The organism is Rhizobium tropici CIAT 899 (assembly GCF_000330885.1).
In the GTDB taxonomy this organism is placed as follows: Bacteria; Pseudomonadota; Alphaproteobacteria; order Rhizobiales; family Rhizobiaceae; genus Rhizobium; species Rhizobium tropici.
Genome location: NC_020060.1, coordinates 56,495 through 169,205, shown reverse-complemented (window position 1 = coordinate 169,205; position 112,711 = coordinate 56,495). Strand labels below are relative to the sequence as shown.

102 protein-coding genes and 12 pseudogenes (2 of these 114 cut by a window edge) are annotated in these 112,711 nt (G+C 57.7%); 54 read left to right on the top strand and 60 right to left on the bottom strand.

The window, feature by feature from the left end; translation table 11 throughout:
- Positions 1–814, top strand: partial view of a LysR substrate-binding domain-containing protein gene (locus RTCIAT899_RS19420; protein ID WP_004130046.1) — the 3' portion only. Its footprint begins 116 nt before the window's first position; only the last 814 of its 930 coding nucleotides appear in the window; its start codon lies off the left edge, out of view; it ends in the stop codon at positions 812–814.
- A gap of 71 nt (positions 815–885) precedes the next feature.
- Here the strand turns inward: RTCIAT899_RS19420 and RTCIAT899_RS19415 are convergent, their stop codons facing one another.
- Both RTCIAT899_RS19415 and RTCIAT899_RS19410 read right to left on the bottom strand, forming a co-directional pair.
- Complete coding sequence (locus tag RTCIAT899_RS19415) at positions 886–1,734, bottom strand: alpha/beta fold hydrolase (protein ID WP_015341922.1); 849 nt, start codon at positions 1,732–1,734, stop codon at positions 886–888.
- The gene (locus tag RTCIAT899_RS19410; protein ID WP_015341921.1) at positions 1,731–2,699 is read right to left on the bottom strand and encodes an NAD(P)-dependent oxidoreductase; all 969 of its coding nucleotides are present in this window, start codon (positions 2,697–2,699) and stop codon (positions 1,731–1,733) included. Before RTCIAT899_RS19410 ends, RTCIAT899_RS19415 begins: the two co-directional genes overlap by 4 nt.
- 394 nt (positions 2,700–3,093) lie before the next feature.
- On the opposite strand from RTCIAT899_RS19410, the gene RTCIAT899_RS19405 reads away from it, so the two are divergent.
- From RTCIAT899_RS19405 to RTCIAT899_RS19390, 3 genes are all read left to right on the top strand, one after another.
- Complete coding sequence (locus RTCIAT899_RS19405) at positions 3,094–4,110, top strand: TRAP transporter substrate-binding protein (protein WP_015341920.1); 1,017 nt, start codon at positions 3,094–3,096, stop codon at positions 4,108–4,110.
- 9 nt (positions 4,111–4,119) lie between these two features.
- Positions 4,120–5,985 (top strand): TRAP transporter large permease, encoded by a 1,866-nt coding sequence (locus RTCIAT899_RS19400; RefSeq protein WP_015341919.1) that lies wholly within the window; start codon positions 4,120–4,122, stop codon positions 5,983–5,985.
- A gap of 614 nt (positions 5,986–6,599) precedes the next feature.
- A complete protein-coding gene (locus tag RTCIAT899_RS19390) occupies positions 6,600–7,598 on the top strand; it encodes an MBL fold metallo-hydrolase (RefSeq protein WP_004130059.1) in 999 nt (332 codons plus the stop codon).
- Between the two features lie 177 nt (positions 7,599–7,775).
- On the opposite strand, the gene RTCIAT899_RS32070 is transcribed toward RTCIAT899_RS19390, so the two are convergent.
- Positions 7,776–8,033, bottom strand: a complete 258-nt coding sequence (locus tag RTCIAT899_RS32070; RefSeq protein ID WP_041678048.1) for a hypothetical protein — start codon at positions 8,031–8,033, stop codon at positions 7,776–7,778.
- A 253-nt stretch (positions 8,034–8,286) separates the two neighbouring features.
- On the opposite strand from RTCIAT899_RS32070, the gene RTCIAT899_RS19380 reads away from it, so the two are divergent.
- Positions 8,287–8,616: a hypothetical protein gene (locus RTCIAT899_RS19380; protein ID WP_041678047.1), complete on the top strand. Its 330-nt coding sequence runs from the start codon at positions 8,287–8,289 to the stop codon at positions 8,614–8,616.
- Between the two features lie 19 nt (positions 8,617–8,635).
- Here RTCIAT899_RS19380 and RTCIAT899_RS19375 read toward each other — a convergent pair whose 3' ends face one another.
- Positions 8,636–11,080 carry a beta-glucosidase gene (locus tag RTCIAT899_RS19375; protein ID WP_015341916.1) on the bottom strand — a complete coding sequence of 815 codons (2,445 nt, stop codon included), beginning with the start codon at positions 11,078–11,080 and terminating at the stop codon, positions 8,636–8,638.
- A 460-nt stretch (positions 11,081–11,540) separates the two neighbouring features.
- Here RTCIAT899_RS19375 and RTCIAT899_RS19370 point away from each other — a divergent pair, with 460 nt between their 5' ends.
- From RTCIAT899_RS19370 to RTCIAT899_RS19345, 6 genes are all read left to right on the top strand, one after another.
- Entirely contained in the window at positions 11,541–14,057 is a 2,517-nt protein-coding gene (locus RTCIAT899_RS19370; RefSeq protein WP_015341915.1) for a methyl-accepting chemotaxis protein, read from the top strand.
- Positions 14,058–14,141: 84 nt separating this feature from the next.
- Positions 14,142–15,035 (top strand): MBL fold metallo-hydrolase, encoded by an 894-nt coding sequence (locus RTCIAT899_RS19365; protein ID WP_015341914.1) that lies wholly within the window; start codon positions 14,142–14,144, stop codon positions 15,033–15,035.
- A gap of 12 nt (positions 15,036–15,047) precedes the next feature.
- A complete protein-coding gene (locus tag RTCIAT899_RS19360; protein WP_015341913.1) occupies positions 15,048–16,172 on the top strand; it encodes a zinc-dependent alcohol dehydrogenase family protein in 1,125 nt (374 codons plus the stop codon).
- Positions 16,173–16,193: 21 nt separating this feature from the next.
- On the top strand, positions 16,194–16,970 hold the full coding sequence (locus RTCIAT899_RS19355) for an N-acyl homoserine lactonase family protein (RefSeq protein ID WP_015341912.1): 777 nt from the start codon (positions 16,194–16,196) through the stop codon (positions 16,968–16,970).
- 151 nt (positions 16,971–17,121) lie between these two features.
- Positions 17,122–17,811: a GntR family transcriptional regulator gene (locus tag RTCIAT899_RS19350; protein WP_004130085.1), complete on the top strand. Its 690-nt coding sequence runs from the start codon at positions 17,122–17,124 to the stop codon at positions 17,809–17,811.
- Between the two features lie 108 nt (positions 17,812–17,919).
- Positions 17,920–19,152: an alpha/beta fold hydrolase gene (locus RTCIAT899_RS19345; protein ID WP_015341911.1), complete on the top strand. Its 1,233-nt coding sequence runs from the start codon at positions 17,920–17,922 to the stop codon at positions 19,150–19,152.
- A gap of 375 nt (positions 19,153–19,527) precedes the next feature.
- Here RTCIAT899_RS19345 and RTCIAT899_RS19340 read toward each other — a convergent pair whose 3' ends face one another.
- Positions 19,528–20,295 carry an SDR family oxidoreductase gene (locus tag RTCIAT899_RS19340; RefSeq protein ID WP_015341910.1) on the bottom strand — a complete coding sequence of 256 codons (768 nt, stop codon included), beginning with the start codon at positions 20,293–20,295 and terminating at the stop codon, positions 19,528–19,530.
- A gap of 129 nt (positions 20,296–20,424) precedes the next feature.
- On the opposite strand from RTCIAT899_RS19340, the gene RTCIAT899_RS19335 reads away from it, so the two are divergent.
- The 12 genes and pseudogenes from RTCIAT899_RS19335 (at position 20,425) to RTCIAT899_RS34100 (ending at position 31,496) form a co-directional block, all read left to right on the top strand.
- The gene (locus RTCIAT899_RS19335) at positions 20,425–20,934 is read left to right on the top strand and encodes a flavin reductase family protein (protein ID WP_013984728.1); all 510 of its coding nucleotides are present in this window, start codon (positions 20,425–20,427) and stop codon (positions 20,932–20,934) included.
- Positions 20,935–21,023: 89 nt separating this feature from the next.
- Positions 21,024–21,425 (top strand): carboxymuconolactone decarboxylase family protein, encoded by a 402-nt coding sequence (locus RTCIAT899_RS19330; RefSeq protein WP_018328914.1) that lies wholly within the window; start codon positions 21,024–21,026, stop codon positions 21,423–21,425.
- Positions 21,426–21,480: 55 nt separating this feature from the next.
- A complete protein-coding gene (locus RTCIAT899_RS19325; protein WP_013984726.1) occupies positions 21,481–22,605 on the top strand; it encodes an LLM class flavin-dependent oxidoreductase in 1,125 nt (374 codons plus the stop codon).
- 128 nt (positions 22,606–22,733) lie between these two features.
- Positions 22,734–23,903, top strand: coding sequence for an ABC transporter substrate-binding protein (locus RTCIAT899_RS19320; RefSeq protein WP_013984725.1), 1,170 nt, complete (start codon positions 22,734–22,736; stop codon positions 23,901–23,903).
- Positions 23,904–23,946: 43 nt separating this feature from the next.
- Positions 23,947–25,197: an LL-diaminopimelate aminotransferase gene (locus RTCIAT899_RS19315; protein WP_244441500.1), complete on the top strand. Its 1,251-nt coding sequence runs from the start codon at positions 23,947–23,949 to the stop codon at positions 25,195–25,197.
- Between the two features lie 2 nt (positions 25,198–25,199).
- On the top strand, positions 25,200–25,598 hold the full coding sequence (locus tag RTCIAT899_RS19310; RefSeq protein WP_015341908.1) for a GFA family protein: 399 nt from the start codon (positions 25,200–25,202) through the stop codon (positions 25,596–25,598).
- Between the two features lie 505 nt (positions 25,599–26,103).
- Entirely contained in the window at positions 26,104–27,663 is a 1,560-nt protein-coding gene (locus RTCIAT899_RS19305; protein ID WP_004130104.1) for a sugar ABC transporter ATP-binding protein, read from the top strand.
- Positions 27,663–28,631: an ABC transporter permease gene (locus tag RTCIAT899_RS19300; protein ID WP_015341907.1), complete on the top strand. Its 969-nt coding sequence runs from the start codon at positions 27,663–27,665 to the stop codon at positions 28,629–28,631. Before RTCIAT899_RS19305 ends, RTCIAT899_RS19300 begins: the two co-directional genes overlap by 1 nt.
- A 12-nt stretch (positions 28,632–28,643) precedes the next feature.
- The gene (locus RTCIAT899_RS19295; protein WP_015341906.1) at positions 28,644–29,657 is read left to right on the top strand and encodes an ABC transporter permease; all 1,014 of its coding nucleotides are present in this window, start codon (positions 28,644–28,646) and stop codon (positions 29,655–29,657) included.
- Positions 29,658–29,673: 16 nt separating this feature from the next.
- The gene (locus RTCIAT899_RS19290) at positions 29,674–30,183 is read left to right on the top strand and encodes an NADPH-dependent FMN reductase (RefSeq protein WP_015341905.1); all 510 of its coding nucleotides are present in this window, start codon (positions 29,674–29,676) and stop codon (positions 30,181–30,183) included.
- 15 nt (positions 30,184–30,198) lie between these two features.
- Positions 30,199–30,798 (top strand): annotated as a pseudogene (ribB, locus tag RTCIAT899_RS19285) (3,4-dihydroxy-2-butanone-4-phosphate synthase); the annotation flags it as partial.
- A gap of 219 nt (positions 30,799–31,017) precedes the next feature.
- Positions 31,018–31,496, top strand: a pseudogene (locus RTCIAT899_RS34100) (hypothetical protein).
- A gap of 1,085 nt (positions 31,497–32,581) precedes the next feature.
- Here the strand turns inward: RTCIAT899_RS34100 and RTCIAT899_RS19275 are convergent.
- The 7 genes from RTCIAT899_RS19275 to RTCIAT899_RS19245 all read right to left on the bottom strand — a co-directional run bounded on the left by RTCIAT899_RS19275 (position 32,582) and on the right by RTCIAT899_RS19245 (position 40,032).
- Complete coding sequence (locus RTCIAT899_RS19275) at positions 32,582–33,844, bottom strand: NAD(P)/FAD-dependent oxidoreductase (protein WP_015341901.1); 1,263 nt, start codon at positions 33,842–33,844, stop codon at positions 32,582–32,584.
- Between the two features lie 75 nt (positions 33,845–33,919).
- Positions 33,920–34,231 (bottom strand): putative quinol monooxygenase, encoded by a 312-nt coding sequence (locus RTCIAT899_RS19270; protein ID WP_015341900.1) that lies wholly within the window; start codon positions 34,229–34,231, stop codon positions 33,920–33,922.
- A gap of 11 nt (positions 34,232–34,242) precedes the next feature.
- Positions 34,243–35,343 (bottom strand): NAD(P)-dependent alcohol dehydrogenase, encoded by a 1,101-nt coding sequence (locus RTCIAT899_RS19265; protein WP_015341899.1) that lies wholly within the window; start codon positions 35,341–35,343, stop codon positions 34,243–34,245.
- Between the two features lie 63 nt (positions 35,344–35,406).
- A complete protein-coding gene (locus tag RTCIAT899_RS19260) occupies positions 35,407–36,405 on the bottom strand; it encodes an ABC transporter permease (RefSeq protein ID WP_015341898.1) in 999 nt (332 codons plus the stop codon).
- A 5-nt stretch (positions 36,406–36,410) separates the two neighbouring features.
- Complete coding sequence (locus tag RTCIAT899_RS19255; protein WP_004129665.1) at positions 36,411–37,352, bottom strand: ABC transporter permease; 942 nt, start codon at positions 37,350–37,352, stop codon at positions 36,411–36,413.
- A gap of 9 nt (positions 37,353–37,361) precedes the next feature.
- Positions 37,362–38,888 carry a sugar ABC transporter ATP-binding protein gene (locus RTCIAT899_RS19250; protein ID WP_015341897.1) on the bottom strand — a complete coding sequence of 509 codons (1,527 nt, stop codon included), beginning with the start codon at positions 38,886–38,888 and terminating at the stop codon, positions 37,362–37,364.
- 55 nt (positions 38,889–38,943) lie between these two features.
- Positions 38,944–40,032, bottom strand: coding sequence for an ABC transporter substrate-binding protein (locus RTCIAT899_RS19245; protein ID WP_004129668.1), 1,089 nt, complete (start codon positions 40,030–40,032; stop codon positions 38,944–38,946).
- Positions 40,033–40,700: 668 nt separating this feature from the next.
- On the opposite strand from RTCIAT899_RS19245, the gene RTCIAT899_RS19240 reads away from it, so the two are divergent.
- Entirely contained in the window at positions 40,701–41,807 is a 1,107-nt protein-coding gene (locus tag RTCIAT899_RS19240) for an NAD(P)-dependent alcohol dehydrogenase (protein ID WP_015341896.1), read from the top strand.
- 766 nt (positions 41,808–42,573) lie between these two features.
- Here the strand turns inward: RTCIAT899_RS19240 and RTCIAT899_RS19230 are convergent.
- From RTCIAT899_RS19230 to RTCIAT899_RS19185, 10 genes are all read right to left on the bottom strand, one after another.
- Positions 42,574–44,061, bottom strand: coding sequence for an NAD-dependent succinate-semialdehyde dehydrogenase (locus RTCIAT899_RS19230; RefSeq protein WP_015341893.1), 1,488 nt, complete (start codon positions 44,059–44,061; stop codon positions 42,574–42,576).
- 23 nt (positions 44,062–44,084) lie between these two features.
- A complete protein-coding gene (locus tag RTCIAT899_RS19225; protein WP_004129685.1) occupies positions 44,085–45,104 on the bottom strand; it encodes an ABC transporter permease in 1,020 nt (339 codons plus the stop codon).
- Between the two features lie 12 nt (positions 45,105–45,116).
- A complete protein-coding gene (locus RTCIAT899_RS19220; RefSeq protein ID WP_015341892.1) occupies positions 45,117–46,091 on the bottom strand; it encodes an ABC transporter permease in 975 nt (324 codons plus the stop codon).
- Positions 46,088–47,641 (bottom strand): sugar ABC transporter ATP-binding protein, encoded by a 1,554-nt coding sequence (locus RTCIAT899_RS19215; RefSeq protein WP_015341891.1) that lies wholly within the window; start codon positions 47,639–47,641, stop codon positions 46,088–46,090. The genes RTCIAT899_RS19220 and RTCIAT899_RS19215 overlap by 4 nt, the downstream gene beginning before the upstream one ends.
- Positions 47,642–47,732: 91 nt before the next feature.
- Positions 47,733–48,899 carry an ABC transporter substrate-binding protein gene (locus RTCIAT899_RS19210; RefSeq protein WP_015341890.1) on the bottom strand — a complete coding sequence of 389 codons (1,167 nt, stop codon included), beginning with the start codon at positions 48,897–48,899 and terminating at the stop codon, positions 47,733–47,735.
- Positions 48,900–48,924: 25 nt separating this feature from the next.
- On the bottom strand, positions 48,925–49,821 hold the full coding sequence (locus RTCIAT899_RS19205; protein WP_004129697.1) for an alpha/beta fold hydrolase: 897 nt from the start codon (positions 49,819–49,821) through the stop codon (positions 48,925–48,927).
- A complete protein-coding gene (locus RTCIAT899_RS19200) occupies positions 49,818–50,201 on the bottom strand; it encodes a hypothetical protein (protein WP_004129699.1) in 384 nt (127 codons plus the stop codon). Before RTCIAT899_RS19200 ends, RTCIAT899_RS19205 begins: the two co-directional genes overlap by 4 nt.
- A gap of 79 nt (positions 50,202–50,280) precedes the next feature.
- Complete coding sequence (locus RTCIAT899_RS19195) at positions 50,281–50,610, bottom strand: carboxymuconolactone decarboxylase family protein (RefSeq protein WP_007636579.1); 330 nt, start codon at positions 50,608–50,610, stop codon at positions 50,281–50,283.
- Positions 50,611–50,800: 190 nt separating this feature from the next.
- Positions 50,801–51,688: an NAD(P)-dependent oxidoreductase gene (locus RTCIAT899_RS19190; protein ID WP_015341889.1), complete on the bottom strand. Its 888-nt coding sequence runs from the start codon at positions 51,686–51,688 to the stop codon at positions 50,801–50,803.
- A gap of 88 nt (positions 51,689–51,776) precedes the next feature.
- Complete coding sequence (locus RTCIAT899_RS19185) at positions 51,777–52,460, bottom strand: GntR family transcriptional regulator (RefSeq protein ID WP_015341888.1); 684 nt, start codon at positions 52,458–52,460, stop codon at positions 51,777–51,779.
- A 414-nt stretch (positions 52,461–52,874) separates the two neighbouring features.
- Here RTCIAT899_RS19185 and istA point away from each other — a divergent pair.
- Together istA and istB are read left to right on the top strand one after the other, a co-directional pair.
- Positions 52,875–54,443, top strand: a pseudogene (gene istA, locus RTCIAT899_RS19180) (IS21 family transposase).
- The gene (istB, locus tag RTCIAT899_RS19175) at positions 54,376–55,110 is read left to right on the top strand and encodes an IS21-like element helper ATPase IstB (protein ID WP_015341886.1); all 735 of its coding nucleotides are present in this window, start codon (positions 54,376–54,378) and stop codon (positions 55,108–55,110) included. Before istA ends, istB begins: the two are co-directional and overlap by 68 nt.
- A 169-nt stretch (positions 55,111–55,279) precedes the next feature.
- Here the strand turns inward: istB and RTCIAT899_RS19170 are convergent, their stop codons facing one another.
- Positions 55,280–56,173, bottom strand: coding sequence for a LysR family transcriptional regulator (locus RTCIAT899_RS19170; protein ID WP_015341885.1), 894 nt, complete (start codon positions 56,171–56,173; stop codon positions 55,280–55,282).
- 141 nt (positions 56,174–56,314) lie between these two features.
- Between RTCIAT899_RS19170 and RTCIAT899_RS19165 the strand changes: the two genes are divergently transcribed.
- From RTCIAT899_RS19165 to RTCIAT899_RS19140, 6 genes are all read left to right on the top strand, one after another.
- Positions 56,315–57,262 carry an alpha/beta hydrolase gene (locus RTCIAT899_RS19165; RefSeq protein ID WP_015341884.1) on the top strand — a complete coding sequence of 316 codons (948 nt, stop codon included), beginning with the start codon at positions 56,315–56,317 and terminating at the stop codon, positions 57,260–57,262.
- Between the two features lie 58 nt (positions 57,263–57,320).
- Entirely contained in the window at positions 57,321–58,283 is a 963-nt protein-coding gene (locus tag RTCIAT899_RS19160; protein ID WP_015341883.1) for an alpha/beta hydrolase, read from the top strand.
- A 104-nt stretch (positions 58,284–58,387) separates the two neighbouring features.
- The gene (locus tag RTCIAT899_RS19155; protein WP_015341882.1) at positions 58,388–59,023 is read left to right on the top strand and encodes an SDR family oxidoreductase; all 636 of its coding nucleotides are present in this window, start codon (positions 58,388–58,390) and stop codon (positions 59,021–59,023) included.
- A 196-nt stretch (positions 59,024–59,219) separates the two neighbouring features.
- On the top strand, positions 59,220–60,440 hold the full coding sequence (locus RTCIAT899_RS19150) for a site-specific integrase (RefSeq protein WP_015341881.1): 1,221 nt from the start codon (positions 59,220–59,222) through the stop codon (positions 60,438–60,440).
- Positions 60,437–61,375: a tyrosine-type recombinase/integrase gene (locus tag RTCIAT899_RS19145; protein WP_015341880.1), complete on the top strand. Its 939-nt coding sequence runs from the start codon at positions 60,437–60,439 to the stop codon at positions 61,373–61,375. Before RTCIAT899_RS19150 ends, RTCIAT899_RS19145 begins: the two co-directional genes overlap by 4 nt.
- Entirely contained in the window at positions 61,372–62,364 is a 993-nt protein-coding gene (locus RTCIAT899_RS19140; protein WP_015341879.1) for a tyrosine-type recombinase/integrase, read from the top strand. The genes RTCIAT899_RS19145 and RTCIAT899_RS19140 overlap by 4 nt, the downstream gene beginning before the upstream one ends.
- Before the next feature lie 66 nt (positions 62,365–62,430).
- On the opposite strand, the pseudogene RTCIAT899_RS19135 reads toward RTCIAT899_RS19140, so the two are convergent.
- Positions 62,431–62,598, bottom strand: a pseudogene (locus RTCIAT899_RS19135) (zincin-like metallopeptidase domain-containing protein); the annotation flags it as partial.
- 50 nt (positions 62,599–62,648) lie between these two features.
- Between RTCIAT899_RS19135 and RTCIAT899_RS32055 the strand changes: the two are divergent.
- Complete coding sequence (locus RTCIAT899_RS32055; protein ID WP_081598414.1) at positions 62,649–63,365, top strand: IS6 family transposase; 717 nt, start codon at positions 62,649–62,651, stop codon at positions 63,363–63,365.
- A gap of 64 nt (positions 63,366–63,429) precedes the next feature.
- Here RTCIAT899_RS32055 and RTCIAT899_RS19125 read toward each other — a convergent pair.
- A pseudogene (locus tag RTCIAT899_RS19125) lies at positions 63,430–63,663 on the bottom strand (response regulator); the annotation flags it as partial.
- Positions 63,664–63,798: 135 nt separating this feature from the next.
- Between RTCIAT899_RS19125 and RTCIAT899_RS19120 the strand changes: the two are divergent.
- The 4 genes and pseudogenes from RTCIAT899_RS19120 (at position 63,799) to RTCIAT899_RS34085 (ending at position 65,870) form a co-directional block, all read left to right on the top strand.
- Positions 63,799–64,482: a response regulator transcription factor gene (locus RTCIAT899_RS19120; RefSeq protein ID WP_015341877.1), complete on the top strand. Its 684-nt coding sequence runs from the start codon at positions 63,799–63,801 to the stop codon at positions 64,480–64,482.
- Positions 64,469–64,897: a hypothetical protein gene (locus tag RTCIAT899_RS34095; RefSeq protein ID WP_244441501.1), complete on the top strand. Its 429-nt coding sequence runs from the start codon at positions 64,469–64,471 to the stop codon at positions 64,895–64,897. The genes RTCIAT899_RS19120 and RTCIAT899_RS34095 overlap by 14 nt, the downstream gene beginning before the upstream one ends.
- Before the next feature lie 121 nt (positions 64,898–65,018).
- Positions 65,019–65,081: pseudogene (locus RTCIAT899_RS34485) on the top strand (hypothetical protein); the annotation flags it as partial.
- Positions 65,082–65,123: 42 nt separating this feature from the next.
- Complete coding sequence (locus RTCIAT899_RS34085) at positions 65,124–65,870, top strand: sensor histidine kinase (RefSeq protein ID WP_244441497.1); 747 nt, start codon at positions 65,124–65,126, stop codon at positions 65,868–65,870.
- A gap of 146 nt (positions 65,871–66,016) precedes the next feature.
- Here the strand turns inward: RTCIAT899_RS34085 and RTCIAT899_RS19110 are convergent, their stop codons facing one another.
- The 9 genes from RTCIAT899_RS19110 to RTCIAT899_RS19075 form a co-directional block, all read right to left on the bottom strand.
- Positions 66,017–66,892: a glycosyltransferase family 25 protein gene (locus RTCIAT899_RS19110; RefSeq protein ID WP_015341875.1), complete on the bottom strand. Its 876-nt coding sequence runs from the start codon at positions 66,890–66,892 to the stop codon at positions 66,017–66,019.
- A gap of 183 nt (positions 66,893–67,075) precedes the next feature.
- Positions 67,076–67,915, bottom strand: a complete 840-nt coding sequence (locus tag RTCIAT899_RS19105; RefSeq protein ID WP_015341874.1) for a COG4705 family protein — start codon at positions 67,913–67,915, stop codon at positions 67,076–67,078.
- 74 nt (positions 67,916–67,989) lie between these two features.
- Positions 67,990–68,379: a hypothetical protein gene (locus RTCIAT899_RS19100; protein ID WP_015341873.1), complete on the bottom strand. Its 390-nt coding sequence runs from the start codon at positions 68,377–68,379 to the stop codon at positions 67,990–67,992.
- 241 nt (positions 68,380–68,620) lie between these two features.
- The gene (locus RTCIAT899_RS19095) at positions 68,621–68,872 is read right to left on the bottom strand and encodes a DUF1344 domain-containing protein (protein ID WP_015341872.1); all 252 of its coding nucleotides are present in this window, start codon (positions 68,870–68,872) and stop codon (positions 68,621–68,623) included.
- Positions 68,873–68,954: 82 nt separating this feature from the next.
- Positions 68,955–70,985, bottom strand: coding sequence for an ABC transporter permease (locus RTCIAT899_RS19090; protein WP_244441494.1), 2,031 nt, complete (start codon positions 70,983–70,985; stop codon positions 68,955–68,957).
- Positions 70,978–71,610 (bottom strand): hypothetical protein, encoded by a 633-nt coding sequence (locus tag RTCIAT899_RS34080; protein ID WP_244441493.1) that lies wholly within the window; start codon positions 71,608–71,610, stop codon positions 70,978–70,980. Before RTCIAT899_RS34080 ends, RTCIAT899_RS19090 begins: the two co-directional genes overlap by 8 nt.
- On the bottom strand, positions 71,538–72,278 hold the full coding sequence (locus tag RTCIAT899_RS19085) for an ABC transporter ATP-binding protein (protein ID WP_135488298.1): 741 nt from the start codon (positions 72,276–72,278) through the stop codon (positions 71,538–71,540). Before RTCIAT899_RS19085 ends, RTCIAT899_RS34080 begins: the two co-directional genes overlap by 73 nt.
- Positions 72,271–72,933, bottom strand: coding sequence for an ABC transporter ATP-binding protein (locus RTCIAT899_RS19080; protein WP_015341870.1), 663 nt, complete (start codon positions 72,931–72,933; stop codon positions 72,271–72,273). The genes RTCIAT899_RS19085 and RTCIAT899_RS19080 overlap by 8 nt, the downstream gene beginning before the upstream one ends.
- 4 nt (positions 72,934–72,937) lie before the next feature.
- Entirely contained in the window at positions 72,938–73,510 is a 573-nt protein-coding gene (locus RTCIAT899_RS19075; RefSeq protein ID WP_015341869.1) for a DcrB/PsbP domain-containing protein, read from the bottom strand.
- Between the two features lie 134 nt (positions 73,511–73,644).
- Here RTCIAT899_RS19075 and RTCIAT899_RS19070 point away from each other — a divergent pair, with 134 nt between their 5' ends.
- Both RTCIAT899_RS19070 and RTCIAT899_RS19065 read left to right on the top strand, forming a co-directional pair.
- On the top strand, positions 73,645–74,301 hold the full coding sequence (locus RTCIAT899_RS19070) for a response regulator transcription factor (protein WP_015341868.1): 657 nt from the start codon (positions 73,645–73,647) through the stop codon (positions 74,299–74,301).
- A gap of 50 nt (positions 74,302–74,351) precedes the next feature.
- Entirely contained in the window at positions 74,352–75,629 is a 1,278-nt protein-coding gene (locus RTCIAT899_RS19065; protein WP_051043295.1) for an ATP-binding protein, read from the top strand.
- Between the two features lie 500 nt (positions 75,630–76,129).
- Here the strand turns inward: RTCIAT899_RS19065 and RTCIAT899_RS19060 are convergent, their stop codons facing one another.
- Together RTCIAT899_RS19060 and RTCIAT899_RS19055 are read right to left on the bottom strand one after the other, a co-directional pair.
- On the bottom strand, positions 76,130–76,555 hold the full coding sequence (locus RTCIAT899_RS19060) for a type II toxin-antitoxin system VapC family toxin (protein WP_015341866.1): 426 nt from the start codon (positions 76,553–76,555) through the stop codon (positions 76,130–76,132).
- Positions 76,555–76,809, bottom strand: a complete 255-nt coding sequence (locus RTCIAT899_RS19055; protein WP_015341865.1) for a type II toxin-antitoxin system Phd/YefM family antitoxin — start codon at positions 76,807–76,809, stop codon at positions 76,555–76,557. The genes RTCIAT899_RS19060 and RTCIAT899_RS19055 overlap by 1 nt, the downstream gene beginning before the upstream one ends.
- 217 nt (positions 76,810–77,026) lie before the next feature.
- Here RTCIAT899_RS19055 and RTCIAT899_RS32050 point away from each other — a divergent pair.
- Together RTCIAT899_RS32050 and RTCIAT899_RS19045 are read left to right on the top strand one after the other, a co-directional pair.
- Positions 77,027–77,504, top strand: a pseudogene (locus RTCIAT899_RS32050) (transposase); the annotation flags it as partial.
- A 236-nt stretch (positions 77,505–77,740) separates the two neighbouring features.
- A protein-coding gene (locus RTCIAT899_RS19045) for an IS5 family transposase (protein WP_244441492.1) occupies positions 77,741–78,599 on the top strand; the annotation gives its coding sequence in 2 pieces (ribosomal slippage) (positions 77,741–78,244 and positions 78,246–78,599; 858 coding nt in all).
- Here the strand turns inward: RTCIAT899_RS19045 and RTCIAT899_RS19040 are convergent.
- Complete coding sequence (locus RTCIAT899_RS19040) at positions 78,596–79,255, bottom strand: hypothetical protein (RefSeq protein WP_015341864.1); 660 nt, start codon at positions 79,253–79,255, stop codon at positions 78,596–78,598. The two genes, RTCIAT899_RS19045 and RTCIAT899_RS19040, sit on opposite strands and share 4 nt — an antisense overlap.
- Before the next feature lie 202 nt (positions 79,256–79,457).
- Here RTCIAT899_RS19040 and RTCIAT899_RS19035 point away from each other — a divergent pair.
- Together RTCIAT899_RS19035 and RTCIAT899_RS19030 are read left to right on the top strand one after the other, a co-directional pair.
- Positions 79,458–79,796: pseudogene (locus tag RTCIAT899_RS19035) on the top strand (transposase); the annotation flags it as partial.
- 618 nt (positions 79,797–80,414) lie between these two features.
- Positions 80,415–81,287: a GGDEF domain-containing protein gene (locus tag RTCIAT899_RS19030; RefSeq protein WP_148289262.1), complete on the top strand. Its 873-nt coding sequence runs from the start codon at positions 80,415–80,417 to the stop codon at positions 81,285–81,287.
- 79 nt (positions 81,288–81,366) lie between these two features.
- Here RTCIAT899_RS19030 and RTCIAT899_RS19025 read toward each other — a convergent pair whose 3' ends face one another.
- Positions 81,367–81,603 (bottom strand): hypothetical protein, encoded by a 237-nt coding sequence (locus tag RTCIAT899_RS19025; protein ID WP_041678065.1) that lies wholly within the window; start codon positions 81,601–81,603, stop codon positions 81,367–81,369.
- Positions 81,604–82,030: 427 nt separating this feature from the next.
- On the opposite strand from RTCIAT899_RS19025, the gene folE reads away from it, so the two are divergent.
- From folE to RTCIAT899_RS19000, 5 genes are all read left to right on the top strand, one after another.
- The gene (gene folE / locus RTCIAT899_RS19020) at positions 82,031–82,633 is read left to right on the top strand and encodes a GTP cyclohydrolase I FolE (protein ID WP_015341861.1); all 603 of its coding nucleotides are present in this window, start codon (positions 82,031–82,033) and stop codon (positions 82,631–82,633) included.
- Positions 82,572–84,194 carry a cryptochrome/photolyase family protein gene (locus tag RTCIAT899_RS19015; protein WP_081598412.1) on the top strand — a complete coding sequence of 541 codons (1,623 nt, stop codon included), beginning with the start codon at positions 82,572–82,574 and terminating at the stop codon, positions 84,192–84,194. The genes folE and RTCIAT899_RS19015 overlap by 62 nt, the downstream gene beginning before the upstream one ends.
- An 11-nt stretch (positions 84,195–84,205) precedes the next feature.
- Positions 84,206–84,892, top strand: coding sequence for an SDR family NAD(P)-dependent oxidoreductase (locus RTCIAT899_RS19010; RefSeq protein WP_041678063.1), 687 nt, complete (start codon positions 84,206–84,208; stop codon positions 84,890–84,892).
- An 849-nt stretch (positions 84,893–85,741) separates the two neighbouring features.
- Positions 85,742–86,938: an efflux RND transporter periplasmic adaptor subunit gene (locus RTCIAT899_RS19005; protein ID WP_244441491.1), complete on the top strand. Its 1,197-nt coding sequence runs from the start codon at positions 85,742–85,744 to the stop codon at positions 86,936–86,938.
- Complete coding sequence (locus RTCIAT899_RS19000) at positions 86,935–90,093, top strand: efflux RND transporter permease subunit (RefSeq protein WP_015341856.1); 3,159 nt, start codon at positions 86,935–86,937, stop codon at positions 90,091–90,093. The genes RTCIAT899_RS19005 and RTCIAT899_RS19000 overlap by 4 nt, the downstream gene beginning before the upstream one ends.
- Before the next feature lie 201 nt (positions 90,094–90,294).
- Here the strand turns inward: RTCIAT899_RS19000 and RTCIAT899_RS18995 are convergent, their stop codons facing one another.
- The 4 genes from RTCIAT899_RS18995 to RTCIAT899_RS18980 all read right to left on the bottom strand — a co-directional run bounded on the left by RTCIAT899_RS18995 (position 90,295) and on the right by RTCIAT899_RS18980 (position 93,494).
- On the bottom strand, positions 90,295–90,717 hold the full coding sequence (locus RTCIAT899_RS18995; protein WP_041678042.1) for a response regulator: 423 nt from the start codon (positions 90,715–90,717) through the stop codon (positions 90,295–90,297).
- A gap of 14 nt (positions 90,718–90,731) precedes the next feature.
- A complete protein-coding gene (locus tag RTCIAT899_RS18990; protein ID WP_041678041.1) occupies positions 90,732–91,841 on the bottom strand; it encodes a PAS domain-containing protein in 1,110 nt (369 codons plus the stop codon).
- Between the two features lie 352 nt (positions 91,842–92,193).
- Positions 92,194–92,844 carry a ChrR family anti-sigma-E factor gene (locus tag RTCIAT899_RS18985; RefSeq protein ID WP_015341853.1) on the bottom strand — a complete coding sequence of 217 codons (651 nt, stop codon included), beginning with the start codon at positions 92,842–92,844 and terminating at the stop codon, positions 92,194–92,196.
- Entirely contained in the window at positions 92,841–93,494 is a 654-nt protein-coding gene (locus RTCIAT899_RS18980; RefSeq protein WP_015341852.1) for a sigma-70 family RNA polymerase sigma factor, read from the bottom strand. The genes RTCIAT899_RS18985 and RTCIAT899_RS18980 overlap by 4 nt, the downstream gene beginning before the upstream one ends.
- Before the next feature lie 135 nt (positions 93,495–93,629).
- On the opposite strand from RTCIAT899_RS18980, the gene RTCIAT899_RS18975 reads away from it, so the two are divergent.
- Positions 93,630–94,130, top strand: coding sequence for a TspO/MBR family protein (locus RTCIAT899_RS18975; protein WP_244441490.1), 501 nt, complete (start codon positions 93,630–93,632; stop codon positions 94,128–94,130).
- Positions 94,131–94,168: 38 nt separating this feature from the next.
- Here the strand turns inward: RTCIAT899_RS18975 and RTCIAT899_RS18970 are convergent, their stop codons facing one another.
- The 5 genes from RTCIAT899_RS18970 to RTCIAT899_RS18950 are packed head-to-tail and all read right to left on the bottom strand — an operon-like array spanning position 94,169 to position 98,443.
- Positions 94,169–94,588, bottom strand: a complete 420-nt coding sequence (locus RTCIAT899_RS18970) for a DUF2177 family protein (RefSeq protein WP_041678058.1) — start codon at positions 94,586–94,588, stop codon at positions 94,169–94,171.
- Positions 94,589–94,620: 32 nt separating this feature from the next.
- Positions 94,621–94,992 (bottom strand): DUF2147 domain-containing protein, encoded by a 372-nt coding sequence (locus tag RTCIAT899_RS18965; RefSeq protein WP_015341849.1) that lies wholly within the window; start codon positions 94,990–94,992, stop codon positions 94,621–94,623.
- Positions 94,993–95,020: 28 nt separating this feature from the next.
- Entirely contained in the window at positions 95,021–96,253 is a 1,233-nt protein-coding gene (locus RTCIAT899_RS18960; protein WP_015341848.1) for an SAM-dependent methyltransferase, read from the bottom strand.
- Positions 96,240–97,073 (bottom strand): DUF1365 domain-containing protein, encoded by an 834-nt coding sequence (locus RTCIAT899_RS18955; protein WP_015341847.1) that lies wholly within the window; start codon positions 97,071–97,073, stop codon positions 96,240–96,242. The genes RTCIAT899_RS18960 and RTCIAT899_RS18955 overlap by 14 nt, the downstream gene beginning before the upstream one ends.
- A complete protein-coding gene (locus RTCIAT899_RS18950; protein ID WP_015341846.1) occupies positions 97,070–98,443 on the bottom strand; it encodes an NAD(P)/FAD-dependent oxidoreductase in 1,374 nt (457 codons plus the stop codon). Before RTCIAT899_RS18950 ends, RTCIAT899_RS18955 begins: the two co-directional genes overlap by 4 nt.
- 168 nt (positions 98,444–98,611) lie before the next feature.
- On the opposite strand from RTCIAT899_RS18950, the gene RTCIAT899_RS18945 reads away from it, so the two are divergent.
- The 3 genes from RTCIAT899_RS18945 to RTCIAT899_RS18935 are packed head-to-tail and all read left to right on the top strand — an operon-like array spanning position 98,612 to position 100,971.
- On the top strand, positions 98,612–99,412 hold the full coding sequence (locus tag RTCIAT899_RS18945) for a DUF1295 domain-containing protein (RefSeq protein WP_015341845.1): 801 nt from the start codon (positions 98,612–98,614) through the stop codon (positions 99,410–99,412).
- A 3-nt stretch (positions 99,413–99,415) separates the two neighbouring features.
- Complete coding sequence (locus RTCIAT899_RS18940) at positions 99,416–100,444, top strand: SAM-dependent methyltransferase (RefSeq protein ID WP_015341844.1); 1,029 nt, start codon at positions 99,416–99,418, stop codon at positions 100,442–100,444.
- On the top strand, positions 100,441–100,971 hold the full coding sequence (locus RTCIAT899_RS18935) for a hypothetical protein (RefSeq protein ID WP_015341843.1): 531 nt from the start codon (positions 100,441–100,443) through the stop codon (positions 100,969–100,971). The genes RTCIAT899_RS18940 and RTCIAT899_RS18935 overlap by 4 nt, the downstream gene beginning before the upstream one ends.
- A gap of 160 nt (positions 100,972–101,131) precedes the next feature.
- Here RTCIAT899_RS18935 and RTCIAT899_RS18930 read toward each other — a convergent pair.
- A pseudogene (locus RTCIAT899_RS18930) lies at positions 101,132–101,401 on the bottom strand (Rid family hydrolase); the annotation flags it as partial.
- 87 nt (positions 101,402–101,488) lie between these two features.
- On the opposite strand from RTCIAT899_RS18930, the gene RTCIAT899_RS18925 reads away from it, so the two are divergent.
- Complete coding sequence (locus RTCIAT899_RS18925) at positions 101,489–102,685, top strand: IS256 family transposase (RefSeq protein ID WP_004110519.1); 1,197 nt, start codon at positions 101,489–101,491, stop codon at positions 102,683–102,685.
- 52 nt (positions 102,686–102,737) lie between these two features.
- Here the strand turns inward: RTCIAT899_RS18925 and RTCIAT899_RS34075 are convergent.
- The 5 genes and pseudogenes from RTCIAT899_RS34075 to RTCIAT899_RS18900 form a co-directional block, all read right to left on the bottom strand.
- A pseudogene (locus tag RTCIAT899_RS34075) lies at positions 102,738–102,887 on the bottom strand (RidA family protein); the annotation flags it as partial.
- Between the two features lie 379 nt (positions 102,888–103,266).
- Complete coding sequence (locus RTCIAT899_RS18915) at positions 103,267–104,025, bottom strand: alpha/beta fold hydrolase (RefSeq protein WP_041678055.1); 759 nt, start codon at positions 104,023–104,025, stop codon at positions 103,267–103,269.
- A gap of 140 nt (positions 104,026–104,165) precedes the next feature.
- On the bottom strand, positions 104,166–104,696 hold the full coding sequence (locus tag RTCIAT899_RS18910; protein WP_015341841.1) for a VOC family protein: 531 nt from the start codon (positions 104,694–104,696) through the stop codon (positions 104,166–104,168).
- A gap of 103 nt (positions 104,697–104,799) precedes the next feature.
- Positions 104,800–105,648 carry an alpha/beta fold hydrolase gene (locus RTCIAT899_RS18905; RefSeq protein ID WP_015341840.1) on the bottom strand — a complete coding sequence of 283 codons (849 nt, stop codon included), beginning with the start codon at positions 105,646–105,648 and terminating at the stop codon, positions 104,800–104,802.
- 52 nt (positions 105,649–105,700) lie between these two features.
- Positions 105,701–106,525, bottom strand: a complete 825-nt coding sequence (locus tag RTCIAT899_RS18900) for an oxidoreductase (protein WP_015341839.1) — start codon at positions 106,523–106,525, stop codon at positions 105,701–105,703.
- Positions 106,526–106,699: 174 nt separating this feature from the next.
- On the opposite strand from RTCIAT899_RS18900, the gene RTCIAT899_RS18895 reads away from it, so the two are divergent.
- Entirely contained in the window at positions 106,700–107,560 is an 861-nt protein-coding gene (locus RTCIAT899_RS18895) for a LysR family transcriptional regulator (RefSeq protein WP_015341838.1), read from the top strand.
- 45 nt (positions 107,561–107,605) lie between these two features.
- Here the strand turns inward: RTCIAT899_RS18895 and RTCIAT899_RS18890 are convergent, their stop codons facing one another.
- From RTCIAT899_RS18890 to RTCIAT899_RS18860, 7 genes and pseudogenes are all read right to left on the bottom strand, one after another.
- Complete coding sequence (locus tag RTCIAT899_RS18890) at positions 107,606–107,902, bottom strand: chorismate mutase (protein WP_015341837.1); 297 nt, start codon at positions 107,900–107,902, stop codon at positions 107,606–107,608.
- Positions 107,903–108,039: 137 nt separating this feature from the next.
- Positions 108,040–108,627: a DUF308 domain-containing protein gene (locus RTCIAT899_RS18885; RefSeq protein WP_015341836.1), complete on the bottom strand. Its 588-nt coding sequence runs from the start codon at positions 108,625–108,627 to the stop codon at positions 108,040–108,042.
- A gap of 456 nt (positions 108,628–109,083) precedes the next feature.
- The gene (locus RTCIAT899_RS18875; RefSeq protein ID WP_015341834.1) at positions 109,084–109,674 is read right to left on the bottom strand and encodes a TetR/AcrR family transcriptional regulator; all 591 of its coding nucleotides are present in this window, start codon (positions 109,672–109,674) and stop codon (positions 109,084–109,086) included.
- 139 nt (positions 109,675–109,813) lie between these two features.
- Positions 109,814–109,930 (bottom strand): annotated as a pseudogene (locus RTCIAT899_RS34070) (short-chain dehydrogenase/reductase); the annotation flags it as partial.
- An 86-nt stretch (positions 109,931–110,016) separates the two neighbouring features.
- Positions 110,017–110,706 carry an aspartate/glutamate racemase family protein gene (locus tag RTCIAT899_RS18870; protein ID WP_015341832.1) on the bottom strand — a complete coding sequence of 230 codons (690 nt, stop codon included), beginning with the start codon at positions 110,704–110,706 and terminating at the stop codon, positions 110,017–110,019.
- A gap of 99 nt (positions 110,707–110,805) precedes the next feature.
- Positions 110,806–111,560: pseudogene (locus RTCIAT899_RS18865) on the bottom strand (SDR family oxidoreductase).
- An 89-nt stretch (positions 111,561–111,649) separates the two neighbouring features.
- Positions 111,650–112,711, bottom strand: partial view of an MFS transporter gene (locus tag RTCIAT899_RS18860; protein WP_015341830.1) — the 3' portion only. Its footprint extends 357 nt past the window's final position; 1,062 of the gene's 1,419 nt are visible here — the last part of the coding sequence; its start codon lies beyond the right edge, outside the window; its stop codon occupies positions 111,650–111,652.

Below are 112,711 nucleotides of genomic sequence, written 5' to 3'. Positions count from 1 at the left end.
CCATCAAATGGCCGCGCTGGATTCGGAGCTCGGAATTGCTTTATTTCATCGCTCCGGGCGTTCAATCATGCTGACTGACGCGGGAAGGGCTTACGCTGAAGAGATCAGCGCCTCCTTTCGAAGGATCGAGAGCGCTACTCGCAATTTCACGAAGAAGGGCAAAAGTGACATTCTGAATATCCATTCGGTTGTCAGTCTCGCTTCGCAGTGGCTCATGCCTCGCCTCGCCCGGTTTAGCGCCCGCTATCCGGAGATCGATCTTCGACTGCACGCTTCTGGTGACCCCGCCGAGCTCAGGACCGGCAACGTCGATATAGACATCCGCTACGGAACGCAGCCCGTGGAGGTTGGCATCGCCGTCGAGCCCTTCCCGCCCGAGCCAATAGTGGTCCTGTGCGCCCCATCGTTGGTCGAGGGCGCAAACGGAATACGCTCACCGCAGGATCTCGCCAGATTTCCGCTCATCCACTCCGAAGTGAACCTCTATCGCTGGCAGGATTGGGCCGACGACCACGGTGTGAGGCTCAACATGGATCGGGGGCTGCGTTTCGATAGATCTTTCATGTCCATCAATGCGGCCGCGGATGGACTTGGCGTTTGCCTGGAAAGCCTCATACTCGTCCGGCAAGATCTGAAAAGCGGGAGGCTCGTTGCGCCGTTTGGCCTGGAAGGCCCCAGCATCAATTGCCATAGTCTCGTGTACTTACGGTCCAGGGCAAGAACGCCAAAGATCGCTCTGTTCAAACGTTGGATCGAAGAGACCCTGGCTGGCGACGCGGTTTCTGCGAGTGAGATCGACGTCGGCGGGAGGTGAGTTATGCGCAATCAGGGTCGGTGATGCGCGACTGGTGGATCAGACGCGCATCCCCGACGTCAGGCAGTGGTTTAGCCGAAGAATTTCCCGAGTTCGTTCGCTATGAATTCGGGAGCTTCTTCCGCAACCCAGTGACCCGAGCCCGGGATCAATCCGCCTCGAACGTCACTTGCCACCCGCTGCAGTGATTCCATCGTCTCCATGCCGCGGCCAAAACCACTGTCTCCGCCCAGGGCGAGGACCGGCATTTCGAGCTTGCCATCCCTCTCGAGGAATAACTCGTTGTCTTTGACGTCGGTTGGAAAGCCCCGATAATAGGCGAGAAGTGTGCGCAGGCCACCCGGTTTCAGGTAGGTACGGAAATACTCATTCTTGTCTTCCTGAGATAGCACGTTTGCCCGGCTGCCGTAATTGTCAAACAACCATTCCAGATAGATTTGCTCGCGACCGCGGAACATCGCTTCCGGCAAATCCGGCGTCCTGAAGAAAGGGTGGTGCCAACGGCGGCCGCCTTGCGACATGTCCGCTCCATCGCCAGGAATGGTAACGTCCAGGATCGCGAGCTTGCCAACAGCCCCCCGGTGCTGCGCGGCCAGGGCAAACGCCACCGGGCCGCCCCAGTCGTGTCCCACAAGATTGAAGCGATCGATCTTCAGATGTTCAGAAAGAAGCTCCCACACGTCCTCGGCAATCGTTTTCTTGTCGTACCCATCGGCGGGCCGGGAAGTGTCGCCGAGGCCCCGCAGGTCCGGCGCGATGATGGCGTACTTGTCCGCGAGGAAGGGGATCACGTGCCGCCATTCGTGCGAACTCTGCGGCACCCCGTGAAGGAGAACCAGCGGCTCACCGGATCCTGCGGTCAGGTAGTGCATGGTGATGCCGGACAGTCGCGCGTAATTGCTTTTTATCTCGGCACTCACTTCTTTGCCTCCTTCTGGCCCGCGGTCATTCCCCGATACGCACGAATGACCTGACTGTCATCTGCCGAGCCTGACCCCTGCCCAGACGCGGCAAGGAAGAACTGATGCGCAACGGAGGCGAGCGGCAGGGCGGCCCTGGCAGAGGAGCCGGCGGCAAGCACGATACCGAGATCTTTCACAAAAATGTCTACCGCGCTCGTTACCTCAGGGTCTTCCAGAAGCATCCGCTGGCCACGATCGTTGAGCATCCAGCTGGCGGCCGCCGAGCCGGACACGATCTCGAGTACCGTTGAGGTGTCGAGGCCAGCCCTTTCGGCGAGCGACAGCGCCTCAGCCGCTGCCGCCAAGTGTACGCCGCACAGCAACTGGTTGACTGCTTTGGCAACCGATGCCTGGCCAGGCCGCTCTCCGAGATAATAGATCTTGGAGCCGAGCACGTCGAAAAGATTGCGGCTCATCTCATAGGTTTGCCTGTCGCCAGCCACCATGATGGAGAGCGACGCGTCGCGCGCTCCGGCGACGCCGCCGGAAACAGGCGCATCCAGAAACCGGTGACCGCGAGCAATAACGGCCTCGGCGAGCTGTTCAACCTCGCCGGGAGGGCATGTTGACATCAGGACGACGACGCTGGCCCTGGTTGAATTTGCCAAGGCGCCCCGTTCGAAGAGGGCTTGGTGCGCCTGGTCGATGTTGACTACCATCAACATCAAGACGTCGGTCTCGCTGGCCGCTTCTGTAGCGTCTGGATAGGCAGTCCCGCCACTGTCAGCGAAGCTTCTTAGAGCATTCTCCGAGATGTCAAACCCCTTGACCCTGAAGCCGCTTTTTAGGAGATGCGACGCCATCGGCAATCCCATCGAGCCGAGACCGATAAAACCGATTGTCGGTTTTCCCGGTCCTCGTGCCGGGCTCGGCTTTGTTTCTAAAGCTTGGTGCAATTCCGGTCTCCTCCGCGATACTGGCACGTCATAGGCCGGCACATCCCACCGGAGTGCCATGCTCGCATGCAAAGCGGTTAGCATGGCGGCTTCCTCCACATCAAAAGAGTTTGCGCAAAAAACATGTGACCTGGATTCATGTTGCCTGGCGCGTTCTTCTAGAAAAACTTTGCCTCCATCGCGGGTCACGCCGAACTCGCCTGAGTTCAACTCACCATTGGCCGGAGGCAATTCATTTGCGGACGTTTGGCGCAAGCGCCTAATTTACGTCCAGCCGCACAGTGGGAGGCTTCCGGCTTCAGCGACATCAGTCCAAGGTCTAAGCAACCTGCAAGAAACTGAGGACGCTTACGAGGAGAGCGCCTGCGCTGGAGGCTCCTAAAAACATCGACATAGATCAACACGGTTAGAGGAGGAACCAATGATCAGAATGAATCGCCGTACCCTTATTATGAGTTCCGTGGCGATGACCGCCGCGCTTGCGGCACCGCGCATCATGCGTGCGAGTTCGCCTGAATTCTCGTTTAAATTCGCCAACATCATGCCGGTTGATCATCCGCTCAACACGCGGATGACCGAGGCTTCCGACAAGATCAGCCAGCAGACAGACGGCCGCGTGAGCATTCAAGTGTTCCCCGCGAGCCAGCTCGGCACCGATGCTGATATGCTCAGCCAGCTTCGATCAGGTGGCCTGGACCTTCTTGCGCAGACAGGCCTCATCGCAGCGACACTCGTCCCGCCGGCGGCCATCACCGGTGTAGGATTTGCCTACCCCGACTACGCGCACGTGTGGAAGTCGGTGGATGGTGAGCTCGGCCGGAGCATCCGGACGGCTTTTGAGACGGTCAACCTGATCGCCTTCGAGAAGATGTGGGACAACGGCTTTCGGCAGACGACCTCGATCGGGAAACCGATCAAGTCGCCCGAGGACCTCAAGGGCTTCAAGATCCGCGTGCCTCCTGCGCCGCTCTGGACATCGCTTTTCAAGTCTCTCGGCGCCGCGCCGACGTCGATTCCATGGGGCGAAACTTATTCCGCACTCCAGACCCACGTCGCCGACGGTCTCGAAAACCCGCTCGCTGGCATTTACTTTGCCAAGATGTACGAGGTTCAAAAGTATCTCTCCCGGACCAACCATATGTGGGACGGCTTCTGGATTCTCGCCAATCGGGACAACTTCGAGATGCTGCCTGAGGACTTGCGTGACATTGTCGTCACCGAGATCAATCGCTCGGCTATCGTGCAACGCGCTGATGTCGAAAAGCTGAATTCCGAACTCCAGGCAGAGCTGACGAGCAAGGGTCTTGAATTTATCGACGTCGATGTTTCCAAGTTCCGCGCGACGCTGCAAGCTTCGTCGTTCTACTCCGATTGGAAGGGGCGTTTTGGCGAGGAAGCATGGGCGTTGCTGGAGTCTACCTCGGGCAAATTGATCTGAGGCGTTGACATGGCTACTTCTGAAAATGTCAGCCCCCCGGTGATCGGCGCGTGGCCAGTCCTGGCGAAAGCTGAAACGCGCCTGGTGCGCCTGATTGAATTGATCGCCGCAGCACTTGTTGTTGTCGAGGTACTCGTGCTGTCGGCGGGCGTCTTCGCCCGCTATGCATGGGGCGAGCCGCTCATCTGGTCGGATGAGCTCGCCTCCATGTTGTTCCTCTGGCTTTCGATCGTGGGCGCGGTCCTCGCTTTTCACCGCGGACAGCACATGAGGATGGGCGTTATCGCGGACGCGATGCCGCCCGTCGTAAGGGCAAGACTGGAGGTGGCTGCACTTGTCTTTTGCCTTTCGGTCTGCGTGCTTCTTCTGCCCAAGGCCACGGCCTACGCTCTTCATGAAGTTCCGGTCGTCACTCCCGCGATGGAAGTTTCGGTCGCATGGCGTTCTTTTGGTCTTCCGATCGGACTTGGCCTGATGCTTATCCTTGGCGTGACCAATGCCCTTCAGCGCATCACGCTGAGCGATTTCCTGATCGGGGTCCTTGTAGCCGCATGCTTGATAGGGTTGGCGATTGCGGCGAAACCGTTGATCATGGCGATGGGCAACTGGAACCTCGTGCTTTTCTTCGTAGTCTTCATCGCACTAGGTGTGCTGAGCGGCGTACCAATCGCGTTCGTGTTCGCTCTCGCTGCCATCAGTTATGTGGCTCTGGGTACGAGCCGTCCGATAAGCGTGATCGCGGGTCGGCTTGATGAGGGAATGTCGCATCTTCTCCTCCTAGCGGTCCCGCTGTTCGTGCTGCTGGGTATGCTGATGGAGGTTACGGGCATGGCAAAAGCGATGCTGAACTTCCTGGCGTCCTTGCTCGGACATGTCAGAGGCGGCCTGTGTTACGTCCTCGTCGCGGCAATGTATCTGGTGTCTGGGATATCGGGTTCGAAGACCGCCGACATGGCTGCTGTCGCCCCGGCACTGTTCCCGGAGATGAAAGCGAGAGGATCAAAGCCCGGCGATCTCGTGGCCCTGCTTGCGGCTACGGGTGCGCAGACGGAGACGATCCCGCCGAGCCTCGTATTGATTACCATCGGATCGGTTACGAGCGTATCGATTTCGGCCCTGTTCATAGGCGGTCTTTTGCCGGCGTTCGTCTGCGGATTGATGCTTTGCGTTGTCGTCTGGTGGCGCTATCGCAACGAGGACATGTCGGGTTTTCGCAAGCCGCCAGCCAGGGAGATCTTTCGCACATTCCTGATTGCGCTTCCGGCTTTGGCCCTACCTTTTATCATCCGTACAGCGGTTGTCGAAGGCGTTGCTACCGCCACGGAAGTCTCGACAATCGGCATTGCCTACTCGCTGCTGGCAGGCCTCCTCATTTACCGCCGGTTCGACTGGAAGCGGGTGGGTCCGATGCTGGTGGAAACGGCGGTCTTGTCCGGAGCCATCCTTTTCATCATCGCGGCGGCAACGGCTGTGGCCTGGTGCCTGACTCAATCGGGTTTTTCGCGTGGGCTGGTTCAGACGATGGCGGGTCTATCCGGGGGAGCGCCGATCTTTATGATCGTGTCGATCGTCGCGTTCATTGTGCTCGGTAGCGTGCTGGAAGGCATTCCCGCGGTGGTTCTGTTCGCACCCCTGGTATTTCCGATCGCCAAGGGATTAGGGATCCACGACGTGCACTATTCGATCGTGGTCATTCTCGCCATGGGAGTGGGCTTGTTCCTCCCGCCGTTCGGCGTCGGTTATTATGCCGCCTGTGCAATCGGCCGTGTGAACCCAGTGGAAGGCATAAAGCCGCTGTGGGGGTACATGATCGCCCTGCTTCTCGGGCTTGCGATCGTCGCAGCGGTGCCCTGGATCTCGATCGGCTTCCTATGACGTGCGACCGTAGGCGGCCGGTAGAGAACTCGGCCATTCTACGGTCGTAACCATGTCGGATAAGGCGGAATGCCGGGCTGGCAACGCGCTTCAGAAGCATGCTGCTGGCTCCGCAATATGCCCGGGAAGAAATGTAGCGCCCACCCGAAGATCGTTACGTCCTCGCGGTTTTCCGTGGCTTCTTCCTCAGGAGCGGTGCGCTCTTCGAGGGAAGAGGTAACATCTATCCTCCGACCGCTTAATGAACACCGTTGGCGACCTGACGCAGAGCCACTCACATAACAATGAGGCAGCCAAGGCGATCCACGATAATCTTGCCGATATTCGGATGCGAGCCGCGTCCCGCAGTCAGGGAGCCAAGAGTTCTTTCGAACTCACCGAAAGCCAACGAGATCTGATGGCCGGACCAACGCGGTACCCCGAAACCGGTTGTTTCGATTGATGAATCGCAGGTCCGAGCGAGATCATTTGTTGAGCGATGCTCATTGAAATGGACTTGCAATTCAATTGTCCTAGACCTGCCACTTGATACCTTTCCGATGCAGACAAAGCCGAAATCCGTCGCAAGACAAGCGCGGTCTGCAGACGCATTTTTACAAATGGGGAGGAGTGAAATGGGAAATGAACGTTTCGAGATCGACCGCCGCAACTTACTATTGGCAGGGGGAGCTGCTTTGAGTGGAGCCGTTTTGGGTGCGAACAGTGTAGCGGCTCACGCTGGGGCGAGCCCCGTTTCCGGGGCACAAGCTCCGGACTTTTATCGATTTGCCATTGGGGACGCCCAGGTAACCATCGTATCAGACGGCCCACTTCCGCTCGGCGACCCGACACAAAGCTTTCTCGGCGTGCCGGCCGACGAGATAAGATCCATGCTAAACCACAGCTTCCTGCCCACGGATGAGGTCGTTCTCGCTCAGAACGCACCTGTCGTAAACATCGGTGGCAAGCTGATTTTGTTCGACACGGGGATGGGATCGCTTAAGCAATTTGGCCCGACGACTGGCCGTCTCAAGTCTTGCTTGGCCGCCGCGAATATTGCGCTGGAAGATATTGACGCTGTCGTCTGTTCGCATGCTCATTGGGACCACGTCGGCGGAATCTGGGGCGACGACGGGAAACCAACGTTTCCAAATGCCCAGGTGTACATCAGCCAAACCGACTACGATTTCTGGACCGACGAGAAAAAACTTGGAGGCGATCTCAACGGTCTAGTTAAAGCCGCGATCCACAACCTCAAACCCGTGCGGGACCGCATGGTTTTTTTCCAGGACGAACAAGAGTTTCTTCCTGGTATTCATGCCATTAGCGCTCCTGGACACACACTCGGCCATAGCTGCTTTATGATTGAGTCAGCAGGAAAGACAATGTGCTATGGCGGCGACCTCACTCATCATCCTGTGCTTCTGTTCGAAAAGCCTTTGATGGAATTTGCGTTCGATACCGATCCCAAACTGTCAGCTCAATCGCGTGTGCGCATTCTGAAAATGCTGGCCTCCAATAGAATACCCTTCATGTCCTACCACTTCCCATGGCCGGGCTACGGGCACGTTGGCATAGCGGGAGAGGGCTTCGCGTATTTTCCTGAGCCACTACATCTTAGCCTGTTGGACTGAGTGGTAGAGAAGGGCGCGAGGGCAATGCCTTCGCGTCAATCCTATCCGGAGGGCAGTCGAACGAAATCATCACATGGCGGAAGTTACGCAACAAGCAATGTGCGCCTTCATCGCGTTGCTAGACATCAAGTCACGCGGGAACGCCAACTGAAATCAAGAGCGATCGGCGGACCGCACCTAAAGGCCATTCCTGATCGGAAACATATCCTCGCCGTAGTGGTGAAGCCTTGTGTGATGCCGTCGGCATAACCAGCGCACCTTTAAAGGGTCGTCGTATTGATCATGATGGGCGTCGACCGTTTCAATCCCGCAGACCTCACATGTTTGCTTTTCCAGCTCGCCTGCCTTTACGGCTCGCTGTACAGCAAGATGAGCATCATATTTCGCTGGATTAGCACGGCGCCAATTTGCTTGGCGGGTGTCGGTTTTCAGCATCGCCGCATCCTGTGCCTGTAATTTTGCGCTCTCGACCGATAGATACCTGGAGAGGGCTGCAGGCTCAAGTTTCCGCACAGAGCGACGGCGTCTGTCCGTGGCTCCGCGTCCGAAAACAAGATTTCGCATTGCCAGGAATGATCAGGGTTGGGCCATCGAGATCCAAGTTTGCTGCCCGCAATCTTCGCACGGTGGATACGATATCGCTCGTGTCGATCGGTGCTCCCGATCGTAGCGCGCTGGATGACTAAGCTTGAAATTTCTGCTCGATACATATGTCCTGAAGGAGATCGGTCGAGCCGAACTGCACGAGAATGTGGCAGCCCTCGATACGATTGACGATTCCGATCTCGCGACAAGCGTGAGCTCAGTTCGAGAGACTGCGAAAGGCATCAAAAAAATTGTAGGACCGACGCTGTCGCGAACGTGTCCGCCAACGCTTCCGACGCCATCTTCGCCGCCTATGAAGGTCGGTATCCTTCCTGTCGGTGACAATATCGCCCGTCTTGAGCCATTCTTTCACTCATTCACCGAGCTTCACCGCACTGCGCTCATTTTAGGACTCAACCACCACCAAACGTAGTCTTTGATTCTCTGCACGATTAGAGCGCTAAGACAGCGCCCTTTTGCGTGACAGTTCCACTCAAACGGATGTCGGTGGCCGAGAACCCAGCCATAACTGCAAATCCCCCCGTCTCTATCCGCCAGCACCGCTCGGTCGTGTCGAAGAAGGCAAATGTTCGGGCGTCAAGAATGAAACTGAGCCTTCGTTTCTCACCGGGTTCCAGGGCGATTTTCGAGAAGGCTTTCAGTTCTTTGACCGGTCTGGGTACAGATGCTTCAACATCGCCGACATAGATTTGCACCACTGCCGAACCTGGCCGCTCGCTGACGTTGGTCAATCCCAGTGTCACTGTCACCGCGCCGGCAGCATCCGGCAGCCCTACCGTCAGGTCTGACATCGCAAAGCTTGAATAACCAAGACCATGACCGAAGGGGAACAGTGGCTTAATGTCCTGGCGATCGTAGTGCCGATATCCAACGAACACACCTTCGTCATATCGCACATGGCCATTCTTGCCTGGATAGACCGCGTCATCCTCGGTATGTGTGGGATTGTCAGCCCAGCGCACGGGGAAGGTCTGTGCCAGTCGGCCCGAGGGCTCGGCCTTGCCGAGGAGGACATCGGCGATCGCGTTGCCAGCTTCCTGGCCGGGATACCAGCATTGCAGTACTGCACGAGCACTGGAAAGCCAGGGCATTTCCACCGGTCCACCAGTTTGCAGGACGACAATCGTGTTCGGATTGGCCGCAATTACCGCCTCAACAAGCTGGTCCTGCAGACCAGGAAGCGCAATGCCGCGGAGATCGGAGCCCTCGGTATCCCAGTCGCCCGTTCTGCCCACGAAGACTACCGCATGATCAGCCTTCGCGGCGACGGCTGCTGCCTCGGCAATCTCCGCTTCGGCCGAAAACCTGCCTATTCCTACCCGAACTGCGGCGATATAGAGGTTGACGTGATCGTGCCGGGCGTACTCGGCGACGACCTCGTATTTACGGCCGGCTTCGAGCGTGATTTCACCCACGACCTCCTCGCAGCCTTCTTCAAAGAATGTGGTACCACGTGTCCAGGAAGCCCAGGCGTCCACCACAAGCCTGCCGTCCACATAGACACGGCCAAGCCCCGCCGAGGTCAGGCCGACGCGATAGCCGCCGGCTTCTGAGGCTGTGAAGACGGTGCGCATTCGGGCGGAAAAGCGATGCGGATCCACGGTGCCCCCGGCCACGGGGGGCAACCATACACCGAGGCTCGACGGTTCCTCGATAACCTTCACGGGCTCGCCAGCAAGCTCCCTCCCTTGGAAAAATTCGAAGGTTGTCGGGTTTTCGATCAGCGGCTGAAACCGATAGTTGCTGCAACCTTGAGCGTAGAACACGTTCTCCTCACCCAGGGCGTCCGCCAGCCCCTGCCACGGACTGACGACATAGTGGGGGTTCAACTGCGCCGAGCCGCCTCCCATAATCTGCGCGATCTTGGCATTGGGTCCAATGATGGCGACCGTACCTTGCTGAGCCAATGGCAGGATGCCGTCATTCTGTAGCAGAACTGCGCTTTCCGCTCCCGCGCGCCTGATGAGTGCCCTATGTTCCGGCCGATTAATGGCGTACTCCTTAAACTCGCGATGATCATTGATTGCGCCGGTGCGTTCCATCAGGGTCAGGATATTGTGCACACAGGCGCGGACGGTCTCGACACTTACCTCGCCCGCGTCGATCGCCGCCAGAAGCTTGGAGCCGCGGTCGCGGGTCGGGCCCGGCATCTCCAAATCCAGCCCAGCATTCACGGTGGGTGCGGTCGAACGCGAGCCGAACCAGTCCGACATCACCACGCCGTTAAAACCCCAGCCACCGCGCAGTACCTCGTTCAACAGCCAATGGCTTTCCGCCGTGTAAGTACCGTTTAGTTTGTTATATGAAGACATCACGGCCCAGACCTTTGCCCGCTTCACCGCCGCCTCAAAGGGTATTAGGTAGACTTCGCGCAGAGTGCGTTCATCGATATCTGAAGAGATGGTTGTACGTTCGATCTCGGACTCGTTGCCAGCGAAATGTTTTATCGTGGCACCCACTTTCTTGGACTGCAGACCTTCGATATAGCCGACGGCAAGTTCCGCCGTCAGTATCGGATCCTCAGAGAAACACTCAAAGTTTCGGCCGTTTGTGACGCTGCGCTGGATGTTAACGGTCGGCGCCAGCGAGACATGGGCCCCTTTGGAAAGAACCTCGTCACCTAGCGCACTGCCGATTTCCCTGGCTAGGTCCGGGTTCCAACTCGCTCCGATGGCAATGCCTACCGGGAAAGCCGCTGCAGTCACACCCCCGACAAAAGACCCCGCCCCGCGGGCGCCGTTGGGGCCGTCCGTCAAGCGCAATCTCCCTATCCCTAGGCGGTCGATGGGCGGTAAAGACCAGAACGTATCGCCGGAAAGTAGCGAGACCTGCTCGGCCAAGGTCATATTATCGAGCAATGCTCTCGTATCAGTCATCTTCTCTGCTTCCTCAATCTCAACACTTACCGTTTCCAGATCGGGCATCTCGATATGCATATTGGGAAAGCTGGTGAGGTCGGCGTCATCCGTGGAGCCGTCCATCCATGAGAAGGACCCGTTTGTTCCCCAAGGCGCCGTCACCACGACGACGACATGTTCGCAGTCTTCACATGGCCGAGATGCCGTCACCGCTTTCCACTGAAAACAAGGACATCGCGGTTTGATCGATGTAAGCGGTGAAAGTTGTGCCGGCTGCGGCAGCGCCGGTTCTGGAGTTATTCCTGCGCAAGTTCGCGAGACAATTTGATAAACCTAAACATGCTTTATCAGACAATCTGTTGACAGACAATCCTCAGTCGCGCAGCCTCGTGTCGTCATTGATGATTCGATGCTTCCATCGGAGGCGGATCCCGATTGATGAAGCTTCTTCACCGCCTATGGACAAGGATGGACCACAATGGACAGGCTGTTGTCCCGTTTCCGGCTACAGACAAAAGTAATCATTTTCGTACTGCCTTTCATAATCAGTATTTGCGCGGTGGGGTTTTTGGGGCACTACGCCGCGGGTCTCCTACAAAGCCGCCTGGAAACCTCAAGCCAGGTGATGCAGGTGCTCTCGGGTTTCCGTGACGTCTCCGCCTCGATGAGAGAGTTTCTCGACGAGGCGTCGGAAGAAAGGCGCGATCGCGTGAAGGCTGACCTGCTCGCGCAGCAATCGCATCTGCAGGCTTTGGTGACGAATGCCGGAGCTACGGCGGAAAGCGAAGGCCTCCAGTCGGCAAACGCGATTATGCTGGACGTGGTGAACAATTTTGGTTCTCTCTGGAGCATCCATGAAAGCGAAGAGAAACTGATAAGCTCGATCGCCAATCATTCTGAATCGCTGGTTTGGTCGCAGAATGAAATGCTCAGGCTAGCAGACGAGTTAAGGAAGTCCGGCGAGCAGTCCGAGGGCGCCGCCAAATCGATGTTGCGCGATGCCGACAGGGTGACAGGCTATGCAACCTTCTTCCTTGATCTTGCCGCGGGCTACCAATCCGCCGGAACGACCGAGCTGAAACTCAAATATTTGGGCGGCAAAGTGGGCGAGTTGCGTCGGAGCGCCCGAAATCTGCGGGCTTCCTTGCCATCGGACGCCACAAAACTGTCGAGCTCGGTCGATGGCGCGGTGAAAAGCGTAACACAACTTCTGTCGCAGGGCGCTTCATCGGACAACACCGTAGGCCTCGACACCGCAATGTCCGCGTTCAAGGAAATCTCCGTCGCGATTAACGCGGTAGCGAACCAGCAAACAAAGAAAGCAATCGTCGAGTTCGCAGGTCTCGACCAACATTTGGCGAAGATCAGCAGCGCCTTGGACGGCAGCCGAAGACTTTCAGACTCCAGCTATCTCATCAGGATAAACCTTGCGCGCTTCATAGCCGACCCTACCGAACAAAACCGTGCGCAGCTCGTCCAGAACTTTGACAGAACGAAGAAGGAGATATTGGACATCTGGAGTGCCGCTTCCGACCTCGACCTTTTCAAGGCAGTCCAGAATACGGTGCCGCCGGCGGTAGAGGGTATGACGCAGGACAGTGCGAAGCTCGTCGAGATCTCGGAAGTGAGGCGTGCGCAATATAGGCAAACGACAGACCAGTTGAACACCATATGGGGCCACCTCACGACGTTTGCCGACGCCCAGCGCGCAAGAGCCATTGAAGAGACGGCTTACGCGAATGGCATTGGCCTCATCACGACATTTGCCGGCGTCCTCGTCGCACTTCTCGCTGGCTTCGGGATGATTGCGACTTTCAAAAAACCTGTTGTCCAGTTGACCGACGACATGCGGCGTTTGGCGGAAGGGGACCTTGACATTGAGATCGGCGGTTCTGAGCGCGCTGATGAGCTCGGAGAAATGGCCCGGGCGCTCTGTGTCTTCAGGGAGAATGCCGCGAGGAAGATCGAGATCGAGAACGACGCGGATCGTCAACGATCGGCTTCCGAAGCTGAACGTCGGCACAACGAGGCGGAGAAAGCCGAGATCGACAAACAGATCGGCGACGCCGTCGACAGTCTTGCCGCTGGGCTGGAGAGGTTATCCAACGGTGATGTTTCGAGCACGATCGATCAACCGTTCTCCGGGCGGCTGGAACAATTGCGACGGGACTTCAACAATTCGTTGCTGCGTTTGCAGGCGACGATGTCGGAACTTCGCGGCAACATCGTGCTCATTCGGCAAAATGCAGACAACCTCAGCAGTGGCGCCGATGATCTCTCCCGCCGCAGCGAGCGTCAAGCCGCGTCGTTGGAGGAGACCGCGGCCGCTGTTCATCAACTCACCGCGACGGTGCGTTCCTCGACAGAGCAGGCACAAGCCGCAGCCCAGCTGGTAAAAGAAACCAAGCAGGCCGCGGATGCGTCTGCTTCAGTGGTCACGAACGCGGTTGACGCTATGGGACGAATAGAAGCGGCTTCCGGGCGCATTTCGCAAATCATCGGCGTCATCGACGAGATTGCCTTCCAGACCAATCTCCTGGCACTCAATGCCGGTGTCGAGGCCGCGAGAGCTGGAGAAGCGGGGCAGGGCTTCGCTGTCGTGGCCCAGGAAGTCAGGGAACTTGCCCAGCGGTCGGCTCTAGCCGCCCAGGAAATCAAGGAACTCATAGCAAGATCAAGCGAGGAAGTCGCCTCGGGATCGCGATTGGTGAACGAGGCGGGCAAGGTGCTGATTGCGATATCGTCGAATGTTGCCGGAATTTCCGAAAGGGTTGAGCTTATCGCTGCGGCGAGCAGGGACCAGGCGGCTTCGCTTATCGAAGTGAACCAGGCCGTTGGCGAGATCGATGACAGCACCCAGCGAAACGCTGCCATCGCCGAGCAAGCCCACGCCGCCACCCAGGAACTCACAAAAGAGACCCAGCGGCTGATGCAGCAGATCGAACAGTTCAACATCGGCAGGCCAAGGGGTCACGTGCTTTCGATCGTTTCCTGACTTCGTAGACAATCACCACTATTGTGTTGACAGATTTTCATACAATCTGTCAAATGATGCAGCCAATCTGGGAGGATAAGCGGCGTGCTCAATGACCAAGCGCATCAGACTAAGTTGCCCTATTTCTATCCGTTCAAGTTCGGAAGCGGCGAAATAACGGTACTTTCGGACGGACCGTTGGAATTGGGCGACCCACGGGAGAATTTCCTCGGGGTCGACGCAGCCACGGTGACGGAAATGCTCGACAGGAACTTCCTGTCCAGTTCGTCGGTGACCCTCGAGCAGAACATCCCGCTGGTCAAAATCAACGGAAAGACCATCCTGTTCGACACCGGGATGGGGACGTCGAAGATTTTCGGGCCGACGACCGGTCGCCTGCTGAAGAGCATGCAGGAGGCAGGGATCGACACTTTGGAAGTCGATGCCGTGGTGTTGTCCCACGCACACATCGACCACACCGGCGGACTTTGCGATCAGGACGGCAAGCTTAATTTTCCCAACGCGGAGATCTTCATAAGCGAAAGCGACTTCGATGACTGGACCGACGGAGGCAAGCTTGATGACGGTTTCAAGGCCCAGGTGGAAAATGCCCGGAGGAACCTTCTTCCACACCGTGATCGGATAACGCATTTCGTGGACGGTCAGGAGTTTCTGCCGGGCGTGCAGGCAGTGCACGCTCCAGGCCACACCTTGGGCCACTTCTGCTTCCTCATGCAGTCGGGCAACGATCGGCTCTGCTTCCTCGGCGATCTGACCCATCATCATATCCTGCTGATGGAACGCCCGTGGATGGAGTTCAAGTACGACACCGATCCCAAGCTCTCGGCGCGGTCGCGCACACGGGTGCTGGATATGCTCGCGACAGACCGCATACCAGTGATGTCCTATCACTTTGCGTGGCCCGGGCTCGGCAATGTCGCCCGGGAGGGGGAAGGCTTCCGCTACGTACCCGCCGCCATGCAGATGCTCTCGAGATAGGAATACGCGACAATGCAGATGAAATCAGTCATTCTCCGAGAGTCAGGGCTTCCCAAGCCGTATGCAAGTTCCCGGCCTCTCAGTGTCGAGACCGTCGACCTGGCGCCTCCGGGCAATCTTGAGGTCCTGGTCAAAATCAAGGCCGCTGGTGTGTGCCACTCCGACCTGTCGGCGATAAATGGCGACCGCCCCCGTCCATTGCCTGTCGCGTTGGGGCATGAAGCGTCCGGCATTGTCGAAGAAATCGGACCCGGTGTGGATACAGTGAAGGTTGGCGATCACGTCGTGATGTCGTTCCTGCCCATCTGCGGACACTGCGATTACTGCGCGGGAGGACGCGCAAGCCTCTGTGAGCCGGGCTATCGCGCAAACGCCGCCGGGACATTGTTGAACGGTAGCAAGCATATCCGTCTTCGGGGCTACGATATCAACCATCACAGCGGCGTATCGGCGTTTTCGGAATACGCGGTCGTGTCGGCGCACTCGGTCGTCAAGATCACCAAAGACGTGGACGTCACCATGGCGGCCTTGTTCGGATGCGCCGTGATGACAGGCGTCGGTGCCGTCGTAAATACATGTGGCGTGAAGCCGGGGCAGTCGGTCGCCGTCATCGGCCTGGGAGGCGTGGGGTTGTCGGCCGTCCTCGGAGCGGTGGCTAGCGGGGCAAGCGAGATCGTCGCCATCGATTTGATGCCGGAGAAGCTTGAGTTGGCTAAGGCGCTGGGCGCGACGCGTACCTTCCTGGCAACCACGCCGGATGTCATCGGCGAGGTCAAGGAAGCGACCCGCGGGGGAGTGGACTACGGCATCGAGATGGCAGGGTCGAGCAAAGCGTTCGAAACCGCGTATGGCATTACGCGGCGCGGCGGCACGACGGCCACAGCGGGTCTGGCGAACGTGAACACCAAATTCGAGATCTCGCCGCTTCCTCTTGTCGGGGAAGAACGCGTCATCAAAGGCAGCTACATGGGGTCCTGCGTACCTTCGCGCGATGTTCCCCGCTATATCGACCTGTTCCTCAAGGGTAGGTTGCCCGTGGAGAGACTGTTGTCCAGCACTGGCCCGCTTGAGGAAATCAACGAGGCCTTCGACCGGTTAGACCGTGGCGAGGTGATCCGGCATCTGCTGGTTCCTTAAGCCTGCGGAAGGAGCGAGAATTTGACCGACTGGAAAGTCCTGGCGATACATTACGGCACTGCGGTTCGGCCCGTTGGCGAACTCGGCCTGGAAGCAGGAGATCCCCACGACGCCCCGGGCAGGATCGAGTATTTCGTTTGGTTGATCCGCCATGGTGAACGTCTGATCCTGGTTGACACCGGGTTTAGCCCGCAGGAGGCTGAAAGGCGCGGGAGGACCATGTTGATCCATCCGGTCGAGGCGCTTCGCCAGCTCGGGATTTCCGCATCGTCCATTACCGACGTCGTCATCACGCATCTTCACTATGATCACGCGGGAAACCTTGCGGACTTCCCCGAAGCCCTGTTCCACTTGCAGGATCGGGAGATGGCCTACGGTACAGGACGATGCATGTGCCATGATCGTCTTCGGCGTCCCTTTGCGGTGGACGCCGTAGTCGATGCAGTCCGCCTGACGTTTTCCGGCAGGGTGTGCTTCCACGACGGGAACGGCGAGATTATGGAGGGGCTCACTATCCATCTCGTCGGCGGTCATTCTAGGGGCCTTCAGGTCGTGAGGCTGGACGATGGCAATGACGTCGTCGTTATCGCATCGGACGCACTCCATTTTCAACGCTATCTAGAGCATGACGACGTCTTTCCGCTTTTCGCCGATTACGCCTACGTACTGGAGGGATACCGAACTCTCCGTGAGCTTTCAGGACCGTCCGGAGTACTCGTTCCAGGCCACGATCCCGCAGTCCTGACGAGTTTCCCATCGCTGTCACCGGATCTCGCATTTGCAAAGGTTCTACGGTAATGGGAACGCATGGAATGTCCGGTAAGAGGCCAGGCGTGGGTGTTCTTCGTTTTCGTCAGACAATCGGGTTGTCTCATCGGGATAACCCACCATATAGTACCATGACTTGCGCGGCCGGTTCCGGCCTTGGTAAAACGGACTTTTGGATCCTATGGGTGATATGGATTTACAGATTGCACGGCAGAGTGCCACTTTGCGCACTCAGGTAGAGGATAAACTGCGGCAGGCGATATCCAGCGGCCGTTTCAAGCCGGGTCAGCGCCTCGTTGAGCGAGAACTCTGCGAGTCGATCGGTGTCGGACGAACATCAATCCGCGAGGCGCTTCGACAACTCGAGGCCGAGGGCCTCATTACCAGCTATCCGCACCGCGGCCCCGTCGTCAGCACTATCACTTACGAAGAAGCCGCTCAGCTTTACAGCGTCAGGGCTTTGCTCGAGAGCTATGCTGGAAAGGAATTCGCTGAAAACGGAACCGCCCAGGATATCCACACACTCAATGAGGCGGTTGCTGAGTTTGCGGAAGCCGCGGCAAACGGCGCCGGTAGCAGGCTCATCAAGGCGAAAACCGCGTTTTACGACTGCCTGATGCAAGGGAGCGGAAACGTCTTCGTCAAGCAAATGCTGACATCGCTCCACAATCGGGTGACGCTGCTGCGCATGACGTCGATGACGCAGCCGGGGCGCTTGAACCACAGTGTGGAAGAGATAAAGGAGATCGCTGCGGCCATTACCGACCGAAACGGACCGAAAGCCGCCGCAGCCTGCAAGTACCACATCGATATGGCGGCTAAGGTCGCGTTGGACTACCTGCGTAAAACCTCTGAAAACCACGGCGATTGAAGAAGCGGCATTAGCCGGTATTGACAGATTGTCTGATAATCTGCTTATTCGAAGTCATGGCGCTGCCGACGCGTGCGGCCTGGCGCTCGCTCGAACAGGGAGGTTGCTTTGGGCATTTTTAATGAATTGCGGTCCCGCATGTCGGAGGCTCTTGGGGATCAGGAATTGCCCCGGCTCACTCCGGACCTGACGATAAAGATCGCCTTCTACGTCGGCGATCAGGTGATCGCCCTCGATTTCGCTGAAGGCGGCGCGGAGATCTCGGGGGAAAGCAGTGCCCCCCAGGTGACAGTGAGGGCCACCACGGACGCCTGGGATCAGGTTCTGATGACGCCGCCGCCGGCGACCTTTCACTCCTTCACGGCGTTGCAGCTTGCAAATCCGCTCTTCGAGATCGCCGGCTCACCGCTCGACCTCGCGAAAGCACGCCCGGCTCTCGAACGGGTGTTCGAGCTCGTCGTCACGTCCCCCGAGATGACAGCGGAGCGTGCGCAACGCGACCTGCGTCAAATTCGGGGGCAGTATGCCGTCGTCAATATCGATGACGTCCCCCATGAAATATATTACGAAGAAGCAGGTGAGGGGGTGCCGGTCCTGTTTCTTCACACCGCCGGAGCAGATAGCCGCCAATTCATGCCTCAGCTGGCGGACACCGAGCTTGCGAAAAGCTACAGGCTGATCGCGGTTGACCTACCATTCCACGGTCGGTCCATGCCGCCGCTGACGTGGGACGGAGCACCCTACAAGCTCACGGCATCGCTCTACCTGAAATGGTGCACGGCCATTCTCGAACAGGTGGTTCGCGAAAAGGCGATTGTCGCGGGTGGGTCCATGGGCGCTGCAATGTCGCTGGTTCTCGCGGCGGAACGGCCGGAGCATATCCTCGGGATCGTAGCGATCGAGCCACCTTTCCGCTCCAAGGGACGACGGAACCCATACCAGCACAACGTAAACGTACACGGCTCACTTCATAACTCGGCATATGTCAGAGGGATCATGAGCCCACTGAGCCCCGCAGGGGAGCGCAGGAGGTCAAGCTGGATCTATTCGCAGGGAGCACCCGGAGTTTACCCAGGCGATCTTTCCTTCTACAGCGACGAGTTCGACGGAGCAGTGACAGCTCCCCGTATTGACCCATCACGCACCCCGGTGGCGCTGCTCTCGGGCGACTATGACTACTCAGCCACGCCGGCCGACGGTGCCAAGCTCGCCGAACTTATTCCAGGATGCCTCCACCTCGTTATGGGCGGACTAGGTCACTTTCCAATGTGCGAACACCCGAACTTCTTCCGGAGCTATCTTGTCAAAGGGCTCGATTTCGTACGGCACGCCGCTCGCTGAGCGGTTGGATTGACTCTCGTCGCCCGGTGCAGCCGCCGGGCGATCGCATGCGAAAGCGGGCGGGCGCATACCGAGGCTTTGCAATTGGCGTCCCGGCGATGACACGGCCGGCATCGCAGGCGGCATCCCTCACGCGCTCCCGAGAAGTTCCGGTGTGGATTGGGAAAATTCCCGCGATATCTGGGGGAAGGATCAGGCGCGGCGATGCGACTATAAAGCGCCGTAGCGACGTCTCATCGCAGGGTCTTGATCACGCAGCTTTGCGCGTGATCTCTATCTTTTCCCACTGCGGGTCTCTGTGTTTCCGACACGTAGTACCACAGTAAAAATGCCTCCCGTGGTCAAGAAGGAGGCACCTGCTAGCACCTATGTGCTTCAGCGCACCAAGTGGTTACCGATCGACGATCCTCCGTCGACTGTGAGAATGCTTCCGGTCGCAAACCGCGAGCGGTCCGAAGCGAGAAAGAGCATCGCCTCGGCGATCTCTTCCGGGTTGCCCATCCGGTGCAAGGCTGCACGGGCGTTGAAGTCTTCCCGCAAGGCTTGTGGGTCCGCCGCTTCCGCAAAAATCTTGGTGAAATAGGGCGAGTCGATCGTCCCGGGGGCGACAGCGTTGACGCGGATCCCGTCTTTTGCGTGGTCCAGTGCCATGGCTCTCGTGAGTGCCGAGATCGCGCCTTTCGACGCCACGTAGGCCGTGCGGTTGGCGATGGCTGACACGGCGGTGTATGAGGTCGTGTTAATAATCGATCCGTTGCCCTGTTCCGCCATAATCGGAACCACGTATTTCGAGCAGAGGAAGATCCCCTTCACGTTCACCGCCATGATCCGGTCCCAGTCGGATTCGGCGATGGTGGTGACGTTTCCCGTCATTCCGAACCCCGCGTTGTTGACGAGAACGTCAATATGCCCCCATTTTTCCTTAACTGACCTGACCAACGCCTCGACTTCGGCGGAGGAAGACACATCGGCTTTTAACGCGATCGCATCCGTCCCAATTTCTCGGGCGACGTCTCGTGCTGCATCGATGTTGACGTCGACGACGCCAACCTTAGCGCCCTGGCGCGCAAACAGTTCAGCTGTTGCGCGCCCGATCCCGCTGCCAGCCCCGGTCACCACACAGACTTTCGATTCCAGATCCATAATCGTCTCCTCTTTCACTGCCCAAGAAAACATTTTCGCAGACAATCTGTCAATGACTAACAAAACGTGTTGACAGATTGTCTGCCAATCTGCTTATCTTAGGTCACGAATGACTTGGGGGAGGTAACGATGGCTGGTGCTGAAATAGCAGCGCAAGCGGCGTTCAAGACTGCTTTACGCCGGTTCACATCAACAATTTGCCTGATCACGACGGAATGGGAAGGTGCCCGTTACGGCATGGCTGCAACCGCCGTCCAGTCAGTGACGGCTGACCCTCCGACCCTCCTGGTTTGCATCAACCAATCGGCTTCGATCAGCGGCCCGCTCAAGCTGGCGGGGAAATTCGCAGTGAACATGCTGCATCTTAGCCATGCGCCTTTGGTTCCGCTGTTCAGTGGAAAACTGAAGGGAGAGGAGAGGTTCGCTCACGGTGAGTGGATCGGGGCTGGCGGAGTTCCCGTCCTCGGCGACGCCCAGGCCGCATTCGTTTGCAGCCTCAACTCCGCAGTCTCCGTTGGCACCCATGACGTCGTTCTCGGGGAAGTCATCGAGGCCCGGTTTATCGAGAATATTGCCCCGCTCCTCTACGAGGACGGGAAATTGGTTAGATCGGCAGCGCTGATCGATGCTGCCGCCTGAAACGTTTGGCCGAGCATTCGGCTTATGACATCCACCAAATGCCTTTCGGCCGATAATGAGGAGTTTGATCCGTGACTATTGCCACCGATATGAAATCGCAAGTGAATGGGCGTCCCGTCAGTGAACGGTTCGAAAAGGGTCTGCAGACCCGTCGGGAGGTTCTCGGCGGTGCATATGTGGACGCTTCGGTAAACAAGGCGACCGAGTTCAACTGGCCGATGCAGGAGCTTGTCACCGAGTATTGCTGGAACGAGATCTGGAACAGGCCCGGCCTCGACCGCCGTTCGCGCAGCCTTCTCAATCTTGGCATGATTTCCGCCCTTAACCGCCCCCACGAGTTGAAGCTGCACGTTCGCGGCGCGATCAATAACGGCCTCAGCAAGGACGAGCTTCGCGAAGTTTTCCTTCAGGTCGCGATCTATTGCGGCGTGCCCGCGGCGATCGACAGCTTCCGCGTCGCGCAGGAAGTCTTTGAGGACATGGGTATCTAATCGGTGCCCGGCTTTCGGGCCGGGAACAGACTAACTCTGTGGAGGACACTTCAATATGACGACCAGCGATGATTTCCGCGCCGCCGGAAACCCGATGTTTAACGGCAACAAGCTGAAGCTTGGCGTATTCGGAACGAATTGTTCCAGCGCTTGCGCCATCACCACCGCGGAATCAACGTTCGAACCGACCTTCGAACACAATGTCGAAATTGCCAAAAAGCTCGAAGCGGCCGGCTGGGAATGCATGGTGCCGATCGCCCGGTGGCGCGGTTTCGGCGGGCCGACGAACTTCAACGGCGTGAACATGGACACGTTCACGTGGGCCGCGGCCCTGGCTGCCGTGACCACGAAGCTGCAGTTTTTCTCGACGACGCATATCCCGACCCTGAACCCGATCGTCGCGACGAAGATGGCGACGACGATCGACAACATTTCGAAGGGCCGATACGGCCTGAACCTGGTGACGGGTTGGTTTACCCCGGAAATGGAGATGTTCGGCGTTCCGATGATGGAACACGACACCCGCTACGAATATGCCACGGAATGGATGGAAATCGTCGAATCTCTGTGGACGAAGAACGGCGTCACCTTTGACGGCCAGTTCCTCAAGGTGAAAGACGCGTTCAGCGAGCCGAAGCCCTATAACAAAGAGACGGGTCGCCCGGTCCTCATCTGCGCCGGTTCGTCGGGCAAGGGCCTGCACTTCACGGCCAAGTTCTGCGACTTCAACTTCGGCTTCATGCAGGACATGGAATCGGGCGCAGCGTGGGTGAAGAAGGTGAAGGAGCTGGCTCGCGAGGAATACAAGCGCGAACTCGGAACCTTCACCGCGTGCCCGGTCGTCGTTCGCGAGACCGAAAAGGAAGCCCGGGATTACTACGACTACTACGTGAACCAGAAGGGCGATTGGGAAGCCTGCGAAAACATCTGCGAGGTTCTTCAGGTTCAGTCACAGAACCACTCGGCAGAGATGTACCAGAAGTTCAAGGAGCGCTTCATCGCTGGCTGGGGCGGCTACCCGATCGTCGGAACGCCGGAACAGGTCGCCGACAAGCTCGTCGCATTGAGCAACACGGGCGTCGACGGCGCGCTTCTCACAATGGTCGACTACAACGAAGAGCTGCCGTTCTTCAACGACCGCGTCATGCCTCTGCTGAAACAGGCTGGCCTCAGGAACTGACCGTTCCGCGGGCGGCGCAAGTCGCCCGCCACCAATCCGAAATCGAAACACTTTTAACCAATTCCGTGGCTCGACGCCAACGGCGTCAACTGCTGTAGCGGATGTACAGAGGGGAGGAGACCCTACACATGCTAAAGAAGGTTTACACCGCATTGAGCGTGATCACCGGGCTAGGCCTGATGACCACCGCCGCATTCGCGGACGGCTTAGACTCGCTACCACCGGACCAGAAGCAGCTTTACGAGCTCGTGGACCCGGCAATTCCCCTCGGTGGTACGCCGCTCAAGGATTTTGTGGCGAAGCGGCCGCCGCCATGGAAAATCGGCTACGCATCCACTTATGCAGGCAACACGTGGCGTGCCCAGATCCTCACTGAATTGAACGAGGTTCTGCTTCCGAAATACAAGGAGGCTGGACTGGTATCTGAGCTTGTCGTCACGCAGTCCGACCTGAAGGACGCGACGCAAATCCAGCAGATGCGCCAGATGGTCGACGACGGCGTCGATGCTATCATCATCTGCTGCTCGAACGTAACGGCCATCAACCAGACCATCGAATACGCGCACTCCAAGGGCGTTCCGGTGTTCTCGTTCTCGGGTTACGTGACATCGCCCTACGCGATCAATGCGACCGAAAACAACACCCAGGGCGGTTATACGGCCGCGAAATGGCTGGCCGAGGAAATCGGCGGCAAGGGCAACGTACTGACGGTTTCGGGCATCCCGGGCTTCGCATCATCCGACAGCTTCAATGTCGGTGCCAAGAAGGCGTTCGACGAGTATAAGGACATCACCGTCGTGGGCGATGTCGCCGGCAAGTGGACCGATCAGGTCGCCCAGGTCGAAGTCCAGAAATTCCTCGCGACCAACCCTACCGAAATCGCTGGTATCCTCGTCCAGTCGGCCTCGGAAAACGGTGTCGTCAACGCGGTCCAGCAGTCCGGGCGCGACATGATGCCAATCGTCCTCGGCGGCGAGGCGTCGGCGGCGTGCTACTGGCGCAATAATCCCGACTTCATCAGCCAGAGCTTCCATTTCTGGCCGCCGCGGGCTGACGCCCGCCTGGTGTGGGACGTGATGATGAGGACGCTCCAAGGCCAGGGGCCGAAGATCCAGTCGATCCTGCGACCGGCTCTTCCCTACACGATCGACGATGTGAAGGAAGCAATTCCGGAAGATTGCGATCCGAACTCCACGGCGTGGATCGAGCCCAAGGGCGATGCATGGTGGCCCGCGGACGTAGCAGCACAGTACTTCGAGCGCCCGGAAGATCCGCTGGCCTGGCGGCCGAAGAAGTAATCGACGACCTCCCAAGTTGTCCCGCGACCTCCGCGCCGGCTTCATCCGTCGGCGCGGAGGACCCACGATAAGGAACCAGAAGTTGGAATTCCACAAGATACAGCGTTTGCCCCCTTACGTCTTCGAGCAGGTGAACCGTCTCAAGTCCAGCGCGCGCGCGGCCGGAGTCGACATCATCGATCTTGGAATGGGCAATCCCGATCTTCCCACGCCAAGCTGGGTTGTGGACAAGCTATGCGAAGCGGTGCAGCATCCGCGCACGCACCGCTATTCGGCTTCCAAGGGCATTATCGGGCTTCGCCGCGCCAAGGCTGCGTATTACGCCCGCCGGTTTAATGTGAAGCTTGATCCGGATACCCAGGTTGTTGCGACGCTCGGGTCCAAGGAGGGGTTTGCGAACATGGCACAGGCCATAACCGCCCCCGGGGATGTCATTCTCTGTCCGAACCCTTCCTATCCGATTCATACGTTCGGATTTCTCATGGCAGGGGGCGTGATAAGGTCGGTACCGGTCGAGCCGGATGAGACCTTCTTCCAAGCTCTCGAAATGGCGGTGCGGCATTCGGTACCGAAGCCTCTGGCGCTCATCATAAGCTACCCGTCAAACCCCACCGCTCGCGTCGCGACGCTCGATTTCTATAAGGACGTCATCGCCTTCGCGAAGAAGCACGATCTCATCGTTCTGTCGGATATCGCCTACGCTGAAATCTACTTCGACGGTCCCCCGCCGCCGTCTGTTCTCGAAGTCCCCGGCGCGATCGACGTGGCCGTCGAATTCTCCTCGATGTCGAAGACATTCTCGATGCCCGGTTGGCGCGTTGGGTTTGCGGTGGGTAACGAACGGCTCATCCGAGCGTTGACGCGCGTGAAATCGTACCTGGACTACGGAGCATTTACGCCGATACAGGTCGCCGCCGCTCATGCCCTAAACTCGGACGGGGAGGACGCCGCGCGGGCAAGAGACATCTACAGGACGCGCAGAGATACACTGGTGAAGACCTTTGCCGATGCCGGCTTCGACGTTCCAGCTCCTGCGGCGACGATGTTCGCATGGGCGAAGATACCCCCGCATTTCCGACACCTTGGCTCGCTGGAGTTTTCGAAACTCGTGCTCGAGAAGGCACAGGTCGCGATTTCGCCGGGTATCGGTTTCGGTGAGATGGGTGACGAATACGTACGGCTGGCTTTCGTGGAGAATGAAGACAGGATCCGGCAGGCCGCACGGAACTTGAAGCGGTGGCTTTCTGCAAGCGCGCGACAGCCACAACTCGATAAAGCGATGAAAGGATTTTGAAGATGCCGATCCTCGGATCTTGCCAATGTAAAGCGGTACAGTATGAAGTGTCGGAACTGGACGGCCCGATGTGGAACTGCTTCTGCCAGACGTGCAGAAAGTCCCATGCGGCCGATCATAACACTGCCGCCAAGGTGAAGAGTGAGAACTTCCAGCTGATTTCCGGCGAGGACGCCCTTCACAGCTTTGAGTCGACCCCTGGAAAACTGAGGTGGTTCTGCTCACGGTGTGGTTCGCACGTTTATGCCGAACGGCCTGCCAACCCTGAGATGAAGGTGCTGCGGGCAGGCACTTTTGACACTGATCCTGGTTCGGTTCCTATGTCCAACGTCTGGCTGTCCCACGCCAGGCCGTGGCTTGCTCACGACCCCGCGAAGGAAAACTTGGAAGAGTTCCCGTGATCTCCACGGTTGCGCGCGCCAAGGGCCGATCGACGATGAGTTCGATCTGCCCGCTTCCCCAGCGGGGAAGGCTGGATGATCGAATGGCACTTGCCGCGTTCGACGCGCGGAGGTTGGGATGTTCCGTATGCCCCAATCAAAACGGTTGCCTCTTCGGATTACCGGACACTCTCAATAGTGCTTTGGTCCTGTCCTGATCGCGATGGCTGCCACATCGCTTCAGATCGGGCGGAACTCCGCTCGAGAACCTCCGACCGACGTCAGTTGCGTGACAACATGCTTTTGGAACTTTGAGGGCGTCGAGCGACCAACCGGTTTCATCGAAATCAACCCGACATCCCGATATGGGCATGGCGGCACTATTGACAGATTATCAGACAATCTGTCATTCTGTAGTTCACTGAGCGAGTTCTCGGAGCGTTCAAAGACGGCAGTCACAATCGGCAAGAGGCCCGGGCATCGGATGTCCTGGCGCGATCTGCTGCTGCCTAAAGGGAGGATGGGCATGACGAAAGACGTCGCCGTAAGCATGACGGCAGTTGCCAAATCGTTTGGCGAAACGAAGGCATTGAAGAAATGCGATTTTGCCGCCAAGGCAGGGGAAGTGCACGCGATCGTTGGCGAGAATGGCAGCGGCAAGAGCACCATGGCGAAGATCATGTCCGGCGTTATCGCTGCCGATGCAGGATCTGTCCTGATCCTTGGCAAGTCCATCACCTCGCCAGTCGATGCCAAAGGGGTTGGTCTCGCTACGATCTTCCAGGAAGTCCTTGTCGCCGATGAAGCGAGTGTCCTCGACAACCTTTTCGTAGGAAGCGAGGACCTGTTCTCGCTTCGGAAAGCCTCCAGGGAACGTGAAAGCGCTGCGCAAAGCCTCCTCGACCGCCTGGTGGGAAAGCCTGTCGATCTCCGGCAGAACGTCGGTGATCTTCCGCTCAGCATCAAGCAATGGATCGTTATCGCCCGGGCCGTTCTGAGGAAACCCAAGGTCTTGATCCTAGACGAGTCCTCGGCGGCACTCGATCTCGACGCGACCGTCCGCCTCCATGAAGAGATCGATCGACTCCGGTCCGAGGGGTGCGCGGTAATCATCGTTACGCACCGCATCGCCGAGCTCGTCCGGATCGCCGATCGGGCGACAATACTGAGAGACGGTTTCACTGTCGGTGTCCTTGAGAAATCCGAGATCACCGAGGCCAATCTCCTGCGCATGATGACCCCTCAAGACCGCCAGATTTCCGCCGCTGCTTCAACGTCTGCACCGGGCCTGCCGGGTGATCGCAAGGAAGCTCTTTCCGTCCATGGCGCGCGCCCCCAGGAGGCATCGCAACCGTTCGACTTCGTCCTTCCGCAGGGTTCTATCGTGGGCGTCGCGGGACTGGACGGCCAGGGCCAGGACGCCTTCGTGCGACTGGTCGCAAGGATTATCTCGCCCTTCGGAGGGGAGGTCCGGATCCTGAACAGGGAAAGCACCGGTCTCGTCAAAGTCAGCACGCTCGACGACGCCGCGAACAAGGGCATTGTGTACGTATCCGGAGACCGGAAGCGGGAAGGAATTTTCCCGCAGCAGAGCATTTTCGAGAACCTCGCCATCGGTATCTATCAGAAGAACCTGGGGCCCTTCGGTGTCATCAGGCGGAAAAAGCTGAAGCAGACGTTTGCCCGGGAGGTCGAGCGGCTCCGCGTCAAGATCGGCCACCCGGACAACCGGATTACGTCCCTTTCCGGTGGTAACCAGCAGAAGGTCCTGATCGGCCGCGCCTTCGCCAATGATCCCAGAGTGATCGTTCTTAACGACCCTGCTCGGGGCGTGGACCTCAACACCAAACGCGATCTGTATCGCGAGCTTCGGCTGTTTGCCGAAGGTGGCGGCTCGGTAATCTACCTTTCGAGCGAGATCGAGGAGTTTCTTGGTTTCGCCGATCGCGTCGATGTCTTTCACAAAGGGAGCATCCATCGCTCCCTCGACGGCCCCGACATCAACGAAGAAACCATTCTCGCTGCAATGTTCGGCCGCTCGGTTGCCGACACCATGGAATTCTCCAAAGAGAGAAAGGCACACTGATGTCGCAACGTTTTGGATTTCCTGCGCTCGACAGGTCGCTGACCGTACCGTTCGTTCTTTTCGGAGTGTTGCTCGTCGCTGCAGCCTTGCTGTCGCCGCGGCTGTTCACCGCAACCGGAATAGGCGGAGCAATCATCGTCGCAGCACCTTTGATCCTCACAACGCTCGCCCTGACACCGATCGTGATGGCAGGACGCGGTTCGGTTGATCTTTCCGTTGGCCCCTTGATGGGTTTCGTGAACGTCACCCTGATCGGCTGGCTCTCGGCAAGTGGTTACACGTCGCCACTCGCGGTGGTTTGCTGGGTGGTAGCAGTCGGCGCGCTGTACCAGTTGCTGCAGGCGCTCATCATCATCTACGTCCGGGTCGCCCCCATCATCGTCACGCTTTCCAGCTTCCTCGTCCTTTCAGGCGTGAACCTCATGGTCATGTCAAGGCCCGGCGGCGTCGCGCCGGACTGGATGATGACGTGGGGAGCAGGAACCACGATCTTATCTCCGGTGCTGATTATCGTCCTGGCGGCGTTCGCTCTTTGGGCCGTTATGCGCCGGACCACCTTTTACTCCCACCTCCGCATGACAGGCGCCGACGAACGGATGGCCTACACGAGCGGAGTGAAAGTCGACACCGTACGCATCTGCGCCCATCTCCTCGGCGGCGTCTTCGTTGGCCTTGCCGCGCTCAGCTATACGGCATTGATCTCTTCGGGCGATCCTACCCAGGGAAGCAGCTACACGCTCCAGGCAGTTACCGCCCTGGTGCTCGGTGGCGCAAACCTGGCTGGCGGGAGAGGGGGGGCTTTGGGGTCGACGCTTGGTGCGCTGAACATGTTCCTCATCTCGTACCTGCTTTCCGCCTTCAGTTTCGGAAGCGTGACAGGGTTCGTGACGCAAATGGCTTTCGGCCTGATCCTCGTGGCATCGCTCCTCGTCAACGTATTCATGACGGCCCGGCGCCCGGCTTTCTAGGGAGGACTTGTAATGACTTTACTCGCAACGGAACAGACGATGAGCCAAACAGGACGATCGGTAAAACTGCAGCGCAGCATCGTGATTGGCTTTGGTCTGCTTGCCGCACTTCTCGTGCTGGGTACGATCCTTGTTCCGGGGTTCATCTCCCCCCGTAACGCGCGTTCGATATTGCTGCTTGCCGCTTTCCTGGGGCTTGCATCGTTGGGACAGACGCTATGTGCCATGGTCGGCGCGCTTGATCTCTCCATTCCCTATGTCATCGGGGGAGCGAACATTCTCTTCCCAAGCCTGTTGGTCACCGGCATGCCTGCCTGGCTGGCCGCAATAGTGGTCGTTATCCTGGGAGCAGCAATCGGGGTCGCGAACGGCTTTTTGAGCTTCAGGCTGCAGGGCCAGGCTCTCATCATGTCCCTGGGGGTCGGCTTCGCATTTGTCGGTGCGGTACAGCTGTACACCTCCATCGGTTCCGACTACGGCGGCACGGTTTTCGCGCCCGTACCGAACTGGCTCCGGAATTTCGCCGCGTTCAACGGGAAGACCTTCGGGCTTTCCCTGCCGCCGGTGGTGCTGGTTTGGCTGCTCATAACGCTTGCGACCATCTGGGCTCTGTACAACACCTGGTTTGGCCGCTCCATCTACGCGGTGGGGGGCAGCAGGACTGCAGCGGCACGGCTTGGCATTTCCGAAACCAAGGTCTGGACCAGCATTCACGGTATCAGTGGAGCGATGTCGGCACTGACGGGCGTATTGCTGCTCGGGTTTTCCGGCGGCGGATTCGTTGGCGTCGGAGATCCATATCTCTTCACCACCGTTGCGGCCGTTGTGATCGGCGGCACCTCGTTGCTTGGAGGCGCAGGCGGATACGGGGCAACCGTTCTCGGCGTACTCGTATTGACGGTAATGACGTCCCTGCTGGTTGGGCTGGGCCTGAGTTTTGCCGCGCAACAGGCGATCGTGGGTCTGCTGATCGTGCCGATGGTGGCCGTCTACGCTCGTACCCCGCATATCCGCAACCAGATCTGATCGAAAGGCCGGCAAATTGAAGATTGTCGCGATAACTGGCAATGTCTCGCGCCCCTCGAAGACGCGGGCGCTCGGGGAATACGCACTCTCGAGCGTCTCGCCCGGTCACACACGGTATCTGTTTGACCTGGTCGATGTTCTCCCGGTGTTGGGAACCACCCTGTGGCGTTCGGAGGCTCCTGTTGGACTCGCGAACGTTCTTGACGCAATCCAGTCTTCAGATGTCCTCATCGTGGGCACGCCGGTCTTCAAGTCCTCGATGACCGGCCTTCTCAAGCATCTTTTCGACCTCTTCGAAATGACAGCCCTGCAGGGGAAACCCGTGTTGATATTCGCAACGGGTAAAGCCGAAGCCCATGGTCAGCACGTCGAGGCTCACCTGCGCTCATTGATGGGCTTCTTCAAAGCCGAGGTTCGCGGTGACTTCATCTATGCGATGGACGGCGACTTTCCAGATTCGGCACCGTCTGCGGAACTCCGGGAGCGGGTCGACCGCCAACTCGCTCGCACTCTGGGCCATGTTTAGTTCAAGGAGAAGACCATGAAGTTTGCTCCCATCGAGAGCGCAGTTAAAGCAATCGCCGCCGGAGAGATGATCATCGTCGTGGACGACGAAGACCGGGAAAACGAAGGCGACATCCTGGTTGCCGCGGACAAGGTGACGAACGATCATGTTGCCTTCATGATGCGTTATGCGCGCGGCCTGATCTGCGTTCCGATGACCGGGGACCGGCTGGACGAACTGGATATCCCGCTCATGGTGGAGCGTAACTCGGATTCCATGCAGACAGCGTTCACTGTCTCAGTGGACCTGATACAAGGCGTATCGACCGGCATTTCCGCAGAAGACCGCGCCAAGACCATCAGGGCGCTCGCTGACGCATCAACGGTGCCGGAGGACCTGTCCCGGCCGGGCCACATATTCCCCCTGCGGGCAAACCCGTCCGGTGTCCTCGGCCGCCCCGGCCATACGGAAGCCGCGGTGGATTTCGCGCGGCTGGCCGGGCTCGAGCCAGCGGGTGTCATCTGCGAAATCGCCAACGACGACGGCACTATGGCGCGTCTTCCCGAGCTCAGCGAATTCGCTGAGCGGCATGGCCTCCTCATGGTGACCATCGAAGCCCTGATCGAATATTGCCGCGAGATCGATAAAAGCGGCCTTTGTGCAGATCACGCAGCCAGGGAGGCGGCGATGGCCAATGTTTCGTATCTGACAAGCAGACTTTCCCCGTGCCCTCAGACGGAGAGCGAACTCCTGCGTTGGTGGCCTCCGATACACGCGAAGGAAAGCGCGTTTGAAGGTGCCCACGGGGAGCCTCGTGACGCTAACTGACCATGGTTAGCTGCGCGATGATCGGGCATAACAAACCGTGAGCCACTTTATCGTCGCCACTGCTTTCCTGCTGAATTATCGGCCCACGCGATGTCGCTTTAGTTCCGTTTCCCTTTTCAGTCTCCGGATGGTCGAGGATATGCTGGCCGCTCTTGGGATCATTGTCTCGCACCCTACGATCCGCCGGGCAGAGAATTTGGTCGTTCGCCAACGACAAGCTTCAATCCTACAACACCGAACGAGACATCACGCCGGCTGTCGCGCATCGGCATCACAAGGGCTTGAACAATCGAGCGGAGAATTCGCACCAGCCAATCCGACGGCAACAGCGGATCACGTAGCCTTTCAGGTCACAACGACTCTTGCGGCGCTTCGTCTCCATCCATGACCCGATTGCTAACATGTTCCACATCCCCCCATCACCTCACCGCGAGCCATGTCGCGAACTGGGGGCAGCAGCGATGAACCTATGGGCGCAAATCGTTTGCGCATGGCTGACAAAATAGCCCCGCGTCACGGGCTCGACCCTTTGCCGTTGAGTTCACGATGCCCCGTCGAAACCACGGCGAGGGCTGGCCTCGCCAGTCAATTGCCCCGTTCATGCGTCACGGAATATGATGTTCCACCGAGAGGGACTCGCCAGGACGTTCAGTTCTCTATGCGGATTTATTCTTTTAAATCAATCTCGTAACAAAAATCAGATAAGTTCTATTATGGAACTCAACGCCCCCGGGCAATTCCAAATAGTGTCAATTGCATGCTAAAATCCCTTTAAGTTCTGTCACAGCGAGCTATTTCGATTTTTCGAAAAGCATCGTCGAGAGTCTCCACTTCGAGCAGTAGCAAGGCATCGTTCAAGCAGCGCTCGATATCGTCCACTCTCCTGCCCTCTATTTGGGCAATCATAGGAATCGTCTTCCCTCGTGCCAGCCATCGCAAGGATGCCATCTGGAGAGGACAAAGGTTCGATATTGTCATTCTAGAACTACCATCTCGTACTCGATCGAGGCGTTAGGAATTTAGTTGATGCTCATAGACGAAGGCCAAAATTCCCTGCTTGAACTCAACTGACCACCGGCCGATCGGCTCTGGGTTGCGCTTCAGGGCGGTAGTGATGGGCAGCCGTCGCCTTGGACCGCCGGCTGTACAAGCCGGGTTCTAAGCTGAAGAATATCGTTTGCAGCCTCAACGAAGCTCTCCATCGAAGTCTTGTGCTCCGGCAGCAGTCGCTTGACCAAACGTAATTCCAAGAGCAGCTTGGTCTTGTTGTTTTCGTAGTAGAGTGCAAATTTTTTGATGTTGAGGTCTTTGATGTCGTAGGACAGGTCTGGTAGGCATTATAGCTCACTGCCGTAAAATGCTGGTTGGCGCGCGCTATGTGAATCGCATCGGCCCCATCCTCTGCGATGAAATTCACGTAGCTTTGGGAGGCGCCCCGGTGCTTGAGTGAATCAAACGTCAGTCCGGCGATCCCGATCACACAAATGGGAACGACCAAAAGCAGCATTTTCGTTTTGATACTGATATGTGCCATGAACGAGATAATTGCCCACCCTTCTTCAATATGTGGTTCAGCGCTTTGCCCATGCTGCTAGACCTCCTCCTTCAGCGTCTCCTTCTGGGTAATAAGGCGCGCAGAGTGGTGGCCGGAGGCAAATGCCCAAAGCCAGCTCAGCGCAACCGCCATGCGGCTCCTTGTTCCGATCAAGAAGTAGATGTGAGCAAGGCCCCAGATCCACCAGGCGATGGAGCCCTTGAGCCGCAGCCTGCCGAAATCGATCACCGCGGAGCTTGGTCCAATGGTCGCAAGATTACCAAGATGCCTGTACTTGAAAGGAGGCGGCGCTGAGCGCTGCTTGAGGCGGGCCTTGATCACTTGGGCGACGTATTTTCCCTGCTGCTTTGCTGCGGGCGCGATACCAGGAACCAGCATTCCCTCGCCGGTCTTAACGCTAGCGGTATCGCCGACAACGAAGATGTCCGGGTGTTCGAAGACCGTAAGGTCGGGCTGCACGATAGCACGCCCCGCTCGATCCGTCTCCGCCCCCACCCACACGGCGGCCTTGGATGCCTGCACGCCCGCCGCCCATATGACCGTGCGGCTCGGGACAAACTCGTCCCCAATCGATATGCCTTCCTCGGTGCAGTCGGTCACGGGCCTTCCCGTGCGAACCTCGACGCCCATCGACGCAAGGGATCGCTCGGCGTATTGCGATAACGCCTCATGAAAAATAGGCAGAATACGCGGCCCTGCCTCTACAAGAAGAATGCGCGCCGAAGTCGTATCGATGTTTCTGAATTCCTCGACAAGCGTTCTTCGAGCCAGTTCGGCGATGATCCCGGCCATTTCGACGCCTGTCGGCCCGGCGCCGATTATCGAGAAGGTCAGCAGCCCCGCCCGCGCTTGGGGATCGGTTTCCAGCTCCGCTTTTTCGAACGCCAGGAGAAGGCGACGGCGGATCGTGGTGGCGTCTTCCAACGCCTTCAGTCCGGGCGCGAAGGGCTCCCATTCATCCCGGCCGAAATACGCGTGACGGGCCCCCGTTGCGAGAACAAGGGTATCGTAGGGAATGGCATGGCCGCCCTTGAGCGAGACGAGCCGCTTCTCGACATCGACGCCCACGACCTCGCCAAGAAGCGTCGTGACATCTTTCCTTCCACGAAATACTGCGCGAATGGGCCAGGCAATCTCGGAGGTCGCCAGGACGGTCGTGGCGACCTGATAGAGCAGCGGCTGGAACAGGTGATGATTGCGTCTGTCGATGATCGTGATCGAGAGGTTTGGACATTTGAGATCCTTGGCCAATTGGAGGCCGGCGAAACCACCTCCCACGATGACAACTCGATGCTCCATTTCGTCCTCCCGCGAGCCTTTGGAAAAAACCCGCCTCGGATCAAGCGCGTCTTTCGGTGTTGCACAATCGCAAGCTCAGTCGCTGATGCGACTGCTCACAATGATGGAAGGGGGGCTTACCAGCAACGGAAGCAACGGTTCGAGAACACGCTTGACGTTCGGAGATTCTCCGTGACGCGCGGCTGCCTCCTCGTTTGCCCAACCATCGAGAATGAAGAACGTATTCGGCTCGTCGGAGCGCTGGTAGAGATTGTAGTAGAGGCAGCCCTCTTCCTCGCGGGCAGGGCCGACAAACTCCTGGAGCAGTGTGTTGACACGGTCCCGGTTACGCGTCGATGTTTTAAACTCAACAATGAGATGCTGTTCGTCGGACTTGCTCGATGGCATGTGGGAAGCTCCTAATTGAAGACGATGACGGGCTTGATCACGCGGCCAGCTTCGGCATCGGCGATGGCCTCGTTGATTTTCTCGAACGGATACTTTGTGATCAGCTTCTGGAACGGGAATAGGCCGGCCTGGTTCAGCTCGACCAGTTGGGGAATGAAGAGCTGGGGGATCTGGTCTCCGAGAATGGCACCCTGAATTTTCCGGTTGAAGACCATGAGGTCCAGCGGGATTGGAATATCCTTGCCGAGCGCGTCGAGCCCCAGGAGGACGACATGGCCCCCTGCCCGCGTGCATTTGATCGTATTCAGGATGACGGGAATGATACCCACGGCATCGATCGCAAAATCGGCACCGCCGCCCGTCAAGGCGTGGATCTGCTCCACGACGTCTGGGTCCCTGCCGTTGATAGCATGGGTCGCGCCCAACGTCTTGGCCATCGCCAAACGCTGCTCGTTCAGGTCGATGATGATGATCTTGCTGCACCGCCGGACCTTGGCGGCCATCACCGCAGCCATGCCCACTGCTCCGGCGCCGAACACGGCAATGGTTTGTCCGATCTCCGGCTTCATGGCGTTGATGACGGTACCTGCCCCCGTTGCCATGCCGCAACCGAGCGGGGCCGCATTCGTCAGGTCGAAATCCTTGGGAAGCTGCGCGGCGTTGTTCTCAGTCGCCAGGATGTGGGTCGCGAAGGATGACTGGCCGACAAAGTTGCTGCCGATGCCGACTTCATCACAAAGCAAGGCCTTTTTGCCGTTCGGACGAAGCCCCGTCAGATTGTACTGGGTGTAGTTCTGGCAGTTCATCGGGTGAGAGCGCCGGCAATCGCCGCAGAAGCCACATGAACTCTGGCTGAGCGCAACGTGGTCGCCCACCCTTAAACCCTGGACGTCCGCCCCGATGGCTTCGACGATGCCAACACCTTCATGTCCCGGTATGACCGGGGCGGGAGGCCCAAAAATCCCATCACGGAGCAACAGGTCCGTATGGCAGATGCCCGTCGCGACCGTTCGCACAAGAATTTCATTGCCTTCGGGATCCGCCAGCTCAAGTTCACGAAACTCCAGCGGAGCTTTCGGTTTTACGGCCACAGCCGCCGTTATCTTCACCATGCTTTTCTCCTGCATTCTCCCCGCGTTGACACCGGGAATGACCTGTCTGGCATCCTGTGCGGGCTAGACGCGACCGACGCGTGCGCCGTAAATGATCGCCGCAAGAGCGATGATCCCGCCCTGGACGATAAGCTTGCCGGGCTCCTGGATGCCGAACACGGTCAACATCGCAAACAGGAAACTGAAGGCGACGACCGCCACGAAAGGCCCCGCGACGCCGCCGCGGTCGACGCCGAACGTCACCCCACCGAGAATCGTCGCGGCGAGAGCGTTCATGAAGGTGTCGAAGCCGGGCTTGATCGTTCCAACGGCCAGCGCAGACACCTGAACCAGGGCGGCGATGCCCGTCAGCGTGCCCGCCAGCGTATGCGAGACAAAAATCGTTCGAGCCAGAGGTATGCCTGTTATCTCCGCCGCCCTCGGATTGTCGCCGACAGCGCGGAAGTAGCGCCCGAGGATCAGGAAGCGGAACGCTAGTGCGACGACCACGGAAATCCCGATCCAGACGATAACGGAGTAAGACAGACCGTAGATGTTCCCGCTCGTCAGGACGCGAAGCCAGCTTGGTGTCGAACCCGGTGCACGGCCGGAACTCATGAACTGGACGATCCCGATGAGGATCGCCGATACGCTCAGCGTCGCGATGACCGCAGAGGCGCGGACATAGGCCACGAGGGCGCCGTTGATCAGACCGACGGCAAGGCCGATGACGATCGTCATCAGGACCGTGACGAAGGGCGGGTAACTGTTGAGGAGCCCGGAGCTGGAGAGATAGATCGAAAAAGCAAACACGCCACTGACCGAGAGATCAATCGAACGCACCCGCATGACAAGAGATTGCGCCAGCACCGCGATCCCGAGCGGCGCTGACTGTTTCAGGATCACGAACCAATAGTTCGGATTGATCAGCGTCGCACTTACCGCGGGGGCCAAAGCGATCAGGATTGCGAGCACGTAATATGCCGGGGGCAAGCCGAGCACCCAGGAAAGTGTGCGCTTGGCGGTGAGAGTGCGGGATGGCGTCTCAATTTTCGCATCTGCTGTGGTCATCGAGAGGTCCATCTCTTTCAAAGTCCGATCGTTTTGCGACGCTGCGAAACGACGAGTGCCAGCAGCAGAAGGCCCTTCACGACCGACTGGAGGAATGCCGAGACGTTGGCGAGGTTCATCACGTTGTTGACGATGCCGAGGATAGCCGCGCCGGCGACAGTGCCGAGGATGCTACCGATACCGCCAGCTAGGTGAACACCCCCGAGCGCTGCTGCGGTAACGGATTCAATTCCGAAGGTGGCACCCCCCTTGGGATCGCCTGAGGCAAGGCGGCCCGCGAGGAACATCCCGGCAGCACAAGCAAATAGCGCCGACAGGATGTAGGCTTTGATGACTGTGCGCTCGACCGGGACGCCATTCATGCGGGCATTGAAATCGTTACCCCCCGAAGCGAACAGGTAAAGGCCAAACGGCCTGCGATAAAGCATCCAGGCAGCAACGACGGTGGCGGCGATCAGCCAGAGCAGCGAGTTCGGCACGGGCCCGACCGAACCCGCGACTGACGCCGACAGCCAATCAGGCACCTTCCCGCCGGGGATCGGGAGAATGATAAGCGCCAGTCCCTGGCCGATCCCCATGGTTGCCAGGGTCATGATGATCGGGTGGACGTTAAGCCTGGCTACGCCGTATCCGTTGGCCAGTCCGAATGCGATCGCAACCGCAATGCAAAGCACGACACGGACAACCTCTGGCATGTCGAGTGTCATGATCGTGGTCGTCACGCTGATGATCGAACCAACGGAAACGTCCAGGCCGCCCGTCAGGATCACAAAGGTCTGGCCGAGCGCAGAAATGACAAGAACAGTAGATTGGGCCAGCAGGTTCGACAGATTCTCCGGCGCCAGAAATTCTGGAAGCAGGATGACCGAGGCGACCACCAGCACGAATAGCGTCCCGATCGACAGCCGGATCGCACCCGCCCGGTAAGGAGTCTTCAGGAAGTTTGCGATGGTATTCATGTATCCTCCTCAATGAACAGCGGCGCGCGGATCGTGCGCGAAGTTCGAACCTAGTGCGGTTCCCAGGATGGTTTCCTCTGTGGCATCGAGCGCGGGCATCTGCCCGACGATCTTTTTGTCGTGAACGACCAGGATGTTGTCACACAGCCCGATCAGTTCGGCGTGCTCGCGCGACGAGACGATCACTGCACCGCCACGATCGGCAAAATCGCGAAGCAGCTTGTAGATTTCCGCTTTCGCGCCGACATCGACGCCCCGTGTCGGCTCCTCGATGACAAGGATATCGACCCCCGAAAGCAGCCAGCGGCACAGAAGCACCTTTTGCTGGTTTCCGCCCGAAAGTTTGCCGACGGGCGAGGCGGGGTCGGCAGCCGCAACACGGAGCGACTTTATGACATCGTGAACCCTGGAGATGGAACGCCATGCAACGCTCGCCATGTTCCGGTTCAATTGCTTGCCAAGTGCGATGTTGTCGTAGATCGGAAGCCGAAGAAACAGGCCTTCCTGCTTGCGGTCTTCAGGAATGAAACCAATGCCCGCTGAGATGGCACTCGAAAAGCCTGAGGATACGTTCACATCGATCATGCTGTCGTCGCGGCGACGCTGGACGCTCGCAGCTGCGGCGGGTTCGACCCCGACGACCGCACGCATGATTTCACGCTGCCCCTGGCCCTCCAGCCCGGCGAGCCCGATGATCTCGCCCGTGCGTACGGAAAAACCGACTGGCGGGCCATGGTCATTGAGACGAAGCCCTGCCACGACGAGCATCGGCGATCCAATGGCCTGTGCCCTCGGCGGAAAGAAACTCTGAAGTTCGCGTCCAACCATGGTTGCCACGAGCGTTTGGAGATTAAAGTCTTCTGCCCTGGCTGTCTTTACCCAAGCCCCGTCCTTCATGACGGTGATGGTGTCGCACAGTTCGAACACCTCGTTCATCCGATGCGAGATGTAGACGACAGCCTTGTTTTGCGCCTTCAGATCGCGGATGACCTTGAAGAGATGAGCGACGTCCGTTGAGTTTAGTGCCGCGGTCGGTTCATCGAAAATGAAGACATCGGCATTGGATGTCAGGCCTTTGGCGATTTCCACTGCCTGCTGCTGGGCAACCGTCAGCGTTTCCACAATCGCCGTCGCGTCCAGTTGAGGGAAAACGTCGGCAAGCAGCTTGCGGGATCGCTCGACGACCTCGGCGGTGTCTATCGACCCATCGGCACGCCGCGGTTCGTGTCCAAGAAACATGTTTTCGGAGACCGTGAGATTGGGGATCAGGGTGAACTCCTGAAACACTGTCGACACCCCGGCGAGACGCGCTTCCTTGGGGGACCGGAAGGTCACCTCTTCTCCTCGCAGACGGATGCGTCCAGCGGTCTGTTGATAGACGCCGGCCAGAATTCGCATCAGCGTGGATTTTCCCGCCCCGTTCTCGCCCATCAACGCGTGGACGGAGCCGCGTTCAAGCGAAAATTGAACATTCGACAGGACTTTGGTCGCACCAAAGGACTTGTTGATGCTGACCATCTCGACAAGCATACTCATGAACACTTCCATCTGCGAGGGTGAAGAGGGCGCGCTTGTCCGCGCCCTCAATGCGTCAGGCCTTGAAGTACTCGAGGAGCTTCTCATTCGGCATTTCTGTCGGGGCCCAGTAAGCGTCCGTGAGATCGGAGCGGTAAAACTGTGCAAGATTTTCGTCGACGATCGGCTTGGGCCGGTTGGTCCAGTTGCGCTGGATCGGCTTGCCTTCGAGAAGCGCGAAGGACGCACGCAGGGCTGCCGTCGAAAGAGCCGGAGGGCAAATGGGCCCGATCGAAGAGAGCTTTTCATCATTCCAACGACGCATCCATCCGTTCAGGGCTTCTCCCGTGATCGGTGGAATGGTGGAAGCCCCGGCTTCCTGCAGCGCGTCCAGGACCCCGAGCGACATATTTGCGCCGTCAGTCCAGACCCCGGCGACATCGGGATCAGAGAGATAGAGGCTTTCGGCGATCTTCTTTGAGTCCTCGTAGGACCAGCTGCCGTGCTGGGTTGAGGTGATTTGGAGACCGGACTTGCTGAAGACTTCCATCGCCCCGGCGTAACGATCAGCATCGATCGGATGCCCGGCGACGCCGCGCAGCACCCACACTTTTCCCTTGTTGCCTAGTTTGTCGACCAGGAACTGAGCCATCACCCGACCGAAGTAGAAGTCGTCGCCCTGGACCTGCACCGTGAAATCCTCGGTGTCGACGCGACCGAGATAGACGACCGTCGGAATGCCGGCGGCCTTTGCCTTCCTGATGCCTTCCACGGCCGAGCCTGTTGTAAGCGGCGCAATGATGATTGCATCGACTTTTTGTGCGATCAGATCTTCGATGTCGGCGACCTGTTTTGAGGCGTTGAGGTCGGCGCTTCGGAATTGATAGTCTGCGACACGGGCCTTGTTCCTGCTAATCTCGTATTCGGCTTCGAACGCGGTCTGATAGGTGTGCGTTGAACCGGCCAGGCCATAGTGGCTGTGACCGATCTTCCAGGGACCTGCCTTGGCGAACTTACCAGCTTCGACGACGGGGTTTTCCCCTTCGGACGGCCAAGTGTCGGGCAGCAGGGCGATAGTATCGTCTGCCCGCAGGATGCCCGGTATTCCGAACGCGCCCGCTGCAATCAAGGCACTGCCCGTCTGCAGGAATGTACGTCTTTTCATCAGAATTCTCCTCCTCTTGCCACCCAACGCGGCCATTTTGTCTGCGACCTGGAGCGCCGTTATCTTCCAGCCATCGCCGAATTCTCCCCAAACGGCAGATCGCATCATTATGAATAAGCAGACAATCTGTCAATAAAGTATCTTGAATTTCGGATTTTCGACGTGTCGTCTGTGTTATCACGCTGATTTAGTTATTCTTTTATTGCGGCTCGGTTCGATATAGCAATAAGACAAAGCAACCGTCCTTCACCTCACCCCACGAGCGCGCAACAGGAAACAGAGGAGACCGCGCCTCGCCCGGCGAGGTTCATGAAAAGGAAGTTTGGCGCCATTATCGCTACCATTGCCCGGAAAATGAGGCTGCGAGGCGCAGGAAATACGGGCACTACCGTCAGCAGGAGCGTTCGATGAACGTCACGTCAGACTCAGTCAATCTGTCAAGCAAATTCCAGTTTTAAGACAGCCAACAATTCGGGCCAAGATCTAGATCGGCCGCATACCCTGAGGAAGCAATTGATATTACATCGCTTTGTTTCTTTACATGTCCGTGTAGCGCGTTGGCATTGGCCTCAGCAAGCATTTTCGTTCACTGAAGATAATTGACTGATTGTCTGCTAACGCCTACAAGTGTCACCCACCGGCCGAGCGCGCACTTAAGGAGTCATTTTATGAAAGAAGCATACGCTGCAATTTCGCGCGAAAAGGCAAAGCCTCTTGTTCTGGAGTGCATCGGGATCGATCAACCTCGCCCCGACGAAATCCTCGTCCGGATCGTGGCGAGCGGTGTCTGCCACACCGACATGGTTGTTCGCGACCAAGGATATGACGTACCGCAGCCCGTGGTTCTCGGCCATGAAGGCTCCGGCGTCGTGGAAGTGGTCGGGGCCGATGTAAAAGGGCTTTCGCCCGGTGACCACGTGGCTCTAAGCTACGCATATTGCGGGAAATGCGAAAAGTGCCGGGGAGGCACGCCTTATTATTGTGAAGACTTTTTCGGCAGAAATTTCCGTGGCACCCGGCCGGATGGCAGTTGCCCGCTACATGATTCACACGGTACCCAGATCAGCGGGTGCTTCTTCGAGCAGTCTTCTTTCGCCACCTACGCCATCGCCAGCGAGCGCAATGCGGTCAAGGTTTCCAAAGATGTTCCGCTCGAACTCATGGGACCGCTGGGCTGCGGGCTGCAAACGGGCGCCGGAGCGGTTCTCAACTGCCTCAAGCCCCAACCGGGATCTTCCATTGCAGTGTTCGGCGCGGGTGCGGTCGGCATGGCAGCCGTAATGGCGGCGAAGATCGCCGGATGCTCGACCATCATCGTGATCGACCTTAACGATGAACGTCTCGAACTGGCGATTGAACTGGGTGCAACCCACATCATAAACGCCCGCAATGGGGATAGCGTCAAGGCAATCAGGGAAATCATTCCCGAAGGCGCAGACTTCAGTCTCGAATGCACGAGCTCGCCGAAGGTGTTTCGCCAAGCGGTCGATTGCCTCGGCACCCCAGGAACCTGTGGACTGGTCGGATCGTCCGCGCTCGGAACGGAAGGGATCGTCGATATCGGCAACTTTCTGTTCGGCCGTACGCTCGTCGGTGTGGTCGAAGGCCAGAGCATTCCCTCCAAATTCATACCCCAGCTCATCGAATACTGGCAGCAGGGACGGTTCCCGTTCGACAAGCTCGTCCAGTTCTACGATCTCAACAAGATCAACGAGGCAATGGCCGATTCCGAGAGCGGCAAGGTCATCAAGCCAATCCTGCGCATGAAGCACTAAGCTCTCGTCACGAACATTGTCCAGAAGTCAGCCTCCCAAGGCAACGTCCGGCGGGGCCGTGGTCGTCACGGTCTCGCCCGGACACTCTGGAACGCAGGTGTGAGGCGCAACACCGTTTCATCATTGCAACGCGACCAAGTCGCGGTAACGATAGTGGGCTCTTCCAGGTCAAAATATTAGTCTGCGACCGCGCAATTTCTCGGCGATCTGTGACCGCCGCATCAGGGCCTTGCGGCAGTTGACGGCCGCAAGCCATTGCAGAATCTGCAAATGTGAAGTGAGGTTCAACTGATGCTGCCCTTGAGTCATAAGAGCACTGGGGCCGGCAGGCACGAGCGTCCCGACACGTGCGCCTTGCGTCAAGGTGCCACCAGGAAAATGCCAGACAACCGGTGATGATCTTGCCAGCGAGTGGCCGGTGGCGCGCTGTCCTCGTCCCGTCGAAAAATACCTACGAAACTATCGAGATGGGTCATCAGACGTTGCGTCAACGCGAGCCTTAAGCAGACAGACCCAGCACAAAGGTGAGTCTAGCGCCTGCCTCTCTCCGCACGTTCCGACGTTCCATTGCCGTTCTGCCCTCCACGTTCGCCTGGGCAGCGTGATCGGCCGGGTCCTGCTCGCGGTCGACCGCCTCTTTTTGAAGGCTGTCGGCGCGGTCTTGACCAAGAGTTTCCCCGCCTACTGCAGAATGTGTCATCGGGCCTCCATGACCAGCTCAAACATTGCGGGTGGCGAGCCTTAAGACGCGCCACCAACCGTTGGACTACGACTGTATGCCGCCCATGCAGACGTATTTCATCGAAAGGAAGTCATCCATGCCGTATTTTGAGCCCTCGCGGCCGAACCCCGACTGCTTGACGCCGCCGAACGGTGCGACCTCCGTCGAGATCAGGCCGGTGTTGACGCCGACCATCCCGTACTCCAGGGCCTCCGTAACCTTCCAGACATTTCGAAGGTCGTTGGCGTAGAAGTAGGCAGCGAGACCGAACTCGGTGTCGTTGGCCAGTTCAATGACCTCGTCTGTCGTTTCGAACCTGAAGACCGGGGCGAGCGGCGCAAAGGTCTCCTCTCGTGCGACCTTCATTTCCTTTGTGGCTTCCGAGAGAAGCGTCGGCTGGACGAAGGTGCCACCACGCTCGTCCCTTGCGCCGCCGACAACGACCTTCGCACCCTTACCGACAGCGTCATCGATGTGGCTGTAGAGCTTCGCTACTGCATCCTCGTTGATCAGCGGACCGATGGTGGCTCCATCCTCGAACCCGTCAAGGACCTTGAGCGCGGAAACCCGCGCCGCCAGTTTTTCAATGAAGCGGTCGTAAACCCCGCTCTGGACGTAGAGACGGTTGGCGCAAACGCAGGTCTGGCCGGCATTGCGGAACTTGGACAGCATCGCTCCTTCCACGGCCTCGTCGAGGTCGGCATCGTCGAAGACGATGAAGGGAGCGTTGCCGCCGAGTTCGAGGCTGAGCTTCATGATCTTTTGTGCGCCCTGCGCCATCAGGATGCGCCCGACCTCGGTAGACCCTGTGAAGGTCAGCTTCTTGACGACGGGGTTCGAGCAGACTTCTTCACCGAACATCCGGGCGTTGTCTGTCGGCAGGACGCTGAACAGGCCGCCGGGTATTCCCGCACGCTCAGCGAGGATGGCAAGAGCAAGGGCCGACAATGGGGTTTCGGCGGCCGGCTTGAAGATGATGGCGCAGCCGGATGCCAGCGCCGGGGCGATCTTGCGGCAGACCATGGCGGAAGGAAAGTTCCAGGGCGCGATGGCCGCCACCACGCCGACGGGCTGTTTGATGACTATTAGGCGCTTGTCGGCCTGATGCCCCGGAATGGTGTCCCCGTAAACACGCTTGGCTTCTTCCCCGAACCATTCAATGTAGGAAGCGCCGTAGGCGATCTCGCCGCGTGCCTCGGCCAGAGGCTTGCCCATCTCGGACGTCAGGATGATCGCGAGGTCCTCGGTGTTGGCCGTGACGAGGTCGAAGAACTTCCGCATGACGCCGGCACGTTCCTTGCCCGATCGTGCGGCCCACTTTTTCTGGGCGAGTTTGGCGACGTCGATGGCTTCGCGGACGTCCTGGAGTCCTGCGCTCGGGAGGCTCGCAATCACGTCCCCAGTCGAGGGATTGTGGACCTGGATCGTCTTGCCGCTCGCGCCCTCTTTTCGCCAGTCGCCTCCTACCAGCATTTCCTCGCGTACCAGGGAGGGGTCTTTCAGGCGATCCAGTAGAGCGGTGGAGATAGCCATTGATATTCCTTTCGATGCAACGTTCAAATTTGATTACGGATGTGTGGTGAGCGGGCGTAGATCGCGACCATGGGGACGATCAGCAGCCCTACGACGGCCTGTTGTGCCGGGAAACTGAGCCCCAGGCCGACGAGAAGCGAGGTCAGGACAGTAAGCACGAGGACGCCGAGGACCGTCGCTCCATACCCGCCGGCACCACCTAGAAGAGATGTTCCGCCGATAACGACCGCCGCCACGGTGGTGAACAGATAGGGATCACCGACCCCGACGAAACCGCCGCCGGAGAAACCGAGGAGCAGCATTCCGGTGAGTGCCGACATCGCCCCGCTGACGCTGTGGATCACTGTCCAGATCTTGAATTCCGAGATTCCGAGGCGGGCGGCGGCCGTGCGGCTCCCGCCAACAGCATAGAGGCTCCGGCCAAACCAGGTGTTGTGCATTATCCAGCCCAGGGCGACGGCGATGAAAGCCCATATGACGATAACCGGTGGAAACGGCAGACCGAAGAACTTGCCGTTGAACGCCGAAAGGTTGCGAAGCCATCCGGGGACGGGCGCAAAGACGGTACCGCCGAACTGCGATCCGAGCGAGGTGTAGATCTGGACCGCCCCGACGGCCGCGAAACCCAGGCCGAGCGACATGATCAGCGCCTGACCCTGCAGCCGGAAGCTGAGGGCGCCGTTGCAAGCCCCGACCAAAGTGCCAAGGACGAGCACGACGATCATGGCGACGGGCGCCGGAAGACCCGCCACCATGAGGCTTGGAAGCAGGATATTGGCGCCACCGATGATGTATGGGATGGAAAGATCCAGCGCTCCAACGAGCGCGCAGAGCGTCTGCCCGACAGACGCCAGCCCCAGGAAGGCGGCGAGCAGGAGGATCGATCGCGCGTTCTGCGGCGACACGAAGCCCGGCACGAGCAGCGCTCCAAGAATGAGCAGACATGCAAGGAGACAAAAGCCGATCGAAATACTCTTGTGCTTGCGCAAAGGGCTGGCGCCACGGGCCGCGCCGATTTCTGTGTTCAAGACAGTGGAGATCATTTCCTTACTCCCTCACGCGACAGTGCGGCGGCTGATGACGAAGACGTTCACGAGAAGTGATCCAACGAGGATCAGGCCAAAGGCCATTTGCGTAACGAAGCCCGAAACCGTACCGAAGTTGAAAGTGGACAGAAGATACGAGATGAGGAACATGTTGATCGCGCCGAGCGTCGAGCCGAGCGCACCGCCGCGCCCCCCGGAGAGACTGGCGCCGCCAAGGACCAGCGCCGTGACCGCTTGCAGCGTGTAGGTGCTGCCCTGGGTCGGGTCGCCGGATGAGATCAGCGCGGTGTAGCTCAATGCGGCGAGCCCAGCAAAAACGCCGCCGACCATATGGGCGATGATGCGCACGACGTCGACCTGCACACCGCTGGTATAGGCCATCCGCTCGTCAGCGCCTGTCATCCGCAGGTTGCGGTAAAACATCGTGCCCCTCAGGACGCCCCAGATTGCGAAAGCGCCGAGCAGAAGCAACAGGACAGGCGAAAATACGCTCGTTCCCGCGCCCCAGCTTAGCATCCAGTCTGGAGCGACACCGCCGGGACGCGACATGACCATCAGGTTGACGCCCGACAGAACGAGGAAACCGGAGAGCGTGACGATGATGGGCGCGACGCGCACGTAGATGATCACGAGCGCTTGCACCAACTGGAACGCCGCTCCCAATCCCACCGCCCAGGCAATGATGGCCACAGGGTGCGTGATGCCGTTGCCGACCAGCCACGTAATGAGCGTGACGTTGACGAAGCCCATCAGCGGTCCGACGGAAAGGTCCACGGCTCCGCGGCCCGCCATGACGATCGGTGTTATCGCGAGCGCGGTGAGGATCAGCGGCGTTGCAACCAGAATGGCTCCGGCCAGACCATTGTTCGTGAACAGACCTTGGCCACGGAAGGCGACGGCGCAAAGGAGGACAAGGAAAAGCCCGGCCGGAACGTACAGCGAGCGGTCCTGCGTGACTTGACGGAAAGCGGTTGCAGACATCATGCGGTCCTTTCCAGATCGAAATCAACGGAAGCGTCCCGGGCTTTCCCGAACATAGCGGCGAGGATTGGTGCCTCGGCGATTTCCTCGCCGGTCAGGGATCGAAACAACGTTCCCCCGAAGAACACGTCGACGCGATCGGCAAACCCGATGAACTCCTCGATCTCAGTCGACAGGTAGATGACACTGCCGCCTTTTTCAGCAAACAGGCGGAGTTCGCGGTAGAGGTCGCGCTTGGTGCCGAGATCGACGCCGCGGGCGGGGTCATTCAGGAGGATGACTTGGGGATCGTTTGCGAAGGCGCGCCCGATGAGCACCTTCTGTTGGTTGCCACCCGACAGTGAGGTGATCCTGTTCGACGGGCTGCCGATCTTGATGCGCAGACGATCCACTTCGCGCTTGAACATCGGTTTCAGCGTGGGCTTGCGGATCACACCCAGGGGGCCGAGCTTCTTCCTGTAGACACCGATGGCGAGGTTTTCGAAGATGCTTTGTTGCGGGAAAATACCCTCGCGCTTGCGGTCCCCGGAGACGTAGGAAACACCGAGGTTTGCAGCATCGTCGAGCGATCGCAGCGGGACCATCTTGTCCGTATCCACCGAGCGGACCTTCACCTCGCCACCGAACGGCTGGATGATGCCGGCCAAGGCGCGGATAAAAGCGTCCTGCCCCTGCCCATCAAGCCCGGCCACGCCGACGATGCTCCCCTTGGGAAGGTCGAAATCGAACAGGCGCGCCGACCGGTGCGCGGCGAGACCAGTCGCAGTTAGTATTAGAGGGGCCGAGAGCGCCTTCTTTCGGGAGGCGTATTCTGTCGCATCGCTGGCGCGCCGATCTGCCGGCGTCATCATGGACAGCAGGTTTTCCTCGGTGATCTCGTCCTTTCCGAGCGTACCGACAGTTATCCCATCACGCAGGATCGTCGCACGGTCGGCGATACGCACGAGTTCCGCGATCCGGTGGGTGACGATGAGGATCGTCGCGCCCTCGGCACGAAGGCGGTCGATTTCCGCATGGAGCCGGAGGGTCGAGTCGAGGTCGAGCGCGGCCGAAGATTCGTCGAGAATCAGCACCTGCGGCTTGCGAAGGATAGCCCGGGCGATGACGATCCACTGTTTGATGCTGAGTGGGAGGCTGCCTGCCAGTTGATCGAGGTCTACGGATTTTCCGACGAGCCGCGCCACGATTTCAGCCGCTTCTGTCCGCCGATCGCCGGTCGACTGCGAACGAAAGACACCGTCACGACCGACATAGAGGTTCTCGAACACGCTGGCCTCGTCGGCAACCAGTACTTCCTGGAAGATGGTGGTCAGGCCGACCCGCTTGGCGTCGACGGGCGAGGCAACCTTTTCACCCAGGATCGTGACTTTGCCAGCGTCCGGGTGCAAAACGCCCGACATGATCTTGGCCATCGTGCTCTTGCCGCTGCCGTTCTCGCCGACAATGGCGTGCACCTCTCCGGCGCGGGCCTCGAAGTCGCACTTCTTGAGTGCCCTCGTCTCCCCGAACGCCTTGGCGACATCTATCATTCTGACTGTTATCTCGCTGCCCATCGCAGACCTCCCACCCCGCAACGTCCGCCAAGGCGGCTTTTACGATCATCCAAGGTCCCGCCCGGCGGTTAAGCCACCGGGCGGATCCGGCTTACTGGGCTACCGGCTTCCAGGGATCGGCAGGACGCTCGAAGTACTGGTCGGCAATCGCACTTGGGAACCATCCGTCCGCCTTAGGTTCGACGAAATCAGTCGAGTTCAAATCGCAATCCTCGGGGATCGCAGCGCGAACGTCATCGATTGTGAACGGCAGGACTGGGCGCAGGAAGGACTGCACCTTTGGCCCCTGCCCTTCGAGCGTGCGAAGCATGATCTCCCACATCTGCTGCATCTCGCGGCGCGGCGGCCAGATATGGAAGCCGGCATCGATCCATTCCGGATTCTTGCGCCAGTAACATGCCGCCGAAGCCTCGCCGCCTAGCGTAATAGGCACCATGTCGCGGCCCGACTGGAGCATGGCGTTCAACACGCCGTTCTCCTGCGCGCCCTGTGTCAGAATACCGTCAATCTGGATGGGGTTCGTCGCCAAAAATTTCTGCACCTCGACCTGTGCTACCTGGTCGGTCCACTTGCCAGCCACTTCGCCGACAATCTTGATGTCGGGATACTTTGCCAGCGCGTCTTTGGCGGCCTTGTCGAAGCTGTCGGATGAGGCGAAGCCAGGGATGCCCGACACGAGAAGCACGTTGCCTTTCTTGCCGATCTTGTCTGCGAGCCAGATCGCCATCTCGCCGCCGCCCTGCGCGTGATTGGCAGCGCCGTTGATCGCGTAAGGCGACGTCACGTATCCCGAAAACGAGAAGACAGGAACGCCTGCCTTATAGGCGTACTCGATCGTCTGATTGAGAGCGGTGACGTTCGAGCAGCAGATGATGATGGCATCAACACCATCATCAACCATCTGGCGCATCTGCTGAATCTGGACGGCGTCCTTGAGGTCGGACTGAGTGACCACGACTTCAGATACGAGCCCCGCTTTTTTGGAGCGCGGCAAGAGGTCATTCATGACGGCATCGAGGGCCGCTGCGCGCCACGTATTGCCGGCATAGCTACTGGCGTAGCCGATCTTCCAAGGCGGTCCCTTCTTCGGTTTGAAGTCCTTGTAGGCACTCGCTCCGAGCGGAACCTGCGGGTCGACGACCTCGTAGATTTTCTTCTCGTTGGCGGGGAGCTGGTCGACGCCGTCAGCCCAGGCCGTGGTCGTCAGGGCGCTGACCGCGATCAGCGCCCCCATGGTTCCGGTTAAACTCCGTCTCATTGGATGCTCCTCCCAAGAGATTGTTTCAGGCGACTTTCGCCCTGGTTGCGGATGCCTGCCGGATTTCCTCGAGGATCGGCAGCAGGTATTTTCTGAACTCGGTGTAGTCTTCGGTGACCGGGAAATGACCGAGCTTCTCCATCGTCCAGAACTTGCTGCCCTTGACGAGATCGGCGGCGATCTTGGTGTCGGCCGGGGAGGTATTCGGATCGTATTCGCCCGTCAGGAAGTACAGCATGCACTTCGACGTATCGATCTTGCTCGCCTCTTCGGGTGAGACATTGTGGTCGTAGTAGTAGTAATAGAGGTCACCTGCGAAGACGCCCGGACCGCCGCAGCTATATTCCCACTGGATTTCGCGGACATTGGCTTCTGGTGAGTAGGGCGAGATATTGAGCATCATGGCCGCGCCGATGGAGGTGCGGTTCACGTTTGGGTTGTCGAATTCTTTCCTAATGCCTGCCATGCCGACATCGACATATTCGGCAGCCGAGCGCAGTGCCCCTTCGACGGAGATAGTAGCACGGAAGTTGTCGGGGTAATTCGACGCCAGATCGATAGCAAGATGTCCGCCCATCGAGCTACCCATATAAACGGGGCGGTCCAGACCAAGAGCTTTAGAGAGTTCCAGTTGGAAATCCATCATGAACTTCTTGGTCATGTTGTACTCTTTCTCCCACCAGCGAACGCCGTGTGGAGGAAGAGACTTCCCGTGATAGGGCAAGTCGAACGCGATAACGCGGAAGTTCTTGGTCACGTCTTCGTCGCAGAGCGTGTGGCGGTACTGGCGGCCGTCGGAGCCCGCCGTGTGACCGACAAGCAAGGGAATGCCCTCTCCGGCTTCCTCGTAATAGACGCGATATTCGATGCCTTCGATCGTCAGGTAGACGTAACGGCCCGTGATTGGATCATGCCTGGTCATGCTGCTACTCCTTCCGGGCGGGCTTCGCGCATCAGGTTCGTCATGCGATTGAGCGCAGGGAGATACGCGAAGGTTTCGTTATTGTTGCTAAGGAACAGACCGTGTTTGATGTTTGACGACTGCAGGCACTGATAAAACGGCCGCGGCTTCTTCTGGAGAAGCGCGTCCCACTGTTCACCCGTGCCCCGGATGACGATCTTGCACTTCTCGTCGTCGTAGGCGGCTTCTTCGACCTTCACCATCTTGCCGTCTTCGAAGTGGAGTGCGACGCTGCGGCTCGGAAAATCGCATTTGATAATGCCGTTGAGATAACGGGTTTCGCGCTTGAACTCGAAGTCCTCCAGCGCCAGTTTTTTGAACTTCTCGAGATCGATGGCCAAGTTCGGCTCCTCCCTGGTTAAAACGGCGCGGCCGATCCACGCCTTTCAAAATTTTCCGCCACGCCCAGCGGCGGCGGCTTCAGATGCCCATTTCGTTGAAGACCTCCTGGGCGTTTCGGAAGCTGTCGATGCCCGCCGGTACGCCGGCGTAGATCGCGACCTGCAGGAAAATCTCCTGGATTTCCTCCTTGGTGAGGCCGTTGTTGATCGCGCCGCGCACGTGGCCCTTGAGCTCATGCGGACGATTGAGGACAGAGATCATGCCAAGGTTCAGAATGGACCGCGCGCGCCTGTCGAGGCCTGGTCGATTCCAGATCTCGTTCCAGCAATACTCAGTGACGAGCTGCTGCATAGGCCAGGTGAAGTCGGTCGCCTTACCGAGTGCTGCGTCGACATAGGCATCGCCCATGACTTCACGACGCGTCGCCAGCCCTTGAGCGAACTGTTTCGAAGGGACAGGCCGCTCCTTGCCGTGTGTTTTCACTTTCGTTTCTTTCGTGGCGGTCATTCGACAACGCTCCTAGCTTTACTGTCTACGACAAGATCAACTGATTATCAGACAATCTGTCTGTTTAGCCCGAATTCGCGAGTTTCCGAGGCTAATTGTGATCTTCGATGTATCGGATGATGCGGGTGTGGTCCTCGGATGGGCCTAGCGCCTTCTGTGCAGCATCCCAGGCGTCTGCCGTGCTGGCGAGAGCATCAAGGCGAAGACCAAGCGTCTTGGCGAGATCGGCGGCGATGCGGATATCCTTGGCCATCAGGCCAATGGCAAATCCCGACCCGAACGTCTCAGAGAGGATGAACTGCTTCATCTTCACTTCGGTGGCGTTGTTCTTTCCAGACGACGAGTTGAGAATATCGACGATCGTTGCCGGCTCCAGGCCGAAGGCGCGTCCAAGAAGGACACCCTCGATCGCCGCCAGCACACCTGCACCGGATACGAAGTTGTTAATCGCTTTCATCGCGTGACCCGAGCCAACTGGCCCCGTCCGGAACACCTGTTGTCCCACTGCCTTCAGCAGCGGCTCGGCCTCCTCGATATCAGCATCCTCCCCACCGGCCATGATTGTCAAGGTGCCAGAAACGGCGCGCTTGACGCCTCCGGAGACCGGGGCGTCAACCAGCCGAAGGCCACGAGAAGCAAGTTCGAGACCGAGTTCCCTTGTGTCGTTTGGAGCAGACGAACTCATGTCTATGACGACGGCATTCTGCTTCAGGCCGCCACAGGCGTTTTCGCCCAGCAGCGCCTCGCGCACGATCTTGCCGTTCGGAAGCATGGTGATCACGAAACTGGCCCCGACCATGGCGTCAGAAATCGTTTCGGCGGCTCGCCCGCCCGCATCAGCGAGCTTTATCTTGGCGTCTTTCGAGAGGTCGAAACCGACGACATCGAAGCCCGCCGAAATGAGATGTTGAGCCATAGGCTGGCCCATCGCGCCCAGCCCTATAAAGGCCACGCGCGTTGCGTTGAGTGTCGATGACATTTTTTCCTCCGGACGCGTGCGAGCAATGAAACCCGCCTTCCTTCAGAGAGGATTAAAAAGATTATCAGACAATCTGTCAATCAAAATTTTAAGTTTCTGGCGCTGCGTTCTTCCGGAGGTATTCAAGTGCGACCTTGGCAGCCTGGTCGATATGGAATTTGCAGGCCGCCGCCGCCAACGGCCCGTTGCGATTCTGGATTGCGTTCGCAATATCCCTAATTTCGGCAATGCTATGCGCAAGCCGTCCCGGTTGCGTCATGGTTGTCATTCGAAGGAGATTTATCCGATTATGCAGAGCTGTCAGCATTTGCCTTACGAACACGTTTTTGCTGCCGTCCATCAAACAGTTGTAAAACGCGTTTTTCGCATCTATGAGGCGCGCACCGACGCCACTTTCGGCAGCGGCTTCGAATTCGACCACCGCGGCTAGAAGTGTCGCTATGTCGGCGGCAGTGCCATGTTCAGCGAACTGCTGGCCCGCGAATCCTTCAAGAAGAGCCCGAACGGTATAGAGTTGCTGCGCTTCCTCGTAGGTGATCGTACTGACGACCGGTCCCTTATGGGGATAGCTTGTGATAATGCCTTCAGCTTCGAGCTGTCGCATTGCCTCGCGAACCGAGGTCCTGCCGACGCCCAGCATTTCGCAAAGTTCTCGCTCTACCAGTCGCTGGCCGGGCTTAAATCGCCCACTGGCTATCGCCTGACGTAGAGTCTCCTCAACTTTTACGCGCAACGTCGCACTTTGTCTGGATATCTGTAGGTCCGTCTGCATCGCCCGCCAACACCTGTAATCGGCTCACGCCGCGCTAAATCATTCTCTACATATGGAGGCATTCGCTCTTAATATCAATCCAGATTGTCTGAGAGCTGCCAGCCTCAATTGATCTCTTCGCGACAGCTTTGCCTGCTCGTCGTGTCTGACAGCCATAGACTTGCGGGCTCTTAAGTCGCGGATAGCGCCGCCCGGAGCGCGATCTGACACGGTCCTACAGCTATGGCCTTGAAGTCGTCAGCGCATAGACTGGTGAGAAGGACAGAAGACGGCGCATATCGTGCTCGGTGGCCGCTCGCTGTGATTAGGCATGGAATAAGGACCCCGCATTTGGGGTGATCGGCATCCAAACGGGACCCCCATTTGCGATGGGGTTACAACAGCCTCCGGTTTAATCGGAGGCTTTTTATTTGGATGCTTGTTGTGGAGACAATTCTGAAGATACGGCGACTTTCCCGCGTGCAGGGCAAGTCGATTAAGGCGATCTGCCGGGAGCTTGGTATATCGCGCAAGGTGGTGCGGAAGGTTCTGCGCAGCGATGAGACGGAGTTCAAATACGAGCGGGCCCGCCAACCTCAGCCGAAGCTCGGTCCTTGGCGCAATCAGCTCGATGGAATGCTGTTTGCCAATGAGGCCAAATCCTCTCGGGAACGGCTGACGCTGATCCGGCTGTTCGAGGATTTGCGCGAACTCGGCTACCAGGGCGGTTACGACACCGTCCGGCGCTATGCCCGAACCTGGGCGAAGGAGCGCGGCTCGGTGACGGCGGAAGCCTATGTGCCGCTCTATTATGCGCCGGGCGAGGCTTACCAGTTTGACTGGAGCCACGAGATCGTCGTGCTGAATGGCGTGACGACGACGGTGAAGGTGGCGCATGTCCGGCTCTGCCATAGCCGGATGATGTATGTGAGAGCCTATCCGCGCGAGACGCAGGAGATGGTCTTCGATGCCCATGACCGGGCGTTCGCGTTCTTCGGCGGGGCCTGCACGCGCGGCATTTATGATAATATGAAGACCGCGGTGGAAACGGTCTTCGTCGGCAAGCAACGGCAATACAATCGCCGCTTCCTGCAGATGTGCAGCCACTACCTGATCGAGCCGGTGGCCTGCACTCCGGCGTCAGGATGGGAGAAAGGCCAGGTCGAGAACCAGGTCAATCTGGTGCGGGAACGCTTCTTCACCCCCCGACTGCGCTTCAAATCCTACGACGAGCTGAATGGCTGGCTGCTGGACAAATGCATCAGCTACGCCCGCGCCCATAAGCATGTCGACCAGACAGAGCGCACGATCTGGGAGGTGTTCGAAACGGAGAAGCCGCATCTAGTCAGTTATCCCGGTCCGTTCGATGGCTTCCATGCTGTGCAGGCCTCGATCGGCAAGACCTGCCTCGTGCGCTTCGATAACAACAAATATTCTGTGCTGTCGACCTCGGTCGGTCGCCCGGCCGAGATACATGCCTATGCCGACCGCATCATCATCCGTCAGGACGGCGTCGAGATAGGCCGGCACGACCGCAGCTACGGCCGCGGCGAGACGGTCTATAATCCATGGCATTATGTGCCGGTCCTGACTCGAAAGCCGGGAGCATTGCGCAATGGTGCGCCGTTCCACGATTGGGTTTTGCCTGCCGCCATGGAGAAAGTGCGACGCCGGCTGAAGGGCATGCATGACGGCGACCGGCAGATGGTGTCGATCCTCGAATGTGTCGGTCTGGACGGGCTCCCTGCCGTCGAGGCGGCCTGCCAGGAGGCGCTCGATCAGGGCGTGTTCTCGGCCGCCGTCATCATCAACATTCTGGCCCGCAAGCGTGACCCGCAGCCGGCTGCCATCCTTTCCATTCCCGATGCGCTTCGCCTGACTCATGAGCCTCTGGCCGATTGCGCCCGTTACGACAGCCTCAGGAGGGCAAGCTGATATGGAACGACCCCAAATCCTCGACATGATGGGCACGCTGAAGCTGTTCGGCATGCGCAGCGCCTATGACGAGATCATGGCCTCCGGCATAAAGCGCCAGCACGAACCGCCGCGCATCGTGGGCGACCTACTGCAGTCAGAGATCGCCGAGAAGCAGTCTCGCTCCATCAAATACCAGATCGCTGTTGCCAAGCTGCCGCTGGCCAAAGACATCGACGACTTCGACTTTACCGACACACCGGTCAATGAAGGGCTGGTGCGCCAGCTCGCGACCGGAGCCTTCCTTGCCGAGCAGCACAACATCGTTCTGGTCGGCGGGACCGGCACAGGAAAGTCCCACCTGTCCATCGCGCTTGCTCGTGCTCTGATCCGCAACGGAGCACGCGGGCGCTTCTTCAATGTCGTTGACCTTGTCAATCGGCTTGAGACAGAGGCACGTGGCGGAAAGCAAGGGCGGCTGGCCGACTTCATCACCAGGCTCGACTTCGTCATCATGGACGAGCTCGGCTACCTCCCATTCGCCCAGGCCGGCGGGCAGCTCCTCTTCCATCTGATCAGCAGGCTCTACGAGCGGACCTCAATCATCGTCACGACGAACCTGGCGTTCGGCGAGTGGCCGGCCGTGTTCGGCGACGCCAAGATGACCGCCGCTCTGCTCGACAGACTCACTCATCATTGCGAGATCGTTGAGACCGGAAATGAATCCTGGCGCTTCAAAAACCGCTCTCAAAGCTAAAGCCGAAAAGACAAACAATCCGCGCCCGCAGGCCCCTGCGCTAAATGGAATGCTCCGGGCCTACGCGCGCTGACCCTATGCAACCAGAGGCAGGGGTCCCTTTTGGGAGCCGATAAGGGGTCCCGTTACAACGCCGATTGACACATAAACTGTTTCGGGCACTTGGCGTTTATGTTCTGAACCTGATTGCCTCAACGAACAAGCTGAAGGCGGACGAGGCGTGCCGCCGGTGCGGATAATAGAGGTGATAACCAGGCAGGTCTGGCGTGAACTTGCTCAGCACCCGCGTCAGCCGCCCAGTATCCAGGTTTGCCTGAACTTGATCGAGCGGTAGATAGGCGAGCCCATGTCCGTCGAGCGCGGCATCAAGGATCAGATCGATCGTGTTGAAGACGAGCGGCCCATCGATCCTCACCCGCGTCTCGCGGCCGCCGCGCATTAATCGCCATTTATTTAGAGTGCCAGAAGTCGGCAGCCGCAAATTGATCGCACGGTGATCAATCAGTTGTGCCGGCGAATTCGGAACAGTGTGCCTACGGAAATAGTCCGGCGAGCCGACGATTGCCATCGGGATGTCGGGCCCGATACGCACTGCGATCATGTCTTTCGCCACCTCGCCACCGAGCCGAACACCGGCGTCGAAACGATCTGCGACAACATCGGCAAGGCCGTAATCGATGGTAAGATCCACCGTGATATCCGGATTATCCGGCAGCAGCCGCTTCATCGCCGGAACGATGATCGTCTTAGCAGCATGTTCCACTGTGGTTATGCGGATTGTTCCAGATGGACGGTCTCGCAGATCGCCGAGCGAGGCCACAGCGGTATCGAGATCATGCAGCATAGGTCCAAGCGTTGCGATCAACCGCTCACCCGCTTCCGTTGGCGCCACGCTGCGCGTCGTCCGCGACAGCAGCCGCATACCCAGCCGCCCCTCGATCCGCCGCACGATCTGACTGAGCGCGGATTGCGCCATACCGAGGCGTTGCGCCGCTTTGGTGAAACTGCGCTCCTCGGCCACCACCACGAAAGCCGCAAGATCGGCGATCTCATCCCGTCTCATTCATCATCTCAATGATAGGCCTAATAAGAATTACCCGTCTAATCCACTCAATCTTTTTGGCCTAGATTACGTTCATCGGCAAGAGACGATCCGCGAAGATCATCGGAGTCGACCAAAAGGCTTCAACCAAGGAGACTGGAAATGGGTAAGATCAGCTTCGCCAATTCGAATAACAAGACGATCACCATGTCGGCAGTGATCAACTTCCCCGAAGGCTTCGACGAGAAAAAGAGCTATCCGGCAATCGTTGTCTCGCATCCGGGCGGCGGCGTGAAGGAGCAGACCGCTGGCACCTACGCCAAGAAGCTTGCCGAACAGGGCTTCGTCACCATCGCCTATGACGCCTCCTATCAAGGCGAGAGCGGCGGCGAGCCGCGCCAGCTCGAAAACCCCTATATCCGCACGGAGGATGTCAGCGCCGTCATCGACTACCTGACCACGCTGCCCTATGTCGACAAGGGCCGGGTCGGTGCAATGGGTATCTGTGCGGGTGCCGGTTACACAGCCAATGCGGCGATCCAGGATCGCCGCATCAAGGCGATCGGCACGGTGAGCGCCGTCAATATCGGCTCCATGTTCCGCAACGGCTGGGAAAACAACGTCAAGTCGATCGACGCGCTGCCTTATGTCGAGGCCGGCTCGAACGCCCGTACCTCGGACGCAAGTGGTGCCGCCGTGGCCACTATGCCGCTGGCACCGCTGACGGAGGCGGACGCACCGAACGAGGAACTCCGCCAAGCCTGGGAATATTACCACACGCCGCGCGCCGAATACGCGACCGCGCCGGGCTTTGCGACGCTGCGCAGCCTGAACCAGATCATCACCTACGACGCCTATCACATGGCGGATATCTATCTGACGCAACCGATCCAGATCGTCGCGGGTAGCAAGGCTGGCAGCAAATGGATGAGCGATGACCTGTTCGACCGCGCCGCCAGCACCGACAAGTCCTTCCACGTTATCGAGGGCGCCAACCACATGGAGCTCTATGACGGCCAGAAATATATCGAAGAGGCAGTGTCGGTTCTCGCGCCGTTCTTCAAGGCCAAGCTGAAGGCGGCTGCTCTTGCAAGGCAAGCTGCGGAATGATCGCCCTCCGTGCCGGACGCGTCCGCGCCGGCAATCCTCCAACGCAGGAGAAGAAGAAATGGAAACCGTAAAAATCCGCAATCCCGGCATGCATTGGGACATCGCCGCCAACATTCACTTCCCGCCAGAATTCCAGGCGGGCAAACAGTATCCGGCGATCGTTTCGAACCATCCCATCGGCAGTTGCAAGGAGCAGACTTCTGGCAACATCTATGGGGCGGCGCTGGCAAAAGCAGGCTTCGTGGTCATCGTGCCCGACGCCAGCTACCAGGGCGGCAGCGGCGGCGAACCGCGCTGGATCGAAGATCCGGAGCAGCGCGTCAAGGACTATCGGGATGTCATCGACTACGCCCAATCCCTGCCCTATGTCGACCCGGAGCGGATCGGCATCCTCGGCATCTGCGGCGGCGGCGGCTATTCGATCAAGGCCACGATCATCGACAAGCGGATCAAGGCCCTGGTCAGCATCACGGGCGTCAACTTCGGACGTCTGATGCGTGAAGGCTTCAGCAACTTCGATCCAGTCGGCGCGCTTGAGGATATGGCCGCACAGCGTACCGCCGAGAACGCGGGCGGCGATGAGCGGATTAACATCTTCCTGCCCGCCAGCGTCGAAGAGGGAAAAGCGGCTGGCATCAACGACATCGACGTGCTGGAAGCGACGGACTATTACCGCAATCGCTGTCCTGCCGAAGGATCGGGGACGCGGATGCTGGTCTCGCACGCCGCGCCGGCAATAGCATGGGATGCCTTCGCCTTCGCCGAAACTCTGCTGACGCAGCCGATGATGGTGATCTTCGGCGACAAGCCAGGCGGCTTTGGTGCCTACCGCGACGGCATGGAGATCTACGGCCGAGCCGCCTCGACGAACAAGGAACTGGTCGTCGCCGAAGGCTGGTCACACTACGACCTCTACGACAAGCCGGAGCCGGTCGGACTCGCACTCGAAAAGCTGGTGCCATTCTTCAGGATGCATCTGAGTGCCACGGCAACAGCGCGCCAGACGATGGCTGCGGAATAGGGCTACTCGGCGATAACGAAGCCGCACCCTTCATTGGAAAACGGTATGATGCGGGTGGCGCGGGTGTGCGCCGCTCGCGCCTTAAGAGGGCAGGAAGCACACAAATGACCAATCTTCTCATCCTTGGAGCAGGCGGCCAGATCGCTCGCCACGTCATCGCCGCGCTCGCTGGCGACAATCGGATCGCTATGACGCTCTTTCTCCGCGACGCGCGCAGGATGTCGAAAACGCCATCAAATGCAAATGTCATTCAAGGCAATGTTCTCGATCGCGCCGACCTCGATGCAGTGATGGCTGGTCAGGATTCCGTCTACGCCAACCTGACAGGCGAAGACCTCGACGATCAGGCACTAAACATTGCCGCATCGATGCAAGCGGTCGGGGTCAAGCGCCTCATCTTCGTGCTGTCGCTCGGCATCTACGACGAAGTACCGGGCAAGTTCGGCGAATGGAACCGTCGTACGATCGGGGAAGACTTGAAGCCGTTCCGGCGCGCCGCCGATATTATCGAGGCGTCCGGTCTCGACTACACCATGATCCGGCCGGCCTGGCTGACGGACACGGATGAGATAGACTACGAGACGACCGTAAAAGGCGAGCCCTTCAAGGGCACTGTCGTGTCGCGCAAAAGCGTTGGCGATTTGATTGAGAGGATCGTCCGATCACCCGATACACAGGTCCACGCCAACATTGGCGTCAACAAGCCTGGTACGGATGGCGACAAGCCGTATTTTATGTAGCCTGCCGTAGTTTGATAGCCCATCGGCGCCTTCGGCTTTATTGCAAAGCCCGATAACGACCGCTCAACGTTCCGACAGTTCGCACTATTCCGGAGTAAGGCGAGATCGTCAGCTCGCTCTAATTCTCAATAAAGAAGCGCCGATTGTACAACAGATCTAATGTGAAATTCGTGGCTCCACTAAAGGGAGCACTGAAATGGAACCATTAGACCAAACTACCAGCCTCGATCCTTATTTTGGCTCTTTCGAGGAAAGCCTCTTCGCCAGGAACTACAAGCCTGCCACGCTGCAAAATTATCGTAATCTGTTGCGGCGGTTGGGCCGCTTGATTGATGGCGAGGGCATTGCGCCCTCGGCATTGACGGCCGAACTTGCCGTCGAACTGGGGCGGAGAGTACCCACGTCACCCAAGGCCCAGATCAAGGTTCCCAACCTTGCAAAGCTGTTTGTCCAGCACCTGATCGAAATCGGCGTGGCGACACGCCCGCCACTCACTGCTGCCCAAGCCGAACGCCATGAGCTCCTCGGTAGCCTTGAGCTTTACCTTCTTCGGCAGCGCGGTCTCAGCCCACGATCGGTCAAACATGTTCTGGGGTTCGCTGTCCGGTTCCTGGCTCATCGCTTCGGAGACACCATGCTGGATCTTGCTGCGCTAAGCGCTCGGGACGTCATTGCATTCATGGAGCATGTTGTCGCTCGCAAGACGCCCTACCGCGACAAGACTTTGTCCACGCATCTGCGCTGCTTCTTCCAATATCTGTTCGCTCAGGGGCTCACCACCACCAACCTCTCCCTCTGCGTGCCTAGGGTGCACAAGCCCTGGGGTGAGAGGCTTCCGCGATATCTGTCGCCCGATGAAGTGGAGGCCGTTCTGGCATCGGTCGCGACCCATCCGCGGCGAGGCGCCCGTGACTACGCGATGCTGCTGTTGATGGCGAGGCTCGGCATTCGCGCACCGGAGGTCATGGCGATCCAGCTCGATGACATCGACTGGCGGGCCGGCGAGCTTCTGGTTCGCGGAAAAGGTCAACGTCATGACCGTTTGCCAATCCCGCCAGACGTCGGCGAAGCAATCAGCAGGTATTTGCGCGAGGAGCGCACGTCAACGACAACCCGCACGCTGTTCGTGAGTCATCGGGCACCAAATCGTCCGTTCAAGGATAGTCAGATCATCAACTCGATTTTGCGGGAGGCGTTCGCGATAACCGGGGTGAAACCGTCGACACCCTATGTCGGATCGCATGTTCTGCGTCACAGCCTCGCGACAAACCTGGTTCGCGCCGGTGCCTCCCTAGAGGAGATCGGCGATCTGTTGCGGCATCGATCGCGTGCAACAACGATGATCTATGCGAAGCTCGACACGGATGGATTGCGTACTATTGCTCAGCCTTGGCCAATTGCGGAGGCAGCACAATGAGCTTCCTTGCCGAACAGAATCGCTACATCAGCATCAGAAGGCGGCTGGGCGCCGACTTGAGTACAGACGAACGCATTTTACGTCGCTTTACCTCCTTCGCTGACAATACCGGCGCGGAATACGTCGATACCAGATTGATCATGCGCTGGCTCGAAAGCCTCCCCTCTGCCAGTGCCGGAACACGGGGCGCTCGCTTCCGAGTCGCTCGTCAATTTGCGCTCTGGCTGCACGGGATGGATCCGCGGCACGAGGTTCCGCCGCAAGGTTTGGTGCCTGCTTACGTCCAACGGGCCCATCCACACATCTACAGCGACGCCGAAATCATCACGATTGTCGAGCATGCCCGCATGTTACCGTCGGTCTATGGCATGCGCGGTCTCACCTCTTCGACGCTCTTCGGCCTGATCGCCGCGACCGGACTTCGGATTAACGAAGCGCTGGGCCTCGACCAGTCTGATCTTGATGTCGAGACCGGCGTCCTTCGTGTCCGCTTCGGAAAGCTTGGAAAGGAGCGGCTTTTGCCGCTCGATCAAACCGTCGTGCACCAACTCGAGATTTATAGGCGTGAACGGGATCGGCTAATGGGGCACCGATCCGAGCCCATGTTTGTCACGTGCGATGGCCATCGTCTCGGCGATTGCGGCGCGCGTTACAACTTCGCGCTCGTCTGCCAGCAGATCGGTTTGAGGCCGAGGCAGGATAACAAGCGCCATGGGCGCGGGCCACGCATCCACGACCTTCGCCACACCTTCGCGGTTCGGACGCTGCTGAACTGGTATCGTTCCGGCCAAGATGTAGGGCGCGAGATGATCAAACTCACGACCTGGCTTGGACACGCGAGTCCGGCCAATACCTATTGGTATCTGGAAGCGGTCCCGGAATTGCTGGAGTTGGCTTCCGCTCGAATTACGGGTGCGGCAGAGGAAGAGCAATGAAGGCGACCAACTTCCCTGCGCTCATCCAGCGCTTCTTCACTGACCGGCTCTGCACACAGATGGAGGCAAGCCCCCACACCATCGCCGGTTATCGGGACACATTCCGGCTGCTGATACGATACGCTGGCTCGCGACGTAGAAAGCCGTCCACGAAGCTGACGATCGAAGATCTCGACGCCGATCTTGTCGCCGACTTCCTGACGCATGTTGAAACGGTGCGCGGTAACACGGCACGAACCCGCAATACGCGTCTTGCCGCCATTCGCTCTTTCTTTCGATACGTCGCGATGGCCGATCCGTCCTGGCTTCTTCACTGCCAGCGCATTCTATCTATGCCGAGCAAGCGATACGTAAAGCGAAGTGTGACGTTCCTCGACGCAGGGGAGATAGCGGCGCTGCTGGCTGCGCCAGATCGAACTATGTGGGTGGGCCGGCGAGATCACGCCCTGCTGTTGCTCGCGTTGCAGACGGGATTGCGGGCCTCCGAGTTGATCAATCTGCGCTGCAAAGACGTGGTCCTTGGGGCAGGCGCCCACATCCGTTGCGTCGGGAAAGGGCGAAAGGAACGCAGTACGCCTCTCCGTCGCGATTCGGCAAAGCTGATCCAGGATTGGATTGGGGAGCGTCGTGACAGCGACAGTCCCCTGTTCACCTCGATACGGGGCGAGCGGCTTAGCCGTGATGCGCTCGAACATCTGGTGCGCAAGCATTGCCTCACCGCATCCCGAGCGTGTCCGAGCCTCGCGAGCAAGCGCGTAACGCCGCACACATTGCGGCACAGCACAGCGATGGAGTTGCTCCATCATGGGGTCGACCAGTCTGTGATCGCGCTCTGGCTCGGGCATGAATCCGTGGAGACGACACAGATTTATATCCACGCCGACATGCGGTTGAAAGAGAAGGCGCTTTCCCAAGTCGCAAGACCGGAAGCCCATCCTGGGCGGTATCGTCCCAACGACGAACTGCTCGCGTTCCTTGAATCGCTCTGATTATGCCGAACGCCGCATGGCTGAGGGGGCGGGACCCCGCTCTGAAAATCGGCCATGCGGCATAATCTGGCTTACGGCATAATGGGTCGCCTCATGGCTTAAGACGGCCGTGTACCCGGCAGCATCGCGGAAGGCCTCGAAGGGCGGCATCTGGATGTAGTCCATAACCGGAGAATAGTAGGCTTGATTGCCGCCGTGCCGGATGACTGCCCCCGTATTGCGGAAGAAGTGATCGGGCATCGTAACGTTAATCGGTCAGCGATTTACCTGTGCGATTTTTCGGCATGACCCAAGCCACTCGTGATACCCTCTATCGTCGTCACCGGTTCCCATCTGAAGTCATTGCTCACGCCGTCTGGCTCTATCTCCGTTTCCCGCTCAGTTTGCGGATGGTCGAAGATTTGCTGGCCGCGCGTGGGATCAATGTCTCGCACCAGACCGTGCGCCTTTGGGTCGAGAAATTTGGTCGGCACTTTGCCAATGAAATCCGGCGGCGTTCCGCCGGTCGGCTTGGCGACAAATGGTATCTTGATGAGGTCGTAATTTCCATTGGCGGCAAGAAACATTGGCTGTGGCGGGCAGTCGATCAGGATGGCTTCGTCCTCGATGTGCTAGTGCAGAGCCGCCGCAATACCAAGGCCGCTAAACGCCTGATGCGAAAGCTTCTTAAAGGACAGGGACGATCACCTCGAGTGATGATCACCGACAAGCTGCGATCTTACGGCGCGGCAAAGCGCGACATCATGCCAGGCGTCGAACATCGATCCCACAAAGGGCTGAACAACCGGGCCGAGAATTCCCATCAACCGATCCGGCGGCGAGAACGGATCATGAAGGGGTTTAAGTCGCCCCGACATCTCCAGCGTTTTGTGTCCATGCATGACCCGGTTGCCAATCTCTTTTATATTCCCCGCCACGATATTCCATCCGACCATCACCGTGAGCTGCGAACAGCAGCCACACAGATGTGGAATGAAATCGCACGCCTGCAGACCGTATAAGCGAAAGCGAAGCGCCCTTTTTTCGGCTGGAGCACGTTAACTCTACAGTGCCCGCCAGCGCGCTCACCATGATCACCGGCACATTGACCTTCATCTCGCGAAGGCGCCTGACGAGCTCGATGCCGTCAAGCTTCGGCAGAAGTCGGTCCACCACCAGCCCGTCGTAAATCAGCTCCATTGCAAGTACGAGGCCGAGTTCGCCATCGCCCGCGACATCAACGACATGCCCGGATTCGGAGAGGCCTCGCTTCAGATAGGCCGCACTTCGGTCATCATCTTCAACTACCAGCAGGCGCATTCAATCCTCGTTGAAGACAGCACGTCGTTCCAAGCGCTCGCGAAGATGAAATTGATTTCATGTTCAGGCGAACGAATATTCAACATTGATTATCTAGATATTGCGCGGAAACTAGTCAGCATTCTTGGAGGAAATGTGTCGAAGATACTCGTGGTCGAGGACGACCTGGGGACAGCGTCGGAAATCGAGGCGGCACTTGTGGACCACGGCTGCACCGTTACACAGTCGGCCGATGGTCGCGATGGGCTGGTCAAGGCGATTTCCGGCACATTTGACGCCATCGTGCTCGATCGCATGCTGCCCGGCACCCTTGATGGGCTCGCAATGCTCTCTGCCTTGCGGGCAGCTTCGGTACAAACCCCGGTCCTGATTTTGAGCGCGCTTTCAGCGGTTGACGAACGGGTACGCGGTCTCAAGGCTGGAGGCGACGACTATCTGACGAAGCCATTTGAAGCGCTCGAGCTGACGGCGCGGCTGGATGTCCTCATGCGCCGGCGAACCAACACGGCTCAGGAGACGGTTCTCAAAGTCGGCGATCTTGAAATCAATCTCCTGACGCATACCGCCAGCCGGGCGGGTACCGCAATCGATCTTCTACCACGGGAATATCAGTTGCTTGAATATCTCGCCCGGCACTCAGGTCAGATCGTTACTCGCACGATGATGTTCGAAGAAGTCTGGCACTACCGCTACGGCGAGGCGACGAATGTCATCGACGTGCATATCAGCAAGCTTCGTAAGAAGCTGGATCTGCCTGGGCTTGCGCCCCTGATCCGAACGCTTCGTGGCTCAGGTTATGTTCTCGATGCGACTGATTGAACTTTTCAGGACGAGCGGCTTCCGATTGGCGGTTGCCTTCCTGCTTGTGTTCGGCGCGGCGGCAAGTGCGCTGTTTCTGTTCGTCGATTGGCAGATGCAGAGCTTTCTCGACCAGAGAAGCGATGAATGGCTTACGCGCGAAATGCAGTCGCTTCAAAGCCTACCCGCCAACGAGATCGTTTCACGCCTATCCGCCCGAAGCCGGGATTTGACGACCACCGAACGGCCCTTTTCGCTCTTCGACCAAAGCGGCAAGCTTGTTGCAGGAGTCCCCCTGGCCTTTCCAGAACGACCTATTTTTGTACACTCCCTTCGATTTCGCCGACCGCAGCGCCGCAAAGAAAGATCATTACAGAGGATTGCTGCATCGCCGTGCAGACGGCAGCTCCATTCTCATCGCGCAAAGTCTCCATGAGCAGCGCGAATTTCGCGAACGCCTCGAAAACGCGACGCTGTTCGCATCGCTCACAACCGCGATATTGGGACTTGCAGGCGCAATTGCTGTCGGCTTCGGCGCGGTTCGTCGGCTGGACGCAATGTCCGATGCGGCCGCGCAAATCATGAAGGGAGACCTCAAACAGCGACTGCCGACAGGCCGCGCTGGCGGCGACATCGATCGCCTCGCCAAAGTGGTCAATGAAATGCTCGACGAAATCGAGCGCCTGATGCAAGAAGTCAAGGGCGTTTGCGACAATATCGCCCACGATATGCGCACCCCGCTCACCCGCCTACTGGGCAGTCTTGAGCGTGCACGTCGGCGCGCGACCAATATCGATGAATATCACGGCTATATCGATGAAGCGCTTGACGAAATACGCGGCATCCATAAGACGTTTGGTGCGCTTTTGCGAATCTCGGAGGTAGAAGACGGGCTGAGGCGGTCTGGCTTCATAGACATCGATCTGAAAGCAGTTGCAAGCGATGCGGTTGAGTTCTTCGAGCCTGCCGCCGATGAAGCCGGTATCATTCTTTCGTACCAATCGAGCACCGACGAGCCAGCCATCATTTCTGGTGATCCCAACCTCATTTTCGAAGCGATAGCCAACTTGATCGACAACGCGATCAAGTTCACGCCAAAGGGCGGACTAGCGCTCGTTAAGGTCGAAGGCGATGGCCACCATGTGTCCGTCACGGTGGAGGACACCGGCATAGGAATCCGCTCAGAGGATGCCGACGCCGTGCTCCGCCGTTTCTATAGAGCCGAGAAGAGCCGGCATACTCCCGGCAATGGCCTGGGCCTCAGTCTCGTCTCGGCAATTGCAAGACTGCATGGCATGCATCTTGAAATCACCTCTCCAAAGATCGGTACGCGCATTCGCCTTGTAACGGCTCCGGCCGCGTCGATCGCGGGACAACGTGCGGGCAAATCATATTCACTGAGAATGTGAGGCATCCCGCCTGAAGGGAAAGGCCGGCATTGTTCTCGCGCTGTCCGGTCTCCTGGCCACTCAGCATTCCGGGGTCTGTTCATCCGCAAATCGTGCACGCTTCATTACGGCCGGCCACCTCCGGATAGGCATTTGCGATCTGCCGCTCAGCGTGCATTCGTCTTTCGACGATTTTTCCGACAGAATAGGGCAAGGCTGCGCCGCGCTTGGGCGAACGTCGCGACTAGGCGTAGCCTGAGGAAACACAGCCGGGACGTTCGCATGAGCGCGCGCGCGATTTCTAGCCCAGCCCGGAACGGCAAGACGCTCGCATAGCGCCATCGCGACAGATGAAAGCTTCCGCGATTGCCCTGTATCTGCGATGGCACGTGGAGATCCTGACTGATCGGTAGGGGGTAAACGAAAGCGGATTTGAGCCCGGCTAGGAATTCGAGATCGAATGCAAGGTCGAAGGGAAGCCGCATCGGTAGCAATGCGTTGAGGAACCATCGCGCCGCTGCACGGTTGATCAGATACGCGCCTGAGCCCTTTTCTCTGGTGAGAGCGATCGCAAGGCAGCGGTGGCCATCCAGGGCACGGAAGGCGTATTTCCTGCCGCTGCTGACCGTCGACAGGCGCAGAATGTCCCAATCGCTTTCCGCCCGGATCGCACCTTCCAGAATGTTGATGAGATCGAAGGGAAGCTTGAGGTCGTCCTCCAATATGAGGGAGAAGGCATTTTCCGTTTCGAGAAATCGGCGGGCGCATTCGATATGGCTGAGATAGCAGCCGATCTCTGCGGGGTTGGGTTTCCTGCCGTGGAGAACGCGGTATCCAATCTCGTCGAATTCTCTGATGGGTAAAACGATCGCCCGCCCCTCGATTGCCGTCACTCGCTCGAACGGGATCTCAAGGCGATCAAGCATCTCCCGCATGTGCGACATGCGGTCGACGGCGCGATCGAGATTGATGACGAAAACCTTCAGGGATAGACGCGCAAGGTCTGTTTCGGGCATGGTCTCGGCTCTACGGGATTTTTCCATGATTGCGGCAAGCGAGAGCGGCTCCGGAAGCCTGCGCCGAAACAGCACCTCCGATGGTGAATTATCGAGGCAGCAGCGACGAAGTTTCCCACTCTTGAGACACTGCCCGATCGCCTTTTAAGGCATGGGGTGAATTTGCGACTGGTCGATTACATGAAACGTGCCTGCCCTGCCAAACCCGCGTTAACGCTCTTCTCGGGCAACCGTAAGCCTCTCGCGCTGGCCGGGCTTTCCGAATTTTCCATCCTCGTTGATTTCAGCGAGTTCCTCGCCTTCGCCCCGCACGCTCATGAAGGCGACGATCGTCACGATCGCAGCAAGGAAAATTGCGCTTGTCACGATAGTGCCCAGGCCCAGGCCACCATATTGCGCTGGCTGAGACATCAGGTCGCCGAACGAGGCACCAAGGGGTCTGGTCAAAATATAGACCAGCCAGAAGCCAAGGATCGGATCGAGACCGAGGAAGAAGTAGCCGATTGCGAGCGAGGCGATGATCATCCCAAACAAGATGCCGGTAGCCAGGTATCCGAGCGCGAATTTCTCCGCCACCAGATCGCCCGCAGCCGTGCCGAGCGCGAAGGTGAACAGGATAGCGAGCCAATAAAAGGCCTCACGCCGCACAGTGAATATCGAGTGGATCGAAAGCGTCCGCTCCGCTTGAAACCACAGCAAGAACGTCAGCGCCAGGACGACCGAGAACGCTATCGTCGTAGCCAGCAGCGGCACATGGAAATTGTCGACTAGGTTGTCGGTGATCAACGTACCAACGATGCTGATCAGCACTACGGAAAGCCAGTAGGCAGCGGGAACATATTTCTTCTGCGCAAACTGCCATACCAATGCGACGGCCAGAATAGCGGACATAACCAGCGATGTCGCCGTGAGCCCTAGACCCATTCGCACGTTGAGATAGTCGGCCGCCGTTTCACCCATCGTAACGGCCATCAGCTTAATAAGCCAGAAATCGGCCGTGACGCGGGGAACACGATTATAAACGACAGCCTTGGCAATCGGTGCAGACATCACGAGTCTCCTTGAACGAGCGTTGAACGTCCCATTGGGCAATTCTGACGTGAGGTAACGCGATCCGACGCTGCCTATCGAGCAGGCTGGGCCGGATTGTTGAGAACCGCCATGAGGGCTGCGAGCGTTTTGTTGACTTTATCAACCGACGGAGGGGATTGACGCAGCGCCTTCAGCGCCGCGTCGGAGGCAGTGTCAATGTTGTTCCAGTCGTTCGGGTTTATCGGACGGATCGCGGTCTCGGCCTGGTCCCAGGCCGTCTCATAGTCGGTAATGCGCTTTGCGGCGGCCGACAGATCTCCCTTGGAAGCGAGGGTCTGAACGTCGGCGACGATGGCTTTGAACGATGATAGATCGCCTAGATTCGCCGCTTTGGCGGGCGCATTGTTGGCGTAGAGTTCAAAACTCGTGAAGGCCGCTACCGGGGCGGCAATGAGCGCGATGACAAGAAAGATCTGTCTCATCAGTGGATTCCCCCGAATTTAGTCTTGCAAGGAAGGCGTCACTTCAATGTCGCCCCGCGCCGGTTGAATGGCGCGACTGCGGTGGCAGCGCGATGTGTTCGCTCTTTTGCCGGCGGCGTTCGGCTGGCCTGTTCTGACTACGCGGGTTTAATTAGCTGAGAATTAGAGCGGATGCTGACGTAACACCGATAGTAATCAACCGTGTGCGGCGGCCGGGTAATGCCACCGGCCGCCGCAATGTTCATTTTTGCGGAACGAGACGCGAGACAACCGCCTTACCACCCTTATCCACATAGGTTAGCTGGACCTTCTCACCGACGCGGAGTTTGGTGTCTTCGATCCCTTCGGGCAGGACGTAAGTCTTGCCGTCCGACAGCGTGATCGTATCGGCATTCTTGCTGATTGCAGTGATCGTGCCGGACGCCTGGGCAGCGAATGCCGTACTGATCGGCGCCAGCACCAATATCGCGACTATAAGCATTTGCGTTTTCATTCTCGTTTTCCTTTCATGGTTTCAGCCCCATCTCTGCAAACTTTCACAATGGCAGCATGGTCTTGCTAAGCAACGCCCGTCCTCATTCACCTCTAAGCTTCTCGGTGACGTGTTCAAGGCTGCGCATCGCTTCGCCCGTCGCGGCCAGCAAAGCCGCGCCGGCGGCCGTCACGATGAGGGCAGCGAGATAGAGCCAAGGCACGGAAAGCACATCGGGCGGCGGGTCGAACACGCCGGTCAGCAGCTTGACGAGCACATAGGCAATCAGGGCGCCAACCAGGAGACCCAGGACCATGCCGCTACCGATGACCAGTGCGGCCTCGCTCCAAACGAACGCACCGAGTTGTTTTGGTCGGGCCCCGAGCGCGACGAGGACTGCGAAGGAGCGCTCGCGGTCGGCAAAGCCGAGGCCAAGCACCAATCCGCTCGAGGCGGCCAGCATGACCAACGCGAAGATCAGCTCAAGCCTTGTCAAACCGGCGAGATCAACCGCGGTGAGGCTCGACCCGATCAAGGCAACCGCATCACCGATCTGACTGACCTTGAGCCCAGGAAGACCCGCAGTCGCGCTTTGGGCGGCCCGTGCGATCCGGGCCGGATCGCCGTTAGTCCTAATAAGAACGATCTCACTTTCCGCGGAACCTGTCTGCTGCGCAATATAAGCGGCGTTGGCAACCAGAAACGAATCCTTGGGTGCAGTCGGGAATTCGCGCACCACGCCGACAATGTGGAAGGACACGACATGATATTGGTGGTCGGCCGTGTTTTGCAGGCGAAGATTGATGCCGTCGCCGCGACTGAGCTGATAGTCGTTCACAGTTTCCTGCGATACCAGCACGCCGTCCGGCGTTTGTGCGAGGTCGGTGAGTGTCGCCGTGGCGTCGCCATTGGCAAAATAGGCGTCGGACATCGCCGTGGCTGTCCCGATGCGCATCGGATCGATGCCGTAGAGATCCTGAAGGTCGGTTCCGACGTAAGCGTATCGATGTTGCATCGGCTGGGCCGCCGCGACGCCCGGCAGCTTGGAAAGACGCTCGAGCGCCTGGGATGCGGGCGTGGCGGATGTGCCTGTGACGGTGATGTCAGCCCCGTTGGTCAGTTCAGCGTCAACCCGGGCCTGAGCTTCGTAGGTGGCGTTGAAAATCGCGGTCGATGCGGCGAAGGCAAAGGCAAGCGCAGCCAGGCCGATGCCAGCAGTCAGTCGCGGACCTTGCCGTCCAATTGTTGCGGCCACCACATCCGCGAGACGACCGGCGACGGGCCGCAAGCCCTTGGCGATCACCGGCCGGCCTTGCTGCAGCACTGCCCCAACGAGCCGCATGGCCGATAGCGCCAAGCCAGTCCAGAGCAGCAAAGGGGCGAGGAAGGCGGTGTAGTCGACCGCAGCCGCTGCCACACCTTCCGGCGCAAGAACAACCAGGTATCCGCTGGCTGCCGAACGCCAGTAGAGCGTCGCAGCGAGCACCAGTAACACCAGGTCGAGATAGAAGCGGGCCCAAAGCGGTGCGCGATCATTACCGATTGGCCGCCGCGCGGCCACAACGGTCGAACCGCGGGTATCGCGCCACGCGGGGATCAGGATCGCTGCGTGCGAAAGCGCGATCCCGGCCACCGCCACAGCGCTGAGCAAAGGAGCAGCTGCGGCCCGCAAGAGCACCATCCCGAGGATGAAATGCGCGGCAAGAGCAGCAAGCAGAATACCGAGGATCGCACCCCCGACACCCGCAACTGCTGCTTCAGCGGTAGCCAGGCGAAGAACTGTATCGACCGTTGCCCCCCGCAAGCGCAGCAACGTCTGGTCGCGCCGGCGTTTGTCCCGTCCCGCTCCAGCTACGGCAAGCGTCAGCAGGATGGCGAGGATGGCCCCAGGCGCGCCGAGGAACAGGAAAATCAGCCGCGCATAGAGGGCATCCTCGCGGACTGCCTCCAATCGAGCTGCCAGGTTGTTTGCAAGCAGCGCGGTTCCAACGGCGCGAGCCTCGAAATTGTGGCCGCGCTCAGTTGCCCAGATGCCCGCTGCAACCGGGTCGGAGGATAAATCATGATGATCGAGCTTGACGTGAAACTCGGTGCGAATGGTATCGGGCCGGCTGGCGTCTTGCTGCTCAAACACCTGCTGCCACTGAGACATCGGCAATAGCAGAACGTTGTCGGGCGGGGCTTGCGGTGCGGCGCCAGCCGCAACACCAATTGCCTGAAACATCGCATCGGCGTTCGGTAAATCGACGATGCCGGCCGATCGTCACGCTGACATCAGGTGCTTGGTGACGGTGGATGACAACCTCATCCCCCACCGCGACATGCAGGTTGGCGGCAGTCTGCTGTGCTATCAGGTTGCCATCGACCGACCCGACCAGCCGTCGGACTTGTCCGGGGAATTGGTCGAAATAGCCCGGTCCAATCCCAAGCACCGTGCCGCCACCCGTGGTCTGCACGGTGCCTCCCGTGTTCGCCTCAAAGCTTGGTATGTCGGCATAGTTGATCAACTGCACGGCAGTGACCGGCGCGGCCGAGCGGATCGCAGCCTCGACTGCACCATGATCTGTCCCCGGCAGCGCCTGGACTTGCCAGTCGACGGACACTTGGGCGACCGACCGTGCCGTCATCTCAGTCGCACTGGATTTTAAAAAGGCGCCGAGGCACGCGATGAAGGCGACTGTCAGCGCTACACCGCCGATGGTGCCGACGAGGCGGCCGGAACGGGTTCGGATAAGTCCGAGCAACCAATGCCCGTACATGTGGACCTCCCAATCATGCTCTCTATTCTGCCGTGACGCATCCGCCAAACTTGGTTCATCTTTGCCGCCACACGCTCGTCATGCGTTGCGATGATGATGGCACTTCCGGTTTGCCGCCCCCAGGCAAGCAGGCGGTCGACCAATATTGCACCGCCGGCTTGATCGAGTTGGCCCGTCGGCTCGTCGGCGACAATCAATTCTGGATTGGTCACAATGGCTCTAGCGACGGCGATCCTTTCAGCCTGGCCGCCGGAGAGTTGCTCGGGAAGCTTCTGCGCAAGGAGCTCGACCCCAAAAGTGGCAAGCGCTGTCAGGGCGCGAGCGCGGGCGTCGGAACCGTTACCGAGAAGGATCGGCAGCTCGACGTTCTCGACGGCGGTGAGCGCGGGCATCAGGTTCGCGGATTGGAAAACGACGCCGATCCGCTCCGGGCGCAATGTGTCGGACGAACCAAGCCCAGGCCACTCCACTCGTCCTGAGCTCGGGATGTCCAGTCCCGCGATCAGGTTCAAAAGCGTCGTCTTTCCACAGCCAGACGGTCCCATGATGGCGATGTTTTCGCCGGCGCTAATCCTGAAAGAGCAGCCTTTAACGGCTGACACGACGCCTCGCTCACGCTGGAAGCTGCGCCAAAGGTCGTCGACGGCCACAAGTAAAGCTCTAGCCATGCACAATGCCTCCATCACGGATGTCGACAATGCGATCGGCCCGTGCGGCAAGCGCGGGGCTGTGCGTGACGATCAGGATGGCGGCACCGCTGCGGCAAGTTGCCATTAGACGATCCATGACGAGTTGTTCCGTCGCCGCATCGACCTCGGCAGTGGGCTCATCGCAAAGCAGGATCAACGGTTTTGCGGCAAGCGCCACGGCCAGGCCAGCGCGCGCCGCCTCACCGCCTGAAAGGTGCGCGGGCAAGACATCCGCCAGACCATCAAGGCCCAGGCTGTCGAGAAGGCTATCGATCTCATCCGATCGTCCGTGGCCGGAGATCTCCATCTGTAGACGGATGTTGCCTCGTACCGTCAGATGATCGAAAAGATTTCCCGACTGCATCAGCATGCCAAAATGGCGCGCCCTAAGCCGAGCCCGCTCCGGCTCGGGGCGCCGGGTCATGCGCTCGCCCAGGACAGACACCACGCCGCCGTCCGGCTCGTCGAGCCCGGCAAGACAGGCAAGCAGCGTCGATTTCCCGCTGCCCGACGGGCCTCTCAAAGCGGTGAATTCTCCGGCATCGAGCGCGAGGGCAACCCCACGCAAAGCCACGACTTCGTCGTCACCTGCATGATAGAAGCGATAAAGCTCGGCCGCCTCCAGTACGCTCATGTGGTCATCTCCACTGCAAAGAGTTGGAGATCCACTGCCACTGGTCGACATTGTCTGCACCGGCCGGTGCGGCGAGATCGAGCGTGACCGTCTTGCCATCCTTGAACAGAATGAAGCGCTCGTGCTCGAGCCTGATCTGCTTGTTCGTCACCGGATTTGCCACGGAATTCGACACATAACTGATGCGAACGGCCGGCCCCGCTGCAAGCTTTACATTCTTGACGGCAGTGACTTTGACTGCGTGCCCCGCCGCTTTGAGGTCCGGGATTTCGTGTGCATTGGCTGAGGACGCTGTTGGAGCAGCACTCGCGGCGCCAAGGGTAGCATCTATCTCATCGTATTTATCGGAGAACCGAACGCCATGGTCGATCTCGGCGCGTGACCATCCTTCTGGCACCTTCAGAGCATATCCGTCAGGAGAGGTGTAGGTGATGAAGACCTGATTGTCCGGAATGTCACCCGGCGGGGTCGTCTCCGGCGCGGCGAGCTTCTCCTGTGCCAAAGCGGGAGGAAACGCGCCGGATGACATCATGAGCAGCAAGGCTATTGCGGCGGATATTCGATAGCGGACAGTCATGATTGAGCGCTCCTCTGCGGATTTGAGCAGGCATGTGACGCCAGCAGAATTAGGAGGGTCTTAGATGATCAGCCGTCGTGGAGTAGGCTTAAACCAAATCTGTCCAGGTGGATGCGTTTAGGTTACTTTGAAGCATGCGTGTTCTTGTGATTGAAGATGATGTCATGCTCGGCCGGGCTCTCGTACGAGCGCTCGACGATGCAGGCATGTCGGTGGACTGGGTGCGGGATGGCCACCTGGGGCATGAAGCCGTCACGGTTGGCGGGCATGGCCTTGTGCTGCTTGACCTCGGCTTGCCGGGCCGTTCCGGCCTTGAAATTCTTAGCTCGCTGCGGGCAGTTGGAGACAAGAGGCCAATTCTGGTGATCACCGCCCGTGACGAACTCGACGATCGCATCACAGGGCTGGACCTTGGTGCCGACGACTACCTGGTGAAGCCGTTCGAGGTTAAAGAACTACTCGCACGCATGCGCGCTGTCTTGCGCCGCCACGGAGGTCAGGCGATTTCGATCCTCTACACGAGCGAAATCGAGCTCGACCTATCTAGCCATGAGGTGAAATATCGTGGGTGCGGCGAAGTATTGCCAGCGCGCGAATTTGCCCTGCTTCAGGCATTGCTGGAGCGTCCCGGAACTATTCTTTCTCGCACCCAACTTGAGGAAAGGCTCTATGGTTGGGGTGAGGAGGTGGAAAGCAACGCCATCGACGTCCTCATCCATTACGTCCGACGCAAGTTCGACAAGGACATCATACGCAACGTCCGAGGGGCAGGCTGGATGGTCCCCAAGTGATAAACACCATATCGATCCGACGCACTGCTTTCTTTTGGCTTGCTGGCTTGATGGCGACCATCGGCGCCTGCGCGGCGACAACGTCATACTTCCTCGCTCGGAACGAGGCATCCGACTTCCTTGACAACCAGCTTCGGCAGATCGCCCTTTATGTCGGGGATACGCGTTCATCACCCGTAACAGGGCCAGACAGCGGTGCACCGCACGATCCCGAAGACGACTTCGTCATCCAGGTCTGGGATGCGGCCGGAAGCACGTTGCGGCAATCGCATCCTACCATTGGTATTCCCCGCCAATCGGCGACCGGATTTGCTGACGCTTCGACCGGTAGTGGCAGTTGGCGCGTCTACACGTTGGTCGCACCGGATCGAACTGTTCAGGTTTCCCAGGATATGAGCGTCCGGGAGGAACTGGCGGCTAGTGCAGCGCTCCAGGCGGCACTTCCGATCATCGTTCTCATTCCGTTGTCTTTGCTGACGCTGAGCTGGATCATCGATCGGATCATGGCCCGGCTCAATCGCCTCGCCACCGCGGTCGCCTCCCGAGACACGACGGTGGACAGCCCCGTTCCGACCGACGACGTTCCCGCCGAAGTCATTCCCTTCGTAAGTTCGATCAATCTGTTGCTCGCCCGGCTCCGCGCATTGCTGGAGAAACAGCGGCGGTTTATTTCCGATGCGGCCCACGAATTGCGCACACCGCTCTCGGCGCTGCAAATTCAAATCGACAACCTTAGGCACGACGACCGGGATGGCCGATTTTCCGAGCGCTTGACCGAGCTCGAAGCTGGGATCCGCAGGGCCACCAGCCTCGTGAGCAAGCTGTTGCGCCTCGCGCGCTACGACGCCCACGAGACCGCGCCCCCGCCGCAACCGATCGACCTCGTGCAGCTTGCGCTTGACACCATTGCGCGCCTGACCCCGCTCGCCGAGAGCCGAGGGATCGACCTTGGCATCACGCGCCGGGACAAGGCCGTCACGATCGGTGCTCTAGCTGATTTTGAGATTATCCTCGACAATCTGGTCGAGAACGCCGTGCGGTACACGCCACCGAATGGAACCGTCGATGTCGCGGTGGCCGTAGCCGGGCGCGAGGCACGGATCGAGGTCCGCGACACAGGTCCGGGCATCGCGGAGGAAGAGATGCCACGCGTCTTTGAACGGTTCTTCAGGTCAAGGCCCCAGGATAGCGAGGGGAGCGGCTTAGGGCTGGCGATCGCGAAAGCCGCAGCAGAAAGGCAAGGAGCGCGGCTCACACTCGCCATGCGCGAGGACAGGCCTGGCCTTCTTGCGGGCCTCGTTGTACGAATGGCCCCAATTAGGGCTTAGCTTGCGTTCGGGGCCAACAAAATCAAAGGGGGCGGAGCCTAGTCGAAAGCTATATCTGGCCTGCCTGACGAGGGCGTTGGTTGGGTCGCGCTTATCGAGTCCAGGCCCTTGAGTGAGTTGACAGCACTTTCTGAGGGACTTCGCGATATCCCTCTGCTCTGCGAACTTTTGCTTAACGCAAGATTCCGCCCCCCTTCCGCAAACGACCCTCTATAGCCAAAAATGAGATCTGTATGATGTGATAGGAATCGAACCCTTGTTTTCGCGTCGCATTCCACATTATCAATGACTTAGGCATCCGATCTGGCATAGCCAGATTTATGGAACAGAAAGCAAAGTAGATTCCGCGCCGACTCGTGTACCTGCAAGTGTGGCATGTAGCCGCAAGTCGAAGCGGTTCCTCCGCTTGGCGATCGCTCGCGTGCAGCTCGCTCCAGCCGTAGTCTTGCCGTTGCGGCTAGAAAACCGGTCGAGATGCAATCAGATGATTCAGACGATTTTTATGCCGACATATCCCAAGGATTCACGAGCGCGATACCCATGCCCTCGAAATCCTTAATATTGCGCGTGACCAGCGTCATCCGACGGGTGACGGCTGTCGCCGCAATATAGGCGTCATTGATCGGCTTGGGATTTGGCACATGCCATTTCGCCGCCTGAACAGCCGCCGCCTCATCCAGGGGCAGGATGCGGCCGGAAAACGCCGTGAGAACGGTATTTTCCAGCCAGTTGCGCAGCACCTTTCCGGCGGTGGCATCGTTATGCTCCACCAACCGAACGCCAATCTCCAGTTCGTGCAGGACAACGGAGGAAATGAAGGTCTCGGCCGGATCGACGGTTTCGTTCCAGACCATGACGTTGGGATCAGCCTTGCCGCTCGCGACCTTGCGCAGCTCGGACACGACATTAGTATCGAGCAACAGCATCAGGCCAGATCAACCGGCTGGGCACGTTCCATGCGCTGCGGGAGCGGCAAGTCAACGTCTTCCGCCCCCGGCGCTGCCAACATGTCACCAAGCGTTCGCATTTTGCCTGTAAGCCGCTTGTATTCATCGAACGACAAAAGGACATGCGCAGGCCGACCCCTGTCGGTGATAATGACAGGCCCGTCCTTGGTGGCGCGCTTTGCGCGCCCAAGGTCCTGATTAAGTTCTCGCCCTGAAAGCGTGGTGACGGTCATAGCGAACCTCCAAGAATCGTGGTTACGTAACCACATTTAATCCGCATAGACCGGTATTGCAAGATGGAGCGGTTCGCCGCGCAGCATCCGAACGCCGACTTGAATGTTATCGATCGCGCCAGCGCGACATGAACCGAGTGCTTTCAGCGTTGGTGCATGGATCGTTCATCACGGCTGAAGTACTCGATCCGGACCGTAACAAGCCAACCTTCTGATTATGCCTTTTAAGCACATCGCCTCCCGTCACCATCATATCAGCGAGATGAAGTTCAAGGCCCAAACTAGGTGGAATACGAGGCAGGTCGTCAGCGGCTCGGCAGCCTGACCCTTTGGATGACGCCCGGGCTCTGTCGTCCCGGCAGGCGACGAAGCGGACAACGCCCGGTGGCCAGTCGCGCTATTCCAATTTGACGATCGAGATCGCCTTGACGTTGGGACGGGTGTTCGGCCCGCGTCTTCGTCAGACGGAGGGTTTTGTGATGTGGGTGCTGAACCTGATGGGGCTGGATCTCGCCGTTCCCGATCACACAACCTTGAGCCGGAGGGCACGCAAGTCGCGATTGCTGAAAAGGCGGCGCGATAATCATGGTTATGCCCGCGAGAATGGACCTGTTCATGTCCTCATCGATAGCACGAGGTTGCAGGTCTACGGCGCTGGTCATTGGCTGGAGGAGAAGCATAGTATCAAATTGCGTTGCGCCCTCCTCAATCGAATGCTGGCTTGCGGACGCTCGAAATCCGTCCGCTGCAACTTGATCGCGGAGTGGACAGCGCATCAAAGACGGAAATCCGCCCTCTCTCCGATCGATGCACCAAGGCCTCATGAAGTTGGACCCAAACTGCGAATTTCTTAGAGCCTGACCGAAAAAGAGTTGAGTGAAATCAGTCATTTGTGATTCTGTTTGTTTGCTTAGGACGAACGGAGACCACAATGGGTTGGACTGATTTCACCCGTCGGCAATATGCCCGACGCGCCAGTCGTTATGCAAGTGATCTGACGGACCGGGAATGGGGATTGATCTCGCCTTACCTGCCTGGGCCAAGGCGTTTGGGCAGGCCACGTTGCACCGATCTTCGCGAGGTTGTGAATGCGCTGCTTTATATTGCTTCGACGGGTTGCCAGTGGCGGATGCTGCCAAAAGACTTTCCTCCGTTTACGACAGTTCAGGCCTATTTCTACGAGTGGCGGGCCATGGGCTTATGGAGCCGGATCAACCATCGTCTTGTGATGGAGACGCGCGAGTTGGAAGGTAGGCAAGCCTCGCCGTCTGCTGGCGTGATCGACAGCCAGAGCGTGAGAACCACCGAAAGCGGCGGGATTTCGGGCTATGACGCTGGCAAGAAGATCAAGGGGCGCAAGCGCCACATCATTGTCGACACGCTGGGGCTGATGGTCGGCGTGATGGTGCATGGCGCCGACATTCAGGACCGTGATGGGGGCCCCCGGCCTCCTGAAATCAATCCGCCACCGCTGGCCCTGGCTCCGGCATGTCTTCGCCGATGGTGGCTATGCGGGCGACAAGCTGAAGGGGAGATTGGCGAAGCTCGGCCAGTGGACGATGGAAATCGGCAAGCGTTCCGACAAGGCCGAGGGCTTCACCGTGCTGCCGCGCCGCTGGGTGGTGGAACGGACCTTCGCCTGGCTCGGTCGTTGCCGCAGACTGGCCAAGGATTGGGAGAAAACGGTCGCCTCCGCTGAGGCATGGATCACAATCGCCCACATCCGCATCCTCACGCGGCGGCTCGCAAGATACAGATATTGCCGACGTCTTTTTGAGTCAGCTTCTTAGCCAAGCCCGTGATCGAAGCTATCACGGAGGTTATGTGGGAGCTTGGCGAACGCTTTAACAAGAATCAACTCATGATAAACTTTCGCAAGCATAGCTCTTTCGGTGGGGCGGCACCGAAATAAATCTTTCTCGGCTTGCTTCAACACCTGGAAGAACTCTCGCGCATCGTTTTGACGAAAATTGACCGGCGAAAGCGCCAATTTTCTCCGGTATGGCTGCCCGGTCACATTCTCGAAATAGCGCCTGATCGCCAGCTCAGGAACTTGAAAAAGTAACCATGAGCTGCATGGCTTAATCGCAATACGCGTGCCGTCATGACCGCTAACAATGGCAACGTGATCGGCGGGTATGTGCAAAAGAGCCTGCATCTCTGCACTCTCAACTTCGATTTCCCCGCAAAGCACGAATAGTATATTTACTTGTTGAACATCATATTCCGCGACCCCGATAAGCCCAGCTGAACGTTCCGCGCTGATGATAGTGGCTGAATGCAGCGATTGCATACGGATTTTGCCGGATTTGTATTCTCTGCCGGCGGTGTGAATCGACCAATGCCAGCCTGAGACAAACATGTTTAGATTCCAGCAAGCCGCATCTTGCGAATAGGCCTCAAAAAAGTCAACGCGCTGTTCGACCTTCTTTCCTCCCGTTGCCATCACTCACCCTGTCCCCATTAGAACTTCTGCGGCTACTACGATACTCGAGAGCTTCTAGATGCTCAGACCCAGCATTTTCTGGAGCGAATTGAGGGTGGTGTGAGGCCTTTGAGGCTCGAGAGCTGAGATCGCTCTGGTTTATTTGCTCAGGCAGCCCGGGAGGGCGCGCTCAGGCCCGACAAATGGCTGACCGCTTTAACCTGTCTGCGCCGATGATCTGATCTGCGGTGACGAACAGGCGGTATTGGCCGACAGCGCTTATCATACCCATGCCCGTGAGAAGACGCTGAAGGCCAGAGGCATCAAGGCGCGGCTGATGCGCCGGCCCAACAAGCATCACCGCACATTGCCACCGAAACTGCAGCGCTTGAATGATTTGATCGCCCGCCGGCGCGCGGCCGTCGAGACGACCTTTGCCACATGGAAGCGCCGCATGGGTCTTTCGGTCATCCGTTATCGCGGGCTGATCAAGGCGCAAGCCCAGGTGCTGATGACGGCAATCGCCTTCAACATGCGCCGCTGGGTGACGCTGAGCACCTGAGCCAGCGCACGGACTCCGTCCGCTGCCCCCTCAAATCAAAAACAGCCCCAAAAAACAGCTCGCTAACCAACATAGCGGACAGAAAAACGCGGCCTGTCTCCTCAAACCGTGTCTCTTCACTCTTTTATGCAACGATCCCCTATGGCGAGATTGCGAGGCGGACCGGGTAGCATTGAATCCGACATCGTGACCGATAAGTGAAATGCAGTCGCTCTGCTCGTCTGTTTAGATCCGTCTTTACGACCGGTTGTTTCAAACGAACCTGCGGGTCCCGGCTTCGATTTCACCTGAAGGGAACGAGAAGGACAGCTTCCAAAGCGAGTTGGCAAATTGATCTTCAAGCGCGGATCGAGACAACGGTTTAACGTCGCCGCTGCATTTCGGCTCTATCTCACGCTCCGTCGCCTTCGCGGAGAAGAGACATAGGCAACATAAAATTTTCCACCTACGAAGCAGTATTTTAAAATTCCCTTACATTCCTTATCTCGCAACATATGTAGCGGTCAGTGTAGTTCCGCCGCGATAAACTCATTAAAATTCGACGAATGTCGTTATCGATCGCGCAATAAACCAGAGTCAATTTCCCCGACCAAAAAGAGTATGACCACGGAGCATCAGATGCGGCTAGCTGGCCTTAAAACGACATTCAATTCTTCACTTACGCTCAAAATCTTCTGCACCTGCTTCCTGTCTACACATCTGCCGCTCATTTCACTTGCCGTATACCTGACAATGAGCTCGCATGGAAATCTCGGTCCGATTTTCATCGTTGTTTTGTCCGCCACGCTTGTCGGAACGATATTTTGCCTTGGCTCGGTTTGGATTTTTCTCCATCCGCTCAGGCAGGTCACCCGCGCAATCGAAATTTATCGCGTAAAGGGTCACGTCGAGAAAATCAGCAGCCTGCGCCAGGACGAGATCGGCGTCGTGACGAATGGAGTGGCAAATTTAATCCGCGAACTCGACCGAAAGATAGAGCAACTTCGGCGGCAAGCTTACACCGATCCGCTTACCGGGCTGGGTAATCGCCATTGGTTCAACGAAGCCGCGGCCCGGGAAATAAGTCGCGCCGCTCGGGATAAGACACCGCTCGCGCTGATCTTGCTCGACCTCGACCACTTCAAGCGTATAAACGATGAGTACGGTCATGACGTCGGTGACAAGGTTTTGATGGCAGCGGGCGCGACGATCCAGGATTGCCTTCGACCACACGACGTCGCCGCTCGCATAGGGGGGGAGGAGTTCTCCATCGTGCTAGCGAACACCAATCTGGACACTGCTGTCGAAATTGCCAATCGGCTGAAGACACGATTGGAAAGGATCATCATAAATCCTCTGCCAAACGGACGGGTGACGGCGAGCTTTGGGGTCTACCAAGCGGATCCGGCTAAACAGTCCCTAAAGACGATGCTCAAAGCCGCTGACCACCAACTCTACTCAGCAAAGCGGTCCGGAAGGAATACGGTTTGTTCAGCCGCAGCCCTATCCTAAATTAATCGTACGCGAAGCGAGATCGCACCTCAGCTGCGACAGCAGCACTCGGCGGAGCGGGAACTCAACATGGCGCACTTCAAATGCCTCGGAAAAGGCGCTCAAGTCTATTGTTGGGGCTACCGTATAGGAGATCTTTGAAAAGGGTCGAGTTCACCCGCGGACGCAAGCCAGCCCTTTCATCGATGAATACGACCGAGAGCTTTTTGATCTCGATGGTAAGTGTGCGCGCGTCGTCAGTCCGGCGATACTTCCCTGATTCCAGCAAATCGAAACCATTCAGTGTTGCCCATGCCGCAACAATCTGCGCCGTCATGACATATCCCCTCGCGGAAATGAAGGCGGCCATCGCGCACGTTCAAATCATTCCGCAATTCATGGATAACGTGAGTTCAGGAAGCAGATCTAGCGCGAATTTAACTTGGTATTCGATTGTTTGGGCTCTGTTGCAGCATTGACTCACGTTACATGCTTCGACGAACGGCACGTCCCATATCGGGGGCCACGCGACGGCCGCGCGGACCTGCAAGGCCCAATGAGCGGCAAGCGGCGACCAGTGCATCCGAAGCGTCTCGTTAATGCGGGCACTTGCCGACCAGATGCTCTGCTTTTGAAAGGTCTGTAACGTTGATGTCGCTTAAGCCGCGGCTACGGCGAATGGCGTCTTGCCGTCAGAAAAATTGTTCCGGGAAGCGATCCGGTCATCCGTACAGATCGTAGAAGCTGGTGATACGGAGACAAAAATGGATCAAATCGTTACAGAGACATCTCAGGCGTCGGTCGTTCCAACATTTGAAGAAGTGCAAAATGCAGTTCGCGTTCTTCTCGCTTGGGCGGGCGACAATCCGGGTCGGGAAGGTCTCAAGGATACCCCCGCTCGAGTGGCAAAAGCATATCAGCAGCTTTTTGCGGGATATCATGAGACAGCGGACGACGTTCTGAAGACGACCTTTGGCGAGGTTGCCGGCTACCAGGACGTAGTAATCGTCCGAGATATCCCGTTCTTCTCTCACTGCGAGCACCATATGCTGCCGTTTCACGGTGTTGCCCATGTCGCCTATGTCCCTAGCGAGCGGGTTGTAGGGCTGTCCAAAATCGCTCGTCTTGTCGAATTATTCGCACGGCGGCTCCAGATACAGGAGCGCATGACCAGCGAAATCGCCGTTGCGCTCGATCGGTGCCTGCAAACAAAAGGGGCTGGTGTGATTATCGAGGCCGAGCATATGTGCATGTCGATGCGCGGCGTGTCAAAAAGTGGATCGCGCACGCTGACCAGCACGTTCAATGGCATGTTTCAGAAGGACCCTGCTCTGCAGGCGAGATTTTTTAGCTGTGTTAAGAGATGAAGGTAAAGGCGAGGCCGCGACAGTCGAGACACTCGTCTTCATCCTAGGCGACCAGCTATCCCACTCAATCTCCAGTTTGGATGGCTTCAACTCCGCATCGGATGCCATTCTCATGTGCGAGGTCATGGCCGAGGCAACCTACGTCGGGCATCACAAGAAGAAGATCGCTTTCATATTTAGTTCGATGAGGCATTTCGCCCAAGAGCTTCGTGATAGGGGCTACCACGTCCGCTATGTTACGATTGATGATCCAGCAAACTCCGGTTCATTTGATGGCGAGCTTCGCCGCGCCGTCAGCGATATGTGTCCTAAGAGCATACAGCTCACAGAACCTGGCGAGTGGCGTGTCCATGAGATTGTCTGTGGCTGGCAAGCTTCATTGAACACACCGGTAAAGATAGTTGAGGACAAGCGGTTTATCTGCAGTAAAGCCGAGTTTGCCGCATGGGCGGCGGGGCGAAAAACATTCGTAATGGAGTTCTTCTACCGCGAAATGCGGCGTAAGACCGGCCTCCTAATGCAAGGCGACGAGCCTGTCGGTGGTAAATGGAACTTCGACACTGAGAACAGACGCCCGGCAAATCCTGATATGTTTCGACCCGAACGCCGGGTCACCAGTCAGGACGCGGTAACTGATGAGGTAATTGGCATTGTTGGACGGTTATTCCCCGACAACTTCGGCGAATTGAATGATTTCAACTTTGCGGTAACAAGTTCCGAGGCGATACGCATCTCTGATGACTTTTTGCGTAACCACCTGGCCGAGTTCGGTTCCACCCAAGACGCGATGCTGGCGGACGATCCATTCCTAAATCATTCCCTGCTATCATTCTACATTAACGTGGGGTTCATCGATCCTCTCGACCTTTGCAGACGAGCGGAAAGCGCGTATCTCGACGGTCGTGCACCACTGAATTCCGTGGAAGGATTCATACGGCAGATCATAGGCTGGCGCGAATATATGCGCGGTATCTATTGGCTTAGCATGCGCGCTTACCGCGAAATGAATTTTTTCAACAGCGAGCGGCCACTCCCTGCATTTTATTGGTCAGGCGAAACCGACATGAACTGTGTGGCCACGGTGGTGCGCGAAACACGAGCGAACGCCTATGCGCATCATATTCAACGCCTGATGATCACTGGCAACTTCGCTCTTATCGCGGGTGTCGATCCCAGACAGGTGCACGAGTGGTACCTTGAAGTTTATGCGGACGCCTACGAATGGGTTGAAGTACCTAACGTGATCGGCATGAGTCAATTTGCCGACGGTGGTATCGTCGGTACGAAACCCTATGCTGCAAGCGGCAAGTACATATCGCACATGTCGGATTACTGTGCCAACTGCCGGTTCAGCGTGGAAAAGCGAACCGGGGACGACGCTTGTCCTTTCAATTTTCTTTACTGGGACTTTCTCGCGCGCAACCGCAACCGCCTTTCCGTAAATCGGAGACTTTCACGGCAATACGCAAACTGGGATCGAATGTACGAGGCTGATCGCGTGGAGATTATCGAAAGCGCTGCCCGTTACCTTTCAAAACTTTCCCAACCTGAGGGAGTTTGACGGTGTTTTCCATGACTTCCCTTACCACAGGATACCGGGCTTTGGTGATCGGGGGATCGGGTGGTATCGGTTCGGCAATATCTATTATGCTTGCGCGCGACCCAAGAGTTGCCAGTGTCTCGACTTTGTCCCGATCGACGAATGGCTTCGATTTGGAAGATGAAATGAGCGTGCGTAGACATTCGGACGCGCTCGTTGCACCGCTTCACTTGATTGTCTGCGCAACCGGGGCGCTCACAATAGATGGCTCTCGCCCAGAAAAGAGCATACGCCAAATCGACCTCAGCACTATGATGCGTCAGTTCGCGGTTAACGCGGTCGGCCCCGCGCTCGTGTTAAAGCACTTCACCCCCTTGATGGCGAATAAGGACCGAGCATTAATGGTCGTGCTATCCGCACGCCTGGGGTCTATCAGCGATAATGGGCTTGGTGGATTGATCTCCTATCGCAGCTCGAAAGCGGCGCTGAACCAAATCGTAAAGACAGCATCGATCGAACTTTTGAGGACACATCCCCTGTATGTACTCGCCGCCATACATCCCGGAACTGTTGAAACGCCACTTTCGGCACCGTTTTCCAATGGACATCATCTTTCACCACAAGAAGCGGCAAGATCCATCCTCCAGGTCGCCAACAGCTTAACGCCCGAGCAAAGCGGCGGATTTTTCGCCTATGACGGCAGCCAGATTAGCTGGTAGAAACGACGTGGACCTAGGGCCAAACCGCTTGTGAATTTCTACAGATGGCTGCGGTGGCGGCATATTTTCGAAAACTACGATAGAACTGGAAAAAGCTTGTCCAACACCGTGCTTCAGTGAAATCTTCATAGCGGACGTCGCGAGGCCCTCTGGCAAGGGTTAGTAAATAATGCGACCATTTTGTTTCGATGCCTACACTAATTCGATTGAGCATGCATCTGACTGTTTCTTGATTGCGTATTGAAGGCGTCTGTCGAACATCGGCGACAGACAATGCGCTTGAGCGACGCTGGACCGGCCGCATTTGCCCGCCCCGCAGCGGCCGGTCCTCGGCAAGCAGTTTTTAAGATGTGCTAAGTTTTCACCGTAGGTGAGGCTAGCTACTGTATCAGACCGATACCTGCGATATGGGAGCCGTAGTCGCGTATGAAGGAGCAATTTTTCCACGTTGCGTTATCAACAGCATCGGTCATAGCAGCAAACCATTCCGAAAATCCCGCATCTTCTGTTGTTCATGCGATCATCCGCCATGGGTCAGCGAAGACTGAACGTCCATGGTTATTGGAGAGTCGTGCGAATTATGCCTGGAAATTACTGATCAGCCGGCTTTGCCGGTCAGTCAAAGCAGCGGTGTCGTAGCCTCTACGTCAAAAATATCGCCAAAATAATGGATGAGCTCTTGGATGACTGATAATTATATCGGCCCCGCCAGCGGCAATTTTGCAATCCCTTCCCAACGGCCCCTCTGATGGTCGTCATCGTGTCAAATAGAAGTTTGAAGGCATCGTCCGCCGCGTCAGACGCTTCGCATTTGGTGAAGAGAGTTGGACCTAATATCGAACTAAAGTCTTGCGCATCGTTATCACGCGCGTCAACGGAACAGCAGATATGATCAAATTTTTAGTTCAGCCGCTTGCTACTTGCTGCATGCGAAGCTTATTTGCTGCCGCCGTAAACGTTATTGCCGCTCCCTTCGGGACTTTATCCGCAACGGAGATTCCTGCCGTTCCGGTGACTGCCATCGTGGCACACACAGAGACCATCGATCGAGTGATCAATGGCATAGGTACCGTCGCCCCCCTCCAGTCTGTCACCGTTCGCCCGCGCGTTGATGGCCAGGTCGTCGACATGCCGTTTACCGAGGGGCAGATGGTGGAGAAGGGAGATGTTTTGCTTCGGCTCGATGACCGCGAGCTCCTGTCGGCGCTGGCCTCCGCCAAAGCAAAGCAAGCTCAGGATGAGGCGCAATTGAACAGTGCGCGCGCAGACGCACAGCGTTATGTGGCGCTTGCAGATAAAGGCGTAGCCTCGGCCGCGACGCTCGAACAGAAAACCGCATCCAGCGAGCAGTATGCGGCCGCGGTGCAATACGACCAGGCTGTCGTCGAGAATGCGAAAACCCAGCTCGGATTTGCAACTGTCACCGCCCCACTCTCCGGGCGCACCGGATTCAAGCAGGTGGATGTTGGAAGCGTCGTCAGCGCGAGTTCGACGACCGGTATTGTGACCATCACACAGATGGACCCGATCGCCGTATCGTTCGTTGCGCCAGGTGACAGGTTCGGAGAAATTAGGCACGCGCTTGTCAAGGGCATTGCCGAGGTTACGCTGACGAGCACGGATAGCAGCCGAACCCTAGCCAAGGGCAAATTGACTACCCTCGACAACGCAGTCGACACCGCGACGGGCTCCATCCATCTCAAAGCGAGCTTCGACAATAAGGCTGGCATTCTGTGGCCTGGTCTTCCGGTTGCAACGACACTGACCGTGGAAAAGCGCTCTGGGGTCGTCGTCCCAGACAAGGCACTGGCCAGGGGCCGTGATGGGCTCTATGCCTACGTCGTCCGATCGGATGCGACAGTCGAAAAGAGAGCCGTCAAAACCGCCTTTGTCACGGGCGCGAGGGCGCTTGTGACCGAGGGCATAAAGGATGGCGAACAAGTCGTCATGGACGGTCAGTCGCGCATCGGTGATGGTGCCAAGGTTTCGGTCACTCCCTGGTCGGGATCTCCGATCGGCGAGCTCACCGAAGAGGCTAGGCCATGACCAGTCAAGACGGTGCCTCTTCTTCAAGAGCCGGTGGCTTTTTCGATTTCTTCATTACACATCCGGTTGCAACCGGGCTGATTATGAGTGGTCTGTTCCTGCTGGGTGCGATCTGCTATCCATTCATGCCGGTATCGGCCCTTCCTCAGATCGACTTTCCGACGATACAGATTGCCGCCAGCCTTCCGGGTGCTTCGCCGGAGACGATGGCGGCGAGTGTCGCGCAACCGATCGAGGATGCATTGTCGCGTGTCAGCGGTATCACCGAAATGACCTCCAACAGTTCGCTGGGGACGACCTCGATCACGGTCCAGTTCGGCTTGAACCAGAACATCCAAACTGCTGCCAGCGACGTTCAGACCGCGATCAGCGAGGCGAGCGGTCAGCTGCCCAAAGATATGCCTTCATCGCCAACGGTGCACAAGGCAAATCCCGCCGACGCTCCAGTCATGCAGCTATCTGCCACCTCCGACACTCTCACTCTTCCGGAGCTTGACGAATATATCGAGCGCAATGTTGCATCGAAGATCGGGCAAGTTTCTGGGGTCGCCTTCGTCAATATCGGGGGCAAGCAGAAGCCGGCAATTCGCGTCGCGGTCGATCCAGGCAGGCTGGCTCAGGCAGATGTCACCTTGGAGGATGTGCGGAGCGCAATCGGAAATCTGAGTCTGAGCGCACCCAAGGGCAATATTGACGATCCGACCCGAACCTTTCCGATTGAAACGAACGACCAGATCCGCAGCAGCGCGGAATGGAATGATGCTGTCATCGCCTATCGCAATGGTGGTCCCGTGCGAATTCGTGACATCGGCCAGGCTATCGATGGCGCCGAGGATAACAAGATGGCGCACTGGACAAACGGGAAGCGTGGCATAGCGCTGGACGTCTTCCGCCAGCCTGGCGCGAATGTCATTGCGGTCGTCGATGCGGTCAAAGAACAATTGCCCGCCCTCCAGGCATCACTGCCGAGGTCTATAAAGCTCGAGCTGGTGACGGATCGCACCTCGACGATCAGGGCATCTGTGGACGATGTTCAGTTTACGCTGATCTTGTCGATCGGCCTCGTTGTCGTGGTGATTTTCCTGTTCTTGCGCAATCTGCGCGCTACCGTCATTCCGGTGCTTACCCTTCCTATAGCGCTCGCCGGATCGCTTGCGCCGATGTGGGCACTCGGTTTCAGCCTGGATAATCTCTCATTGATGGCGCTTGTGGTGGCGGTAGGCTTTGTCGTCGATGACGCAATCGTCATGCTCGAGAATATAACGCGGCATATAGAAGCCGGCATGGAACCAATTCAGGCAGCTCGCAGGGGCGCTCGCGAGATCGGCTTTACGATCGTCTCGATCAGCCTATCGCTGATTGCAGTATTGATCCCCATCCTTCTGATGGGCGGCATTGTCGGTCGGTTGTTTCGCGAGTTTGCGGTGACTTTGACCATCACGATCGTCATTTCCGCTATCGTCTCTCTTACGCTGACACCAATGCTGGCGGCCAAGCTCGTTCGTCCAGTCAACGATCATTCGCGCGGGCGCATTTATCGCGCAGGTGAGGCCTTCTTCGACCGTTTAACTAGCCTCTATATCCGAAGCCTTGAGCCTGTGATCGCTCATAAGTTCCTGACACTTTTCGTTTTTGTCGGTACGATCGCAATCACAGCCTATCTTTTCATCATCGCTCCGAAAGGGTTCTTTCCGGAGCAGGATACCGGCTTCATTGCCGGCTTGTCGCAAGCTTCGCCCGACATTTCCTTCACGGAAATGGCAAAGCTCCAGGAACGCGTCAGCGCCATCATCATGAAAGATCCGGCCGTCTATAGCGTATTCATGGATATCGGTGGCGGCAATGGCGGGAACGCTCTCAACCAGGGCCATGACAACATAACCTTGAAACCTCTGAAAGATAGAGACGCCAGTGCCAAGCAAGTCATAGACAGACTAGGCACCGCGCTGGCCTCGCAACAGGGTATCAAGCTCTTCATGCAGTCGGCCCAGGATATAAATATCGGGGCACGCCCCGCCAAGACGCAATACCAGTTCACGCTGCAGGACGCCGATATTCAAGAGCTCGGAGATTGGGCAGTGAAGGTGACCAACGGCCTTCAGGGGCTCTCCTCGCTGCGCGATGTCGGCAGTGATCAACAGGCAGAGGCCCCCAACCTCGCCATCAAGATAGACCGCGCGGCGGCATCCCTTTACGGGGTCCTTCCATCTACGATCGACGAGACCCTTTACGATGCCTTCGGTCAACGGCAAGTTGCCTCCTACTCGACCCAGACAGATACATTCCGTGTTATTCTTGAAGTCCTGCCGAACCTTCAGCGTGATATTGCAACGCTTGACCGTCTTTCGGTTCGTGCAAGCAATGGAACCTTGGTGCCGCTTTCAGTCGTTGCGAAATGGACGACAAACAGTGTGTCGCCGGTCTCGATCTCCCATCAGGGTCAATCGCCAGCCGTTACCATATCCTTCAACCTCGCGCCGAATGTAGCACTCGGAGAAGCCACCCAGGCAATCGAGAAAGCCGTCGCGGAAATGCATCCGCCCGCCACGCTGCAGACGAGCTTCTCCGGAAGCGCCAAGGCGTTCAAGGATTCGCTCGGTACGGTGCCACTTCTAATATTGGCATCACTGCTGGTGGTCTACATCATTCTCGGCGTTCTCTACGAAAGCCTTATTCACCCACTGACAATCCTTTCCACCCTGCCCTCGGCTGGTCTGGGCGCATTACTCGCCCTGCAACTGGCAGGATTCGACTTCGGCCTAGTTGCGATGATCGGCGTGATCCTTCTGATCGGCATCGTCAAAAAGAACGGGATCATGCTCGTTGACTTTGCAATACAGGCGGAACGTGATGAAGGCCTCGACAGCCGGGACGCCATTGTCAAAGCCGCGCAAATGCGATTTCGCCCGATCCTGATGACGACGATGGCCGCCCTTCTTGGCGGGCTTCCGTTGGCCATAGGGCATGGAGCGGGCTCCGAATTACGCCAGCCGCTCGGCTACGCCATCGTCGGCGGCCTTATGGTCAGCCAGGTGCTTACCCTTTATACAACCCCGGTCATCTATCTCTTGCTCGACAGGCTTCGCAATAAACGCAGCGACAGCCCTGATGGCCAAATCGAAGTTCGATCCATGGCGGGGTCTATCGCCCACTGATCTTAGATTTCGCAAGACAGATAAACCCGGCCTGCTGTCGCTATATCGCTTAGCAAAGCATCGACTGGAGATCTAACGCGAAAGAGTTCCGCCGCATGTCAGGCCACAAACTGTACTAACCGCCGAAATGATCACGATTTCAACCTGCGCGTACGTTATCAGGAGGTCATCCAGCAATTCGAACGGCAAAGTCGCTAACGACTATTTGGAATTGATTCGAAGATAGTCTGCAGCCAGAACGAGGCTTGCCGGCGGCAGTCGATCCTCATCTCCTGAAACAACCGCCGATATATATTCAAGCGCGTTCGCAATTCCGTTCATTGTGTAAGGCTTCTCAATAGCGCCCATCGCACCCGCGAAGTCCGGCGGCAGCTTTTTGATATTGCCGCTGACGAAGACGTACGGGATACTCCTTTCAGCCAGCGCTCGCCCAAAATCGATTCCCTTCGGACCGTCCTGCAACTGGATGTCCACAAATGCAAATTCCGGTGGAGATGCTTCCAAAAGCTCCAGCGCTTGAGCGCCACTTGCCGCCTGTCCGACAACCGTATGACCGGCTGCCTCGATCTCCCATTGCAGCTCCATCGCAAGCAACATTTCGTCTTCAACGATCATGACTTTCAAAGCAGTAGTTCCTCCTAGCTTTCGACCCGTAAAGTGACGTCCACGGTCGTATGCCGCTCTTCGCACTTTCGCTCGATTGTCGCGCCCACCTGAAGCGCCGACCTCTCAAGGAGCAGCCGACTCAATTCTGCGCTCATCTCATCCGGGATAATCGGTTCCGATATATCCTCCACCCTGATGAGGAGGCGTTCGTTGAACTGTTTGATGACAACATGGATGTCACCTCCGCTGTCCCTGATCCCACGACTGAGGGCATCGCCGATCAACTCGTTCAAGATAAGCGACAGCGGAGACGCCTTCAGGGCTGGAACATAGGCTGGCGAAATATCGAGCGTCAGTCGTATATCATCACGCTTCATAGCTCCGAGCAGGTCCAAAACGAGCTCATACGCGAAATCACCCAAGTCAAAGCGAGTGACGTCGTTGGTTGTAAAAAGCTTACGCTGGACGATACTGATTGCTTCGATCCGGTTGAGCACTGCCATCAAGGCATCTTGCTGACCCTGATCCTTTGTCAACCTCAACTGCATCTTGACGATCGAAGCCATGGTCAGAAGATTGTTTCTGACACGATGATCAACCTCATGAATCAACAGGGTCTTTGCCGTCAGTGCAGCGCGCAAATCGTTAGTGCGATCCTTGACCTCTTCTTCGGCCTGATGACGCGCTGATGCCAGGTCCGCTTCCCTGCTTTTGATGTTCGTAAAGTCGAGTTGCGAAGCGAAGAAATAAGTAATCTGGCCTTGGCGGTCCCAAACGGGGTTGATGAACAATGCATTCCAGAACGCGCTGCCATCCTTCTTATAGTTCAAAATGTCGACGGATACGCTGCGTCCCCCAGCGACCGCATCGCGGACGACAGCGACGGTGTCTCGACTCGTCTCCGGACCTTGCAGAATTCGACAATTGCGCCCGATCAATTCATCGCTCGAATAACCAGTCAGCCGCTCGAACGCGCCGTTGCAAAAAATTATCGGGTTATCATGCTGGTTTGGGTCGGTAATAATCATCGGCATACGCGTCGCTTTGAATGCCGCGGCGAAGGGGTCCTCGCTCGCATGAGCCGCTACAAGCCGTTCACCCGCTTGCCTTGCATCTTCCTGATCCTGATCTCGGTCCATAATACTCGATCCCGTACCTAGAGGAGCGACATTGGGGATAGCCGATTAATTTCAAGAGTAGTGGTTTTTCAATTGATCGAACAGATAGAGCAAGTTTTCGATAGGCAACCTTTTTAATATGACCAAAGCCAACAATAAAGCTTAGTAATTCATATCAACTCAAATGAACATCTGCGTTGATATTCTCGCCACAGCTGCCACTCACTGGCGCTTTCGCCCGAATTGTTCTATCTCGATCCGAATACCATTCGTACTGCTACCCGTTTAACTCCATAATCGAAATGATCAGGACGAATTATTGTTCCAACTAAACCATTGCCAAACTCCAACGGCATTAGCATTCAGTCAAAGGCAATCAGATGCCGGCGAAAGGCCCCAGCAATCTGCCAAGTAACCCCTTGAAACGGACCTGTCCTTCGATCGCCGCCAGGGATATGCACTCACCGTCGCTGCCGATCACCGGACGATGATCCGTCTCGTCGTCTCCCTCGACAAAGTCACCGGGCTCGTAACGATTATTGCCATCGGAAAACGATCCTTTCAGAACCTGCGTCACCTCCAGGTCCGTATGCCCGTGCGCCGGCATGTGCTTATTCGCTTTTACCTTCAGCAGAATAACGTTCGCTTTCGGCGCGTGAGGCACACGAATGCGGCTAAGCCTCACCCCCGGTCCCACAGGACGCCAGGGACCTACTTCGCAACCAGCCAGTGGGCTTGGAAGAATAATGCCATCGATGGAAGGCGGTGAGCGGTGCGGCGCGATATGGCTGGGCCTCCCAACTACATCCAAACGCGCAAGCGTTTGTTGAAGAGCGCGAGGAGAAAGCGCCTGGGGTTCCGTTCGGATCAGCATCTCTCCGCCAACGGCCTCAAAGGTCGCCACGCGCCTTTGACAGAAGGGGCAACCACTCAAATGAGCGGCAACAACGAGTGACGGACCGGCCGGCAGCGTGCCTGCAGCAAAACGCACGAGTGTCTGATCGCTGGGATGATGCTTGTTCGTCATAGTGTTTCTTCCAGCATATCCCTAAGTTTTCCAAGCGCACGCCTGATACGAGACTTCACAGTGCCGAGTGGCAAATCCAATTCCCTGGCAATTTCAGAGTGAGGACGATCACGGAAAAAGGACAATCTGATGATCTCTTCCTGTTCGGAACTCAGCGCCTGAAGCGCTACGCGAACCTTTTCTTCATCCGCTCTGACAAACAAAATCTCTTCAGGCGTCGGCTCCGCGGCCTGCATGACCTCCGTTCCGTCTTCAGACGCTTGCTTTGACGACCTTGACTTGCGTTGAAAATCGATGCGCAAATTGCGGGCGATTGTGAAAATCCACGTCATGGCACTGGCGCGCGCAGGATCGAAATAAGTGGCCTTGCGCCAGACCAAGAGCATCGCCTCCTGGGCGATTTCCTCGGAAAGTTCAGCTGAAGAACCGGAGCGCATCATAAACGCCTTGATCCTTGGCGCAGCAAAATTGAAGAGCTCGGCAAAGGCCTGACGATCCTGACGGGTTGCTATCGTAAGAACAAGTTGATTGACCGCTTCGCGCGACAATGGATCGTGCTCGTGCAAAGTCGTCACCGCTCGTCTCCTTTCGAAGGAGATGATGCTGTTCTGTTTGCCATGGCTATCGATAGGCGGTGCTGAAACATTCATGCGCTTTCTACGATGGGCAATGCCGCTTGGATCCCATGATCCGATCCAGAAAAATCCACGTATCAGATTTGAAGAGCAGGAACAAAGGCTTCGGTTTGGCAAACGCAGTGCAGGAAGCGGGCCAGAAGAGAGATTATGATGCCGCGAAAAACATTGGACCAACAAAAGCCTTTAGTGAAGGCCGGCCTCGCGGCGATCCCGGTTATCTTAACCCTTCTTCTCGGACAGTGGGCGACCCTGCCGAACATTGAGGGTTGGTACGCAGGCCTTGCCAAGCCCGCATTCAATCCACCGAATTGGATCTTTGGGCCGGTCTGGACCCTCCTTTACGCATCTATGTCGTTTGCAGTCTGGCGCATATGGATACTTCCAGGAGACCAACCGCAAAAGTCGGCGGCGCTCATTTGCTTTTATCTGCAACTGGCGTTCAATGCCGCATGGTCGTGGGCCTTCTTTGCGCTCCATAGCCCGCTGCTTGGCCTTATCAACATCGTTCCGCAATGGACTTTAATCCTGCTCACAATCTTCAAGTTTCGCCTTCTCGACCGAATCGCTAGTTACAGTCTTGTACCTCTCGCTGTTTGGGTTGCTTTCGCGATAGCGCTCAATTTCGAAATTTGGCGGTTAAATCTTTGAATGTGCGGGCTATCGCGAATAGCACTCACCCCTGATCTTCAGCCATGTGTAAGAGTTCCGAGGAGACGCGCCGTTATCCATTGCCCGCAACCGGCAGCAAAGCCTGAGAGGATCGTACCCCAAAAAAGATCGGCTAAGGTCAGAATAGTCGACCAGTTCTTGAGTGTCGCCTGATTGGTCAGATCATAGGTGGCATAAGCCGTAAAGCCGAGCATCGCCCCGCACACTATCGCAGTCTGGATCGACTCCCCGATCAGCCCCGGGCGAACGGCGAGAACCGTAAGTCCAAACGCATAAATCAGGTAGAAGGCGATGGCAGGCGCGAGTCGGAAGTCCGCTGTCAGTATCTCTGCCATTACAGGCCGGTAAAGACGGTCGGTCATGCTGCTCAGCCAGATAAAATCGATGGCGATGAACACAACCAGTGTAACGATATAGGCAACGACGTAGGTTTTCACCACATTCTCCATAGCGGCCTTCCTTCGGTCGATCAGCGGATGCGTGTCCAATCGACATCGCGGCAAATCAGCCCGGCAATAACACAGCCCCTCGTGGACATCCGGTCACCATCCACTTTCACTGTGATCCTGTAGTTCAAATCACGTTGGGGATCGAAAGCCTCACCGGAATAGACGCCCTCTTCACTGGGCTTGATCGTCATCACCAGCTTGTCACCGGCTTTTTCGCTCGGCGTTCCCGGCTTGATCCAGGTATTTGTTGCACAGATGGCCGATCCGCAGGGGGCAATTCTCACTTTGGCGTTGCCATCTCCTCGCGCCCACTGGCCTTCGATTCCGGCCGCTTGCGCGTCAGTTACAAATGCTGCAGCCAGATAAGCAATCGCTCCAATCATCGCTCTCATGCCTGGACCTCCTTTTGACCGCCGACCTTCACGCGTGCTCAAGTGTATAAAGCCCGACGTCGATGCTCCCCTCCTCAAAGCCGGCTTCGCAATAACACAGATAGTAATGCCAAAGGCGACGGAACCGCTCATCAAAGCCGAGGGCGGCAATTGCCGGCCAGCGCGCATGAAAGCGGGTACGCCACTCGAGAAGTGTTCGTGCGTAGGATTTGCCGAAATGCTCCCTTGCTGCGAGCCTGAAGCCTGCCTTTACAACAGCCGCCTCCAATGCTGAATCGGAGGGCAGAAAACCGCCGGGAAAAATATACTTCTGGATGAAATCGGAACCGCGCCGATAGGCATCGAAACGTTTCTCATCAATCGAGATCACCTGCAGCACAGCCTTGCCACCGGGTCTTAAGCAACGTTTCAACGTCGAGAAATAGTCCGGCCAATAGGTCTCCCCTACTGCCTCGAACATTTCGATCGAGACGATGCGATCGAACTGCCCATCGAGATCGCGGTAGTCTTGGAGGCGCAGGTTCAACTGCTGCTGCACTCCCGCACTCGCGGCAGCCTCCCTTGCCCAGGCGAACTGTGAAGGTGACAAGGTGATGCCGGTCACCTTGGCGTTGGCACGAGCTGCCATGAATATGGAAAGAGCACCCCAGCCGCAGCCGATCTCCAAAACACTATCATCACGAGTGAGATCAAGTTTTTGCAGAATATGATCAAGTTTCTTTTGCTGAGCAGCTTCGAGGGTATCTGTAGAAGTGTCAAAAATTCCCGATGAATAGAGCATCGTGGAGTCGAGCCATTGCTTGTAGAATTCGTTGCCGAGATCGTAATGCGCCTCGATGTTACGACGGCTGCCTTTCTTCGTATTGGCATTGAACAGATGTTTTGCCCTGTTGAAGAGCCGCATCATCGCACGGCCTTCGATAGCCGGCGCTAGCGCGTCGATGTTTTTGGCGGCGAAGCGGATGACTGCGGTCAAATCTGGAGTTGTCCAGTCCTCATCGAGGTAACTCTCCGCAAAACCGATATCTCCTGCAAGGATCAGGCGAGGTAACCAGCGCCAACGCCTAATGTTAATGATAGCCTCTGGGCCCGGCTCAACGCCGTATTTTTCGACGACCTGCCCTGACGGCAACGAAATCTTCACGTGGCCGTAGCGAACGTCGCGCATCAGCCTCATGAGAAGTCGGTCGACGAAACCAAACCCCTCGGTGCTATCGGACGGACGCATCGACGCGCGGGAGAAATCGTCAAAATGGCTCATGAATGTCAACCTTGGACTTGGGTATTTTCACTTCAGTGGGGGATAAGCAACCGAATGAAACAGAGCTTTCCGGAGGATGGGGACGTGCCCGCAATCCAATACCTTTCAGCCAGATCTTCATCGCTTCCCAATGAATGCCTCCGACGACACGAAGCGTCAGAAAAGGGATCGCGAAAAACGCTTTAAGCAATGCGCGATCCGTAAGCTCGCTACGACGCGCCACATGCCTGGCGGTCAATACCGGCCCATCGCGATCGAAAGTCTCGATACGGATGGAAAGAACGTCGGTGGGTGGCGACACGCGAAACTGATACCGCAGATCCATCTCCATAAAAGGCGAGACGTAGAAAGCCTTGTCGCACTGCTGGATAATTTCAGGCGCATCGCTCGCCTCGACCGGGATCATATAGCCGTGACGCTCACCGAACGTATTGTCCACTTCCCAGAGTATGGCTTTGAGCGACGCATCCTTCGAATAACAGAAGAAGACACTGAGCGGATTGAAAGCCCAACCGAACAGTCGCGGCATTGTCAGCAGCAGTATTGGACCGCCATCCGGCTCGATACCGGCGCTTCGCATGTTCCCCTCGAGCTGTTTCCTCAGATCGGATCCAGACCGGTCGCCTCGATCCTTGCGATAGAAGGAGAAAAGGTTGAAACGATCGATGGAGAGAAGGCGGAACCGCCGATCGATCTGGTCAAGCTCATCGAGATCGAGCAGCAGAGAATAGATCCGGTAGCTAAGCCTGTGCTGCTTGGGCCTTACACGAGCATGTGTGACCAGGCCGGAAAAAAGCGCAGATTGAAGTTCCGCACTCATGCGGTAACCTCCACGCTTGGCAGCAACTTGACAGGCCGGCTAATCGGCTGACGGACGATACGACCACTTTCCTGCGAGACTTGCCAGGGCCGCCGAAAGCCACCGAGATCCTCAGCCGCCGCAAGGCCCGCCTGGATGCCATCCTCGTGGAAACCAGAACCGAAATGCGCGCCACAAAACCAGGTATTGCGGATGCCTTGAAGCGACCAGATTTCCTTCTGTGCGCAATCGGTCTTGAGATCGAAAACTGGATGTTCATATATCTCACGGCAGATGACGGTTTCCTCCTTTGGCGCTCGGCGCGGATTGAGGGTGACAAAAGTCGGCGGCGCTAAACCCAGCGGCTGCAGCTTATTCATCCAATAGGTGATGGAGGGTTGGCTCGGTCCGCCGCGCGTATCAGCCATATAGTTCCAGCTAGACCAGGCAGCGCGCCGTTTCGGCATGAACGAGACATCGCTATGCAGGACCGCTTCGTTACGCGAATAGCGGAAGGCACCCAGAATGCGTCTTTCATCGGCGCTTGCATCCACAAGCATTCGAAGCGCCTGGTCGGCATGGGTTGCGATCACCACATCGTCGAAAGCGTGATGGCCGCCGGTACTGTCCTCAAGCTCTACGCCTTGTGGTCCGCGTCTTATCGCCTTCACTGGCGTCGATAACCGGATGCGGTCGGTAAAGCCGTGGGTCATGCGGGCAATGTATTCGCGGCTGCCGCCCCTTACAGTGCGCCAAATCGGCCGATCCCATAGATTGAGCAAGCCATGATTGTTACAGAAGCGGACAAAACTTGCCGCTGGATAAGCGCCGATCTCCATCGCAGGGGTAGACCAGATAGCCGCGGCCATCGGGTACAAATGGTCGTCGCGAAAGGCGCGACCATAGCCGTTGCATGAGAGATAGTCATCAAGGGAGATGCCATCCGTGTCGAGCAAGTCCCGCGGGGCATTGCGATAGAAGCGCACCAGATCGCGCATCATCGACCAGAAACGCGGGCGGACAATGTTCGATTTCTGCGCGAAGAGACCGAGGCCCGTACCACCGGAATATTCGAAGGCACCATCATTGATCGAAACTGCAAAAGACATATTGGATGCAGCCGTTGGAACGTCGAGTGTGCGGAACAAGGCCGTTAAGTTGGGATATGTAACCTCGTTGTAGACTATGAAACCGGTATCGACGGATACAGGACCCGCGGCGCTTTCGAATGTCACCGTATTACTATGGCCGCCGAGCCGATCGCTTGCTTCGAAGACAGTCACGTCATGGCGATTTGAGAGAAGCCAAGCTGCCGACAGTCCCGAAATGCCACTTCCTATAACTGCAATGTTAAGTCGACGGCTGCCGTCGTTTCGATCGTAGCGACCCATCAAATACCCCCGGTCTCCCGCAACAAGCTCTCGGCTTTCAAGACAGATACGGAGGTAGACGACCGCCGGTTTCGCACGACGTGAGATTTTTTCTAGCAGCACGAAACCAGTTCAAAGGACCGTCCGTAAATAACGTATCGCGACACAAAAGCGTAATGCGAGCGACGGATGGATTTGTTTCTTCTAGCAATCGTGGCGGCCGGCATATCGCTGGCGATGGCCGGAGCCTGGATCGTGCAGCGTACAACCGGCATGAGCGGCTGGATCGACACCATTTGGTCTGCGGCCGTCGGCTTGGGCGGCATCTTCACTGCCGGCTGTGCAGAAGGCCCATTCTCGCGCCGGATGACCGTGATAATCATCGTGGCAGCCTGGGCGCTGCGGCTCGCCGGGCATATTGGAGTTCGCACCAAAGGCGGCGGAGAAGATCCACGCTATGCCAAACTGATGAGGGACTGGGGCGCCAGTGCCAGCTCGCGGCTCTTTATCTTTCTGCAGGTTCAGGCGCTTGCGGCTTTCGTCCTCGTATTCGCCATCTATCTCGCGGCGATCAATGACAAGGCCTATCCGGCGGTAACGGATTGGCTTGCCGTGTTACTTGCCGCCACGGCTCTCGCCGGCGAGACAATCTCGGACGCACAGCTCGCCCGATTTCGTCGAAGGCCGGAAGCCAGGAGTGAGGTCTGCGAGACGGGGCTGTGGCGTTATTCCCGCCATCCCAACTATTTTTTCGAGTGGCTGTTCTGGTGCTGCCTGCCGCTATTTGCCGTCACAAGCTCGCCAACGAGCTTGTTATCGCTGCTCGCACCGGCGTTGATGTATTGGCTGCTGGTGCATGTCTCCGGAATTCCGCCACTGGAAGAACATATGCTGCGATCGCGCGGTGATAAATTTCGCGCGCTGCGGAAGCGTGTGAACGCCTTCTTCCCAGGTCCACGCAAATCCGAATTCGTTTCTCAAGGAGAATAGCCGATGAATATGCTGGCATTTGCGATCAACGCCGCAGAGCGCGCTCCGCTTACGGACAGCATGACGCTGGCTGGGATAGATTTTCTCTGTGCACGCACCAAACACCGTCTATCGACGACGTCGCAAGACGCGGAAAATTTGTTTGTCGAAGCAATGGGAAATTTTCCGGTAGCGACACACACCGATGAGGCCAACCGACAGCATTATGAAGTCCCGGCGGAATTCTTCAGCTTAACCCTGGGACCTCAACGAAAATACTCGTGCTGCCTTTATCCCGCACCCCATACGACGCTGGCGGAAGCCGAGACTTATGCACTTGCCGAAACCGTGGAGCATGCCGAAATCGAGGATGGAAACAGTATCCTGGAGCTTGGTTGCGGCTGGGGTTCACTGTCCCTTTATCTTGCAAAGCAATTTCCCAATTCGCGGATTACATCGGTTTCAAATTCCACCTCACAGCGCGAATACATTCTCGCCATGTCGCAGAAGCACGATCTCGGCAATCTTACCGTCATCACGGCAGATATGAACGACTTTACGACCGATGGAAGCTTTGATCGAGTGATCTCGATCGAGATGTTCGAGCATATGTCCAACTGGCGCACCTTGCTCGAGCGTGTCCGCGGATGGCTCAATCCGCACGGCAAGCTTTTCCTCCATGTCTTCACTCACAAGGACCGCTCCTATCGCTTCAACCACCAGGATCCGGCCGATTGGATTGCCCGTCATTTCTTTACCGGCGGCATCATGCCGGCACATGATCTGCCGCGTCGCTTTGCCGATCTGTTTTCAGTCGAAAAGGAATGGCGCTGGTCGGGAACCCATTATCGCCGAACGGCGCTCGACTGGCTCGCCAATTTCGACCGTGAGATCGACCGCATCCAGCCGATCTTCGCCAAGGTCTATGGGAGGGACAGCGCGGTTTGGCAGCGCCGTTGGCGGCTCTTTTTCCTCGCCACCGCGGGCCTCTTTGGCCATGACAACGGTGATGTCTGGGGGGTAGGTCATTATCTCCTGAGGCCAGCAGGATGAGGCGGCCGGCGCTGGATCCAAGGACCGGAGCAACCGTCACGATCGCCTGGGTCATCATAGCCAATAAACCGTTCTACCCTTTTTATGTCTGGTGGCTGGTTGGCGATGGCGTTGAAACATCAGCCATAACGCTCGTCGCCATTGCCTTTTTTCTGGCGGTACCTTTGATCGCTAGAAAATCGCCGTTTAGTGCCCGGCTGGCGCTGCCGCTGATCGGCACGATCGATACCGTATGCGAATCCATCGTTTTCGGAAGAGCGTCTGCCACACTCCTATTCCTTGCACCCTGCATGGCGCTGACACTGGTCTCGTTCGATCCCGTCGAGAAATGGTGGCAGCGAGGCCTTACCTGTTTCATCTTCGTTTGCTTTGCGGCATGCTGGTGGAGGCTCAAGGAACCCGTTTTTCCATGGACCGGCGACCAAATCGCGACATTGTCGAGCATCAACGTTTTTGCAGTCGCCAGTCTGATGGCGTTTATTGGCGTGCGTTATGCCGGGACATCGCGCGAAAACACCTCACCATAAGGAGCTAAACTTAAGCGCCGCGCTGTAGCGCTCTTCGACAATAGCCATACTCGACGCTCTTGATGGGACACGAACCATAGTTCGTCGCCTTGGCTTCTCTAAGCGGTTGTAAACTTTATGCTTCAGCGTAAAGGGATCGCTCGCGACAAAATAGTTTCCATTATCGCTTAACGGCAACACATTTCACCTCAGCGAGGAGTCCCGGGTGGGCGAGCTCGGAGACACCTATTCGGGTCCACGCATAGGTTCCCTTCGGAAATACCTCGTTTTTAACAGTCCGGAACACGTCCATGTGCTTGGACATTTCGACGTGATAGCTTGTCATTTCCACGATGTCATCGAACGTGCAATGAGCGGCTTCCAGGACAATCCGTAAGTTGTCCCACATAGCTCTGAATTGTTCTGACGGATCGTGAATAATGATCGTGTCCCATGGAGTGGTGTAGCTTGATTTCATAGCCATCGGTGATTTCCGGTAGGGTCGGGTTGCTTAGAGCCAACCTGAGGGACACCACCGATGACCGACGACATGATGAACCTGCGCTCACTCGTTGAGAAGAGCGCTGATGCCGATTTGCTGCGGGAGATGATCGGCTTTGCTGCCGAGAAGCTGATGGCGCTGGAGGTCGGCACGAAGACCGGCGCGGCCTATGGCGAGAAGAATGGCTTCCGGCTGGCCCAGCGTAACGGCTATCGCGACCGGGATTGGGAGACACGGGCGGGCACCGTCGAGCTGCGCATTCCCAAGCTTCGCACCGGCAGCTACTTCCCGAGCTTCCTGGAGCCGCGCCGCATGGCCGAGAAGGCTCTGACGGCGGTCATCCAGGAGGCTTATATCCAGGGTGTTTCGACCCGCTCTGTTGATGACCTCGTCAAGGCCATGGGCATGTCGGGCATCTCCAAAAGTCAGGTGTCCCGGCTCTGCGAGGAGATCGATGAGAAGGTGAAGGCCTTCCTCGACAGGCCCATCGAAGGAGAATGGCCCTACCTGTGGATCGATGCGACCTACCTCAAGGTTCGGCGCGGTGGTCGTATTGTCTCCGTCGCCGTAATCATCGCCGTCGGCGTCAACACCGATGGCCGACGCGAAGTGCTCGGCATGGAGATCGGCACGTCCGAGGCCGAGGCGATCTGGACCGAGTTTCTTCGAAAGCTGATCAGGCGGGGGCTGCGCGGCGTCAAGCTCGTCGTCTCCGATGCCCATGAGGGCATCAAGGCCGCAGTATCGAAAGTGCTTTCCGCCACCTGGCAGCGCTGCAGGGTGCACTTTATGCGCAATGCCTTGGCCCATGCTGGAAAGAGCGGACGCCGGGTTGTCTCCGCGTTCATTGCAACGGCCTTCGCTCAGGACACGCCGGAGGCCGCAAGCACTCAGTGGCGCAACGTCGCCGACCAGATCAGGCCAAAGGTACCGAAGCTCGCCAGTCTCATGGACAGTGCCGAGCAAGACGTGCTCGCCTACATGACCTTTCCCAAGCAGCATTGGGCCAAACTTCACTCGACCAACCCCATTGAGCGATTGAACGGTGAGATCAAGCGGCGCACAGAGGTCGTCGGCATTTTCCCCAACGACGACGCCATCGTGCGCCTGGTCGGTGCGCTGCTGCTCGAACAGAACGATGAATGGGCCGTCCAGCGATCCCGCTACATGACACTTGAGACAATCGCCACAATGAGCGATGATCCGCTCATCAGCCTGCCAGCAGCAAGCTGATACTCATCCGACCCTCTGGGATGAGCCGTGGTCGTCTAAGCTACACCACGTCCTGGGACATGATCTGAATAATCTTTAGATCCTTTGTCCGTCCTACTTGGCCAACGACGTAAATTGTGTCTCCGACTTTAACCGCAGGAGCATAGCCTGCGCGGCTGACGATCTCCCGCATCTCATCGGGTATGATGATCTCTCGATCCATAGTGGTCCTCGCAATCTCTGGTGTGGTTGCCAGCGGCGCTGGAACATGTGTCGCGAAAATCTTAGGAGCCGCTGGGTCAGCCAGTACGAATGACCAACGGTACAGTTATCTTTTCACGTCGACCGCCGGAATGCATCTGCGTGTTTGCAGTTGAAGTCGAAGAGGTTCATCACGTGGCACAAACGGTGACGGACCTCACAAGGTGTAAGGGTAACTCAGCCGATGACGCTCTTTATCGTTGAGCCATAGACAGCTGTGTTTAGGAAGGCTTTTTACCGAGTTAAGGCACTTGTCTCAAAATCGCTGCGTCACGTTCCGAGACCTGACACAGCGAGCAAGTTGATCGACACAAGCGCCTTCTACAGACGGCATGCCGCAGCTATTTGGTAGCCTTGACTGCTTCCTCGATAACCTTTGCGACTACAGCCGCCTGTGAGATGTAGATAGCGTGGCTGCCCTCCACCTCTGTCACCGTTGAACCAGCACGCTTGTACATCCAACGCTCTAGGTCGGGCTTTATCGTCATATCGTTTTTCGCGACAATTCCGTAGCTAGGCTTGTCGTGCCAAGCCGCAACTGGAACCTGCGAATTGGTGGCCGCGACGGCGACAGGCATCTGAGACCGGGCCATGAACTCCGCCTGATCCTTGGGTAGATCTGCCCCGAAATCTGCGGCGAACTTCTCTCGGTCGATAAGCAGGAAGCCATCCTTGGTTGGTCTGATATCATTCGTCGGCGCAGGCATCGATTGGAGCAACTGTGCAGTGCTTTCGCCTTTTTCGGGCTGCAGCGCCGCGACATAGACAAGGGCCTTCACCTTAGGATCATCTCCTGCCGCCGTGATGATCGTACCCCCGTAGCTGTGACCGACGAGAACGACGTCTCCGTCCTGCTGATCAAGCACACTTTTCGTGGCTGCAACGTCCTGGTCCAAGCTTGTCAGCGGCTGCTGGACAATGCTGACATTATAGCCGTCCCGAGTCAGGATGTCATAAACGCCGCGCCAACCGGAGCCATCCACGAGCGCTCCGTGGACGAGCACGATATTTCGCGGGCCGGCTAAGGCGGGCGCTGTCGCCGCAGCAGAAGACAAAAGTACGGCCGTAAGGCCAACGGCTGCTTTGTTGAAAATCGACATGGTCGGTAGTTCCTTCATATCTGTATTGCGAAATCGGTCTTGATCCGGTGCCGGAGGTGGAGGCGCAACCTGCCAGCACCGAGGCCGCAGCCATCCCGACGGAAAGCTGCGGCGAGACGTTATGCTCTCAAAGCTCACACTCATTCCTCGTCCTGCCACCTGCGCAGATCAGTTTGGTCGCGATAGCCCATGCGGTCGGGCGTGGTGATAAACTCAATCGTCGTACCCCACGGCATGCGGCAGTAGCAGACCTTGTTTCCAGGACCTTTCTCGGTTGCATAGGGAATAGCGCGCGGCGCGGTGAGAGACGTCCCCCCGGCCTTTTCGAAGCGCTCTACCGATGCGTCGATATCGTCGGTGTAGACACCGAAGTGGGTAATGCCGAAGTCGCTCGCTCGAACCGGCTGGGCTTGTTCGGAGCCGTGCATCTCAAAGAGCTCGATGTCAGGCCCGGTTCCAATCTTGACCATCGCCTGCGCGTGCACGACCGTTCCGGGGAAGGCACCCGTGGCCCGCTCGAATTCGGGTCCCTGCCGCGGCGGATCCTGCGGTCCGAAGGACTGGTAGATCACCTGGCCGCCGAAAGCTTCCACCAGGAATGATTTTGCTGCTTCGATGTCGGGCACCGTGATGCCGATGTGATTGACGCCGCGAATTTGAGGTGCGGTCATGACAGTCTTCCTTTCTCGTTTAGTCGATCGAACGCGACAGGTGTGGGCGCGACCCGCCTGCGCTGTCGTGGTCCGCCCACCCGTGACGGGGCGTTGCGGAATTTTAATTAGGCTTGAGAAAATCGATCAGAGCGGCCACGACTTCGTCCGGCCGCTCGTCGGCAACATAATGGCTGCACCGCGCAATCGAACCGCCCATGACATTGGCGGCAAACTCCTTGAGCATCGGGACCATATGCGGACCGAAGCGCTGCTCTCCGCCGAGACCGAGCACGGGTATCTCGAGCGGTCGCTTTTTGTACTCGAGTGCAGCCGCATCGTCAGCGTTCAGGGTGCGGTACCATTCCATGCCACCACGCGTGCGACCAGGAAGAGCCATCGCCTTGGCGTAGATCTCGATGTCCGCCGGATTGAAGGTGCTGTGATCGTAGAACCGCTCTGCCATGAAGGCCGAAACATAATCATATTCGCGGCCATGGATCAGGCGTTCCGGTAGATCCCGGTTCATATGGAAGCTGAAGTGCCAGATCCTTGCCGTCGTCGCCTCCCATTGCGTCCAGCCGGGAAGCGGAACGTCGAGCACTGCCAGGTGGGTGACAGCCTCCCGATAAATGGCGGCCTGGGGCAATGCCACCATTCCGCCAATGTCATGGCCGCAGACGGCGTAGCGTTCATGCCCAAGGACAACCATGACCTCGTGCGCATCTCGCGCCATCGTCGCCTTGTCATAGCCGTCAAGCGGGCAGTCGGAAAAGCCCGCCCCACGCAGATCAATGGCCACCACGCTGAAATGCTCCGCCAGCAGTGGCATTACATGGTGCCATTCCCACCATGTTTCCGGCCAACCGTGAAGCAGAAGGATCGGCGGGCCGGAGCCGCCCGTGACGGCGTTGATCTTGATGCCATTCACCGGCACCAGCTGCTGGGTAAACCCTTTCAAAGTTGCGATCATGATGACTTTTCCAGTCGATGTTAAAGTTCAAAGCTGAGGTTACGGCCAGCGCTCATGGCTGGTCGAAATCGGTGGCGATCGTGATGTCGCGCCAGGCGTCGATATCGCGGCGAAAGGAAGCCAGCTTTCGCTCGGCGATCGAATGCGCAATCGGGCCGAGCGGCAGATGAAGCGGGACATCATCCGCATCGACTGCCCGCAGGATCACCGCGATCGCCTTATCGGGATCGCCCGCCTGATGGCCGTTGTTGGTTTCGCGATAGTCCTTGCGCGAGCTCGCGGCATATTCCGGCATCTCGTTGGCCGCCATGGTGATTGAACGGCCAAGGAAATCGGTGCGGAACGGCCCAGGCTCGACGATCAGCACGCGGATGCCGAACGGCTTCAGTTCGCCGGCGAGCGCTTCGGAAATCCCTTCCACGGCGAACTTGGCGGCATTGTAATATCCAGCGCCGCCGCTGCCCGCGATGCCTGCGCCAGACGACATGTTGACGATCGTTCCGCCAGAACGTCGCAGGATCGGCAGGGCTGCTCTTGTGGTTTCGATCAGCCCGAAGACGTTGACCTCGAACATAGGCCGATATTCTTCCGGGGTGCCTTCCTCGATCGCACCAAACAGTCCGTAGCCGGCATTGTTTACGAGTACATCAAAGCCGCCGAATGTCTCCACCGCCTTTTCGACCGCGGCCTTGGCTGCGGCCGCATCCGTCACGTCGAGCGGCAAGGTGATCATACGACCGCCGAAGGGTTCAGCCATTTCTTCGATCGTTTTGCCATTACGGGCAGTCGCGATGACCTGATCGCCGCGATGTGCCGCAGCGAGCGCGAGCCGCTGGCCGAAGCCGCTTGAGCAGCCCGTGATGAGCCAAGTTTTCATGAGTTTTTCTCCGAGTTGTTTTCAGACGACGCCAATGGCGCGTCTCCTTCAGCCGAGCGACCTTATGAAAGTCGTCGAAGCTGCAGGAGGCGATGACAAAAATCTAGGTGTTTAGATTTGTTCTTTAAGTGACAGAACTGTATTCTCGGCGTTCAGTTTTGTTCGGGGGTGACGATGGAATGGAGTGACGTCAGAATCTTTCTTGCTGTCGCGCGATCCGGCACGCTCGGCGGCGCCGCACGTTCTCTTCAGACAAGCCATCCGACCGTCGGCAGGCGCCTGCGCGCACTTGAGCAGGCGATCGGTCACACGCTCTTCCAGCGGACTGCGGACGGTCTTGTCCTGACAGAAGAGGGCCATGGAATCATCGCGCTGGCGGAACAAATGGAAGAGGGCGCGCTGGCCATGCAGCGCCGGCTTGCGGGGCAGGAGCAGGATCTCAAAGGCAGTCTGAGGATTTCGTCAGCAGACTGGTTCGGAGCCTATGTACTGCCTCCAGTTCTAGCAGATTTTTCGAACGCCTACCCCAATGTCGACGTCGAGATCCTGACCGGTACGCGCCTGTTCAACCTCGCTCAGCGGGAGGCCGACGTCGCTTTTCGTATCGTTCCCTTCAACACTGCCGATGTCGTTCAGCGGCGGCTCTTCAGGCTCGAATACGGCGCCTACATCGCCGAGGAGTCGCCTGATCCCAAATATGGCGACGGGACTGGTTTCCGGCTGATCACCCACGATACGTCGACCGGGCAGTTTCCCGATATCGCTTGGCTCATCGAGAGTTTCCCCAATGCGAGGCCCGTCCTGCGATCAAACAACCGCAACGTCCAGGGGCGCATGTGTCGGCAGGGCGTCGGGATCGCCGTCCTTCCCCGCGTGGTCGGCAGTCAGATCGCGGGTATCCGCAGACTGGAACTGCCGACGCCGCCGCCGGCCCGAGACATCTGGATGGGATATCACCGGGACCTGCGACGTCTTCAGCGGCTTCGCGCGTTCATTTCGACCGTTTCAAATCATCTCGTGAACGCGGCCGCATGATGAGCGAACCGAGCTCATCATGCCTGCGGAAAATCTCCGAGATGTCTATCTTTGGGCCGCAATCTCCTTGTGCCGCTTCACCACGGTACCGACGATGAGCTTCATAAGGCTGTCGACGAATTGTTGATCAAGGCCGAGCTCGTTGGCAATATTCCTCAGCCGATCCATTTGGCGTCGCTCCCGCTCACTATCGGTTGCTGGCATAGCCTGCTCCGCTTTTAAGTTGCCGACTTGCTCGGTACAACGAAAGCGTTCGGCCAATATATGGAGGAGAGCCGAGTCCAGGTTGTCGATGGTCTTTCGATAGGACGCAAGTTGCTCTGACGTATTCTGGGTATTCATCTAATTATCTTCCAAACTGCTTTCACACGCACCATGTGGGCGTGAAGAAACGGGACAAGGGCAAAGCTGCGCTCTCAATGGCACCGACTTTCAAAAAAGGGCAGCTTCATACTCATGCTTTACGGGGCGCCGGCACCTCAAAGCTCTGCTCCGCGCATACTGCGACGCGAAAGGGCTATACTCAGCCAAATTGCCGAAACCAGAAAATAAAATGCCCCGACGCCCGCGTATCCGGCGACTGTGGAGATAGAAGGCTCTTGCGGCATTTGCGCTTGAAAGATAAAGAGCGCGCCCGCCACGGCCGATTGGCCGCCGCTCAAAACCATTACCCATTGACCGCCGCTCGTTTTCCAACGCCGGACGGCAGTCCCTAGCTGCAGCACCCCTGAGAAAATCGCCCATAGACCGAAGGCTCCGAGAACCCAGTTCATGCTCATTGTCAGCGCCAAAATCACGACAATCGTCATAACCGAGCTCGCCATGACGTTGATCGCCTGGCTCCGGTTGACGGCAAAGCCACCGCTCCTGCTAGCGTCAACGACGTTGGCGACGGCATCCCAAGCCGGATAGATGACCAGAAGAGTGGCAGCCACCGCAAACGAATGCTGTCCGAGAGTGAATGCAGCCGCTACCCAGAGCACCGAGAACACCGCTCGGGTAAAATAATACTGCTTTAGCCATTGGTCGTTGCCGCTCGCAACACGGGAGGTCTGATTGTTCGACATTGTTTTCTTCCACTTTCTGGATTGATGAAATTGTTCACGCGGGTTCTGTCACAAGAAGCCCACATGCTTGCCGAATGGGGTGTTCTCGTCCCACTCATTTCGGCCGATCCGATCGCTTTCGCCGGAGAGTTTCCCAACCGGCTCGTCGGAAATCTCAATGTCCTGTGAGGCGTCGAGAGACCGAATCTTTGACCCACCGGCCTCCTTGCTCTCCAAGCGCATGCGTTCCTCGAATGCCTCGTTGATCGCCCTTTGCCGCTTAGCGACCCATCGGCCATCAGGATCGGAGAGGATCGAATTGGTTTGGCTGATCTCAACCTGTCGGGAAGACGCGGTCGCTGAAATCGGCATTACTTTCTGAACTTTGCGTTTGCTCATGAACTGTCACCACTCTTCCTACTAGTTGGTAGTTTCGCGTGATGCGAATTTACCTGAGTAGCACTAGCCACCGCAGGATTAGTGAGCGACGATTGGAGTCAGTCGGTTAAGAGCTGGTGTCATTATCGTTCCGAACACCTCCGGCTTCCCATAGGCTCTCGCGGAGAGCATCGCCCCGTACACCGTCGCCAGAAATGCCTCCGCTTCAACATGCGGCTCGCTGGAAAGGTTCAGAGCGCCTTGCCTGGACCCACGTTCCATCATCGAAGCCAGCCACGATGAAATGAAGCGAAAGAAATTCGTCACCTCGGTTGCGACTTCCGGCGGAAGGGATGGCAGTTCACTGGCAAGCAGAGCGCACACGCAATACGGTCTGCTCGCATCCTCGATGCATTTGGCCCAGTGGTTTGCATAGACCTTGAGAATGTCCAGTGCATCTGGAACGTTCTGCTCAAGGGCGGCCACACTCGCCTGGCCGTCTTCACGATAGCGCTTGACCAGCTCACGCACCAGATCGACCTTACTGGGGAAATGGTGGTGGATACTGGCCTTCCGGATTCCGACCACTTTCGAGATGTCGGCATAGCTGAAGCCATTGTAGCCTCCACTCATGATCAGGTTTCGGGCGGAAGCCAGGATATCGTCGGAGGTGGTTGAAAGATTGCTCATAACGATGAGCTACCTTCTAGTAGGTAGAATGTCAATAACAAAAGCTCTTAATTTCTTCGTCGTCGAAATTGTGATGGCGTACCACGGCTTGCTTTCCCTGCTGAAGGTCGCTCCGACCGCGCATGCCGACTATATCTTCCTGCCGTGCTTGTCGGATCGAATTGAAGAGAGCATCGCCGTCGGCAATCGCGCTTTCGGTCCTTACCATTGAGCGGCCGGCCCAACAACGCGAAACGAGCACCGTGCATAGCGCGGTGGCGGAAGACGCCGAACCGCGCCAGGTTTGACCAAAGCTCCGGCGCGTTCTCGTAAGCCGGTCGCACAATCAGGATGGGCAGCGAGTCATTGCAGAGCAGCTCGAAGGGCGGCTTTGCAATGAACCAGGGTCGTATCGAAGACTTGAACGCCCACATTATCCTGGTTCAGCAGCATGCCCACCTCCGTACAACCAAGGATAAGGCAGTCGCAGCCTCGATCAATCAGCCGCCGCGCAATCAGTTCATAGGTCAAGCGACTTTCCTCGCGAACAACATCGCGACACAGTTCGTCATAGATGATGCGATGGGTTTCCGCTCGATCGCCGGCCTCGGGAATTGTTGGCAACAGTCCTAGAGCGGACAAGCGGGCAGTGTAGAAGTTCTGTTCCATGGTGAAGGCGGTCGCCATCAGCCCCGGCCTACGGAAACCGCTATTAAGGATAGCTGTCGCAGTTGCGTCCGCGATGTGTATGAATGGTATCGACACTCCATCTAATATCGTGTCCGCTACTTTATGCATGGTATTCGTCGCCATGATGAGGAGATCGGCGCCTCCGCGTTCCAGGGCAATGGCTTTTTCATTCAGGATATTTGCCGCGACATTCCAATCGGAGGATGCCTGCAACTTTTCGATCTCGTCGAAGTCGACAGATCGTATGAGAAGCTCAGGAGAATGCAGTCCTCCCAGGTTCTCGCGGGTAAGCCTGCATAGTTCACGGTAATAGATCTGGGTCGAGGCCGCGGACATCCCGCCGAGTATGCCGATCGTCTTCAAATGCGTTTTCCATTTTAGAGTGTTTTCATCTGTTCTACTAAGTCGAAGATTGAGCAGAAACCAGACGCACTTATGGCACCAGGTGCGGCACCAACATGCTCAAGCGCTAATGCCACCGTCGACGAGAATGCCCATCCGGTAATATAACCTGCACCGGGCGCGGCGAGAAAAGCGACGGCCTCTGCGACCTCCCTGGCTTTACCGTATCGAACAATCGAAAGGTTTGGCAGAATAGCAGGTGCCAGAGCGCCATCGGCAGGGTTCATGTCGGTGTCGATCGGGCCTGGTCGAACCAGATTGACCGTGATCTCCCGAGATCCCAACTCACGCGCGAGGCCGCGAGTGAAGCTTTCCAGCGCAGACTTGGTTGCTGCATAGACCGCGATCCCTACAAACGGCACAGCCAGACCCGCATTGCTGCCGATACTGATGATGCGACCGCCATTCGGGATGTGTTTCAGCGCCTCTTGAGTGACCAGAAGGACGCCGCGAACATTGATGTTCAGCTGCAAATCAATCTCCTCGAGCGGCTGTGTGGAGAAGTCGCTCGCGAAAAGGACGCCCGCATTATTGATGAGTATGTCGAGGCCGCCGAGTTCAGCGATGGTCTGCTCGACAGTGGCTCTCGCGGCTTCTGTCCTCGCAGCGTCGGCCCGAATGGCGATCGCTTTGCGGCCCATAGCGCGGATCTCGGCAACGAGAGCCTCCGCTTTCTCGGCTGACTTCTCATAGGTGATCGCAATGTCGGCACCATCCTCGGCAAGTTTTAATGCGATGGCCGCACCGATACCGCGTGCCCCACCGGTAACCAGCGCGCGCTTGCCCGCGAGAGGTGGCGTAAAGATCTTGTTCATGGAGGAATACCTCAAATTGTTTCTATTTTACTTTGAAGGTTCACGCCGTCACTGGACGAGCCACCAACGAGACCATGCGTGGGTCTCGCTCATGGGCGTGACGGTTTGGTTGATGCCAGGCTGACGGAAAGCCATCCCGCAACGAGAAGACAGATTGCAATCGTGGTTGCTGCAACGCTGTAGGCTCGGCCAATGGATTGAATGTCGGTGGCGGACCCCAATATCGAGAAAAACAATCCACCGATGATGGCGGCCGCGAACGCTCCACCAATCTGAAGCATTGAATTGACCAGGCCGGAGGCCAATCCCGACTGCGACCTGTCCACCCGCTGCACGATGCTCTTCACAAGGTTTGGAAGGGCGATCCCCTGCCCTGCCCCAATGAGAAAGAGCGCAACAAAAAGGAGTTGCGGAAGGCCATTCGAGATCAAGGCCGCTGTTCCGAACAATCCTACGGCTTGCAGCACCATGCCGATGCCAGCGGAAAATCTTCCGAAGACCCTAAGAACGCGCTCACTTGCAAAAGGGCCAAGGACAAAGCCGACTGCAGCGGGAAGGATAGCAAGTCCCGCCTTGAAAGGCGTCCGACCAAGACCACCCTGCTGATAGACCGAGAATATCAGCCAGAAGGCGGCAAGAGCGTAGAAGAACAAGGCGGCCAGCAGCCCATGCATCAGTCCCCGGTTCTGAAGCAGGCTTGGCGCAAGAATCGGATCTCTCCCTGCCAACTCCATGTATTTCTCATGCCGCCAGAACAGGAGGAAAATCGGCAGGGAGGCGGCAAGCGTCACGATCGACCAGATCGGCCACCCCTGCTCCCTACCCTCAATCAGCGGCGCGACGAGTGCAAGAAGCGCAAGCGCGATCAGCAAAGCTCCGCCAAGATCCAGTTTGCTCGGTTGCTCCGATCGGGTTTCCTGCAACATGATGAAGGCGGACGGCGCGGCGATCGCGATAATCGGAAGGTTTATGAGGAATATGGCTCTCCATCCAAGGCCGAGGATATTCAGGGCAATCAGCGCCCCGCCAAGGAACAGACCAGCCATTGATGCCAGCCCGAAGGTCAGAGCGTAAAAGCTTAGCGCCTTCGATTTTTCGTGGTCGGGGAAAATTGCATTGATGGACGCCAAAGCCTGCGGCGCCATTATTGC

What these genes read in the sequence shown, in the direction of transcription:
- RTCIAT899_RS19075 (WP_015341869.1), bottom strand. Translation starts at nt 73,510, where the DNA reads ATGACTGTCCGCTATCGAATATCCGCCGCAATAGCCTTGCTGCTCATG.
- RTCIAT899_RS19170 (WP_015341885.1), bottom strand. Translation starts at nt 56,173, where the DNA reads ATGAGACGGGATGAGATCGCCGATCTTGCGGCTTTCGTGGTGGTGGCC.
- RTCIAT899_RS19000 (WP_015341856.1), top strand. Translation starts at nt 86,935, where the DNA reads ATGACCAGTCAAGACGGTGCCTCTTCTTCAAGAGCCGGTGGCTTTTTC.
- RTCIAT899_RS19370 (WP_015341915.1), top strand. Translation starts at nt 11,541, where the DNA reads ATGGACAGGCTGTTGTCCCGTTTCCGGCTACAGACAAAAGTAATCATT.
- RTCIAT899_RS32070 (WP_041678048.1), bottom strand. Translation starts at nt 8,033, where the DNA reads ATGCTGAAAACCGACACCCGCCAAGCAAATTGGCGCCGTGCTAATCCA.
- RTCIAT899_RS19350 (WP_004130085.1), top strand. Translation starts at nt 17,122, where the DNA reads ATGGGTGATATGGATTTACAGATTGCACGGCAGAGTGCCACTTTGCGC.
- RTCIAT899_RS19300 (WP_015341907.1), top strand. Translation starts at nt 27,663, where the DNA reads ATGTCGCAACGTTTTGGATTTCCTGCGCTCGACAGGTCGCTGACCGTA.
- RTCIAT899_RS19310 (WP_015341908.1), top strand. Translation starts at nt 25,200, where the DNA reads ATGCCGATCCTCGGATCTTGCCAATGTAAAGCGGTACAGTATGAAGTG.
- RTCIAT899_RS18875 (WP_015341834.1), bottom strand. Translation starts at nt 109,674, where the DNA reads ATGAGCAATCTTTCAACCACCTCCGACGATATCCTGGCTTCCGCCCGA.
- RTCIAT899_RS18935 (WP_015341843.1), top strand. Translation starts at nt 100,441, where the DNA reads ATGAGGCGGCCGGCGCTGGATCCAAGGACCGGAGCAACCGTCACGATC.
- RTCIAT899_RS19325 (WP_013984726.1), top strand. Translation starts at nt 21,481, where the DNA reads ATGACGACCAGCGATGATTTCCGCGCCGCCGGAAACCCGATGTTTAAC.
- RTCIAT899_RS19185 (WP_015341888.1), bottom strand. Translation starts at nt 52,460, where the DNA reads ATGCAGACGGACCTACAGATATCCAGACAAAGTGCGACGTTGCGCGTA.
- RTCIAT899_RS18890 (WP_015341837.1), bottom strand. Translation starts at nt 107,902, where the DNA reads ATGAATACCCAGAATACGTCAGAGCAACTTGCGTCCTATCGAAAGACC.
- RTCIAT899_RS19155 (WP_015341882.1), top strand. Translation starts at nt 58,388, where the DNA reads ATGACCAATCTTCTCATCCTTGGAGCAGGCGGCCAGATCGCTCGCCAC.
- RTCIAT899_RS19160 (WP_015341883.1), top strand. Translation starts at nt 57,321, where the DNA reads ATGGAAACCGTAAAAATCCGCAATCCCGGCATGCATTGGGACATCGCC.
- RTCIAT899_RS19205 (WP_004129697.1), bottom strand. Translation starts at nt 49,821, where the DNA reads ATGACCAGGCATGATCCAATCACGGGCCGTTACGTCTACCTGACGATC.
- RTCIAT899_RS18955 (WP_015341847.1), bottom strand. Translation starts at nt 97,073, where the DNA reads ATGAGTGCGGAACTTCAATCTGCGCTTTTTTCCGGCCTGGTCACACAT.
- RTCIAT899_RS18975 (WP_244441490.1), top strand. Translation starts at nt 93,630, where the DNA reads ATGATGCCGCGAAAAACATTGGACCAACAAAAGCCTTTAGTGAAGGCC.
- RTCIAT899_RS34095 (WP_244441501.1), top strand. Translation starts at nt 64,469, where the DNA reads ATGCGACTGATTGAACTTTTCAGGACGAGCGGCTTCCGATTGGCGGTT.
- RTCIAT899_RS19390 (WP_004130059.1), top strand. Translation starts at nt 6,600, where the DNA reads ATGGGAAATGAACGTTTCGAGATCGACCGCCGCAACTTACTATTGGCA.
- RTCIAT899_RS19110 (WP_015341875.1), bottom strand. Translation starts at nt 66,892, where the DNA reads ATGGAAAAATCCCGTAGAGCCGAGACCATGCCCGAAACAGACCTTGCG.
- RTCIAT899_RS19195 (WP_007636579.1), bottom strand. Translation starts at nt 50,610, where the DNA reads ATGGGCGATGCCTATGTCGACGCAGCACTCGGTAAGGCGACCGACTTC.
- RTCIAT899_RS19010 (WP_041678063.1), top strand. Translation starts at nt 84,206, where the DNA reads ATGACTTCCCTTACCACAGGATACCGGGCTTTGGTGATCGGGGGATCG.
- RTCIAT899_RS18885 (WP_015341836.1), bottom strand. Translation starts at nt 108,627, where the DNA reads ATGTCGAACAATCAGACCTCCCGTGTTGCGAGCGGCAACGACCAATGG.
- RTCIAT899_RS18980 (WP_015341852.1), bottom strand. Translation starts at nt 93,494, where the DNA reads ATGAATGTTTCAGCACCGCCTATCGATAGCCATGGCAAACAGAACAGC.
- RTCIAT899_RS18905 (WP_015341840.1), bottom strand. Translation starts at nt 105,648, where the DNA reads ATGATCGCAACTTTGAAAGGGTTTACCCAGCAGCTGGTGCCGGTGAAT.
- RTCIAT899_RS19060 (WP_015341866.1), bottom strand. Translation starts at nt 76,555, where the DNA reads ATGCTGTTGCTCGATACTAATGTCGTGTCCGAGCTGCGCAAGGTCGCG.
- RTCIAT899_RS18985 (WP_015341853.1), bottom strand. Translation starts at nt 92,844, where the DNA reads ATGACGAACAAGCATCATCCCAGCGATCAGACACTCGTGCGTTTTGCT.
- RTCIAT899_RS19305 (WP_004130104.1), top strand. Translation starts at nt 26,104, where the DNA reads ATGACGAAAGACGTCGCCGTAAGCATGACGGCAGTTGCCAAATCGTTT.
- RTCIAT899_RS19220 (WP_015341892.1), bottom strand. Translation starts at nt 46,091, where the DNA reads ATGATGTCTGCAACCGCTTTCCGTCAAGTCACGCAGGACCGCTCGCTG.
- RTCIAT899_RS19150 (WP_015341881.1), top strand. Translation starts at nt 59,220, where the DNA reads ATGGAACCATTAGACCAAACTACCAGCCTCGATCCTTATTTTGGCTCT.
- RTCIAT899_RS19140 (WP_015341879.1), top strand. Translation starts at nt 61,372, where the DNA reads ATGAAGGCGACCAACTTCCCTGCGCTCATCCAGCGCTTCTTCACTGAC.
- istB (WP_015341886.1), top strand. Translation starts at nt 54,376, where the DNA reads ATGGAACGACCCCAAATCCTCGACATGATGGGCACGCTGAAGCTGTTC.
- RTCIAT899_RS19320 (WP_013984725.1), top strand. Translation starts at nt 22,734, where the DNA reads ATGCTAAAGAAGGTTTACACCGCATTGAGCGTGATCACCGGGCTAGGC.
- RTCIAT899_RS18965 (WP_015341849.1), bottom strand. Translation starts at nt 94,992, where the DNA reads ATGAGAGCGATGATTGGAGCGATTGCTTATCTGGCTGCAGCATTTGTA.
- RTCIAT899_RS19360 (WP_015341913.1), top strand. Translation starts at nt 15,048, where the DNA reads ATGCAGATGAAATCAGTCATTCTCCGAGAGTCAGGGCTTCCCAAGCCG.
- RTCIAT899_RS19240 (WP_015341896.1), top strand. Translation starts at nt 40,701, where the DNA reads ATGAAAGAAGCATACGCTGCAATTTCGCGCGAAAAGGCAAAGCCTCTT.
- RTCIAT899_RS18925 (WP_004110519.1), top strand. Translation starts at nt 101,489, where the DNA reads ATGACCGACGACATGATGAACCTGCGCTCACTCGTTGAGAAGAGCGCT.
- RTCIAT899_RS19230 (WP_015341893.1), bottom strand. Translation starts at nt 44,061, where the DNA reads ATGGCTATCTCCACCGCTCTACTGGATCGCCTGAAAGACCCCTCCCTG.
- RTCIAT899_RS19055 (WP_015341865.1), bottom strand. Translation starts at nt 76,809, where the DNA reads ATGACCGTCACCACGCTTTCAGGGCGAGAACTTAATCAGGACCTTGGG.
- RTCIAT899_RS19030 (WP_148289262.1), top strand. Translation starts at nt 80,415, where the DNA reads ATGCGGCTAGCTGGCCTTAAAACGACATTCAATTCTTCACTTACGCTC.
- RTCIAT899_RS18940 (WP_015341844.1), top strand. Translation starts at nt 99,416, where the DNA reads ATGAATATGCTGGCATTTGCGATCAACGCCGCAGAGCGCGCTCCGCTT.
- RTCIAT899_RS19400 (WP_015341919.1), top strand. Translation starts at nt 4,120, where the DNA reads ATGGCTACTTCTGAAAATGTCAGCCCCCCGGTGATCGGCGCGTGGCCA.
- RTCIAT899_RS18960 (WP_015341848.1), bottom strand. Translation starts at nt 96,253, where the DNA reads ATGAGCCATTTTGACGATTTCTCCCGCGCGTCGATGCGTCCGTCCGAT.
- RTCIAT899_RS19065 (WP_051043295.1), top strand. Translation starts at nt 74,352, where the DNA reads ATGGCGACCATCGGCGCCTGCGCGGCGACAACGTCATACTTCCTCGCT.
- RTCIAT899_RS19215 (WP_015341891.1), bottom strand. Translation starts at nt 47,641, where the DNA reads ATGGGCAGCGAGATAACAGTCAGAATGATAGATGTCGCCAAGGCGTTC.
- RTCIAT899_RS19100 (WP_015341873.1), bottom strand. Translation starts at nt 68,379, where the DNA reads ATGAGACAGATCTTTCTTGTCATCGCGCTCATTGCCGCCCCGGTAGCG.
- RTCIAT899_RS19295 (WP_015341906.1), top strand. Translation starts at nt 28,644, where the DNA reads ATGACTTTACTCGCAACGGAACAGACGATGAGCCAAACAGGACGATCG.
- RTCIAT899_RS19245 (WP_004129668.1), bottom strand. Translation starts at nt 40,032, where the DNA reads ATGAAAAGACGTACATTCCTGCAGACGGGCAGTGCCTTGATTGCAGCG.
- RTCIAT899_RS19375 (WP_015341916.1), bottom strand. Translation starts at nt 11,080, where the DNA reads ATGACTGATACGAGAGCATTGCTCGATAATATGACCTTGGCCGAGCAG.
- RTCIAT899_RS18915 (WP_041678055.1), bottom strand. Translation starts at nt 104,025, where the DNA reads ATGTCGATTTTCAACAAAGCAGCCGTTGGCCTTACGGCCGTACTTTTG.
- RTCIAT899_RS18950 (WP_015341846.1), bottom strand. Translation starts at nt 98,443, where the DNA reads ATGGGTCGCTACGATCGAAACGACGGCAGCCGTCGACTTAACATTGCA.
- RTCIAT899_RS19330 (WP_018328914.1), top strand. Translation starts at nt 21,024, where the DNA reads ATGAAATCGCAAGTGAATGGGCGTCCCGTCAGTGAACGGTTCGAAAAG.
- RTCIAT899_RS34080 (WP_244441493.1), bottom strand. Translation starts at nt 71,610, where the DNA reads ATGTACGGGCATTGGTTGCTCGGACTTATCCGAACCCGTTCCGGCCGC.
- RTCIAT899_RS19270 (WP_015341900.1), bottom strand. Translation starts at nt 34,231, where the DNA reads ATGCCATCGAGCAAGTCCGACGAACAGCATCTCATTGTTGAGTTTAAA.
- RTCIAT899_RS32055 (WP_081598414.1), top strand. Translation starts at nt 62,649, where the DNA reads ATGACCCAAGCCACTCGTGATACCCTCTATCGTCGTCACCGGTTCCCA.
- RTCIAT899_RS19040 (WP_015341864.1), bottom strand. Translation starts at nt 79,255, where the DNA reads ATGGCAACGGGAGGAAAGAAGGTCGAACAGCGCGTTGACTTTTTTGAG.
- RTCIAT899_RS19255 (WP_004129665.1), bottom strand. Translation starts at nt 37,352, where the DNA reads ATGAATACCATCGCAAACTTCCTGAAGACTCCTTACCGGGCGGGTGCG.
- RTCIAT899_RS19165 (WP_015341884.1), top strand. Translation starts at nt 56,315, where the DNA reads ATGGGTAAGATCAGCTTCGCCAATTCGAATAACAAGACGATCACCATG.
- RTCIAT899_RS18910 (WP_015341841.1), bottom strand. Translation starts at nt 104,696, where the DNA reads ATGACCGCACCTCAAATTCGCGGCGTCAATCACATCGGCATCACGGTG.
- RTCIAT899_RS19335 (WP_013984728.1), top strand. Translation starts at nt 20,425, where the DNA reads ATGGCTGGTGCTGAAATAGCAGCGCAAGCGGCGTTCAAGACTGCTTTA.
- RTCIAT899_RS19095 (WP_015341872.1), bottom strand. Translation starts at nt 68,872, where the DNA reads ATGAAAACGCAAATGCTTATAGTCGCGATATTGGTGCTGGCGCCGATC.
- RTCIAT899_RS19015 (WP_081598412.1), top strand. Translation starts at nt 82,572, where the DNA reads ATGGCATGTTTCAGAAGGACCCTGCTCTGCAGGCGAGATTTTTTAGCT.
- RTCIAT899_RS19225 (WP_004129685.1), bottom strand. Translation starts at nt 45,104, where the DNA reads ATGATCTCCACTGTCTTGAACACAGAAATCGGCGCGGCCCGTGGCGCC.
- RTCIAT899_RS19250 (WP_015341897.1), bottom strand. Translation starts at nt 38,888, where the DNA reads ATGAGTATGCTTGTCGAGATGGTCAGCATCAACAAGTCCTTTGGTGCG.
- RTCIAT899_RS19085 (WP_135488298.1), bottom strand. Translation starts at nt 72,278, where the DNA reads ATGGCTAGAGCTTTACTTGTGGCCGTCGACGACCTTTGGCGCAGCTTC.
- RTCIAT899_RS19145 (WP_015341880.1), top strand. Translation starts at nt 60,437, where the DNA reads ATGAGCTTCCTTGCCGAACAGAATCGCTACATCAGCATCAGAAGGCGG.
- RTCIAT899_RS19340 (WP_015341910.1), bottom strand. Translation starts at nt 20,295, where the DNA reads ATGGATCTGGAATCGAAAGTCTGTGTGGTGACCGGGGCTGGCAGCGGG.
- RTCIAT899_RS19265 (WP_015341899.1), bottom strand. Translation starts at nt 35,343, where the DNA reads ATGGTGAAGATAACGGCGGCTGTGGCCGTAAAACCGAAAGCTCCGCTG.
- RTCIAT899_RS19080 (WP_015341870.1), bottom strand. Translation starts at nt 72,933, where the DNA reads ATGAGCGTACTGGAGGCGGCCGAGCTTTATCGCTTCTATCATGCAGGT.
- RTCIAT899_RS18900 (WP_015341839.1), bottom strand. Translation starts at nt 106,525, where the DNA reads ATGAAAACTTGGCTCATCACGGGCTGCTCAAGCGGCTTCGGCCAGCGG.
- RTCIAT899_RS19105 (WP_015341874.1), bottom strand. Translation starts at nt 67,915, where the DNA reads ATGTCTGCACCGATTGCCAAGGCTGTCGTTTATAATCGTGTTCCCCGC.
- RTCIAT899_RS34085 (WP_244441497.1), top strand. Translation starts at nt 65,124, where the DNA reads ATGCTCGACGAAATCGAGCGCCTGATGCAAGAAGTCAAGGGCGTTTGC.
- folE (WP_015341861.1), top strand. Translation starts at nt 82,031, where the DNA reads ATGGATCAAATCGTTACAGAGACATCTCAGGCGTCGGTCGTTCCAACA.
- RTCIAT899_RS18945 (WP_015341845.1), top strand. Translation starts at nt 98,612, where the DNA reads ATGGATTTGTTTCTTCTAGCAATCGTGGCGGCCGGCATATCGCTGGCG.
- RTCIAT899_RS19275 (WP_015341901.1), bottom strand. Translation starts at nt 33,844, where the DNA reads ATGGAGCATCGAGTTGTCATCGTGGGAGGTGGTTTCGCCGGCCTCCAA.
- RTCIAT899_RS19210 (WP_015341890.1), bottom strand. Translation starts at nt 48,899, where the DNA reads ATGAGACGGAGTTTAACCGGAACCATGGGGGCGCTGATCGCGGTCAGC.
- RTCIAT899_RS19260 (WP_015341898.1), bottom strand. Translation starts at nt 36,405, where the DNA reads ATGGACCTCTCGATGACCACAGCAGATGCGAAAATTGAGACGCCATCC.
- RTCIAT899_RS18895 (WP_015341838.1), top strand. Translation starts at nt 106,700, where the DNA reads ATGGAATGGAGTGACGTCAGAATCTTTCTTGCTGTCGCGCGATCCGGC.
- RTCIAT899_RS19025 (WP_041678065.1), bottom strand. Translation starts at nt 81,603, where the DNA reads ATGACGGCGCAGATTGTTGCGGCATGGGCAACACTGAATGGTTTCGAT.
- RTCIAT899_RS19070 (WP_015341868.1), top strand. Translation starts at nt 73,645, where the DNA reads ATGCGTGTTCTTGTGATTGAAGATGATGTCATGCTCGGCCGGGCTCTC.
- RTCIAT899_RS19405 (WP_015341920.1), top strand. Translation starts at nt 3,094, where the DNA reads ATGATCAGAATGAATCGCCGTACCCTTATTATGAGTTCCGTGGCGATG.
- RTCIAT899_RS19190 (WP_015341889.1), bottom strand. Translation starts at nt 51,688, where the DNA reads ATGTCATCGACACTCAACGCAACGCGCGTGGCCTTTATAGGGCTGGGC.